Below are 115343 nucleotides of genomic sequence, written 5' to 3'. Positions count from 1 at the left end.
TCCCTGATAGGCGATTGTCTCGCCGTCGCTAAGGAAATAAGGTCGGCCGACGATTTCGTCTGCTTCGCTTTTTGCCCGGACTGGACTGATCTTGCCGCTTCGTCGATCCATACTCCAGATAGAGGGATCTCCCAGCTCCCGGCTGTCTTCCTGATAGAAAGTCAGCAGCCAGGGATGAATCGGAGAAGCCTGCACATGGGTAATCATCCTCTGACCTTCGTGGACAATCTCTGACTGTCTGGTGTGAAGATGAACAGCAATGATCTGGCTGAATGACGAAGAGGATTCCGGTATCCGCTGATCTGCTGCTTGCTGATCTATAGCTGCATCTTCGTTATCTGTTACTTCATGAAATGTATCGTGATCATTCCGTTTTCGGGTAGTTTCTGGATCGTGCTCTGCATCATTTTTGGCAAATGGCTGCTGCCGGATGCAGGTTAGTACCGACTCCCCATCCGCAGTACAACTAATATTGCCCATCCGAAAGCCTTCGGGGCAGTGGTATTTGACCCGCTCGCGAAAAGAAGTTAGGTCCAGCAGCGAGATGGTATCTTCTTTTTGCAGCAGTGCCTGCTGACCATCCGGGGTCAGGCATACCTGCAGATCATCATTATTTGTGTAGGTAGTGAGCTGTGTCATCTCCCCGGTCTCCAGGTGGATCGAGAATAGATTGGCGCTGTTATCCCTGTCGGATACGAATAACAGACGTCTGCCTTCGTCATATAATCCATTCTCGGTAAAGTACAGCTGGCGGCTGTGTCCCCGGTAATCGGTCAGCTGATGTACTTCGATACCTGTCAGCCGATCCTGGTACTTTTTCCACTCCGGAGCCCATATCGTTCCTTTTACCATGGCTATTGTTCTAGACATCCTGATTCTCCTCCATCCTGCTGCAAAACAACCGTAGAGGCTGTTCTGCTCTCTCTTCTCTAACGAGTACCCGGCTCCGAGAATAGCTAATCAGTTACATCTTCTCCATATTACTGCTTCCGGTATATCAAAAATCCCTGCCGAGTGTATCCGGCAGGGATTCATCCTATTTGTATGGGTCTATCTCATTTATTTCTCTTTGAAATACTGCTGCAAAATCTTCAGGAATAGATTGGGAAAAGCGTACTTTTCCATGTCTTCCTGGCTGATCCAGCGATAATCGTAAGCAAAAGCTTCACCGAGCAGCGTACTCGGTACAGCAGCATACACTTCCTGCTGTTCAGCGACCTGGCTGATCGGATCCACAATATCCGTTGCAGCACTTGCAGCCAGCTGCTGACGAATATGCTCCAGACTCTCGGCTGTAGCTCCGGACAGCTTGATATCGAGCGTCGCCTGCTCCGGTTCCTGTACCTTGTTCAGCGGTGGCTGGCGATCAGAAATATCCGTCTTCGCATCATTATGCAATGCGGATGCAGATTCTGCTTTTTCATCAGATAGTCTGGTCAGCTCATCAACAGAACGAGAAACGGATGCGTCCTGCTCGATCTGATTGTCTACTGCATTGGCTTCGGTACAGAGGAATACCCTCATATACCACTGAATATGGCTAAATGTGTGCTCGGCTGTCATCCATGCTTCTCCGGGACGTACCTCTACACCTTCATTGTGCAGCGCCATACTCAGCCGCTGCATAGCAGCTTCTTCGGACAGATTCGCTCCGGCGCCGGCTTTTTTGGATTCTTCTGCAATCACATGCGGCAGCTCCCACATCCGAGCCAGCAGTCCTGTCGCTGGCCGCTGACGGATCAGTACTTTGCCGGCATGCTCTCCTTGGCCTTCAATAACAGCCAGCAGACGATGCTCTGGACGCGGCGGCTTGGCTTTGGTCTTCACGGGCAGCTGCTCTTCCATGCCATTGATCCGTCCCTTGCAATGCTTCATCACCGGACAGGTCAGACAGTGCGGAGACTTGGGTGTACAGATCAATGCCCCCAGCTCCATCAGAGCCTGGTTAAAGTCGGAAGCTCTGCCTGCAGGAATTAACTCCCCGGCCAGCTTTTCCATCTTGATACGGGTTGGATTTTTGGCGATATCATCTTCCAGACAGAAGTAACGTGACAGTACACGCATCACATTGCCATCAACAGCAGGTACCGGTACATTGTAGGCAATACTGAGTACGGCACCTGCCGTATAGGGACCAATGCCCTTGAGAGCAGATATTTCTTCCGGTGTATCCGGTACAATTCCGCCGTGACGCTCCACTACCTGCTTGGCAGCAGACTGAATATTGCGGGCGCGTGAGTAGTAACCCAGCCCCTCCCAGCATTTCAGCACTTCTTCTTCCGGGGCATTGGCCAGAATCTCGACGGTCGGGAACTTCTCTACAAAGCGTAAAAAATAAGGAATGACTGTATCTACGCGGGTCTGCTGGAGCATAATCTCCGAGATCCAGATATGGTACGGATTCCGGCTGCGCCGCCAGGGCAGATCCCGTTTGTGTTCGTCATACCACGCCAGCAGTTCGCGGCTGAAGTAACGTTTTGCTTCCTGTTCTGCTGTTATATTGGACATTCTGATTCTCCCTTGTTAAGCCTGTATTCTCTCTACGACAGCGAATGCCGAAGCAATCTCTGTCTGATGCGAAATGCTCAAATGTACATGATAGGCTGCCGCTCCACCTTCCAGATCAAGCCTGTCCCAGGCGGCCTGAGACAGCTGGACGACCGGTTTGCCAAGGGCATCCGGCAGTATTTCCATATCGGTAAAATTAATCGTTCGACCAATTCCGCAGCCAAAAGCTTTGGTGATCGCTTCCTTCGCAGCGAAGCGACCGGCGACGAATTCATTTAACTTGGCGCCTTTGGTTCTGGAGATGGCGAGTTCCTGCTCTGTCAGCACACGGTTCATGAATTTCTCTCCCTGTGGACCGCTGATCAGAATGGACAGCCGTTTGATCTCAAGTACATCATGCCCGACTCCATAGATCAAGGTTGCTCTACCTCCTGCATGATTGGATTTCTTTATTGTAACAGAGGTTACGGGATAAATCTCCAGTACCGGATGTATTCATCCAAGTCTTCTTTTCCTCATCAAAAAGGACAGCCCTCCCACGATGGATAAGGCTGTCCCCTTTGGATCTTGTAATTCTTTTATTTCATTTCACAACACCATAGGCTGCCTGATCTTCAGATAACTCCCTGCCTTACAGCAGCTTATAGCAGTCTATTGGATAAAGATATTAAATACCCGGAATCGGATCGCGTTTGTGTGCTGTACGCTTGTAATACGACTCCAATTTTTCCGCTACTGCCGGAGCAATGGTTTTGCCTTCCAGATAGTCACTGTTGTCGGCATAGCTGATACCAAGTTCAGTCTCATCCGTCTGATTTTCCCACAGACCTGCTGTAGGAGCTTTGTCCAGAATAGACTGAGGAACGCCCAGATGAGATGCCAGCTGACGTACCTGACGTTTGTTCAGGCTGCTCAGTGGTGTAATGTCGACTGCTCCATCACCGTATTTGGTAAAGAAGCCCGTGATCGCTTCGGAGGCATGATCCGTACCAACGACCAGCAGATTCAGTGCATTGGCGATACCGTATTGAACTACCATACGTGTTCTGGCTTTGATATTTCCTTTGGCCTGTGGAGTGATTTCTTCCTGCTCCAGCTGCGGCATCACACTGTTCACGATTTCTTCGATCGCATCTACGCCTTTTTGTACATTGGTCTCGACTTTGTACTTCATGTCAAAAGCTTCAGCAGTTGCATAGCTGTCATGAATATCGACCTGGGAACCATATGGCTGGAACACACCAACCGTTTTGTATTCCTTGCCAGTCGATTCACTGAGCTCGTCTGTTGCGCGCTTGCACAGTCCGGCAGCGACTGCGCTGTCGATTCCGCCGCTGATCGCAATCAGAAGTCCGTTGGAACCGGATTTCTCAATGTAGGACTTGAGGAAATCCACACGTTTGCGAATCTCCGCGTCCGGTTCGATTGTAGGTTGTACTTTCAGGTCATCAATAATTTGCTGCTGCATACTCATATTCGTCATCCACTCCTTCGACTATTCTGATCTGTCCTGCGGCTGTACTGATCCTGTCTGCACTAAAATGACAATCTGCAGCAGGATATCACCTGGTGATATCACCAGCACAGCATTCATTCTATTTATATATACCCAAAACACAAACATCCTGCAACCATCACATAAGGTGACAGGTGCAGGATGTTCATTACAAAAAACGGATGATTACTGGCAGTACTTCTCGAAAGCATCGTTCAGTGCTGCTGCAATATCTTCAGCCGAATGATTCTCGATCTGATGACGCTCGATAAAATGAACCAGTTCGCCGTCTTTGAGCAGTGCAATCGACGGGGAAGATGGTGGGAATGGAGCAAAGTACTCACGCGCTTTGGCAGTGGCTTCTTTGTCCTGACCAGCGAATACTGTATACAGATGATCCGGCTTCACGCTACCCTGCAGGGCATGGGCAACACCCGGACGACATTGTCCAGCTGCGCATCCGCAGACGGAGTTGATAACAACCAGTGATGTACCGGAAGCATTATCCAGGCTCGCTTCTACCTCTTCAGGTGTGCGCAGCTCGGTAATTCCGATGCTGGTCAGCTCGTCACGCATCGGCTGAACCATATCTCTCATATATTGATCAAATGACATGGACATCTTATTCACTCCTTACTTTTAATAAGCATTAACTTATATTATACACAGGTTGCCCGATAATACCAATGAACAGAACGGGATTCCTGCGAAATTTTCTGAAATATACATTCAAATTCATGTACTACGAACCTTGCTATTCTCTTTATCAGAGAACAGTCGTAATTGTCAGCTTGGCTCTTCCGGCTCCGTTTCCTTTGATCCAAAAGCATGAGAGAAAATAACAGAAAAAGTCGTTCCTTCCCCCTCTACCGAATCGACTACGATACGCCCTTGGTGACGCTCCACAATGCTGAGGCACAGGGATAATCCCAGTCCCGTTCCTTTGGACTTGGTTGTATAAAAAGGCTCGAACAACTTGTCCAGCTTCTCCTGCGGGATGCCCGGTCCGGTATCACGGATACGCATAATGACCTCGCTGGCTGTGGCTTCTGTCTCGATAACCAATTCGCCCTTATCCTCCATTGCTTCCATGCCATTGCGTGCCAGGTTGAGAATCAGCTGTTTGATCTCTTTGGAGTTCAGATCCAGCCGTGGCACATTTTGACCGGGGATAAAGGTAATTGACTGTCCACGCAGGTTAGCATCGGCCCATAACAAGGGCAGCAGTTCCTCGATAATGGCATGCAGACTGTAGAGCTGCTTTTCCACGATTCGATTCTGCGCCAGGGACAGAAAGTCATTGATAATACTGTTCGCACGATCCAGTTCATCCATCACAATCAGATAATAATGATCAAGAGACGATGGACTTTTCTCACGCATTAATTGGAGAAAACCGCGAACGACAGCCATCGGATTGCGGATCTCATGTGTAATGCTCGCAGCCATCTTGCCAACCAGGCTAAGCTGTTCGACATGACTCAGTTCATTGCGCAATCGTTCTACCTCCGTGATATCCTGAGCGATAATGACTGCACCAGTCAGATTATGATCCGGTAACTGGTGAATTGGCGCGACACTAATATAGAAAGTTCCGTATTCCAGACGCATCAGTTCATTATGAACATGCTGTTCCTCCGACATGCGGCGAATAATACTTATCGTCTGCTGCAATCCAGGAGTAATCGTCTTGTCATCCAGATGCAACAGGTTAATACCAAGCGCTGTCTCGCGTGTAATATCGGGCACCGATCGCCGGAGAATCTTCAGAGCATTCTCGTTAATCGCCGTAATCTGTCCGTCTGCATCAATAGATGTAATCATCATAGGTGCAACATTCATAATCTGACGCAGCTTCTCTGCTTCCGTAATGACACGGTTGGACAGATTCAGCATTTGCTGGTTCAGTTGCTTGCGTTCCATGATGCGTTCTATCGTCTGGATTGAATAACTGCCTGCAACAATCGCCGCTCCGACAATAAACAATATTACCCACCAGGTGGCCGTATCCAGATTGTGCAGCCGCATACGAAGAGCTGCAGCCAGCATTGTCAGCATGGCACTTAACAAAATAAGCAGCGCTGTAATGAGTCGTTTTTTGCGAAGTGAAGATTGAAGGAATAGAGGCGAGCATAGTGCAGCAGCAGGGTATAATAACACACCACTATGGACGAGAAAGTCAATGGCTCCGCTACCCGAACCAAATACAAGATACATAAGCGTCTCCAGAATGAGCAGCAGAACTCCGCGTGCAGCCCCTATGTAGAGCACTCCAATTACCAGAGCTACAAGGCTCATCTGAATCTCGAGTGTAATTGCACTATAAATGGAGAGTATCCAGCAGACCACAATGCTAAACGCAGACGAGAGCACAAGAATCGGGGAATATCCCCGCCAGGTCAATCGTACACTGTGCAGGGAGTCATCGCCGCTGCGTTCCACGATGTTCGAGAACAAAAACACGGCAGATCCTACAGCCAGCATTTGCAGCAGGATTTCCTTCACTGCAATAATAATGATGTGCCCCTCCCTCTCTCTCTGTCGTAATTCGATTAAAGCATAGCAAGCCAAACATTACAATATATAGTATGTTGACCCAGCATTTTCAAACCACTTATACAATACCCCTAATAATACCAATTATAAACAGAATCGTTGCGCTCCGGCCTTTTCCTTTGCAACGAGATGCCGAAACTGCCGAAAACCTTGAAGATTAGCCGTTTTTCATCCTGTATTAATGGTATATTAAAATAGTAAGTTATGACATCAGATAAAAAGGAAAGATACCATTTGAAATACGATATTATTGTAATAGGCGGCGGCTCTGCAGGTCTTATGGCCAGTGTAGCTGCCAGCGAAGACGGTGCCAGCGTACTGCTGGTGGATAAAGGCAACAAATTGGGACGCAAGCTGGGGATTTCCGGCGGCGGTCGCTGCAATGTAACCAATGCCAAAGAAATTGACGAGCTGATCAAATACATTCCCGGTAATGGACGATTTCTGCACAGTGCTCTCGCTAAATTCAGCAATACGGATATTATGCGTTTCTTTGAAGATATGGGTATTGCCCTCAAGGAAGAAGATAATGGGCGTATGTTCCCGGTTACGGACAAAGCCAAAACGGTTGTGGATGCACTGGTAAATCGGGTGCGCGCCCAGGGCGTGGATATCCGGGTGAACAGTCCGGTAGCAGAAGTATTATACGAAGATGGACAGGTATACGGTATACGCCTGCGCTCCGGCGAAGTCATCCGCAGCCGTGCAGTGATTATTGCCGTAGGCGGCAAATCTGTTCCCCAGACCGGCTCCGAAGGAGACGGCTATCCATGGGCGGAACAGGCGGGTCATACTATTACCGAGCTGTATCCGACCGAGGTGCCAATCACCTCGCCGGAATCTTTTATCCAGAGCAAAGAGCTGCAGGGATTGTCCCTGCGTGATATCAGCCTGACGGTATGGAATCCCAAAGGTAAAAAGCTGGTCACCCATGATGGCGACATGCTGTTTACCCACTTTGGTATTTCCGGTCCGGCGGCTCTACGATGCAGCCAGTATGTCGTCAAAGCACTCAAAAAGTTCCCGGTCACTTCGGTACAGATTACTCTGGATATTTTCCCGGACAAGACAGCCGATGACATCTACCGGGAGACCCTGCAGATCGCTGAACAGGAATCCAAAAAAGCCATCAAAAATGTGCTCAAAGGTTATATTCCCGAGCGGCTGATCCCGCTTATTCTGCAGCGCGTGGGTCTGCCCGAAGATCTGACCTACCATAACATTCCAAGACAACAGTGGATGGATATGGCCCGCCTGATCAAGCAGTTCCCGATTGCAGCCAATGGTACACTGTCACTCAAGGAAGCCTTTGTAACCGGCGGCGGTGTGAATCTCAAGGAGATCAATCCACAGACGATGGAATCCAAATTGACGCAAGGACTGTATTTCTGCGGGGAAGTGCTGGATATTCACGGTTATACAGGCGGCTACAATATTACAGCGGCTTTCACTACCGGTCATACTGCCGGCAAAAGTGCTGCGGAAGCTATACACGAGTACAGCAAGTAATATCGGATGAATAGCCATATAGTAATGAAATAAACGATCTTTCTTCTATAAATAGAAGAATGTCGTAACTGTTCAAGGCAATCACGTGGTCACTTCTGATCGATTAATCATCAAAAGTTATGATGCTGAACAGAATACAGGTTCCGTTCTTGTACAAGAAAGAATAATAGATTAATCAAAAAACCCTTTGCACTTGCAGAGGGTTTTTCTTGTCAGGACTATATTCAATACCGGTCACAGTAAGCATCTGACTAATTCTTTATGAGTAACCTTTTGTTACTCTACTGTTCAGAGCTTCATTTAAAATCAAGTTTATCCAGCCAGCAGGTTATCCTTGCCATCCATAAGTACCCTGCTGCTCATTGAGGTAGCGAATCAATGCTTCCGTGTAATCTGTTTGGATCATATTGAAGCCCCGCTCCCGATGCCACTGCCAGCCCTGTTCGGGATCAATCAGCGATGCTCCATCCGTATGTCCGCCGCAGAGTGAATCCCACATCGTATTCACCCACAATCGGCAATTCCGCTCTCTGATCTCCTGCAGGACAGAAGGTTGAATCAGTACACTATCTTCCTGTTCAAAGCAGATCTCCACCGCCTGCGGACGTATCCGGTCAAACAGAAGCTCCAGATTGTGTACCAACGGCTCATTGGTGGAGTCCAGAATATGCATGTACAGCGGAGGTTTTATTTTATCTCGCAGAAAATACTGCACCTCTTCCGGAGAATCATTGCTTTTGAACAGAACATGATCTACCGTATCGGTACGCAGCAGTGCAGCATATACTTCTTCGCGGATATCCCAGCATTTATCAAGGTTTAGCATCGCTTTGCCACGAATCAGGATCAGTGCTTCTTCCAGGGTAGGAATTGTATAATTGGTCAGCGGCTGGCAAGGGCCGCCCTGATACTGACGCAAACGAAGACTTCGCAGCTCGGCAATCGTCATATCGGCTATCCGGCCTGTACCATCTGTCATCCGGTCTACAGTCTCATCGTGCATCAGCACCAGAGCACCATCGGATGTACGATGTACATCAATCTCGATCATATCTGCCCCGGCTACAATTGAATACTGAATCGCTGCCAGCGAATTTTCGGGTGCCTGCTTCCAGTTACCACGGTGTGCAGCGACCATCATCCGTCCACGGCTGTCGAGAAAACTGGCCATAATCTCTTCAATTACAGGTCTATACTCTTCACGCCAGATCGTCACGGAATCATCTCTCATCGCATTTAGTCTCCGATTCATATATTCACTCATATCCTTAAAGGTAATTGTTGGCAAATGACTTTCTATTACTCTACCGCTCCAGCGTTAACGGGAATGGATATTTGTGCAATCTCTATGTAAAAGCTTCAAAACAGTTACCAACAGTCTATGCACAAATTAGGACTAGATATCAACTGCTCACCCCCAAGTTATCAACATGTTATACACAGCCTGAGGATAGATTTCAGTAAATTCCTGCCATTCTATACACAGGCAAATATAATTATGCAGATCGTTAAAAGAGTAAATACTTGATTTTCGCCGTTTTTTATAAATACTTTGTATATTTCGAGCAAAATATTCATAAAAAACACCCCTTCATTAAAAGTGTTTATTTATACACAACGTTATCCACAAATTATATCCACTTATCCACAAAAAATACACAGATTGGAATCCAGCTATTTCCAGTTATTTTTATCTTATAATTGTAAAAAAATAGTTATCCACACCCTCTACTTACGCTTTTACGTTCTCTCAGTCTCTCTACATAAATGCAATTTAAGATTTAAATTTAATATTTAAAATGCCCGGCATTGTGACAAATCACATATTCTTCTAATTTAAATGGATATAAGATAAAACTAGATTAACGTTCCGCTTTTATCACTTTAACCAATAGATTCTATAGAACTCATCATCAGAAAGGGTGACTGTATTATGATTAATATGTCTCTGAACAATACCGAACAATCCATGCATCTATACCGTGTTTTCGCCAAGGCCTTCAAAAGTTTAAGTGAACATGCTGTCGCCGGAAGCAAAATCGAAGGCTTCAACTCTACTGCCTTTTCTGTCATGGAAGTATTATATTTCAAAGGTGCACAGCCTATTCAGCAAATCGGAGCCAAACTACTGCTGCAGAGCGGCAATGTAACCTATGTTATCGACAAATTAGAGCATGGCGGACTTCTGCGCCGGCATCCATGCCCTACCGATCGCCGTGTAATCTATGCCGAACTGACCGATCGCGGACGCAATATGATGGATGAAATCTATCCCAAATATGAAGAACGCCTCAGCTATGCGCTGGGTGGTTTGAATATGCAAGAAAAGGAACAGCTGATCTATTTGCTCAAAAAACTAGGTATGGAAGCTGAGCGTCTGTCCCCTGCTGCGCGTAAGTAAGCATTTACGCAACACTTCAGGATATCCAAAAAAGCCATTTCTGTTTCACTAGCCGTCATACAGGCCGGGAAACGGAAATGGCTTTTTATATTAGCGAGATGACGAATAGGTATCTTCAATCAATCGTCCCTGTTCCAGCGTAAGCTTGCGAACTTCAGGCGCTGCGAACAACTCCGGCTCATGAGTCACAATCAGCAGAGCAGCTCCCTGACTCACCGCTCTGCGGCATAAATAGAGCAGACGGTCTATGGTAAAGTAATCAGCTGCCGAACCCGGTTCGTCAAGGATGTACAGCGGACGTGGCAGTAAGAACTGGCTTACTGCTGCCAGCAGACGCTTCTGTCCTCCAGCGAGGCTGTATGGCGAATCGTCACGCCGCTCCAGCAATCCTGCAAATCTCAGCATGTCTTCCGCTTCCTTCTCGTATGAATCGGGCAACCTATCGCGTGGACGCAGATTCAGATGTGCGCGGATCCCATAGACACACTCCTCCCAGACGGTTGCAGCTACCCATTGATGATCCGGATGCTGGAATACATAACCGGTATCTGCAGCTCGGTCGTAGATGGACTGGCGGGCTGTATCCTTACCCTTACGATAAATACTTTGTACCGGCGGCTGCAATAGACCTGACAGCAGACGAGTTAATGTAGTTTTGCCAGAGCCGTTGACACCGCAGAGCATTACCATTTCTCCCGGATACAGAGCAAATTGTACATTGGCCAATGCCGGACGAAGAGCGCTAGAATAGCTGTACGTCAGATCGCGAACCTCTACGACAGGCTGTCCAGATACAGAAGGTACAGCCGCATTCCCCTCCGAACGGCGTAATTCACTCTTATCTTCCTGCATTCCGGCAGAAGCAATAGAAGCAGATAGATCGGTTGCCTCATGTACATAAGTATCCGCATACGTGTCTGTATTGGCGTGTTCACCAGCTGGTTGTATAGCAGCCTTTTGGTCAGCAGCCTGGTTAATATCGGGCGGTAAAATATACAGCTGCTCCAATCGTTCACGATGATGCAGCAGCAGTTCAGCAGGTGTTCCTTCCAGAACGATACGTCCTTTGGCTAAAATGACGACCCGACTGCACTTCATCACCGTCTCATCCCAGCGGGCAGATGCAGTGATTAGCGTCCCTCCGGCCCTATGCCAGTGTTCAATAATATGCAGCAGATCCTGTTTGCCCGCCGGATCGAGACTCGCGGCAGGCTCGTCCAGAATAAGCAGTTGCGGCTGCAGTGACATGACGGATGCCAGTGCGGTACGCTGACGCTGTCCACCCGACAGCTGGTGTATATATTCATGACGAATCGGTTGCAGATTCAGTGCTTCTGTCCATTGATCGATGCGGCGGCCGATTTCCTCTGCCGGAATACGCAGATTCTCCGGTCCAAATGCAATCTCGTCTTCTACCGTACCTACTACCAGCTCGGCATCCGGGTCCTGTCCCAGCGAACCCATATGGCTCGCCAGCAGACCCGGCTCTGCCGAACCCGGGTCCATATCATCAATACGTACATTACCTTTACGCTGTCCACCAGCAATCCTGGGCAGCTGGCCGTTCATTATCCGGCAAAGTGTCGATTTGCCACTGCCGCTAGCGCCGATAATCGTCAGCCATTCTCCTGCCTGAACATCCAGTGAAATCTGTTCCAGCGTAGGAGAATCACTATCTTCATAAGTATAGGATACTCCGCTCAGCTGCACGAACGGAATAGGTTTTGTAGGCATTTTAGCGTTCTCTCGAGAAGGCTGCAAATCGGCGCAGCAGCCCTGTTTTGCCAATCGCTTTGCCAAAAATAACCGTCAGCATTCCGCACAGAATTACGCCACTGGCGATACGTGCGATCATGGCGATGCCCAGTACAGTCATCCCCCATTTGGAATAACCAAACATCTGGATTGCCACCAGGAACCAGATCGGTACCATTGCTCCACCGACGAGCATCATTACACCCATCGACCAGCGGCGATAGCGCAGCAGTCCGAAGATCAATTCCGCAACCACCATATAACAGAACGCCGCCGCCAAAGCCGAAGCAATTCCGTAGGATGTACCAACAAAGCATTGCACCAGTGCACCCAGTGCATAGGTAATTACAGCTGTACCCGGCTTGCGGATAATATAGTAGGCCAGCAGTCCGTAGATCATATACAGACCGGTAATACTGGACGTCATAATCGGACCACCGATACTGCTAAGCAGTTGATTCACCCCGGACAGGTACATGGTCATCACCGCATTGGCAGTAGCCAACAGCGCCATAAGCACAATCTCCATGGTGGTAAACGACTGCAGCGTCTTATTTACACTGCGATTCATTACATTACTCATATCTAGACTTCGCTCCTCAAATCGACATTGTTAACTACAATTAATAATTTAGGTTAACAATAACAATAAGTCAAATTTTTATTTGTTCTTTTGATCACATGAATTCTCCTCGTCACTATAATCAGCAACCTTTATCCCTATTTTACAAGATGATATACAGCATTATCGTGATCGCTATGCTACCGCTCATCCAATATAGCGCCGATGATGGCAGAACAAAAGAATGATAAAAGGTACGGTCCGGGTAGGCTCCGAATCCTTTGGCTTCCATAGCACCTGCAATATGCTGAATACGGCGAATCGAACCAGTAAACACTGCTCCCATATAGTCTTTGGTTTGCAGCAGTGCAGCCCATCCACGGGCTTTGCGCTGACCACGCAAACGACGAGCCGCCAGTGCCAGCCGGGCTTCCTCGCGCAGCAGGGGCAAAAAGGTCAATGCAAGTGCCAGTCCATACGCAAACCGATAAGGAACTTTTAATTTCAGCACCAACGCGCCTACCAGTTCACGGTAATCGGTCGTTACAGATAGCGCTATCGAAGTCAGACACAGAATAAAAATACGCAGCGTCATCACCGCGCCATATTCCAGTCCTCCGGAAGTCAGCTGCAATGCGCCCCATTGCCACCAGATATCCCCTTCTCTGACCGACAGCATGGACAATCCAAAGTACGGAATACCTATCGCAGCCAGCAGCCTGATCAGTGGTCCACTCACCAGCTGACCGGAACCTATAGCTATGGCAATCCACACTACTGCGAATAACAGCAGCTGCGGCAGTGCATGTTCAATATGGACAGCCAGCACCGAGATGCACAGCAGCATAACCAACTTGGTCAATGGATCGATCCTGTAGAGAAATCCACGGGACTCCGGTTTGTTTTTCGTTACAGTCATGTATTTCTATCCATCCTTTCTCTCCACACCACATCCGCCACTTTATCCAGCAAGCGGAACATTCATATATTGACGAAAAACATCTGCCACGTCAATCCCCTGCATACACTCCTGGTACTGCCGATGTCCATTCATCAAAAAGAGCGTACCCCATAATGCATTACGGGATACGCTCTTTTTGCGAAAGGAGATGGCTAACCTATAGGTAGCCAGCAATCAGACGACGACAGACGATTTCTGTTCCGAGCGAGTACGTTCAGGGAGGTTGCCGCTCTGATGAGAGACCACTTCACTGCACAGCATCGAAAGCCGTTTGCGAATTTCCTTGAGTTCTCCGATACCTGTACCGGTGATCATGTATTCCTCACCGTTGGCAGTCAGCATATTCTCGGTAGTGAGATGTTCCAGTTCCTGCTTCACTTCGCGATCCCCTACACGATAGCCATGACTCTCCAGAATCGGCTGCATATCGTTGATCGTCAGTTTATGCTGAGTAGCCTGGTGCAGCATATGAATTCGAATAAAAAGATTTTGTACCTCCGCGTGCATATACTCTTCTCTCCTTCCAGTGATGTGTTAAGTATGAAGGCCGTGTATCCATTCCTGGCTAAGAGTTCGTTCAAACAGGGATATAGCCGCGGCAGATCGAGCCTTTTCTGTCCTTAAGGTATTCATGCTGTACTTACCCCTGCCGCCCGTCCGGTAAACATATTCAGCAACCTTTATTCCAAATTTTACCTTACAAGCTTAAACGACCATTTTGCGATAGACTACACCGTATCTTCATTTGCAAAAAGACCTGTGAGCTGTATACTATCCCTATGCGCTGTTCTGCGATCATTTCTACAGATGCAGCCATCATGTATACAGTCTGTCGGGCTGTAAATTTCATATCGAAAAGGTGAATCCCATGTTTGAAAATATAGCGTATTCCGGTTCTCGTGAAGAACAGTACAGTATGGCACTCAGCCAGCTCAAAGGCCTTATTCACGACGAACCCAATCGTATTGCCAATCTGTCCAATGCTTCTGCACTGCTGAAGCAGTTCCTGACCGATACTAACTGGGCAGGCTTTTATCTGTATGACGGTAAAGAACTGGTACTTGGTCCCTTCCAGGGTCTGCCGGCTTGTATTCGTATTCCGCTGGGCAAAGGGGTATGCGGGACATCCGCAGCCGAGCGCCGTACCATGCTTGTTGCAGACGTACATGAATTCCCGGGACATATCGCCTGTGATGCCGCATCCAACAGCGAGATTGTAGTTCCACTGGTCAAAGACGGCGAGCTGATTGGCGTGATCGATATCGACAGCCCGCTCAAATCCCGTTTTGACGAACAAGATCAAAAGTTCCTGGAAGAGTTTGCTGAGATCCTCGTTCAGTCCTTCTGATTAAATATTGTGCAGATAACAGACAGTCCGGTTCATATTTCGATGAATCGGGCTGTTTTTATATCCAGTTTCTCGCTTTCGCTTCCATTTTTCCCAGTCCGTTGTCAGCTGATGCCATACTTGCGCAAATTTTATTTTGTATTTTTATCATCTATAATGAAGATATGGCATTTTATTTTACATAATATCAGGAGGGAATAAACCGTATGTCAAAAATAATGACCCGTTCCGAAGTCCCTGTCTCCTCAACCTGGAATATAAGTGATCTCTATGCAACAGAATCTGACTGGGAAAAAGATCTGCGTGCTCTGCAGCAGCTTGCCGAAGATATTCAATCTTACAAAGGGCGCCTTGGTGAATCAGCGCGGACGTTATACGAATGTCTGGAACAAGAAGAATCCCTGATGCAAAAAGCGATGAAAACTGCCAATTACGCAGGTCTTCAGCAATCCGAGGACGGAACCAATCCTGCCAATATTGCCCGTGCTGCCCGTTCCGGCGATGTACTATCCGCTGTCTATGCCCGTCTGACCTGGATTAATTCCGAAATCCTTGATCTGTCCGAAGGCATTATTAATCAATATGTCGCTGAATACCCGGCACTCGGCGTATATGAACGCAGCCTGAATCTGCTGCTGGACACGCGTCCGCACCGTCTGTCACCCGATGTAGAAGCAACACTGGCGTCGCTGGGCGAAGTGACCGGTGCGCCTTACCGGATCTATCTGCGCAGCAAGCTTGCAGATATGACATTTGACGATGCTGCCGATCAGCAGGGACAGGTGCAGCCCGTTTCTTTCCGGCTGTATGAGAATGCTTATGAAGTATCGCCGGATACAGAACTGCGGCGTAGTTCTTTTGCTTCCTTTACCAAGACCTTGCGTCAGTATCGCAATACGATCGCCGAGACCTATGCCACCGAAGTCAAAAAGCAGATCGTAATGTCCCGTCTGCGCGGCTATGAATCAGTCACCGATATGCTGCTCCAGCCCCAGCAGGTCACACGCGATATGTACAATAATATCCATAATGTGCTGCTCCAGGAGTTGGCACCGCATATGCAGCGGCTTGCCCGACTCAAACAGCGCGTGCTGGGACTGGATCGTATGACATTTTGTGATCTCAAAGCGCCGCTGGACCCGGACTATAATCCATCTGTATCTTTTGCAGAGGCAGCAGATACGGTCAAGGAAGCCCTTCAGATCATGGGACCGGAATACATGGATATTATGGAAGAAGCATTCTCTTCCCGCTGGATCGACTATGCAGATAATGCCGGTAAATCAACCGGTGCCTTCTGCGCCTCCATCTATGGGGAGCACTCCTATATTCTGATGGCATGGGCAGACAATATGCGCAATGCATTTACGCTGGCACATGAACTGGGACATGCCGGACACCTGACTCTGGCTGCACGCAATCAGCGCCTGTCCAACTATCGTCCATCACTCTATTGTATCGAAGCTCCATCTACCATGAATGAACTGCTGCTGGCAGATCACCTTATGAAGAGTTCACAGGACAAGCAATTGCGCCGCTGGGTTATTTTGCAGCTGCTGAGCACGTATTACCATAACTTTGTCACCCATCTGCTGGAAGCCGAGCTTCAGCGCCGGGTATACGATGCCGCTATGCATGGACAGGCAATTACGGCAGATTGGCTGTCTGCTACCAAAGGCGAAGTACTGTCCGGCTTCTGGGGAGACACTGTCGAGATTGATGAAGGTGCCCGCCTGACCTGGATGCGTCAGCCTCATTATTACATGGGACTCTATCCATATACGTATGCTGCCGGATTGACTGCTTCGACAGCAGCCATGCAGCGTATTCGTGAAGAAGGACAACCCGCTGTAGATCGCTGGCTCACTGCACTCAAAGCAGGCGGATCACTGCCTCCACTGGAACTGATGCAGTTGGCTGGTGTAGATATGTCCGGTCCCGAGCCTATTTCCACCGCTGCTGATTATGTGGGTTCCCTGATCAGTGAACTGGAATCACTGTACGAGTAATTCGCACGATTCATAAGTAGTTACATCATTCTGTCGATTGCCGCACTACACACAGACGTGTTGCTTTAATAACTATCCTAAAAACTGACGATTTGATTACCTCTATAGCTGCATTATGATCAATTCGGCTATCGAGGTGTCAGTCATCAGTTTTTTGTTATACTCTCCTATTTTTTTGTTCTTTTATCCATTGCTTATTTTTACTTTTTGTCTCTAAATAAAGATTTTTTTCGAAAAAGGGGTTGATTTATGAAAAATGTGTAGTATCATTAAAAAAGTAAGTAACAAACATTTACATATAATCGAGGAGGATTAATCAATATGTCTACTGAATTTATGAAAGCTCTTGAGAACCGCCGCTCTATCTATGTGATCAGCAAAGAATCCACTATCGAAGACAGCAAAATCCAACAAATCGTTGAAGAAGCTGTTAAATATACACCATCTTCCTTCAACTCCCAAAGCGCACGTGTTGTTGTACTGCTGGGCGAACAGCATGATCGTCTGTGGGATATTACGACCGAGACACTGCGCGGTATCGTGAACAACGAAGAAGTATTCCAATCCACTGCCGACAAAATGAATATGTTCAAAAACGGTTACGGAACTGTACTGTTCTTCGAAGATACCGACATCATCGCTAACCTGCAAAACCAATTCGAAGCTTATCGTGATAACTTCCCGCTGTGGGGACAACAAGCTAACGGCATGCTCCAACTGGTGATCTGGACAGCTCTGGAAGCAGAGGGTCTGGGTGCTACATTGCAGCATTACAACCCAATTATTGATGAAGAAGTAAAATCCACGTGGAACATCCCTGCTCAATGGCAAATGGTTGCACAAATGCCTTTCGGTAAACCAGCTGCTCCTGCTGGCGAGAAAACCTACCAGCCTGTTGAAGAACGCGTAAAATTCTTCAAATAAGATAAAGTTAAATCAATCTTTCAATATTAGCTTCCTATAAATAAGCATACAAAAGCACCTGCTCTCTTCTGAAGGCAGGTGCTTTTGTATGCTTTTCTTCTATATTATCAAGTATCCGGTAGGGCCATTTCGTTTCTATTAAATAGATCCTTATCTGTCCGCTTGCCCGGTTCACTGTCTAGATTGCATAGATATCGAACCTGTAGCACTCTATATTTTAGTGAATACTCAATCTCCTACTGTACTGCCATCCTGATACTGGGTACGAATACGCAGTACATTGCCGTCTTTGTCCAGATCCAGACGTACGGTTGTACCTTCCAGCTTTTCATTATCCGGATCTTTTTGTGCTTCATATTGAGCGGATTTGGTATAAGTCATCTCTTTTTCACCCTGCTTGATAACTACCTGTGTATCGGTCTGGGATACATACATACCGACGATATCCTGTTGAGAGTTATCCGCATCGTCTGCTTTGTCAGCAGGCTGGGCAACAGTGATGCTACCATCTTGCGCACTCAGGGTTACACTAATCTGCTGACCCGGAAGGTCTGTAGATGGCGGCAAAGCAGATGCTGGCTCGTACGAGTTACTTTTCGGAATGATCAGCTGTTTGCCGTTCACATCCAGCGTCATGGTATCTTCATTCTCCGCTACATACTTACCAACTACATTATAGTCTGAGTCGGGATTGCTTTTGTTGGGATCGGAAGAATACTGACGATAATCGGTTTCCGTAGTCTGCGGATTCGAGTTATCCTGTCCGGTATCATCCGGTTTGGACTCCGAGGCACTCTGTGCGGCAGAAGTCGGATCATTACTTTTACTTCCCTGTGTATCGCTGCAGCCTGCTAGTACGCCGGATAGCAGCAGCCCAGCAGCTGCGCTCATTGTTAAAGACTTCATCATCTTGGCAAGCCCCTCTCTGTAATCTCCGTTACGGGATCAATTTACACACTCACATGTTCCTTTACCCCAAATCCGGGTAGTTCCAAACCTTAATTACAAGGGCTGCATCGTCTGAGACAGTCCAAAAGCTGCGGCCAACTGTTCAATAGCGCGCATCCGGTTATGAAATCCGTACATAAGCGGCAGCAGCAATACTTCTTGCACTGCATAATCTGCTGCCAACTCTTCGATGCCTTCTCGTACGCTATCTGCTGTACCTACAATCATCCGGCGGCGATTACGGGCAATAACTTCCAGATCCTTGGTCGAGTAATCATGCGACTCAATAGTTGCCGGAGACGGAAAAAAGGGTAGGCGCTGTCCTTTATTCTCCGACATCAGCAACCAGTAATCCCAGCTGCGTGCCAGCTGCTCAGCCTCCTCCTCTGTATCCGCAACCGTAACGAAAATACCCACCATCCCTCGGGGCGCCGACAAAGCAGTAGAAGAACGAAAATTAGCCTGGTACTGCTGCATTGCAGCACGTCCAACAGATGATGCATTTATAAAATGGGCAAAAGCCAATCCGGTTCCATGATCTGCCGCCAGTTCAGCTCCTCCGCGGCCGGTCCCCAGCATCCACAGCTCGGGCTGCGTATCAATCACCGGCGTTGCTTTGAGACCTGGAAAGCGATGATCTGCAGGTTCCTCGTCATTCAGATAGCGAATCAGATCGATTAGCTGCTGTTCATAAGGAACCGTTTCGGTACGACCTTCATTCAGAGCCTTTTTGCCGATCCGTCCCGCACCGGCTGCTCTGCCGGCTCCGAGATCAATTCGTCCCGGATGTAGTGCCTCCAGCATACGGAAATTCTCTGCAATTTTGTAGGCACTATAATTGGGCAGCATTACTCCGCCCGAGCCAATACGAATATGTTCTGTCTGATTCGCCAGATGCATCATCAACAACTCCGGATTACTGCCAGCAAGCGGCGGCAGATAATGATGTTCCGACACCCAGAAACGGTGATAGCCCAGCCGATCTGCAGCACGTGCCAACTCAGCCGTTTGCTGCAGTGCCATCCGGTCATTGCTTCCTTCATCTACAGGAGAGTAGTCCAATATTGATAGTGAAATCATACATGATTCCTCCTTTTCCAACAGCAATGTCCATTATTTTCCATGTTTCGCAATATCGAATATGTGTTACATTCCCATAGGCGTATAGATTCCTAAATACAGTTATTATTTTTTACGATTCCTAAAATATTATCAGCAACTAATTCTATATAATCGTGTATAATGAATCAAATGCGTTTTACATAAAAAACCAGCAGAGAAATATTCAACCTTTCCATGCTGCAGGGGGGCTTTTTTCACCGTCATCTATTGCTAAATTCATATAAAAAAGGAGCTACTCATGAATATATTTAAGAAAGTAAGTATGTTATTTCTTACTTTAACCATTTTGCTGCCCGGTTTGTTTGGATTTCACTCTGCCTATGCTGCGGATGCAGGTACTACTTCAGATTCGGCAGTAACTGCTGCACCATCAGATACAGGAACAACTGTACAGTCTGACACGTATGGTCAACCAGGCGGAGGCACTGATAATCCCCCTGGCACATCTACGCCACCTACTGGAGATACGGGTACCCAACCTCCGGTTACTCCCGAGGTCCCTGCAGCTGATACATATCAGAACATTATTACCCGGATATTTCTGACCGATGCCAATATGACTGAAATTGATGGTCAGGTCAATCCCGATACGCAGATCGATCCGGATGCACCGGTCTATCTGAATTATGAGTGGGCATTGCCGGATAATGGCTCTTTCCACAGCGGATCTACTTTTGAATTCGATCTGCCAGCCGCTTTTCAATTATACAATGATATCAATAATGTCCCTCTGCAGTTCGAAGACGGAACAGTAGGCAGCTTCAGCGCTACACGCAGTGGGCATGTCACTATGACATTTAATGATACGATTGAACAATACTCGAATATTCACGGAACGATGCAGTTCCGCACTGCATTCAGCCAGGAGATAACCCATGGCAGCACCGAGGTACAGATCCCGGTACCGCTTAACGGGGATTCCAATTTTATTCTGGTCTATTTCAAACCTGACAAAGGCACATCGATCAGCAAACGTGGACAGGCACTGGATCAGGATCATATTCAGTGGACGATCGATGTGAATACGACCAAGGAAAAAGTCGAAAATGCTGTAATCACCGATCCTATTGCTGCAGGCATGTCTCTGGATACAAGTTCGGTTCAGGTACACGAACTGAATGTCAATGTCGATGGAACAACGACCCGTGGACAACAGCTGACTTCCGGTTACCAGTTGGAAGCAGATAGCAGCAGCTTCAAGCTTACCTTTGACCCGGTAATCCGTTCTGCCTATCGTATTACTTATGTGACCGATCTTACGACAGACACACAGAGCAAGTTCACTAATACGGCATCTTTTGCCAGCAACAAAGGTACACTGACTGCCAAAGCAGAAGTTTCTGTAGAACAGAAGTTTCTGACCAAAAAAGTAGAAAACTATGACGAGCAGACCGGTATTATCTCATGGTCGATCGGCTATAATCTGAACAGCCGCTCTATTCCGCAGGACCAAGCCGTACTACAGGATCGTTTTAATGCCAGCCAGAAGCTGGTCGCTGATTCGATCAGAGTCTACAATGCCAACACGAATAGTCTTCTGACAGAAGGTCAGGATTATACGATTACACCGTTTGCCATCAAGAGCGGTCGTACCGGATTCGATCTAAAGTTCCAATATGCTATCGATTCTCCCTACACGATCAAGTACCAGACCCAACCTGTTAATCGTGTAGACAATGATGAGAAAGTAACCAATACTGTCACTTCGGGTGGAGCAAGCGGAAGTGCCTCCCAGGTGATCAAAAATGTTGTCTTTACCAAAAAGTTGGTGGATGCCAACTATATTCGCAAAGAAGCAACATGGATGCTGAGCCTTAATCGTGATGGCTATCCAATGTCCAATGTAATCATCAATGATACTTTCCCGAATGGCGGACTGGAATTCCAGCCGGATTCTCTGCAGATTCTAAATTCGGACGGTAGCGAATATCCTGCCTCCGACTATAAAGTGAGCAGCGAGAATGGACGATCCGGTTTCAAAATTACGTTTAATGAAGATATTACCGCTCCATTGACGATCACTTATCGTACTCTGTTCGATGTCGAATGGAAAACAAACAAGACTGACACTTCCTTTTTGAACCGGGCGCAGCTGTCCTGGATCGAAAATGGAAAAACACGGACAGATGATGCAGAAGCACGCTTCTGGCCGGATAGCATGACTCTCAACAACGGTTCCAAAGATGGTTCGTACAATGCGACCACCAAGCAAATCACTTGGAACATCAAAGCCAATTACAGCAGCCGTCAGCTGACCAATGCTTATATTGAAGATATGCTGGAGCCGGGTCAAACCTATGTGCCAGGTTCACTGCAGGTGAATCATATGAACCTGCTTGGTGTCTGGAACAGTGTAACCCGCGGCAAAACAGTCGCTCCATCTGAATACAAGACCATACTCCCTGCTGCAGGTGAAGATGGCGGCAAGCTGCAGGTACAATTCAATCAGCCGATCAATTCGCCGTATTGGATTACTTTTAAGACAACAGTAGAGAATCATATAGTGAAGCCAACGATTCGCAACAATGCGGTGCTGCACAGTGATCAGGCTGTCTATCCATGGGCTGCAGCGGTTAGTATTCCCAAAGGTGGAGAATATGTATCCAAGACCGGTACACAGGATGGCGACAAAATCTACTGGACTGTCTATATCAACCGTGGACAATCCTATGTAGAAAATGCACGCATTATCGATCAACCGACGCCTAACCAGATTTTGCTGACCGACTCCTTTAATCTGTACTCGGCTAGTGTCGCGAGTAACGGTGGGTTAGCCAAAGGACCCAAACTGGTACGTGGTACCGATTATAAATTAGCTATTACTTCAGGCAGTCCGGAGAAGTTCGAATTGTCCTTCCTGAAGCCGATCCGATCCGCCATGATTCTGGAATACTCTTCCATGATCACAGCAGAAGACAGAGAACAGATTGGTAATACCGTACAATTTGCCGGAGATGGAATTACATCCGGCACGATAGATACAACCAAAGAAATTACGGTACGTACTTCTTCGGCTTCCGGCACGGGAACAGGCGTAGTCGGCAACCTTATCGTAAGCAAGGTTGATAAAGACGATCCTACATTACCGCTGGAAGGCGCAACTTTTGTATTACAGGATGCTGCCAAAGCCAGACCTGCTATCAAGTTGACGACTGACCCGCAGGGACGTGCTCTGTTTACCCGATTGCTATACGGCAAGTATACGCTTCAGGAGACAAGTGCTCCTGCCGGTTATACACTGGATTCCACTGTACACACAGTGACGATTAATTCCAGTATCAAGCAGTCCAATAATGCGGTATTCCTGACATTAACGAATACCAAGCAGCCGACAGTACCTCCGGGTACACCTGATAATCCAGGTACACCGGGCAATCCAGGGACTCCTGATAATCCGGGAACCCCAGGTACACCAGACAATCCTGGTAATCCAGGGACACCGACAGATAATAAGCCGGATAAAGACAAACCAGGAACACCGTCCAATCCGCCAGGAGGTACAACTCCACCAGGTGGTACGACACCATCAGGCGGTTCACCGGTAACAGAACCGACGATTCCGGTTGCAGATGATCCAACACCATCCGGTACGGTTGATCCAACACCTTCTAATCCGTCTGTTCTGCCGGAGACATCACCTCCGGTACCAGGTAACCCTGCTGAACCGGATATGCCAATTCCGGATGAACCTGTACCAAGTGGTACCGTTCCACCAGCACCTGCCCAACAACCGGATATCCCGGTCAATGATGAGCCGGTACCAAAAGGAACAACGCCACCTGTACGTACTCCATCCCAGCAGCAGCCAATGCTGCCGCAAACAGGAGAATCGAGCCGTATGCCATTCTGGCTGACCGGTGCAGCCCTCCTTGTAATGGGTGTTGTACTCCACCAGGTACAGTCTGCACGCAGACGTTCTGAAGGACGCGGCGGTTCAGGAAAATAAACAAATAGTATTTTAAATAAAAGCACCTGTTGGTTGTTCGATGAATGGATATCATCGCATACAGACAACAGGTGCTTTTTATTGTGTATTTGTATCGGAAGCAGATGAGGAGCTTGTGCATTCCGCCCATTCATTGCTTAATGGCAAACTACACTACGATACAAGGCTAGATTTTCAGCATGTAACTGAGATCGGAAGCCGGAGTCGGATACGCATACAGTACTTCCCGCATCTGATCGATCGTCAGGTTGAGCCGGATCGCTATGGCAAAGTAATTAAGCATCTCATCCGCTTCACCACTTAATATATGTGCTCCAAGAATCTTTCGTGTAGACGTATCAATAATAATTTTGGCCATGGCTGTTGGTTCATTGGTCCGCTTGTACGTATACCAGGTAGACGTATCAAATGTATTGACTGTGACATGATCACCCAGCTTGCGGGCTTCCTCCTCACTTATGCCGATCGCACCCAATTTGGGAATAGTAAAAGCGATGCTCGGCATTTCCCGATAATCCGGTTTGCGTGTATTGCCGTTAAGCAGATTATGGGTAGCCACCTGCGATTCCAGACTGGCAAGCGGTGTAAGCGGCAGTCCGGGAGAGTCCGTACAGTCTCCTGCAGCATACACGATAGGATTGCTGACACTCTGCATGTAGTCATTGACACGAACGCCTTTTTTACTGAATTCCACCTTACCTTGTTCCAGCTGAATATCCATAATATTCGGCATTCTTCCAGCACCGTGGACGACCAGTCCGCATTCCAGACGCATTTCCTGATCTTGCTGGCTGGCCTGTATGAGATAGCGTGTCTGATGGTTCGCTCTATCAGCTGTCCGGGACTCTGCATTAGCTGGTGATGAATCGGATTCTGTTCCCTCTTCCAACTGTTCAATAGACTGCAGCGATGTGTTCAGATGGATATGAATACCAATATCACGGCTTCGCTGCATCAGTTCCTTCACCAGCTCCGGATCGAATCCCTTGAGCGGCTGCTCATCCTTATGCAGAATATGTACTTCTGCACCTGCACGGGCAGCAATATGGGCAAATTCAAAGGAAATATATCCGCCACCTACGAATACAAGTGGAGAGGGCAGCTGCTCCAGATTCAGAAAGTCATCACTGTTCGCCAGATACTGCTCTCCTGTGACTGACAGAGGGGCTGGCTTGGCACCGGTAGCGATCATAATATGTCTGCCAGTCAGACGATGACCATCTACTTCTATGGTGTCTTCACTGACGAACCGGGCATGACCATGAAAAGTATGAATACCTGCATCCTTCAATTTCTTTTCGTGGGCACCCGGGATATAGTCCGTAAATGTATGCTTGAAAGCCATAAGATCCGGCCAGTTGATCCGGACACTATCTTCTAGCCCTTTACCGACCATCCGCTCGGTATGATCAACGAGCTCGGCAGCTCCAACCAGTACCTTTTTGGGATCGCATCCGCGCAGGGCACAGGTACCTCCGTACTCCCTTGAATCTATAATCGCAACTTCCCAGTTTTGTTCACGACATGCCTGAGCGGTAGCTGCGCCTGCACTGCCGGTACCGATTACAACAAGATCAAAAGTCTGTTCCATGGATTATCGCCTCATTTATATGAATTCAAGTCACTGGTTAAAGTCACTCTCCTATTCTTTTAAACTTCAAATGACAGCCGCAATCGGCTGCACCTACTTTGCAGGGTCACGCAACAACTGATTCGGCAGTCATATGAATCGGTTACGCCTGTTCGAACAACATATGCGACTATTCAACCAATTTTGCGAATATCCGATCTATTCTGTCATAATATTGAATTTCTTACCTTTTCAGTCTTTCTTTTTATTGACGTACCGTGTTAAATTGTAAAAATAATCTAATAAATACATAATAGAGGGGTTACTCACATGAAGAACAAATTACTACTGACTCTGATGCTCGCAGCATTGGTCACCGCTTCCTCCGCACTGCCTGCCAGCATGACATATGCTGCTACAGACGATGCACCTGACGGCAGCTATACAATGGATCTTACTACCGATGCCGATGCAGCGGATAATACAGCAACCGCTGAAGAGAGCGCAGATACCGACACCTATGGAGATGAAGACACCTGGGCTAATGCTGATCCTGTATTGGTGGAAGAAGCATCATCCTTCCTGGATTATTCCGATCAAATGGAGCCTCTCTTCTCCTATGAGACCAAAGCATGGGATGCCTATAATATTAATGAATATGTGAAAAGCTCCAACCGCAAACAGGAATACAAACTGATGACCTACACAGTCGTACCCAACTACACCAAATTCGTATCCGGCATCAAACTGATCAAACCCAAAAATAGCGAACTGGCCAAAATTCATGCCAAATATGTAAAAGGTGCCTATCTGGAACTCGAAGGATTCGTACTGTACAAAAAATATGTATCCAGTGCCAGACTCGATGATGTCATCCTCAACAAGTCCAAAGCCAAACTGAAAGCCGGCGGCAAACTGATCGATCAGTTCAATAAAGAGATCGACAAATACATTACCAAATTCGACGCGCTGCAATAATTCTCTGTATTTTATAATATCCTACTCATATACCAAGGAGCGAATAGAATGTTCACCAAAAAAATGTTATTTGTGCTGGCTTTTTCCTTATTGCTGACCAGTACCAGCCTGTTCTCTACCGGCGCTGTCTATGCTGCAGACGACTCGGCTTCCAACAGTTCCGTTTCTACGGAAGATACTACCAGTGAGGATCTCAGCGATGATCTGGCCGAAGATTATGCCGATCTCGACCCGGCACTCGCAGCAGAAGCTACCCAGCTGCTGGACTATCTGGATCAGCTCAAAACGATTGCTTCCTATGAAGACAAAGCGGTAGATACCTATAACTCTTTCCGTTATGTTACATCGTCGAATCGTAAAAAAGCTTATGCAGCCATGAACAATACTGTAGTTCCTAATTACACCAAATTTGTTGTCGGTCTCAAGCAGATCAAACCCGAGACACCTGAACTTGCCAAAATTCATAATCAGTATGTCAAAGCCGCTTCCCTGCAGCTGCAGGCGCTAACTTTGTTCAAGAAATATGTATCCACTCCCCAGCTCAAAACAGCTACTCTCAAACAGGCTAACCTGAAGGTCGATGCAGGTATCAAAATGTTGAAAGTATACCGGGATAACATGGATGATTATTTGGAGAAATTTGAATAATAGGCTATCATGATGAACATCTAACAGCATAATATGTTGCCCAATAAAAAGCCCGGATCATGCTCCTCCTGTAAAGGAACAGCTGATCCGAGCTTTTTGCTTTGCAATATTGGAGATTGGTTAGGATGAAGACCGTACAGTATTAATACCTTGTCTTACTACATTTCCATCTGTGACAGAATCATAACAGCGGCACCTACAGATACAGCATTTTCCTGTAGAATCCCTCTGGAAAAGACCGGTTGCAGGCGTTCTTCTCCATAGATCTGTTTTTTCGCAACAGCGATAGCCGTATCATAGTAACCCGGGTCCGCATTGATCAGCGCACCGCCCAGAATAACCTTTTCCGGCTGCAGGGTATTGATCAGATTGGCGAGTCCGATACCCATATAACCGGCGGATTGATTAAACAACTCCCTCAGAACGGTATTGCCGCTTCGCAGTGCATCGACCAGCGTATCAAAATGGATCTGTTCCGGCAGTAGAGGCTGTCCATCTTTGCTAAATTCCAGTCCTATCCGGCTCCGCTGACGTACCTGCTGCTCCAATGCCTGAATAGATACATAAGCTTCCAGTGCACCGTAATTGCCCTGCTCCTGCAGCCGCGCACCACCAGCCTGTACAACCATCTGTCCGACAGCACCCTCTTTGTCCATCGCTCCGCGTACCAGCTGGCCGGAGGACAGAATTGCCGAGCGAATTCCTGCTCCGGCATTAACGTACAGCATATGCTGTATATTGCTCTCGCGCATTGCCCAGTGTTCCCCGATCAATGCTGTGTTCGCTCCATTATCCAGCGTAGCCGCAAGACCAGTACGTTCAGTCAGCATCTTGCAGATACTTACATTCTGCCAGCCTGCAGCCGGAAAATAGGCTGGATTCAGGATCGTTCCCTGCTCATGATCCAGCGGACCGACGGCTCCAATGCCGATTCCCATAATGCGCTGACGGCTTAGATGCCGCTCCGCCAGTGCTTCCTGAATACGAGCTGCTACATAATCGGCCAGCACTGCCGGTTCCATCTGTTCATCCATCTGCCAGCGATGGGTATATAATGCGTTCATCCGCAGATCATATAATCCGAGCACCGAATAAATACGTGAAATATCCAATCCGAAAATATACCGATGACCGGTGTTCATCCGGTATAATGTCGGTCTTCGGCCGCCTGTAGACGGACCAAGGCCGGATTCCACAATCCATCCTTCATGCAGAAGTTCATCGAGCGTCCTATTCAGACTGCTGCTCGTAATATCGATATCTTTCATCAATTCAAGCTTGTAAACATCATCCTGAACGGCTATCCGGTCATACACCTGCCGTTTTAACGTTCGGGTTGTAGTCTGATACACAATCATTCATTCTCCCGTCCATGGTAACATTGGCTGCACGCAGCACCTAATTCTATTGTATCGTCCGAACTGACGAATAACCACCCGTATCCTGTAAAGACGGATTAGCGAATCATTATAGATACTGCATTTCGTTCTAAATAGATGGCAGATCTTCCATTTTCTTTCCAATCTGCCGATAAGAATATAGAACACAACTATACATAGTTTCAAAGGAGATAAAAATGAAAAAATATCGTCTACTTGCAGGAATACTCAGTACTGTACTGCTATTCTCTGCCATATTTACCTTACCATCCCTGGCTGGAGCAGAATCCGAAGCAGATTCTTCATCAGTCCCGGCTATTACGTACGAAGACATCCTAAATCATCCTGAGCTGCAGACAGAGTTAAAACAGTATCTGAGCGATTATCGTGAACTGGTAGAACCGGATATGCTGGATGCTTATGATGATTACGTATACTATCTGATCACCAGTATAAAACATCGGAAGTATGAGGCTTTGGCTGTTAAAGCTTACGAAAAATGCCGGGTGGACTCGGTAAAGACACGTGTGCAATCCTACAACGGTATGACCCGGACTGTTATCCCCAATTATCAGAAATTTATTGATTTGATGAAAACAATAAAGCCTGCTGAACCTCAAATCAGTAAACTTCATCAACAGTTTATCAAGGGTGCGACTCTACAGCTGGAAGGCTTTAAGTTACTGCAAAAATACTTCAGTCAGGCGAAACGTAATGACTCTCTTTTTTATAAAGCTAACGATAAGATTCGTTCAGGCAAGAATATACTTGATAAATACAACGTAGCAATGCTAAATTATGTAGCCCAGTTCTAAGCTTCGTTCTTCTCTTTACAATAACGATAGTTTCGTTCAGGCTTTTGCAGCAATTTGATGCTGCAAAAGCCTTTTTGTATATGGGCCAAATTTGCTCCTTCTCCCGTTTAATGGTAAAGTCTACCTAAACATCTATGTATTATGCAAAAGGAGGAAGATTACATATGAAGAAATATACGCTACTACTATTAACACTGGTCATGAGTACATCCCTGCTTGGATGCACCGAGCAAAGCAGTAAACCAGCAAGTAACAACGAATCAGCAGGCACAAGTGGTACAGAAGCTGCTGCACCGGCAACGACCACAACCGCACCGACAGAGACGACAAGTGAACCTGCTGTTGCCGGCAAACAAGGAGACACTGTAAACGAAGAACAACTTAAAGCAGCGATCGAAGTAGCCAAAAAATACAAAGAAACAGAATACACCATACCTGATTACAAAAATCTGGATCTGGAGTTCAAAACTCCAAAGAAAACAACAGATCCGGTCGAGCTCCCGCCTTCCATGCAGCAGCATTATGACAATCTGCTTCCATATGCTACCCAAAAAGCCATGGATAACAGTTTGCGCAATCGTCTTATTGAACTGCCGCTGCGACTGGCTGTAACGGAAAAGTCTTCTATCAGTCCACAGAATCTTGAATTGCATGCCGATCCGGTGCTCAAGGTAAAAGGTATCCTGGAGATCGATTATACAATGAAAGTACAGCTGGATCGAACCAAGGAACAGCTTCCTCTGCAAGGTACCCTACAGCTGCAGCAGATCGACGGAACATGGAAAGTTATTAATGATGCGTATGACTCTGATGATCTTAATAAATTGCTCACTCGCATGATACCGATCAGCAAACCCCAATAAGTATATATACAAATACACCCGGGAGAGCATAAGACTCTTCCGGGTGTATTTATGTTTGTATCTGAACCTTTATAATATCGGAAAATTTTTGACAGCGTCCTGCTTTGCCTCTAACATGGTGCAGAATTCTCTTGAAAAATCAGTCTGTGATTATTTGCGTGTAACGGTATATCCTTTGTTTTCGAGCAGTTTGATAATACCGTCATTGCCCAGATAATGGGCGGCTCCGACTACAACAAAGTACTGCTGATTGTTGCCATTTTTCAGATAAGCGTCGATCTTGTTTGCCATATTGATATTACGATCAACGAGGATAGCTTTGTGGTATTCCGGCTCGACCAGCGAACTGTTGGTCACTTCCATCAGCGCTTTTTCATCGCCGGTTTTCCACATCTCACCCAGCTCTTTCTCATGATTATCGGCTGGCTGTTTCTGCTTGTCATCAAAGGAAGCCAGTGTGGAGTAGAGCAATTTTTCCTGCAATTCATCGGAGAAATTATTCAGCATCCGAAGCTGCGATTCTTCGGTCTCCAGTCCGATCACCGGAATATCGCGTTCTGCTGCTTTTTTGATAAAATGCAGATCAATACCCAGATCGGCATCATATCCGGAATCATCGGTAGCAAAGGAAGAAACGATCATCTCGGCGACCCATGGTTTGAAGCGGTCCAGTGCACCGGACTTCCAGTCGTTCTCCTCCAGAACCCGGCCAAGCTTCTCGTATGTATAGGAGGAGATGTGATTGCGCAGCGTACTTCCATCATGATACATACCTGTATCCAGTACACGCTTTTGGAAGTCTTCCGAAGAATCTCTGGTAATATCGACTTCTACACTCAGTGAATCGGCTTCGGCAAATGCCTGCTCATATTCCTGACGCAGTGGGTAGAAGCTGTCATCCGCTACATGCATGGAGCCTACCAGATAGACGGTATTGCCATTGCTTTGGACTTCCCACATAAATCCGCGTGCGCCGGTCTGAACAGGTGCTGGCGCAGTTGTAGTATTATTGACTGCTGGAGTATTCGTTGGTGCTGGTGGTGTAATTGTTGTAGGTTCTGTGCTTGTTGTACTGCTGTCTGTAGGGGATGTAGTTGGTGCTGGTGTCATTTCTGCCGGACTGCTAACCGGTTCCTGTACTGCCGTTGCCGGAGCGGATACCAGCTGGATGGTACGGGATTTTGCATTCCAGCTTACCGTGTAACCTGGCAGTTCGCTAAATGTACGAATCGGTACGTAGGTAACACCTTTGATCTGGGTTAACTTGCTTTTGATGGTAAGACTTTTGCCATCGACAACGACCTTAATACTGTCTTTGGTAACCGAGGACAGTTGGATGCCCATGGCTTTGAGGGTAGAGCGGAGTGGTACCAGTGTGACTTGCTTCTGTACAGTCGGTGCGCCGCCGGAGCGATACTCGACCTTATGGTCATTAACTTTGACCACAAGCGGCTGTGCTGCGCCAGCCATCGTTGGTGCTGTAGTGGTCAGCAGACCTGCTGCCAGTACCAGGGTCATTATTTTCTTATGCCAGGATTTCATCGCAAAACTCCTTTTGAATGTTTTTTTCTGAGTGTAAAAAAGCGATTACAAGCTTGTGAATTCCGGCATAGAGGCAAAGCTTGACGTGTCTCTCTAACTATTGCATATCCGCCTGGTAATCACAATATATTCTTGCAGAATAAGAAGATATTGTGATTTGTACCAGGGAATACAGATTCACGTGATAATATCTTATTTACTCTCCTTTATCACTTTGCTGCTCGAAGCATCTACGATTTGGCCTTTAACAGGTTGCATATCATTGGACCAATGAATACGAAGCGATTTCCACGTCATCAGATCCGGTCCATCCGATACCTGGAAATGCATATGTGCTTCGCTGGAATTACCGGAATTGCCCACTTTGCCAATCGGGTCGCCTGCCTGAACCGTATCACCTGGCTTAACGGTAACGGAGCCTTTTTGCAGATGTCCCAGCATACTGTATTCGCCGCCATGATCAATAACGACCATATTGCCGCCAGGCTGCTTGGGATTCATGACACCTACCGGTTCGTTATCTGCAATCGTATTAACTACCGATACCACTTTACCGGCTGCCGGAGCGATTACTGGCTGACCAAAAGCATAATAGCTCTCGTTCTTCTTGGGATCGCCGCTGTAGGACATCCCATCCTTAACCTGTACCAAATCATAGGCGTAGCGCTGGGACTCTACAGCATAGTGATAATTTTGCAGGACGTTGGTGCCACCCCAGAATACATACCATTCTCCGTCCAGTGGCATTCGATACGTATTCTTGCTCAGCGCTTTGTCTGTCGCCGGAAAGCTCTCTAGCGGCTGCAGCTGCAGACCGGCGATTCGGCCTTGTTCATCGATAGTGCCTGTCAGGCCTAGTTTCCCGTTATCGCTGATCCAATTGTACTGCTCATATCCATTCATCTTTGAGATGCCCAGTGAACGGAAAGACTGAATTCCCTGCAGCATGGACTTGGAGGTGGCTTCCAGATCCTTTGCGGATACAAGCTTCTGGAATTCATCGGTCATACGGGCATGAACCTGATCAGTTCGTCCATCCAGCAGCGCCGTGGGAATATCTTCGGCCTGCAGCTTGCCTGCTGCCGTCTCCTGATCCTTATGATTATTATCTGTCATATTCGTTGTGCCTCCATTCTGTTGTGATGTAGTAGAGCCTACTTCTGTACCTGGAGCAGGCTTTGCAGGGTTGGTACTTTCTTGCCCACAGCCAGCAAGCAGTACTGCTGCCAATATACCTGAAGACAGTAAATAATTCGCTCTTGATGTATATACGTTGTTTGTTGATTTCCTGTTCCTAATTTTCATATATGTCCCTCCCAAATTATGCATATACAATGTAATGGATAAAAAGAAAGAGCTGTCTGATATCAAACAGCTCTTTTACAGATGTTGATCCCTATTGGAGCATTTCATATCTGCCTTTTCTATGTGCCAGCATTCCGGATAATGTCTCCTGCCGGAAGCCCTTTATTTCCGTACGACTTTGTAGCCTTTATTCTCCAGCAGTTGAATAATCCCCTGCTCTCCCAGATAGTGACCTGCGCCAACCACGATGAAGTATTCTTCCTTTTTACCGTTTTTGAGATATCCGTCAATTTTATTCACCATTCCGATATTGCGGTCAGTCAGCATAGCCTTGTTGTACTCCGCATTATCGGACATACTGTTGGTGAACTCCAGGAGTGCCTGATCATTGCCGGTTTTCCACATGTCTGCCATTTGATCCATGGCTGTATCCATTTGATCGTAGCTGTCCAGCGCAGTATTGAGATTTTTCTCTTGTAGTTCTTTGGAGAAGTTATTGAACATGCTCAGCTGGGACTCATAGCTTTCCAGCTCAACAACTGGAATCTTGCGTTCTACGGCTTTCTGGATAAAATACAGATCAATACCGGCAGAGGCTTCATAACCAGCTTCCATCGGTTTGAGGGTACCGATCATTACTTCAGCGACCCATGGTTTGAAAGGATCCAGTGCATCCCGTTTCATTTTGTTTTTCTCCAGCACATCACCGAGCTTGGTGTACGTCTCGCTGGAAATATGATCTTTGAGCGTGCTGCCATCCTGGTACATCCCCAGCTGCATAATCAGCTTCTGCTGCTCTTCGCCAGCCGCTTTGCTGATATCTACTTCTACCCCCAGATGATCCGCTTTGGCAAAGGCTTCTTCATATTCTTCACGCAGTGGATAAAAGCTTTTATCCGCCAGATGCATAGAACCGACCAGGTAGACCGTATTGCCGTTACTTTGTACTTCCCACATAAACCCGCGGCCTGCTTGTGAAACTTCAGCTGCCGGAGCGGTCGTCGTACCTGCATCGGTACTCGCAGATACCAGCTGTACCGTACGAGTCCGGGCATCCCAGTGAACACTATAACCTGCCGCATCACCGATAATCCGAACAGGCACATAGGTAACACCATTGATCTCGGTTAGTTTGCTCTGCAGGGTAATACTCTTGCCATTCACCACTACAGTAATACTGTCTGCTGTCGTTCCCTTCAGCTCTGCATCCATTGCCTTCAGTGTAGAGCGAAGTGGTACCAGGGTAGTCTTGTCACTGATTACCGGTGCGCCTGTACCATAATCTACTTTTTGCTCGTCTACTTTGACACTAGCCGGCTGCGGCGCAGCCATAGCGGGTGCAGAAGCAGCGGTCAGCAGACTGGCGGATACGGTCAGGGACAAAAGCATTTTTCTCCAGAGTTTCATTTGCATGGGTGATTTCTCCTTTGAGAGTGGGATGACAGGATGAATGGCTGAAGCTTATCGTGGAGTCTGGTTAGATAAAACGGCCTGTTCACCTGCGGAATAGTACGGCGTGACAACAAGATGAAATATAGATACCTAGTGGCTGGTCATACGATGATTGCTTCTATTTATATCTTGTAGGCTTTCATCGCTTTGCGGATTTCTTTCCAGCTTGGACGCTTGCCATACATCAATACACCGGTACGATAAATCTTGGCGGACAACCATCCAAATATGAAGATGGCAATCACCAGAATAATGAGCGAAATGGTTAGCTCCCACCATGGCATATTGCCAAGCCCGATCCGCACAATCGCTGTTGTTGGCGAGAAGAACGGGATATAGGAGGAAATCTTCATCAGCAGCGAATCCGGATTGGTCATACTGAAGATGCCGATATAAAAAGCTGCCAGCGTCAATACGGTCAAAAGAGAAACCGCCTGTCCCAGATCTTCTGTACGGCTGACAATCGATCCCACAGCCGCATACAGTGTAGAGTACAGGAAATAGCCCAATACATAATAGACAAGACCTAGTACAGCTACTTCCCATGACAGATTGCTGATGTGAATATCAAATTGCGCCAGCACCTGCTGATAGTAAGGCAGCATAAGATGGACGATAAAGACAATGGCATACAGTCCCATCTGTGTCAGTCCTACCAGGAAAATGCCGATGATCTTGCCGAACATCTGTGTTAGCGGCGACACACTGGTAATCAGAATCTCCATCACTCTTGAACTTTTCTCCGCTGTAATCTCCGACGCGATCATATTCCCGGTCATCGTCAGGGAAATAAAGAACAGAATCAGCAGCAGATAGACCAGTATATAATTTTCCATGGTCAGCGCGCCCGACTTGCTATCTGTGCCTTTCATATCATCCAGCGCAACACGTGTCAGACTGACCGGCGTGCCGATTTCATTCAGCTGGGCTTCTGTCAATTGTCCGCTGGTGACCGAACGAACCTTGGCTGTCTGCGCTGCGGCCTGCAGCATAGCCTGAACACCCGCGCTATTTTTCTCGCTGACATAGGTGATAGAAGGGAATGTCTCTCCAGCCGCCGGCTTTTGCAGCTGCAGATACCCATCCAGCTTGCCGGCTTCGATCTGCTGGCGCAGCTTCGCGGCATCTGTCGGTTCCGCCTGCCATTCGATCCGGGTTACCCCTGTTCCTCTGAGCGCGTTCACTTCTGCAGCCCCTGCATTACCGGTATTGTTGGCAGCTGCCGGTTTCGTTGCAGCTGTTTTGTCCGCGGCTTCCTTGATCTGCTCGGCAATCTGCTGATACGAGCCGCTTGCGATACCAATACGAACCAGATCTTTGTCCGACTGTCCGGAGAATAACTGGATAAAATAAGGAATATTCAGGCCTACGACCAACAGCAGCAGCAGCACAAGCGTCGTCCAGCGAAAAGACTTGGTCTTGGTTTTGTTCCGATAGGTAAATCCGATAACTGCACCTAATTTATTCATGAGAGGATCCCACCACCTTAATGAAGATTTCATTCAGCGTCGGTTCTTTAACCTCAAATTGGTCGACAGCTCCTTGCGACATGGCCAGCTGCAGAATCTGCTGGGCTGCCTGCTCCTGTTCGATCCGGATCATGTAACGTCCATTTTCCTGACGTACCACTTCGGTGACTCCTTCGATCGTGTCCAGACCCTGAATTTCGCTGGCAGTCCGTAGCACAACCTTTTCCCGGGGATAGCTGTTCTTGATCTCATTCAGATCTCCCTGCAGCACCGGCTTGGAGCGGCGCAGGACAGTAATATGACGGCACAACTCCTCGACATGCTCCATCCGGTGGGTGGAGAACAAGATCGCCGTCCCTTCCTTGCGCAGCTCCAGCACGACCTGTTTGAGCATCTCTACATTGACCGGGTCCAGCCCGCTGAATGCCTCATCCAGAATCAGAATCTTCGGCCGGTGAATAACAGCAGCGACAAAGCCCATTTTTTGCTGATTGCCCTTGGATAGTTCTTCGATCCGCTTCTCCCGGTATTCCATCGCATCAAAGCGTTGCAGCCAGTAATCCAGACTCTGGCGCGCATCGGTAGCTTTCATACCGCGTAGCTGAGCCAGATACAGCATCTGATCACTTATTTTGACCTTCGGATACAGTCCCCGTTCTTCGGGCAAATATCCCATCATCGCCTGCAGCTCGGTCCGGTAGGGCTGTCCGTGATAGCGAATACTGCCTTCATCCGGATGAATCAGTCCCAGCACCATGCGCATCGTTGTTGTTTTGCCTGCCCCATTGGCTCCCAATAGTCCGTAGATCTCGCCTTCTTCCACTTGCAGTGACAAATGGTCTACAGCGGTATGACCGGCATATTGTTTGACAATTTGGTCCAGCATTAACGGATTCATAAACGTGCCTCCCTGTCTGTTTTCAGATGATGATCCTTAACCCAGCAGGACAGAAGTTCTTCCCATTCCAGTCCGTGTACCTGGGTGGTAATGCCGCTCTTCTCCGCAGTCTGCTGGAGAATCTGCGCATCTGCTGTCAGGATGCGAACCGAACCATCCGGCTTATCATCCCATTCGATAATACCTGGGCACTCCCTCAGCCAGTTCAGCGTCTGTATATCCTGTACAGGATTGATCCATACTTCCTTCCACTGCTGGTACAATTCATCTTTTTCCTGCATACCGCAGATCTGTCCCTGATGCATCAGCACGACATAGTCGGCCAGCCGCTTAACTTCTTCCATTCGATGCGTCGTAATTAGAATCGTCAGATCTCTCTGTTCCATGGCCTGGTTCAGCATAATAATCATGTCTTTCCAGGCAAAAGGGTCCAGTCCGGAAGACGGCTCATCCAGCAGCAGCAATCTCGGCTTGGCTGCAATCGCTGCTGCCAGTTCGAACTTCTGCCGCTGCCCTTTGGAGATTTTGGATAGCTGCACATCGGCCGGTACGTCAAATGCCTGCAGCAGCTGATCAAATTGCTGCTCATCCCAATCAGGATACCAGTAAGCACGAAATCCACCTGCTGTGCGGGCAGTCATACGGTCTTCTTCGCGGGAAGGTTTTTCCGAGACATAGGCTATTTGCTGTCTCAGCTCCAGTGGCATCTCTCCCTGAACGCTCTGTCCAAACCAGCTAATCTCTCCGCTATCTGGATACAGAGTGCGAAGCAGCATATGCAGTAGCGTGCTTTTACCTGTTCCATTCTCGCCGACAAGTGCGGTAATGCAGCCGTGTGGCAGAGACCAGTTCAGCGGTCCCACCTTATGCTGTCGGCGCTGCTTGCATACATCTTTCAATACGATGACCGAATCCGTATCTTCCATATAATAGTTGTCCGATATATGATGAGCTGTCGTCTTGTTCATTATTCATCATCTCCTGTCTACGAATCTGATTCCCTGGTATCCAGTATCTCCTGAAAAAGCTGTTCCAGCTGCTGACGATTCCAGCCCATATTGTAGCTGCGACTGATCATCTCATTCATGAGCTGCCTCACATTCTCTTCGCCCATTCGCGTTCGCACTTCCTGTTCCACACCAGTGACAAAGGTTCCGGTTCCCTGCCTTGTACGCAGCAGTCCTTCGTTCTCCAGATCCTGATAGACCCTTCGTACGGTAATGACACTGCATCTAAGATCAGAGGCAAACTCCCGAATCGAGGGAAGCAGGGTGCCTTCTTCCAACTGGCCGCTGATAATCAGTGCACGCAGCTGATTCTCCACCTGTCGATACAGCGGCTCTGCGCTGTTCTCATTAATTTGTACCGGTATTCTCATGGTTGTTTCCTCCGTATCGTATACTTCTCGACCTCCCTGTGCTGTATTCACATCAGATCACGCTTTTTGGCCTTCCGATCTGTCCACCAGAATGCAATAAACATGGCTGCAATTCCCGCTGCCAGCAGAATCCAGACTATCGGCGAACCCAGTCTGTCCTCAACGGAGATTCGCAGCAGCTGACCCGATATGTTGTTGTGGGTGAATGTTCCTACAGCGCCAACAATAATTAGCACGACCAGCACAATCAGGTTATAGGTACGATATTGCTTGTAATTCGTAGTAAATTCCCAATAAATATAGACGCTCAGCAGCAACAGTCCGATTCCTCCCCAGGAGAGGGCAAAAGCAAAATAACCACTCAGTGTCATATTCGGGATATGCCGTGCTCCAAACCCATATACAATAGTGAAAAAGATAACCCAGTTATAGATAAACATAATGATCATCTGCTGCAGCCTGCTGCCCAGAACTGTAGCAAACGGAATAGGAAGAGTGCGATAGTATGCAAGCAGCTCGGTGTACATATCCTCACGCATCATACGGAAAGCCCTGCGGGAATAATCGGTGCCCAGCATCAGTGCCGAGATCAGCATAATAAAGTCGATCATTCCGGAATCCAGCACTTCGCCAATACTTATAAAATACAGACCTCCTACAAGCAGGCTCATATATAGCATGAATGCAGCAGCCCATACAAACATAATCCGGTTCTGTGAAATTTCCTTGCGGGTTAGCACCCAGCCATTTTTGAAATCAAACATGATTACACCCTCTCTGTGATCATTGTGTATAGTGTGTATATCCTTAAGCACAGTATATACACACTATACACAGTACACAACCCCTTTTTGGAAAATAAATAAAAAAAGTCCCCTGGCAGGAGCTGCCAGAGGACATGTATTTTACAATTTCAGTATGGTTACAATCAATTTCAGGTGGTGCGTGTAATATGAGCGGTAGCCGCTCCTTTCAATGTGCTGATACACGGGTTCATTAAGAGACGGATGAATTCAGTCGAATCAGTTCATCCTCAACAAGAAGCGTGAGTTCTTCTTCGTATCCTCCAGTTATGTGGTATTTTCGCACATATTCCTTCACGAATTTCTTTGGATCCTTAGGCCGGAAAATTCTTGTCATCTCCCGTAGACTTTCCTTGACTTCGTTATGACCTTTAGTTGCCATGGAATTCCCTCCCCAAAACGTGCCTTGTTTTTGAGAACGCCGAAAAGATCCGTGATGTGTAGTGTGATATGAAGTTGTGTCTCGTCTGTGATCTTTTAGCACTTTCGGTAGGCATTTATCCTTAACAATACCCCTGCAAAGTCGTGCTGAATCATTCCGGCTGCCCGCTCCTATCTTGCTTAACAAGGCCGATCTTGCCTGCATAATTCTGGAATCTCTGTAATGACTGTGCCTCTCTGGCGCACTGACTGTTCAGGCATGGCTGTCTACAATCAGTACTTATCTAAGCACCATCTAGCTTTATCATACCACATATTGTGGCGGCATATCATCTTTCTGGCATAAGTTATTTAGCGAAATTGGTTTTAATTTTAGGTAGGACTGCCTCAAAAAGCAGAGATTTGGCAGTAATCATGACATTCTATGCAAATTCGGGTAAAAGACAGTAACCTATCTGAAGGAGAATCCCGATGAACGAGAAAATACCCATTCTAATCTCATCCAATCTGCTTCGTCCTGCTCTGCCTGCCGCCATGGCTGTGAATCCTAAGATTGATGAACAACAGCTTCGCAAAACGGATCAGCGGCTGGAGCAGGAATATCCACGTATCAACAGCTTCCTCGTCGCCCAAAGTGGACAACTGGTATACGAGAGCTATTATAATGGCAATACAGCCAGTAATCTGGCGGATCTGCGCTCAGCGACCAAGAGCTTCACCTCGGTGCTGGTCGGTATTGCCAAACAACAAGGGCTGTTCCAGGATATTGATGAGAAGATCGAGCGTTATCTGGCCGATCAGTTTCCGGCACATCCGTCTGCCGAACTGCGCTCTACGACCATTCGGCATCTGCTTACCATGACAGCAGGATTTGACTGGCAAACCGGCAAAAAGCTGGGTGAGCCGGATATTCACCAATTTCACCGTACACGTCACTGGGCACGTGCTGCGCTGAAGCGCCCGATTATGCCGGAGACAAGGGATCATTTCCAGTATCGCAGTATTGACTCCCATCTGCTCTCGGTACTTATCAGCCGCTGGACCGGACAGGATGCTTTTACGTATGCGAGAGAGCATTTATTCGGACCACTGGGTATTGAGCAGGCTGCATGGTCACCCTCTCCGGAGGGAGATTCGATGGGTCATGTGGGTCTCTGCCTGACACCACGGGATATGCTGCGCTTTGGTATCAGCTGTCTGCAGCAGGGGAAATGGCAGGAGCAGCAGGTCATTCCTGCCGATTGGCTGGAAGAGTCCTTTACTCCCCAGTCTGAAGGTTATGCCGGTTATGGTTATTATGGATACGGTTGGTGGACAGGCAAGCAGGACGGGCTGGACTATGCCTGCGCTCATGGTCATGGCGGGCAAGAGATTATTATTTTGCCGCAGCTGGATACGGTAGTCGTATTTACATCGGACAGCAAAGTCCGCAAGTACAAAAATCCCCGGCATCTGCTGCCGGAGATGCTGTTCCCTGCACTTCAGGAGGCACAGCAAGCTGATAGTACATGAATCCGAGCCGGAAAGGACTATCCCTATGCAGCATGATTTACCCTGTGTTCTGATTGTATATGCGAGTTATGGTGATGGACATCTGCAGGCTGCCCGCTCTCTTCAGAGCAGTCTGTACGAGCAGGGCATCCAGCGGGTCGTTCTGCTGGATCTGATGGCAGAGTCCCACCCCTGGATCAATGAGATGACCCGATGGATCTATATGCAGAGCTTCAAGACTATTCCCCGTCTATATGGCTGGGTCTACTACAAAACGCGGGAAATGAAAACAGGGACTGTGCTTTCCAACTGGCTGCATTCATTTGGTACACGGCGCATGCGTGAAGTAATGGAGTACGAACAACCGCATCTGGTTATACATACCTTTCCACAGCTGGCACTCCCTCATCTAAAAGCCCGCCGGGAACTAACGACGCCACTGGTGACCATACTGACCGATTATGATCTGCACGGACGCTGGCTGCATCCCCATATCGATCATTATTATGTCCCTTCCGGAGAAATGAAAATAGAAGCTGTACGCCGAGGGATTGCAGCAGAGCGAATCAGTGTGACGGGGATTCCGCTTCATCACAGCTTTGAACAGCAGAAGCCAGCTCCAGTCTATCGAAGCCAGCTCCTGCTGCAGGCTGGACTTGATCCGGAGCGCAAAACGGTTCTGCTGCTGGCAGGTGCCTATGGGGTACTGCAACATGTACAGGAAATATGTGAAATGATTCAGCAGCGTGATGATACACAGCTGATCGTTATTTGCGGCAAAAACAAAACGCTATGCGAGGAATTGGGCCAACGTTATCAGCACCATGCCCATATACGAATCGAAGGATTTACCGACAGGATGAAGGAATGGATGACGATGAGTGATTGTGTTATCACCAAGCCCGGCGGCCTGACGATGGCAGAATGCATTAGCTGCCGACTGCCGGCATTGCTGCTTCATCCCGTTCCCGGACAGGAACTGGAAAATGCACGATATCTGGAAGCCAAGCAGGCTGCACGAATATGCTATTCTCCGCAGGAGCTGCACGGGGTACTCCATAGCGTGCTGGATCAGCCAGAGCTTCTGGAACAGATGCAGCAGCATATAGACGCGCTGCGTACGCCTCCTGCCTCGTTACAGATCGCCGAAGATCTGGTGAGCCGCTATCTTACCCACCTTAATGATGAAACAGCTGCTATACGGCCCAGATTGGCTTTTCGGAACAGCCGTTATGTCTGATCCTGCAGGCAGCAGCTGTAGATTCAGTCGGCAAACTGTACCTGTCCATCTGCAAGACCGGCAATACGAACCAAAGATTCGAGTCGATAACCTTCATCCGTCAGCAGCTTGGCTCCAGGTTGGAAGGACTTTTCGATGACGATACCAATGCCGGCCACCTGGGCACCGGCCTGCTGTACAATCCGTGCCAGTGCAAAAGCTGCCTCTCCATTGGCCAGAAAATCATCGATAATCAGTACCCGGTCTCCGGGATGCATAAACTTTTTGGAGACCGTAATATCATTGCTCTGCTGCTTGGTATAAGAGTAGGCCGTTTCTACATAGATATCTTCGGTCAATGTCAGCGACTTTTGTTTGCGTGCAAAAATCAGCGGCACATTCAGTTCCAGCGCGGTCATAATGCCCGGTGCTATGCCCGATGATTCAATTGTAAGTACACGTGTAATTTGTTCATCGGAAAAACGGTTGGTAAATTCTCTGCCAATCTCTTTCATCAGTACAGGGTCCATCTGGTGATTCAGAAAGGAATCGACTTTGAGTACATTGCCTTCGAGCACAATTCCTTCATTAATTACCTTATTGCGTAACAATTCCATAGGACTCATCTCCATCTCTTTTTAATTACATTGTATATACCACATTCATAGTCCAACATCTACAGCGAACTGCAGGAGCTGCGTATCTCTGTCTACTCTTCTGCCATCTCTCTTCAGCATTTCTTTCCTACTTTAACAATTGAATAGATTGGTACCCTATGGCACAAATCGTTAATACTATCGAGTTTTGATGCATTTAGTCGTATTTGCAAGAATTATAATTAATCCGGATTCATTCATCTAACAATGACAAAACGCATCAAATTACCTGTTCGCTGTCAAAACGTATAGGCGTGAATACTAGTGAACGCTCCTCTGTTTGGTAGATTCTTTGGGAGTGTGCCGATAAATCACGTGAAAACTTATAAATTTAGAATCAAATCCGATATATAATAAGGACTGCATTCATCTGGATGTTCTATTATTCCAGTATCTTGTTATAGATTGTTCGCAAATTGAATAATAGTTAGCAAAAGTATTACATACTGTAGACTTCTCCGTTTTCCTTGCCAGCGTATTATAATACTTTTAAATCTATTATTTATATTTTTTGTAAAAATTGCCTATATAGTAGTGAATAGGCGTATACTATTGAAAATGGAAGTATATTGGTTGTGCAGCACTGTTACGGAAGTTATCCAAAGTAGGCAATCATATCACACCGTGCTATACTTTATGTATTGTCTGCGGCTTTTCTCCTACTTCTGTTATTATTCAGGTCGCATACATCATAGCTTCACTAGGAGGTCTTTGTATTGTTCGCCCAACGCCTCAAACAACTTCGCAAACGACGAAATATGTCGATGAAAGAAGTCGCAGATTATATTGGAGTAGCCAAAAGTACTTACGCAGGCTACGAGTCCGGCTATCGTCAACCCACACTCGAAACGATTCAGGCTATTGCCCGTAAGCTGAATACAACTTCCGATTATCTGCTTGGCTTGACAGAGCAGTATGATCCCATTTCCTCAAATACGAACGCTCGTGAATTTCTCAACCATGCCCATTTGCACTGGGATGGCGTTCCCCTCGAGGCTGATGATCTTCAGTTGATCCGTCAGCTGCTGGAGCGTGTCGTACGGGATCGTGCGCACTCTGAAGAAGAACATCATTAATATTTCACTTCATTCCTGCCCAACATCATGATTAGAATATAGATTCCTACCTACCTGTTTCTTTATACTATATGCAGCAATATAAGCCGGTCTGATCGGTCATAAGCAGGCCGGCTTATTCGTGTCTTCTTATATAGCTTTTGTCGAATACCAATGAAATCCAAAAAACCACCGGATCGCAATAATAGCGACCCGGTGGTTTTTTGACAAAAATTGGTTCAAATTTAGGTTAATTGGCTACTATAAAACTATCACGCAAGAGTGCTGGACGACCCATGGAATGGTAATCCAGGCCAGTTGCTTTGATCCGTTCGGCACTGTATACATTGCGTCCGTCGATCAGTACAGGATTGTTCATAACCGCCTGAACTTCTACCAGATCGACATTTACAAACTCGCCCCATTCGGTAAGCAGGCAGATTGCATCGCAGCCGCGCGCAGCTTCGATGGCATTTTCTGCATAAGTCACGGATGGGTGATCGTACTCACGACGGAAGTTATCTGCTGCTACTGGATCGAATACCTGTGGCAACGCACCGAATTCAACCAGTTTTGGCACGATCTCCAGGGATGGTGCATCACGAACATCATCGGTATCCGGTTTGAATGCCAGACCCCATACTGCAATCTTCTTGCCACTGAGGGTACCGAGTGAATCCAGCAGCTTGTCGATAACGGCCCAGCGCTGGGACTGGTTCACTTCAACTACAGATTTGAGCAGTTTGAAATCATATTCCACGTTACCGGCAATCTGGATCAGTGCATGTGTATCTTTCGGGAAGCAAGAACCGCCATAACCGATACCTGCATTCAGGAAGGAAGCGCCGATACGACGGTCCATACCCATACCTTTGGCTACCTGATCCACATCAGCGCCTACTTTGTCGCAGATATTGGCAATCTCATTGATAAAGGAGATTTTGGTAGCAAGGAACGCGTTGGAAGCGTATTTGATCATCTCGGCACTACGGATATCCGTAATAACCAGGTTTTCGGTCAGTGGTCTGTGCAGAGCAATCAGCATATCGGCTGCTTGTTGTGTCTCTACACCGATAACGAGACGATCCGGGTTGAATGCATCTTTGACAGCAGATCCTTCACGCAGGAATTCCGGCATGGAAGCTGTTGCAAATGGTTGATCTGTCAGGCTGGCAATGATGCTGTTAACACGTTCGTTCGTGCCGACAGGTACGGTACTTTTCACAGCTACTACGGTGTAACCGTTAATTGAAAGCGCAATCTCGCGTGCAGCGGCCTCGATATATTCAAGATTCGCTTCACCGGATGGCAGTGGTGGTGTACCTACAGCAATGATAACCAGATCAGATTCCGGTACAGAAGCACTCAGATCTGTTGTGAAAGAAAGACGACCTTCCTCTACATTACGCAGCATAATTTCCTGAAGGCCTGGCTCATAGATTGGAACGCCGCCATTTTTCAATGTTTCGATTTTAGCCGGGATTTTATCTACACATGTTACGGTATTTCCGACTTCTGCAAAGCATACACCAGACACTAGACCAACATAACCTGTACCAATAACTGTAATTTTCATTATTCACACTCCCATTTCTGTTTGTAGTTGAGTACTGAAATCCATGCTATTTTCACCAAGCGATTGGGCAACCTCTATTCACGTATAATGTTAATCAACCGATATAGTCTGTATAAGAATTGGTGTATCCAATCTCATATCTATATTTGGAGGCTGATCATTATGAGAAATCAGGGAAATCCGACATTTGCCAAAGGTTGTCTGTGGGGCACTGCCCTGTCTCTGCTGCTGTGGGCCGCTATCCTCTGGATGGTCATGCACTGACCCATCAGCAATACGTCTGATCCACTATACTTTTACATGCTGTAAAAGATTATGAATATAATCCGTAATATCAGTCAGTGACGCACCGGAAGTTTTATCTTCCCTGGTGTATGGAAAAGCATCAGACGGTTCATCGTTCCATACTTCCAGGCCCTGTTCCGACATCAGATCGAGCTGCTGTATTTCTTCCCAAGACATTAACGTTACCGGATGTTCCAGCGGAATAGCCGCAATCGTATGACGGTCTTCATAGAAACTGCTTCGGTTCAGCAGAACCAGCGGCTTGTTCAGCTCTACCGCTTCACATATCGTGCCCCAGCCTGGCTTGGTAATCACGAGGTCGGCAGCAGCCACATAATTCTGTGACTCGCTATAGTCGGCAGGAATATGTGAAATATTCGGTCGCTCGATATCCATATTTGCCGATACGATAAACCGGCAGTTCTCACTGTCCCATAGCTTCAGCGCAGACAATTCGTCTACCTGAATACTCATGCCCAGTGCGAAAAAGATCAATTTGCTTTGTCCATCCGGATTCAGTTCCTCACGGATACGCTGGACTTCGAGCTGATCAGGACGCCGGCAGAAAAATCCGGTATTAATCCTGCCTTTACAGCCCCACGCCGGTTCGGCGCAGCCTGCGAGGCCAATAAAATGATCCATCCGTGCATAAGCTTCACGTAGTCCGTTCAGTTCATGCAGCTCCAGCATATCGCGGTAGGCCGTATACCAGGTGAAGTTGGAAATGCCAAGCGATTCTACGCCTACTCTCCATGCAGCAGCAATTGGAATCGGCGAAATGTCACTGATTACCAGCTGTGCACCGCTTTCCTGCAAAAATCGTACTTCCATAACTACTTTTTCTTCAAACAACGACATGTCGCTATTATATTGTTCGCGTAGACGAGGAATATCAGCTGCAATCGAATCCGTCTGCAGTACATATCCTGTATCCGAGAATGTACGCCGGAACTCCAGCTCATGCGGTCCGCTAGTCTGCAGGGATTCCTGCAGAAAAGACAGTGCCCGGCCTGAGTTGATAATCAGTCGCATCGGCGTCCCAGTACAGCTTTCCAGCATTTGCCGAATGACGGCAATACTGCGCGTTGCATGTCCATATCCATAATCAGAGACGTAGTAACAGATAGTCGTCAGATCTTCAGGCAGTTTTGAGCGATATCTTCCCATGAATGGAACAGCTCCACCAGTTGATTGTTGCGTTCATACATTCCTGTCTGAACGACGATAAATTCCATTGCGCTTGAAGCGCGCATACTGTGCATGGCTTTGACTGGAATATGCAGTACATTACCTGCACTTACCTGCATCACATTGCCGTTAAGAACAAATTCGCCCTCACCTTTGACGATCGTCCATACTTCTTCGCGTTCGGTATGGCTGCGATAGCTGAGGTTATGGGCTTCTTTGAGTCCAATACGCTTGGTCGATACGCAGCGTCCATCTTCATACTGCTGATCGTCCAGCACATGAACCCATCCCCATTGGCGTTCTTCGAACATTGGGCCCTGATCAAAATTAACCAGTTCTTTCAGCTTGGGGCTGCTGGCTTTATCAGAGACGAGGATACCATCCGGGCTAACTGCTACTACGACATCTTTCATGCCGAGTACAGTAACCGGAATATTCGTCTCATTGACCAGATGCGTATTTTCACAGTCAACGCTGATAATCCCGCGTCCGATCTGTACGCTGCTCATTTCCTCGGTCAATGTGTTCCATGTACCAAGATCTTTCCAGTAGCCGGTATAAGGAACCGCTACGATATTTTCTGCTTTTTCCACGACTTCATAGTCAAAGCTGATCTTCGGCAGAGCTTCATAGCTGCGCAGGAATTGCTCATATTGGATCGGCATGCCTTTTTGCTCCAGCAGGTTAATAATGTACCCGAGCTTGAAGGCGAATACGCCGCAGTTCCAAAGAGCTTTCTCGGCAATCAGCTGTTCTGCATATTCTTCCGTCGGCTTTTCCTGAAAGCGGCTGACCGAACGAAGGCCGGTCACGCTTGTTTCGCCGGACGGGATGATATATCCATATTTGGAAGACGGATACGTTGGCTCTACGCCAATCAGCGCCAGATCCGCATTGGACTCTTCAATCGCGTCTTCAAGGCTGCGTACCGTTTCAAAGAAATGATTATCGACATAAGGATCGACCGGGAGAATCGTAACGACTTCATCCAGGCTTACACCCTGAATGGAATACAGATAGGTTGCTGCCAGTGCAATGGCAGGAAACGTATCCCTTCTTTCCGGTTCAATGATCAGTGGTACATCGGCTCCGACTTGACTGCGCATAATCTCCACCTGAGACTTGCCGGTGGCAATATAGCTGGAATCGCTCAGTCCGCTGATGTCCAGCTGATTCCATACACGCTGAACCATCGATACCAGCTCACCCTGCTCATTTTCCAGCACTCTCAAAAACTGTTTGGATCTCGCATCATTGGATAGAGGCCACAGACGCTTTCCTGAACCTCCGGATAAAAGGATAAGTTTCACTCCGATCCCTCCTATGTTTTCTGTGTATTTGTTGTCTTACTGGCGAATCATCGGTGATACGGCTTACCTGGATTCAGGCAGCATGCTTGGTGACGAGGATGGAGCAACCATGGACAGCAGCAGCTGGCGGTATTTCTCCAGCGATACATCACGGCGGAGATGTTTCTCCAGATAGTCTCTTCCGTTTTGACCGACTGTTTGCAGTTCCAGACGATCCATTGCATACAATGTCCGGAGTTTTACAGCGACATCATCATAATTTTGAGGCTCTGCCACCAGACCACAGTAGCTTTCCACAATCAGGCGATGCGCTTCACTTCCTTCCTCGAGTACACCGAGTACCGCTTTACCGGCAGCCATGACTCCGTAGATTTTGCTGGGAACCGATACACCCTTGATTCCCTTCTGATTGACAACCAGGTGAACGTCAGCGGCATTGAGTGAATATTTCAAATCCTCTTTCGGTTGAAAGGGGAGAAAACACACCTGACCGGATTGAATCAATCCGTGTTGTTCAGCATAATCCATCATTTTCTTCTTCATGGCCCCTTCGCCGATGAAGGCGAATACCATGTCTTTGCATTCTTTCAGTTTCGGTACGACGCTGATCAGGTTTTCGAGGTCATAGTACAATCCCAGATTACCGGAGTACATAACGACGAATTTGCCTTCCCAGCCGTTCTCACGAATAAACTGGGCGACACGCGGATGGTCTTTGCCAACCGGCACAATCTCCTGCTCATTGGTCCAGTTGTTAATCACTGTATTGGCAATCTGTTTGCGACCGCCGAACCGCTTGTCCAGTGTCTCCTGCATATCCTTGCCGACCGTAATCACATGATCGGACATGGAGCAGTTGATATTATCAATCGCCCGGGCGATATTGAAAATCCATTTACGATCCGTATAACCGACCGCTTCGGCCTGCTCGGGATTGAAATCCTGAATGTTGTAAATATGCTTGGAACGTTTGAATAGTTTACCGATTGTACCGATCAGTCCACCCAGTACCGGCGGTGTCGAGATCGTGTAGATAAAGTCGGTGTTTTTCTCTTTGAGCAGCTGATACGTTGCGAACCAGAAGTACGTCGAGATGTACTTGATCCGGCTCAGCTTGTTCTGCTTGTCTACCTCTGGCAGACGAATACGGACAACCTCTATATTCTCCAGACGGTCACGAAGTACCCGGCCTTTGGCACCGGAAGGACTTACATAACCCGGAGGACATTCGGCAATGACTGTGATATCAAAGTCATGCTGCAGATACAGACACAACTCGGTCAACAATTGTCCCGTTGAAGCATAATCGGGATAAAAGTAGTTAATGACAAATACGATTTTCGGTTTATCCTTCACATTTATCCCTCTCTAGCGTTTGGATTTTAAAACGCGATGTTCCATAGTGCTTGGTGCGTATGCACGTTACTACTTTACGATGTGTACAGCAGGAGTCTGTTGTTCTTCCGGGAACCGGTGCTTATGAAAAGCAGCGGGGAAGCCGATGTGGACTTCGTTTCTCGGAATGTCTTTGACTACTGTACTGCGTGCTCCGGCGACTCCCAGTTCATGGATAGTGATGCCTGGATAGACAAATACGTCGCTTGCCACCCATGCGCCATCCTTGATGATGATCGGCTTGGTAATCAGGCCGAACGTAGGGTCGCTGAGCTTGTGGCTGCCGGTGCACAGATAGGAATTCTGTGAGATGACACACTGGCTACCGATTACGATCTCATCCAGACTGTAGAATTCAACGTTGTCTCCAATCCAGGAGTGTTCACCGATCGTGACTTTCCATGGATAGGTGAATTTGGCGGTTGGACGAACTCTTACGCCCGGTGCCAACCTGGCACCAAAAGCATTAAGCAGGAATCGTCTCCAGCCGTACATATTATGCAGCGAGAAACGGAACAGCGTCCCTTGAATGAACCACCAGATCAGGCAGTACCAGCCGGGTTTGCCACGCGAGTATTCTGCCTGTGTGTATTGATCCAGTCTGATTTGCGTCATTTCCGTCTCCTCCCTTCCGGCGGCAGGGCTGCTGCCGCTCTACTCTGCCGGTGCGGACTCGGAATATACCGATGCTTCCGGCTTGCCGCTGATAGCGCGGCGCAGTACTTTGTCGAGCTTACCGGCTACCACTTCGTGGGCACAGTCGCTGACCAGCCATTCCATGGCTCTGACAGGATACAGGCTGTACTGCTGTGGATGAGCAAGAATCTCGTTCAATCCGGCAGCCAGCTCTTTGGGATCATCATTATCATAAGTAACAAACATATTCTGGTTAATCACATTGATATCAGACACGCCGGAGGTGAGAACCAGCTTGCCGTATTTGATGTATTCCACGACTTTGGACGGGAACGAACATTCACTGAAGCTGATTTTCTCGCGCTGCGTGTTAACGAACAGGTCAGCGGTCTCCATCAGCTGTGCATAATCGTGATCATCCAGGAATCCATGGAAGGTAATCTTAATTTGTGGATTCTGATGGCTCTGGATAAACTGCTTGAGCTTGTCTTCCAACGGACCGTAGCCGGTAATATCCAGCTCCAGCTTGCGGCCGGTGTTCACATAAGGAAGGGCATCCAGCAGAATCTCAATACCGCGATCATAATCCAGTCGTCCGGAGTAGACCATCCGGAACGGGCGCTCGTCCGTTCCCAGATCGACTTCGCGGACCGGTTTCAGTCTGGACGGATGAACCGTACCGCCGCGTACGACGGTGTAGTTGTCCGTGCTGACTCTTTTCTTCAGTACCGATGTAACGAGTACGGCACCATCCAGCAGCTTGTTCGCAAATTTCTCAACTGCCACGGACAATTTTTTGTAGTGTTTGTTAGTCTCGGTAACAGCGTAGATACCATCTTCGTATTCCACGATCAGTGGTACACGATACAGCAGTTTGAACAGGATCGCCGGCAGCGCCGTCTCCAGACGGTAGTTGTAAAAGACAACCGCTCTTGGTTCCTTTTTGTGTTCCCGGTTCCAGCGTACGAGCTGGAAAAAGGTAGTGAACAACGTCATCAGCAGGCTCACGCCTTTGAGATCCACTGTTCCGGGATAAACTACTTCACTGTTGTTACCGATTGGATAAGCATCCCTGCTAAACCATTTCATCGTGTTTTGCTTGAGCAGCAGCGGAGAGATCACGGTAATATCATTGCCGCTCTCTTCCATGGCCAGCAAAATGCAATCGATTTTCTTGTTACCCGCCGTATGCTTGGCGCTATATCCCCTCTTTTGCTGTAACTGGGTGTTGACGTAAGGGGCGACGTATGCGACTGACTTCGTTTCCACGGATTTCACCACTCTCTATCTTTTCGTTTAGTCTCATTCTGCTGGTATCCAGGAACATCAGTACGATGAACACGGGCTGGAACAGCATATTCTCCGTTGAGAAGACAATCACCAGACCGATAAAGATGAGCAGTGTCTGAAACACGCCGCCAATCGGCCTCAGCAGTTGAAAGAAATAATAAATCATCAGAATCAGCAGCAATGGCAGTCCGAACTGGTATCCAAAAGTCAGCAGCGAGTTGGAAGAATCGGGTATACCGTATCGTTCCATCAGCACTTCATTATTCTGGAATCCCCAGCCAACAAGCGGCTTCTCCACCAGCAGCTGCAGATTGGATGTGGTATCCAGTGAACGCCGGTTAAAGGAAGCATTATCATCCTGGAACTTGTCGGTAATAACGCCGCTCTGGACAATGAACAGTGCGAGCGGGATAAATACAATCAGTGACATGACCATTCGTGCCATCTGCTCGCGCTTGCCATTGCGAATCACATAAGCCAGGTAAATCAGTGCGCAGATCATATACCCCGAGGTAGACATGGTCGTCAGCAGGGTAGCCGTCAGGATAAGCAGTTTCCATTTCGGCACTTTCCGGTTGGTGAACAGCATCAGGAAAATGCCCAAATTCAGAAATACCTGATAAGCGCCCGGCTCCCAGAAGATTCCCTGGTTACGTGTCATGTTCCACAATCCGTATACATGAAAAGGCGTAATCCGATAAGCGCCTCCCCATACCGGAGTCGGTGGAACGAGCTGGCGCACCAGCGCCGCATCCAGCACACCTGCCAGATAAAACGGCATGCCCAGCAGGGCAAGCGCCACGATCAGCCATTGATAACTTTTGGCTGCCTGGCGGAGATCGATCCGGTTCAGAACCATGAATACCGCCGCCATCTTGAGAATCAACCCGATATAGCCATTCAGATTATTCTGATACATCAGCATATTAAACAGGAGAAAGATAACGATTAGCAGCAGAATCAGGAACTGTTTGGGTTCAATCCGTTTCGGAAAATAGAACACCAGCGCAATCGCGAATAAAATCATGATGAATTCGGAGTACATCAGTTTACCGAATAATACAGAGCCCGATGTAATCACAATGAGCATGACGGTCAAAAACGTCAGGAACTTGCTTTTGACCGTGATGTCATTAGGATTGGACAGCGTATATGGATTTAACGTCATTATCATTCACTTCCAAACGTTTGATCACTTTGGCAGGCACTCCGGCTGCAATACAGTTCGGAGGGATCGAGCTTGAGACGATACTGCCTGCGCCGATGATGCTGTTTTTGCCAATCGTCACACCTTTTAACACAATCGAGTTGGCGCCGACCCATACATTGTCTTCGATGGTCGTTGCCGCTGTGCCGATATCGTCAGGCTGCTTGTTGAAGCGCCGTCCTTCCGGCTTGATCGGATGAAAATCCGTATCGCTAATCTGCACGTTCACACCCAGCATGACTTCGTTGCCGATATGAACACTCGACATGGCGCAGATACTTGCTCCGCTAATTCCCACATCGTTGCCGATCGTAATACGGGCGCCGCTGCGCAGTGTACGAATCACAGTCCGGTGATTCAGTCCGATCGGATTACTGTAATCCGATGAACACAGAATCGCATTGCTGCCAATCGTAATCTGGCTGCCCGGCTCCTGATCCACAATCGGCATACCGACTGCGATCAGATTGGGACCAAAGGAAATCCGCTGTTCCTTGAATATCCGGCGAGTCATCCAGGTCGAACATTTCTTGGCTACTTTGCGTTTTACTTTGATAAAAGAATTAATCATACTGGCTCCCTAACAAAGAAACGGTTGTAGAAGTCAAAGGTGCGCTTGGCATTTTTACGTGCATCAAAGTTCTCTTCGGCAAAGGACAATGCATTCTGTCCCAGCTTCTCGTACAAGGCAGGATCTGTACCGATCTTGATCATGTACTGTGCCATTGCACTGTAATCACCGGTTTCAAACAGATAACCGGTCTTGCCTTGCAGAATCAGTTCATTCGGTCCGCCGATGTTGGTGCCGATCGCCGGTTTCTTCATCGCAGCCGCTTCGATAATGCTGCGCGAGAAATGCGGTTCTACGAACGGGCACATCATGACGTTGCTGGCAGCGATCATCTGTGGTACATCATCACGGAAGGCCAGCGGATAGATCTGGTCATTGCCTTTGCAGGCTTCCATTACTTTGTCTTCATATGCATTGTTCTTGTTAAAGTAAAATCCGCCAACGATCAATTTGAACTTCGGATGATCCTTGCTGATTTTGTTGAATGCTTTGACCATATCCAGTACGCCATTACCGCTAACGATCCGGCCGATATACAGGAACACGATATCGTCATCGGCAAGTCCCAGCTCTCTGCGTACGCCGGCACCACTCACATCCGGGTTATAGGATTTGAAATCCACAAAGTTATATACGACTTCCAGCTCACGGCCTGCACTATCTACCGTCTCGGAATCAAACTGATCGATGGAGATGTAACCATCCACGTATTTATGATTCATACGCTTCAGAATATTACCGGCGAATGAATTCAACAGCGGCTCACGCACATGGCAGACCACTTTGGTATCCGGAGATACTTTTTTGGCTGCACGCGCTACCTGGAACAGACAGGTGCTATTCAGATGAATGATGTCCGGCTGATATTTGCGAATGTATTTTTTAGCCTGAAAATAAGTAGGCAGTGCGCCGATCAGGTTACGGACAAACAGCTTCGGCGTCATGCCGGATACCGTCGATCCGTGGAAAGGAAACATGCCTTTCGCCACTTCTACCGGCAGTCCGCCGGATTCCAGCAGCTTCACCGCAGGACCATTTCGAATCGTGAGCACATTTCCCTGGAACTTTTGCTTGTCCAGATGGCTGATCAGGTAGGTCAAACTTCTCGGTGCTCCACCCATGTACCCCGAATGATGGACATACAGTACTTTTTTCAATGCCTACGCCTCCTTGTTTCTTTGCTTGAATTTCTTTGCTTAAATTCACTTGAATATGAAGCAGTGTGGTATGAGACACCGCTTCGGCATGAGATCATTCCTTCAGGCGCTGTTAAAAATGAATATCCTGAACTACTGCTTTCAGCAGGGGATATTTATTTTTAAAGGCTTCTTCCGGAACGATTCTCTTGCCTCCGCTCCGGTGCTCTACCCACCCTCTGCATCACATTCAAAAATATTTAAGAGAAGATATTGCGTCGGCTTACCTCTGGGGTAACCGATCGTTGGTTGATGTGTATGTTCGTTGTGTTATGTCATTTGTTGCTATGTCAGTTGTGCGTTATTTCATATTGATTTCAAGCATTTTCAATGACTGGCGTTAAGAATGGAAGGTTCCCCGGTGAAGGGGAACCGCCGCTTCTTTATTCCTGGTTGGCAGGCAGCTTGGCCTTGCCGGGTTTGAGTTTGGCGATGATCGCCGTAACCGGGGAGATCAGTGTCTTGGACATCATCACGCCGGATACGCGTGTTTCCTTGAACAGGAAAGTAAATGCGTAGCTGGAGACGATGAAAGCCAGTACAGTACCAATCGCTGCTCCGACACCGCCAAACAGCGGAATCAGAATCAGGTTGACGACGATCTTGGTTACTGCGCCCATTACCTGGCTGATCAGTTCGAACCGGTACATGCCTTCGCTGATAATCCATTTGTTCAGCGCTGCTCTCATAAAGATGAACAGGCAGGCCCAGACGTGAATGACCAGGATACCAATAGACTCGATATATTCCTGACCGTACAGAATGGAGATGACCGGCTTGGCCATCAGGGTTACCGCGATACAGATACACAGTGCGAACCAGAACAGCAGATTGTACAGCTTTTGCAGCTCCGTCTTGTAGACTTCCGGACCGAGCTGCTTGTTTTTGATCATACTTGGAAAATAGGATGCGGCGACGACGGTCGGAATCACGTACCAGACTTCCGACAATCGTGCAGCCACCGCGTAGATCCCTACAGCCGTATCGTTGATCATATAGCTGAGCATGACTTGGTCAATTTTCAGATAAATGATTGTTGAGATACCCGCTACAATCAGCGGCCACGAGCTATTTGTTAATCTTTTACCTAATTTCCAATTAAATGTCCATTTTGTTAGTGAAATCTTCTTTCTCTGGGTAAATAACAAGAAGAGGTACCCGAGAATCAATTCCAGTGCATAGGATGCGGCGAACCAGATCAGAGATGAATGGAACACAATCAGCAGAACCTTCATCACGGAAGTCATCGCAAAAGCGATGCCTTTGGCATAGACCGCATACTTGGCTTCGACCGTAGAGTCAAACCACTGGGAAATGACGTCCAATGGCTGGAACAGCATATTCGCTGCGATGATAACGATACTCCAGCGAACCATTGGATCCTGACCGGGAATCATGAAAGCCAGCACAATCGTAATGGCAAAGGCAATCAATCCGCTGCACAGACGCAGCGTAGATACGGTTCCCAATATCTCATTCTTGTTACCGGGATCCTGTACCAGCTCTTTGACGATAATGTTGGCCAGACCCAGCGGAACGACGGCAGCAATAATCGTTACAAAAGATATCGCAAAATTATACTGTCCAAACTGTTCCGGACCCAGATAGCGCGCAATCCAGATACTGACGATCAGGTTAATCCCCAGTCGCAGGAATTTGTCCATCAACTGCCAGTTACTGTTAAAGAAGATTTTGCGTTTCTCCGGTGTCATGGAGAATTTATTCTTTATCTTGGCAATTGCATTAGCCATTCATAATCATCTCACTTAGTAGACAGGTACAGCGGACGGCTTCAGAGAATGTCTCTTCAGGTCAGCGTCAACCATATTTTTTACCAGCTGATCAAATCCAACTTCCAGCTCCCAGCCCAGTTGTTCTTTGGCTTTGGTGCAGTCGCCGAGCAGCAGATCTACTTCAGCCGGACGTACGAATTTCTCATCGATTACAACATAGTCTCTCCAGTTCAGACCTACATGGTCGAACGCAATTTGTACCAGTTCTTCAACGGTGTGCATCTCACCAGTGGAGATTACATAATCATCCGGAGTATCCTGTTGCAGCATCAGCCACATCGCTTTTACGTAGTCACCAGCAAAGCCCCAGTCACGTTGTGCATCCAGGTTACCCAGACGCAGCTCTTTGGACAGACCCAGTTTGATCTGAGCAACACCGTCGGTTACTTTACGTGTTACGAATTCCAGACCACGACGTGGTGACTCATGGTTGAACAGGATACCGGAGCAAGCGAACATATCGAAGCTTTCACGATAGTTAACTGTGATCCAGTGACCGTACAGTTTCGCTACGCCATAAGGGCTGCGTGGATAGAAAGGCGTTGTTTCCACTTGCGGAATCGCTTGTACTTTACCGAACATCTCACTGCTCGATGCTTGATAGAAGCGAGCTTCCGGTTTTACCAGACGTACTGCTTCCAGCATGTTGGTTACGCCCATAGCTGTCATTTGGCCAGTAGCAATTGGTTGTGGCCAAGAAGCCGCTACGAAAGATTGTGCTGCCAGGTTGTATACTTCATCCGGATCGGAGACACGAACGGCTTCGATCAGGGAAGCCAGATCGCCCAGATCAGCAGAGATCCATTCGATTTGATCTTTGATATGCTCTACGTTTTCGTAGTTTGGTGTACTTGTTCTGCGGCGTACGCCGTATACTTTGTAGCCTTTTTCCAGCAGAAGCTCTGCCAGGTAAGATCCGTCTTGCCCTGTAACACCAGTGATTAATGCGCTTTTCATAAATTAATTCCCTCCACAGTATGTTTTTTATAGTTTGTTTTGGATTACATATGATGTTGATTTCGAATCAGCTCAAAGCTTACTGCTGTACAGCCAGGCTGCTGCGGTAGTCTTCGTATACTGCGCGAATTCCTTCTTCCAGTGGAATGCTCGCTTTCCAGCCAAGACCATTGATCTTCGTCGTATCCACCAGCTTGCGTGGTGTACCATCCGGTACGGAAGAATTGAACACCAGTTCACCCTCGTAACCTACGATATCCTTGATCAGCATTGCCAGATCCTTGATAGCGATATCCTCGCCCACACCCACGTTTACAATTTCATTGCCTTCGTAGTTGTTCATCAGGAAGATACAAGCGTCTGCCAGATCGTCGGAATGCAGGAATTCACGCTTCGGTGTACCTGTACCCCAGATTTCAACCGTTGGGGAGCTCTGCTCTTTGGCTTCGTGAATTTTACGAACCAGTGCAGGCAGTACATGGGATGTTTTCAGGTCAAAGTTATCGTTCGGGCCATACATGTTTGTTGGCATCGCCGAGATAAATTTGGAACCGTACTGACGGTTGTAAGACTCGCACATTTTGATACCGGCAATCTTGGCGATTGCATACGGCTCATTGGTTGGCTCCAACTCGCCGGTCAGCAGATATTCTTCTTTGAGCGGCTGTGGAGCGAATTTTGGATAGATACAGGTAGAGCCCAGGAACAGCAATTTCTGTACGCCGTTAAAGTGCGCTGCATCGATGACATTGGTTTGAATCAGCAGATTGTCACGAATAAAGTCTGCAGGGAAATCGTTGTTAGCCGCAATTCCGCCAACTTTTGCCGCGGCCAGGAAGACATAATCAATCTTTTCCTGTTCGAAAAACGCGTATACCTCGGGCAGCTTGCGCAGATCGAGTTCGGAACTTGTCCGGGTTACCAGATTGGTATAACCCTGATTTTCCAGTGCTCTCAGGATCGCTGATCCTACCAGACCACGATGTCCTGCTACGTAAATTTTGGAATCTTTATTCATTAATGGTCACCTCATCATCGTCGGTATGATTATTTTGTTAAAACGCGTCCTTGGCACCAAACAGTACCTTCACGGTTTTCAGGAGAATAAACAGATCGAACAAAATTCCCCGTTTCTTGATATAGTGCAGATCGAGATCTACCATTTCTTCAAAGCTAAGCTCGTTGCGGCCACTGACCTGCCATAATCCGGTACATCCCGGTGTTACGCTCAGGCGCAGTTTGTCGCGCTGGCTGTATTCTTCCACTTCTCTTGGCAGCGGCGGTCTTGGTCCAACCAGACTCATATCTCCGCGCAGCACATTCCAGAGCTGAGGAAGCTCATCAATACTCGTTTTGCGAATGAAGCGTCCGATCCGGGTAATACGCGGATCATTCTTCATTTTGAACATGGCACCCTGAATTTCATTCTGGGCCAGCAGCTCTTTGAGCCGTTCTTCCGCGTCTGACACCATGGACCTGAATTTGTACATCCGGAAAGTCTGTTCATCTTTACCGACGCGGGTCTGGTAAAAGAACACCTTTCCTTTCGGGTCTTCCAGCTTGATCAAAATGCCAAGTACAATAAAGAGTGGTGATAGCACGATCAAGCCCAGCAAAGAGCAAATGATATCGAGTGTGCGTTTGACCATCATGTAGAACCGGAGCTTGGCCGACATACTACCGACATGTGTCGCATAAAACTCGCTATAGCTCGCTAAAGCTTCCGCTTCACTCCCTTGTCTTGGAGTCATTAGCTCTCACCTCTTGCTATGAGCGCTTCCTCCTGCATCTCCCGCTCGATTACAGCTTTGAGAGAAGACAGAAGAGGCGCCTTAAGATCATCATTCTTCAAAGCGAATTCAATAGTAGTTTGAATAAAGCCCAGTTTCTCACCCACATCAAAGCGGGTTCCCTGGAAGTCATAAGCAAATACTTCCTGCAATTCATTCAGACGCTGAATAGCATCTGTGAGCTGAATTTCACCACCGGCTCCCACTTCCTGTGCACCGAGGAATTCGAAAATTTCCGGTGTCAGTACATAGCGGCCCATGATCGCCAGATTGGATGGTGCTGTACCAACGGCAGGTTTCTCCACGAATTGGCGCACCTGATGCAGACGGCCAAATTGTTCAATCGGATCAATAATGCCATAACGATGTGTCTGATCCTGAGGTACAGTCTGTACGCCGATCACAGATTTTTCAGTCATTTCATACTGCTCGATCAGCTGACGTGTGCAAGGTGTGTCGGATTCGACGATATCATCGCCCAGCAGAACCGCAAACGGCTCATCTCCGATAAAGTTGCGTGCACACCATACGGCATGACCCAGACCTTTTGGTTCTTTTTGGCGGATATAGTGAATATCCACTTTGGAAGACTTCTGTACTTCATCCAGCAGATCCAGCTTGCCTTTTTCCAGCAGTGACGCTTCCAGTTCAAACGCGTTGTCAAAATGATCTTCAATTGCGCGTTTTCCTTTACCGGTTACGATAATGATGTCTTCAATACCGGAAGCAATCGCTTCTTCTACAATGTACTGAATCGTTGGCTTGTCCACGATGGGAAGCATTTCTTTGGGCATAGCCTTTGTTGCAGGTAAAAAGCGAGTTCCAAGTCCTGCAGCCGGAATGATTGCTTTACGAACCTTCTTCATAAGATCACACCCTATCCTTTTTTTGTTGTTTCTGTCATGCTGACCAAGTTGCACTTATGTAGGAACTGTAATCCCAGAACCCCTTGTTCTGGCAATCACAGCGCCTGCCGGTCCATTAAAGCGCAGAAGATCTAAAAATACGCGTTATAGCCTCTCCATGTATGTTTACCTATAACGCGTGTTTTCAGCGTCATTCATCGGGCCGGCTTCAAATAGACGCCGGGCATTCAACCCGTCCTCATCATCATACCTTTGACGATAAACGTCTAAGGCTGCATGGCAGCCCACAGCATGACCGAGTGCCTCCGGTGATATGGGTGCAGGAGACATTACCCCAAGCTTGGCCTGTACAGATGAGAAGCAAAATACATGGAGATGGAATTGCCTTATTTATTGTTCGTGGTACGCGCTCGCCAGTGTCTTGCGGCTTGCCTGATTCAGTACGGCTCCCAACAGCTGGGCGCCTACAAATTCCAGGCTGGACATCGCTTTGGCAATATCCTTGCGGCTTTCGCCTCCTGCTTTGATAACCAGTACCACACCATCACACAGCGGTGTGGCTACCTGGGCATCCGTAAATGGCAGAATCGGCGGCGTATCCAGAATAACCAGATCGTATTGCGACTTCACTTCATCCATCAGGGATTCCATTTGACGCGACCCCAGAATCTCGGATGGGTTTGGCGGGACAGGACCCGATGTCAGTACACTCAGGTTCATCGTCCGGCTCTGCTGGATATTTTTCTCCAGCTCGGCGGTATTGAACAATACATTGGATAATCCTTTTTCATTAGAGACATTAAAAATTTTGTGCATTGCCGGATTACGCAGATCGCCATCAACGATCAGTACGCTGCGTCCAGTCTCCGCATAAGCGATCGCCAGATTGGCGACGGTCGTACTCTTGCCTTCACCGAGTGCTGCCGAGGTGACCATAATGCTCTTCACTCTGGAATCCAGCCGGGAAAAATCTATATTGGTACGCAGTCCTTTATAGGATTCTGCGATCAACGACTTGGGATTCTGTTTTGTAATCAGCGGCCATTTAAGTGTGGTTGGCACGTTCTCCACCTCCTACAAGAGGTTTGGCAGGCATGGTGTTCTTGGCTTCCATGTCTTCCTCTTTCATTTTGGCGATAACGCCCAGTACTGGCAGCCCCAGTACATCACGGATATCTTCCTCGCTTTTGATCGAATCATCCATGTACTCCAGCAGGAAGGCAACTGCAATGCCAATTACTACAGATAGTACAAGAGCAATCAGTACGAACAACAGCGGGCTCTTCGTAATTGGTGGTGCGGATGATGACGGATCTGCCTGATCCAGCACCGTAATATTATCAAGTTTCATGATCTGCGGAATCTCGCGCTTGAATACAGTAGCTACAGCATTTACTGTTTCTGCAGCACGCTGGTAAGAAGTATCCGTTACCGTCAACGACATAACCTGTGTCTCATCCACTGAATTTACATTAATGCTGTTAATCAGCTGATTAGCCGTTAATCCGAGTTCCGGATTCTCTTTCGCTACTTTATTCATGATGGCAGGTGTTTTGATAATCTGCTCATACGTCTTGATCAGTTGAATATTGGAATTGATCGTTCCCAGATCCAGCTGATTGGCCGGTTCACCTTTCGTATTGCTCGGTGTGCTGTTCACCACCAGCTTGGCTGTGGCGGTGTACATCGGCGTGTTCGTCATGAAACCGTAGATTCCGGTTCCTGCCGTAATCACCACGACAATGAGAAGCACCAGCCAGAGACGCTTCTTGATGATATTAAAATACTGTTTAATCTCCACTATAGTTCCTCCAATTACTTTTAAATTAAGCAGTGCATTAGGCTGGTTTGAACCATGTCTGCCTGATGAGTAAAAGTTCCTGCATTCCCCTTTCGCCTAACCAATTTGTAAGGAAACAGTCGCTTCTTCCATACCCCTTGAAGAACGTGTATCCCTCTTAGTTACATTTTGTCACTTCCAAATTACAAATTTGTAACATATTCAAAATAGAAAATAACGGCGATCACTTCATTGCTGAATAAGAGAGAATGCCGTCCTGTATAGTATGACTGTCGTAAAGCTGAAAAAGTTGCTTTTTACATCCATGTTTATTTTTAATTTTATAACAGATTGGTTACAACGGAATCAAGTTTCACTCCGCGCCTGTTCATCTGTTAGTGATTTCCGCAACCGATATGGCAGCCTCTCCAGCGTAAAAATCTGCGAGCTGGCAGCACTGCCTTACTGGTTTCGATTTAAATCCAAATGTTATTCATTTTGAATAACTTATGCGCTCATTATAATCCTTCATGAAAACTTTGTAAACCACCTCTACTTGCGCAAATGATTACATTTCTCGTTTTCAGATAGATTGATTCCCTTGTGTTGTAATGAATTCTTCCAGTGTACCACCACTATTTATATGTTCCATCAGATCGCCGACGCTGCATTTCATACCCATGTTCTGGAAGATCATGTCGAGCAGCAGTGCTACGTTGATGCTTTGTTTGCCATTGTCTGGTAATGGACGATATGTTTTATCCTCGTAAATCCCGTGGTAGTAGGTAATTTCATGGTTTGAAGGATACTGGGCCAGAGACAACAACTCTGTTAGCGGTTCGATCGTGTTCGATGTCTGCGTAGGCTGGAGCGTAGGGTCTGCCGCAAGTTTGTGAAAAAATGTTTTGACCTCATGCTTCTTTTCAATCCAGTTCTTATTAAGGACGTGCTGATTTCTCACCATCAATTCCCTCCTATAAATCCGCGTATCTTTTTATTCGTTTTGAATAATTATAAAATAGGTTATCTAAAAATCATGTCGAACGCTAGGATAAAAATAAAACTTTATTTATTTAATTTTCGACTTTCTATATCTTTAGTAGTGAGCACTAAGAAACAGAAAATGTCGTATTTATCACCTATAGTCTTGGTTTTAATTGGTTACAAAAAGTTTACAGGCCTTTTTGTCTAGTCCTTTATCAAAAAAGGCTTATTTGGTAATTTAAACAGTTTTTTAATTCTGAAGCAGGTAATATTTGTTAATTCATTCGCTTAGCTATATTTGTGTTACTCATGTATCCGTTTTCATTTCTTGCTGTATATAGCATTGTTATGAAAATGATTGGAAGCAGATGATTTTTTTATAATCTGTGCTAAAATTGAATTTATTCAAAAGGAGAGCCGAAATCCTCCATATTCGTAGAAACGACAACATTTTCTATTATTTCGGAGAGATTGGCCGGTTTTCCGATAAAAAGGAGCTAAGAACTATGGGTTTAATCAAGGAATTCAAGGAATTTGCAGTTCGAGGCAATGTAATTGACCTTGCAGTAGGTGTAATCATCGGTGCAGCCTTCGGTAAAATTGTAACATCCCTGGTAAATGATATTATTATGCCTCCTGTCGGCAAGCTGCTTGGGGGTGTAAACTTTGCCGATCTATTCTGGGATCTGGATAGAATAACGGGCACCAGTACCAAGGAATATGCTTCACTGGCGGAAGCACAGCAGGCTGGAGCCGCTGTTATTGCGTATGGACAGTTTATTAATACGGTAATCGACTTCTTGATCGTAGCTATGTGTGTATTTTTCCTCGTCAAAGGTGTTAATATGCTCAAACGCAAAGAGCATGCCAAACCGGAACCGGAGAAAACGACCAAAGAATGTCCATACTGCCTCAACGAGATTGCTCTCAAAGCAACACGCTGCTCGCATTGTACCTCCGAAGTGTAAAAAACCACCTTCTATTCATACTGGTTTTTGTGAAGTCATTGCACAAATTCCCCCTTATTGCACAAACACGCAAAAAAAGCGCCCTTTTCCGCTAAAGGAAACAGAGGGCGCTTTGTTTTGGACTTGATACACATCTACCAGCTTATTTTTCTGATCCTGCAGGATCAGTACTTTTTTAGATGGGACGATTCTGGTTAGGCAGAAGATTGGATAACAGGTTCTTAAGGTCCCGGTCCTCGGTATACTTCTGTTCCCCCGTATCCAGCTCTCGAATACGAATATATTCAAAGTGGGACTGTCCGCCAGCAGGCAAAAATCGCATAGGATCTGCCGGATCGGCAGCTACCTGATAGCTCATATCCTTGAACATTCCGATTAATTGTTCGGTTCCCGGCATTGTATCCCGGTCTACAAAAACCAGTCCTCGCAGAGATTTGGTCTCCTCGGTATAGACAACGTCAAACTTTACTATGCATTCCATAATGATTATCATCCTTTCATTCGTGGTGTGTTACGGAATTGTAAATATTCCGTCCTCTCCGCTACGTATGATCCGGAGATAATAGCAGAAGATTACTTCTCCTTTACAATGAACAGCCACATGTTGATCGGCTCCCTATTATAATAGAAGAAACTCGTTTAAAAGAATATGAATTATTTAACTTTTAAGCAACCGGAAAGGATAAAAAGGAGTATTTTTTTGCCTCTTTAAGATGCCTGTTCAGTATTGATTTACTCCTCCAGCGGTAGCAGACCTGGCAGATAACGCTCCAGAATACGACCATAGCCTTTTCCATAACGCCGGATCAATTCTTCGCCCAGATCATTCTCCATCTCATACAGGATCACTTCCTGGGAAAAATGCTGAAGCAGCAGCTCAGCCATCAATGGATGCTCGGTGACCAATGCCTGAGCAGGCATACTATCTCCTCTCATACCTACAATACACCAGCGACGGTCGATCACCAGCCAGAACTTGCGGCCACTGGTTCCTTCACGCAGCAGCCGGATACCAGGATGAGCTTCATCATCCACATCTTCAAAAGACCAGAGTACCCGTACACCGCGCTTCTCCGCCTGTTCCAGCTGCGGCCGGAACCAAGCAGCTTCCTGCTGCCAGATCGCAGCGATAATCTCATCCTCTGCCCGGTCCAGCTCCCTGCTCATAATCTCCATAATCCGGCGTTCCCCCTCCACACTGTAAAAAGCAGGCGGTTCCTCCATACGAGTGGGCATCGCCTGTTCCAGATAAGAGAGCGACTCACCGATCTGACCGGCAATCATGCGGGTGAGTTCCTTGACGGGAAGTACACTGTAACGCGCTGGTTCACCCGGTGTCAGCTGTACTACACCTCTTGTCGACAGACGCTGCAAAGTAGCATATACATTGGAACGGGACACGCCGATTCGCTTGGCAACCTCATATCCCGACTGGGTTCCCTGCTGTGCCAGTGCTATAATCACTTTGGCTTCTAGCTCGGTAAATCCCAGATTACGCAAATGATTGAGTAATTGTTCCATCAGGCATTCCATCCTCTCCGGTTGGCTTGCAGTCTGATCCAAGTGATGTGTATGTATGGGACAACAGGCTGATCACCTTGCTTTGATCAGCCTGCCTGTTGCCTTATATCTGCTCTGTTCCACAATGCGGGCACCATTTGGAGCCCTTTTGCAGCACTTGTCCACATGTCTGGCAGCTGAATGTATCCGCATCGATATCGTCATCGACTTCCATTTCCAGCGGCTCGGTAACGGTAACTACCTTTTGGATAGGTTCCTGGCGCACCGTCTGCGGTTCGCTCTGCAGCGGATTCTGCTGCTTTGGAGCAGCTGTTGCAGCGACAGCAGGCACTTCTTCTTCCGGTTCTTCATCATGTTCAATTCCAAGATCCTGCTTCCAAGAGCGAACGAGGCGATCCAGTTCTTCCTGACGCTCGTGTTCTTCGCGCAGACGGGCTGCCCGGCGGCGTTCCGCTTCGTCTGCCGTCAATTCCTCCTGCTCGTATTCCTCTTCTTCCTGTTCGCGTGCCGACGAATCGGTCGGGAACACTACAGGCTCGTCGCGTATAATATCCCGTTCGCGCTGGAATTCTGCCCGATCTTCACTCGGAATCGCCAGTTTTTCCATTTTGCGTCCGCAATTCGGGCAGAAATTCGCATCCAGCGCCACGACCGCTCCGCATTCGCATACGCGCTCATTTCTAAGTATCGCTATCCGTGTACGGATTTCTTCAATTTCTTCATTAAGAAGATCACATGCCTTGCACAGTTCAGTCATCTCTTCTTCGGCAATAGACATATCGCCAGCGCGGTATCCTTCGTAAAAAACTTCACCCATGCGTAGATAATGAACCCCGATCTCCCGCTCAATATCCACAATATGGCCGTTCATGCGGTTCACTTCCACTGCATTTTGCGCCCGTTCGGTTGCTTTCCCGGCACCGCTTTTCAGCCGTTGTAACAAATTCATGACTGTTCTCCTCCTCTAATTCCACCATCTCACTGTACACCTATAGTGAACGGTTGTACCTGTTTACATTACATTTTTTGATGAAGTTCCATATTGGGGATTACTCATCGGTTATACATCCATTATAATAGAAGGATATGCATAACAGTACCCGTATATAGGTTGATACAACCCTATCATACCAAATTTCTGCCTCACTTGAAAAAAGCGACGCCGGAAAGGAAGATTACCTGTTGAAAGACACGATGACCAAACAAGCTCTCCGACCTCAAGGTATCCCTGTTCATACCCCGCTGCCGGCCGCCAAACCGGCTCCTGCCGATACAAGCATTACCCTTGTTCCCGATGATGCGGAAGACGCAGCCTTTTTCCGTGCATTGGAACAGCAGGGCATTCTGCTGAATGCGCCGCAGATTGAAGCGGTTCGTCATGGCGAAGGACCTCTGCTTACACTGGCTGGTGCAGGGTGCGGCAAAACAACCGTACTTACGGCACGCGCCGGTTACCTGTTATCCGTACGCAAGGTCGATCCCCAGCATATTCTGCTGGTTACTTTTACCACCAAGGCTGCTGCCGAAATGAAATCACGTATCGCCGCCTTGCCGGGTGTCAGCGTAAGAACGGCACGTGCTATCGAAGCACGGACTTTTCATGCTTTTGGTCTGCTACTGCTGCGCCGTTACGGTAATCTCAAGGAAGATATTTTTGGTGATGCCCGTGCCCAGCATGCTGTACTTCAGCGGTTGCGCCGTGAAATTGGTTCCACCAGTATTACACCGCCCGAGACACTGCTCGCTACCTTGTCCGCGATCAAGCTGGAAGGTGGATCGGCCGATGATCTGCCCAAGGATACGCCGGAAGAACGTGATCGCTGTGCTCTGTTGTGCCGCTACGAAGAATGGAAACAAGAGCATCGCAAAATTGATTTTGATGATATTCTGCTGCGCACCGAGCAGCTGCTCAAAGACCCGGATCTACTGGCGATGCTGCAGGAACGTTTTCGCTATATTATGGTCGATGAATTCCAGGATACGAACCGGCTTCAATATGAGATGGTTCGCCGACTGGCAGCGAATCACCGTAATCTGATGGTGGTGGGTGATGATGACCAGACGATTTATTCCTTTAATGGAGCGAGACAGGAATATATTCTCGATTTCCCCAAAGAATATCCCGGTACACGCATTATCGCGCTGGATATTAATTATCGCAGTCATCCACAGATTCTGGGACTCGGCGTCAAGCTGATTGCCCGTAACGAAGCCCGGCATGACAAAACGCTGCAAGCTGGGGCATCTGCAGGCCAGAGTCCACTGTATATACGGCCCGCCCATGCCGATGAAGAAGCCGACGAGATCGTGAAAAGGCTCAAAATCCAGCAGACCGAAGGTCGCTCACTGGGCGATGTCGCTATTTTGCACCGGACCGTCAGCGGTACACGAGCAATTGCCGAGCGGCTGCTGATGGAAGATATTCCTTTTATCCAGTACGGAGAAGCGCCAGTATTCTACGATCATGCACTAATCCGGCCGGTTATGGATCATCTGCGGCTATCTGTCAATTCACGGCGCATGGATGCACTGCCGGGCGTGATCGGGCCGCTCTATATCTCACGCGATGCCGGTATAGAGCATATTATGAGCCAGGAACAGAAGCAGGCCAAAAAATATCCGCTGATCCACCTGTTTCACTGGGAGCGGCTCCAATCATTCCAGCGGCAGCAGGTCAAGGACCGGATCGTATTCCTGAAGAAAATCAAGGAAATGAAGCCACTGTACGCGATTCGCGAGATTCGCCGCGTCTTTTATGACAAATTCGCCAGTGCAGACTTTAGCGGACCGGCTACACGTCATAAAGATAATATCCGCGAGACACTCGATGAGCTGGAAAGTGCAGCCGGCAAATTTGGCACGGTGGAAGAAATGGTCAAATTTGCTGATGAACTGTCTGCCAAGCGAGAGCAAATGCTGGAGCTGATGAAGCAGGAAGCCCCGGAAGGCGTGCATCTGATGACGGTTCACCGGGCCAAAGGACTGGAATTCCCGTGTGTCTATCTGCTTGGCGCTTCGGAAGGCATCCTACCTCACAAAGCTGCCCTGCAGGAAGAAGCTCCCGAAGATGTCAAAGCCGGACAGGGTGTTACCGGACCCGATCCCGAGGGCAAGCTGATGCAGGCAGCGCTCGAGGAAGAACGCCGAATCGCCTACGTTGCTGTCACCCGTGCCAAGCATGAGCTGTATATTTCGTCACCTGTCATGCATCATGGCAAAACCGTACCGCCTTCACGCTTTTTGCTGGAAGCATTTCAATAATATCGACAAATCCAGTAAGAATAATCCCATAGAATAATGCTCGATAAAACACAAAAAAACTGCCGCTGATCTTATTCAGCAGGCAGTTTTTTGTGTTTCCATTATCGGCTTCAATCAGGAAGCTACCGCTTCCAGCTTAATATCTTCGACTCGCAGAGCACCTGTCTGCCAGCCGTACTGCAGGATGACGGTACCGACCGCTACACCATCGGACATCTGGGCCGCGACTTCGGCATTCAGCTTGTTATGATCATCCACATAATAGCGGATCACCGAACCGAACTGCGGCAGTTCTGCCGAATGGGACGTATTGACGGGCAGCGCTACAGCTGGCTGTCCGGGAACACGTGCTTGCACAATCTGTTTGCCTTCTTGATGCAAGATGGAAAAGGATACCTGATCACGTGTATAGTCCAGCGGGTCTTGCACGTCCAGCTCACGGGTACTGTTCCAGTCTACAATATGCGGTTCGGTAATATACGTCCCTGTTCCGTATCCCCGGGTCGTTATTACCACCGCTTCTGCTTCACCATCTTCATTAAGATCGGTCTGATAGACCAGCGGTTCATAACCGGGACTGCTGACAGTCTGCCAATCATAGCCCCGGCTTCTGCCGGTTTTTTCATCTTCAACGGTTATGTGATGATAGACCCCATCGCTGTTCTGACTCGCATACAGACGAATAGGCCCTTCCTGAACCAGTGGCGCAGCTGACGAATGGGCTGGTGAAGACGAATCATCCGGAGATGGAGCCGGACTGAATGTGCATCCTGTCGTTTCCAGCAGCACGAAAGCGGCAAGTATCGTCAAAAACCGCCGATGGTTCATGAATGTTCCCCCTTTGCTCTGAAGATAAATGCAGATCACCATACCAGCCTCAGAATAAAGTAGGATTACTATCGCTTATTTCATGAAAAGCTGAATTCATTTATGGAGTAAATCTGAGTGTGCCAGATAGGCTTGCGTCGTTTTAGTTTACTGCTTGATCTTGTCCTGGTCAAAATATTCTTCCAGCGTCAGATCCTTGGCGGCCACGTCTTGTGCCAGCTCTTTGCCGATATAGCGGATATGCCACGGCTCCCATGTGTATCCAGTGATGGCATCGGCGCCTTTTTTGTAACGAATCACGAATCCGTATTCTGCGGCATGCTGCTTCAACCATTTACCTTCGGCGGTTTTGCCAAAGCTCTGTTCCAGTCCGTATCCGATACCAGGGCCGGATACATCAATAGCCAGACCGGTCTGATGCTCACTGGTACCGGGGCTTGCGCTGACACGGTCGGTATACGCTTTGCCTTTGGTAGCTACATTGTTATTGTAGATGGTGACCTGACGTTTGTAGGAACGATAGCCGGATACGGCGCGCAGATCCAGTCCATCAGACTTGGAAGCTTTGAAGAGCTCTTCCAGTGCTTCAGCAGCTTCCTTACGCATATGGCTCTTCTCCAGTACACCATCATAGGAAAAAGCAACATCGGGAACGACCAGATCCGGCGGCTCGTAACCTTCCGGCAGATAGCGATCCTTGTTCACGATCACGGTCATGGATTCCGGATTAGTTACTACATCCTTGCCATCTACCTTTTTAATCGTGGATTGCAGGGAACTCTCTTCACGCTGCGCGGCCAGATCGGTACTACTGTCCGTAGAAGCGCCTGTCTGCTCACTGCTGGTTGCCGACGGTTGAGCTGCCGTGTTGTCGCCTGGAGCAGCAGTATTACCACCTGTACTCCCGTTGGTCTCGCCAGTTGTGGTTCCTTGAGCTGCTGGTTTCGATGCGTCTGTCTGGGGAGCAGCAGCTGAATCGTTACCACTATCTGCTGCTCCGCAGCCTGCCAACAGCAGACCGGACACCAGTACACCTGCCGGAATCATTACTTTCCATCCTGTTCGTTTTTGCTTATCCATCATGATAAATCTCCTTTGCTCACTGCCTCCATCGGGAAGAAAACAGAGCCGGTTCTACCTACCGGCTCCATACGGTGATCCTTATTTTTTGCTCTGCCGGGATACATGACGCTGTCTGATACGGTCAGCTACTTTACGGCGTACTTCCTCATATCCATCCATGGCGCCTTTAACTTCAGGCAGCAATGTCTGCAGATCCGGCATCGTCTCCTCATCGGGAGATGGCGTATATACAACCAGTGTAGCGTTTTTCTTTAATTGTTGCTGCCAGCTTTTATTGGCATTTTGTAAATATTCTTCAACTTCGGTCAAACCTTCACCCAGCTGATGCAGTGTACCTGCTGCCGCAGATTCGGCCAGCAGACTGCCCAGGCTTGGTTCATCGGATAATGTAGCTGCAGCCTCATCTTCCTGCTCGGAGATATTCCATTCGGCAGGTGCAGGCAGTTGTTGTCCCCACTGCTGCCAAATTTCACGCAGCAGCTTCTCCGTACTCCAGCCAGACAAATGCCAGGCGAGCAGCGGTTGATGATGCAGCTGCTCCCAAGCGTGAGCAAGCAGTGTCTGTATCTGTTGTTCCTCGATCTGCACATCAGCTCCGGTTGCGTAGTAAGCAGACAAACCCTCGCTTGTATGCAGATAAGGTGTGCAGGCAGACAGCACTTCGGCTACCGTCGCATCTGCCGGCAGTTCATGTACATATTCCAGTCCAATCGCGGACAGAAGCGAAGAACTGACCGATGATGATCCGTTCTCGTTCTCGCCAGCTTCTTCACGCAATACATCCCGTAGCAATAAATATACCTTTTGTGCCGAAGCACTAAGGCTGTTCAGCAGATGACGTTGTTCCTGCGCAGAAGGCGGCTGAATCGGAATCTCTACCGGTTCGGCAGACTCTTTTGCATCACCGGAACGCTGGATGGTTCCATGAATCATGCCCTCTGCAATGCGGCAGTCCTGGACAATCCATTCCTGTGTACTCATTCGTCAGCCCCCCATTCTGCCGATTGCAGGGAGACCAGCTGCTTCAGTTCTTCATCCGACATCTCGGTCAGCCACTGTTCACCTGCACCCACGACCTGCTCGGCCAGTGATTTCTTGCTTTCGATCAATTCATCGATCCGCTCTTCCAGAGTTCCCTGACAGATTAGCTTGTGTACTTGTACATTGCGCTGCTGTCCGATTCGGAAGACCCGGTCAGTCGCCTGGTTCTCAACCGCCGGATTCCACCAGCGGTCATAGTGAATAACATGGTTGGCACGGGTCAGATTCAGTCCGACACCGCCAGCTTTGAGCGACAGCACGAACAGCGGAGGACCTTCGCCCTGTTGGAATAGACTAATCATATCGTCACGGTTCGATTTACTGACGCCGCCATGCAGGAAGAATGGCTCCTGGCCATAATGCTTGCTCAGACGCGCTGTCAGCAGCTCACCCATTTCGACATATTGGGTAAATACAAGCGCTGCTTCTCCGCTGTCACGAATCATATCGAGCAGTTCGATCAGACGCGCCATTTTGCCGGAGCGTTCCTGCTTGCCTGTGTCTCCTTTGCCCGTATTATGCAGCAAATATGGATGATCACAGATTTGCTTGAGCTTGGTCAGTGAAGACAGCACAATCCCTTTGCGGGTAATACCTTCGGTATTGCTCATGCGTCCCAGCATGTCGGAGACGACGCTCTGATACATGCCTGCCTGCTCCACGGTCATGTAGCAGTACGACTTCAGCTCGATCTTGTCCGGCAGATCGCGCCGGATATCCGGATCGCTTTTAAGACGGCGCAGCATGAATGGAGATACGAGCTTGCGAAGTGTAGTCAGCTTGTTCTCCATTTCAGGACCTGCGCCTGTATTGTAGTTATGCCGGAACGAAGATGCCGTTCCCAGATAACCTGGATTAAGAAATTGGAAAATAGACCATAGTTCACTCAGACGGTTCTCTACCGGGGTACCCGTCATGGCAATCCGGTGCGGCGCATTCAGCTTCATAACGCTCTGCGCCTGCTTGGTCCGGTAGTTTTTGATATACTGCGCTTCATCGAGTATGATCGATGACCATTCAATCTGGCGCAGATCTTCTCCATCCCGTCCAGCCAGGTGATACGTGGTCAACACGATATCATGCGATCGGGCTTCTGCGGCAAATTCCTCGCCGCGTGGACGACGACTACCATGGTGAATGTACAACTGCATCTCCGGTGCGAAGCGTTCCAACTCACGCTGCCAGTTGCCGAGCAGTGAGGTCGGGCAGACAATCAGTCTTGGCGCTGTCACCGGCTGATCCAGCATACAGGTAATGACCTGGACGGTTTTACCCAGACCCATATCATCCGCCAGACACGCACCAAATCCCAGATCCCGCATTGTGGCCAGCCACTGGAATCCCCGCTCCTGATAAGGACGCAGTGTACCATGCAGTCCCTCGGGTACCGTTCGTTTCTCTACATCCCGCCATCCGCTGCCTTCCATCAGGTTCGTTAGCATCGGATTGGTCTCGATTTCGAAAATATGCAGCCCGTTCCAGAGTGCATCCTCTTCTTCGGCATAGATATGCATCAGTTCATTAAAGGAAATCTCGCCTTCTTCATGACGGCGGATAAAACGCAGCACCTGTTTGATCTCATTCAGATCCACTTCGATCCAGCCGCCATCAAGCGGAATAATCGGCACTCCATTTTTGACAATCTCGGCCATTTCCGCAGCAGTCAACGTTCTCCCATCCAGCACAGCCTGTGGTTCAAAGGATACCATCTGCTCCATGCCCAGGCGGGTATTTTCACTGGAACTGCGGTTTTCCTGCGGCTGGGGTGATTTCACCTTCAGCTTCAGTCCTGCGCGCTTTTTGCCTTCGCGTGTCCAGCGGGACGGTATCTGTACCGTAATGCCGGCTTTGCGCAGACGAGGAATATCTTCCTTGAGGAAAGCATACACATCGCCTGCTTCCATCATCCCGCCTACCGGACTTGCGGTGCGAATAAACAACGATACAATGGATGAACACTCCGCAGCGCGCCCAAGCTGCATCAATAGGCGCTGTTGCACATGCTCATACGTCCGGCCGCGCACAACCATACGGGTCTCCGGCTGCTTCCATAGCATCGCCGCTGGCAGCAGCACTGCAGGATCGGACTCATCGGTCGCCCAGAAAGACATCCGCCACTGCGGCAGCATATCCGATGGCATCTCTACAGCTTTGGATTCCCGGTTCTCCAGCGGAGGTTCCAGACGAACGACGAGTCCCAGCTCGCCAATACGCTCTTCCAGAACACCTGCCTCGGGGAGAGGAACTTCTGCACCATTATGATCACGAATCTCTTCTTCCAGCTCTGCCATGTCTTCTGCCGTTCCCTGAACAGCCAGTTCTGCCGTAGCATCGAACATGCTGTTCCACCAGAGATGTGCATGCGGGGAAGAACCCCGGCGGTAATTCGCCTGATACGCACGGAACTTGCCATAGCCGGCATCACGGAACATCCGGCGGACTTCCGCATCCATCATTGCTACCAGGAACGAATACAGCACCTCTGCTTTTGCCTGGGAAATGCCGGCAGGTTCTCCGGCTGCAAACAGTGACAGGGCAGACAATCCGATCATCGGAATCGACTCCGCCAGACGTGCGAACATCTCACGGTCTTCGCCTGTCAGCAGCGGCTTCCATACACCGCGCAGTGACGCTTGTGAACTGCGTCTGCCGGTACCGGCAATGACGCGGCTATCCGGCAGAATCTTGCCTTCACGCAGCAGCTTTTCGGCGAATTTCGCAGCAATATGCCAGTACCGCATCTCTGCACCAGCCTGAATTCCCTGACGGGCTACCAGCTTCTCATCCCATTCGAGCAGCAGATCGTACGCCTGCTCGGCGGAGAGTGCCAGTCCTTCTACCATACGTCCCGGCAGCCTTTTGTTGCGGCCTGCCCGGCGTGAAAATGTCTCTTTGGAAGCGGCACTGACCGGACCCGACTTCAGTTCGGCCAGACGAAGTCCCGATTGGGCAAACGGACGCCGCCCTGCAGGCAGTTCCATTCTGCGCATTACTTTCATCCATGCATCCACTTTGGGTTCCGACATTTCACCGGAAAAACAAAAAAATACGTCTCCAATCCATATTCCATATAACGGTTGATCCATCATTGTCTCCCGTCCATCTCGGTCAAATCTTTACGATTGTAATAGTTAGTGTGTATTCTCATAACAGGATATTCCTCTCCTTACGGTAAGCAAGCTTTCAGGCCATCCTGTGCATGGCATCTGCTTTCTGGATAAATGCAAATAAAGCAGGTATCTTATCTATTATAAGGTTGGATGTTCGAAAATTCCATATACACTGTCAAAAATACAATAAATATCAGGAGGAATATGATCATGAGTCCTACCATTTTGCTTGAAGTGATTGCGACGACTCTGGAAGATGCGCGAATTGCAGCCGCAGCAGGGGCCGATCGAATTGAATTGATCGCCTCCCAAGAGGAAGGCGGATTGACTCCTTCTCTGGATTTGATACAACAGATTACGGCAGAGAGCCCCATACCGGTCAATGTTATGATTCGTCCACATAGCCGAAGCTTTCATTATAACTCTGCCGAGCTGGAGCAGATGGTACATGATATCCGGCAAATCACAGCCCATACCAGTGCATCAGCTCTCGTACTGGGTATACTGAATGCTTCCGGGCATATTGACGAAACAGCACTACAGCAGCTGCTTGCAGCAGCAGGAGAATTGCCGGTTACCTTTCACAGGGCGTTTGATGAAATCAGTGATCAGGAAAAGGCGCTATATACCTTATCCCGCTATCCGGCGATCACACGTATTCTGACCTCGGGCGGCCATGATACCGTACTGGATGCACGGGATACTATTACCCGGTTAAACCGAATTGCCCGTCAGCACCAGATCAGTCTGATTGCCGGTGCAGGACTTACCCTGGAGACACTTGGTGAATTCGTCCGTGATACCGGCGTACAAGAGGTTCATCTGGGCAGTGCAGTCCGTCAGGAAAGTAATATTCATCTGCCTCTGGATGCAGCCCGTATCCGTCAGGCCAAAGCAGCAATCATGACACTCTAACTACCTAATTGACCCATGTACACAGCAAAAAGACCCGATCCGCAAAGTAGTGCTGCGAACCGGGTCTTTTTGATAAATCAGGATTGATGCCGCAGTCGATGGTTTTGCATCGCAATCCGTGCTGCTCCGACCATGCCTGCCTGATTACCGAGCAGTGCAGGTTCCAGCAGCACTGGTCGTCCGCCCAGTTCATCGATACGCTGTACCAGCTGCGGCCACCATGTTTCACGTGTAACAATAACTCCGCCACCAATAATGATAGCCTGCGGATCGAAAATCTGATCCATATTGATAATCGTACTCGCAAAATCGTTGATCCAGTTATCCAGCAAATAACGGGCTTCGGCATCGCCTGCCCGCGCAGCATCCATCAGATCGGACAATCCCCAGCCTGTATGATAATTCGCTGCAATCTGGTTCAGTGCCTTGCCGGAAATATACTGCTCTACACAGCCTTTTTTGCCGCAGTTGCACGGACGACCGCCGGGATGAAGAATCATATGACCCAGCTCGCCGGCTCCGCCATACTGTCCCGAGATAATCTCACCGTAATGTACCAGTGCTCCACCCACACCGGTTCCGATCGTCAGCATGATCCAGGAACGGATCACTGCCGCTGCACCAATCCAGTCTTCTCCTGCAGCAGCAGCATGGGCATCATTGACCGTGTAGACCGGCAATCCCGTTGCTTCCATGACACGCTGTGCCAGATGCAGTCCTTTCCATCCGGGTAGATTGTCGGTCGCATCAATAACAATTCCTTTTTCCCGATCAATCCGTCCAGCTGATCCAATACCGATACCATGTATGGTAATAAACTGCTTTTTGATACTGTCGTAGACAATACTTTTTAGTTCATTCGCAATATAGAGAACACGGCTCAGGATAAATTCCGCACCCTGTTCCGCCTGTGTAGGCAGTTCCATTCGCTCAATCATCTGACCCTGTTCGTTCACCAGCGCACCCTTGATTCCAGTGCCACCGATATCTATACCAATCCAGCAAGATTCCATATTGATCATCTCCATGAGCTTAAATGTGTTATGTACTAACAGGGATCTATATCATGTTATCGTGTATTTTTAGCAAAAAAGTTAGCTTTTCCGTGAACTACTGACCCTATCCATTATACGCTATTCGCGTACTTTTATAACAATTACCATTATTTACTTATAAAGGAATATAAAACAGGTGTAATATATTTATTGCCCGCTTCTGAAACCCAAAAAGAGCGTACCACCTTTTTTTCGGCAATACGCTCTTTTTGGGTATTAGTACTTTATAGTACGGGTGTAACTCCAGCGGAGCTGATCATTATCTTGTTCAGACCCGCAGTGTCAATTCATCCAGCTGACGATCCTGAATACGGATCAGTATATCTCCACTATGTTTATCTATACTCCAGCCTGTCTGCCCGGCAGCTAGCTCATCTGCTGTAAGTTGCTGCAGCTGATCAATAGCGGCAGGCGTGAAACCCGGCTGCCGGAGCGTAAACCGAAGATGCTGACGCTGCGGCTGATAACTATCTTCCAGGTAACGGATCGATAGGGTCAGCACTCCCTCCGCACCATTTGCCTGCACATGCAATCTGGAGTATTCCCCCTTCTCATGGGCAAATGTCTCTCCATCATCTTCATACAGCGTATATTCCGCCTGGAATGTATCGGTTGCTTCCGCTCCATAAATATGGAAGTTGACCAGATCATCCACATGATGGTCTGCAGCATGCTGACGCAGTTCGCCTTCGGCTACGATCGCTCCGCCACGAATATATATCGGCATAATATCCAGCGGAGCATGAGCCAGAACCGGCCGTCCACCTTCCTGTTTTTCACCGGTCCAGTAATCGTACCAGATGCCTTCCGGCAGATAGACAGTGCGATAATCGGTATCCGGACGATAGACCGGAGCAACCATTACATCCGGACCAACCAGGAATTGATCACATAGATTGGTCACTTTGGGATCTCTCGGGTACTCCAGCAGTACCGGACGCAGGATCGGCATCCCTGTCTGGGACGATTCGTAAAACAGATTATACAGATGCGGCATCCAGCGGTAGCGTAGACTGATGTACTCCCGGATAATATCTTCCATCTGTTCGCCAAACGACCATGGCTCCTGTCTTACTGTTCCAATCGAAGAATGATTGCGACAATATGGAAAAAAAGCACCCATCTGTGTCCAGCGTACCAGCAGCTGACCCGAAGTATCATGCGCAAATCCGCCAATATCCGGTCCGGCAAATGGCAGTCCGGACAGTCCCATATTCAGAATCATTGGCATTGCCATGGCCATATGCTCCCAGAAACTGCGATTATCACCTGTCCATATTGCAGCATAGCGCTGAATACCGGAATATCCTGCCCGTGTCAGTACAAAAGGACGTCTGCCATCCATATGCTGCTTCATGCCTTCATAGGTAGCTTTGGACATCAGCATACCGTACAGATTATGAATCTCCTCATGGGTGACCGGATTACCGTCATTGTGGTGCATAACATCCGGGTCCATCGTTTTCAGCTCATTAAATACAGCCGGCTCGTTCATATCATTCCAGATCCCATCAATGCCAAGCCTTGTATAAAAGGCATGATGATCACCCCACCACAGGGCCGTCTTGGTGTCTGTAAAATCAGGAAAGGCACTGATCCCCGGCCATACTTTACCCAGATAAATATCTCCTTCCAGTCGGCGGCAGAAATGTTCTTCTTCCACACCTTCCCGGTAGATCGGATATTTGGGATCTTTTTTCACGCCAGGATCGACGATCGGTATGATACGGATGCCCATCTTCTTGAGCTCTTCAATCATGCCCTGCGGATCGGGGAAACGAGTCTTGTCAAAGGTAAACACACGATATTCATCCATATAATGAATATCCAGATAGATTACATCGCACGGAATATTTTTGTCGCGGAAGCTGTGCGCCAGATCCATGACTTCCTTTTGATCCATATAGCTGTACCGGGACTGATGATAGCCGAGTGCCCATTTCGGAGGCAGCGCAATACGGCCGGTCAGCGCTGTATAACGTCGCACGACATCTTTGATCTCAGGGCCATGAATAAAGTAAATATCGTACGCACCAGTCGTACATCCTATCATGTAAGCGACTCCATGAGAGCGCATATCAAAATCCGAACGGCCCGGATTATCCAAGAATATTCCATAGGTCGAGTGATTATGCATATGGATCAGCAGCGGAATAGATTCATACAATGCTTCGATCTCCGGCATATGGGGAGCATAAACATCCGTATTCCACATGGTATAGCGCTCGCCGCGCTTATCCAGAAAGCTGGACTTCTCTCCCAGCCCGTAGAAATGCGAATCGTCCTGCATATTGAACAGTGCATTAATAGCGCCGCGCGGTGTCCAGCTTACGCTTTCCTGATGGGCAATCTCATGACCTTCATGATCCGCCACCGTTAATGCAAACGTTTGCTTATTTAGGGTGACAATAAGCATTCCCGTACGAAAAACCAGCTCCTGTTCATTCTCTTTGACCTCGGGACGCACTTTTTGCTGCTGTGGCAGAACAGCAATCGTCGTGGACAAATCAAGGCTCTGATTATCAAACACTTTGAAACGAAACTCCGCATCCGACAAAAAAACCAGTGCAGCACTTGCCATCTGGCCATGACACAGATAAGTACCTTCGTGTTCTTCCCATTCTTTTAGCTGGCCAAATGAACTCCATACTTGCTGGATAATTCGGCCTTCTACATGATCAGGATGTATAGCTTCGCTTGTATCTTGCATCATTGTGTATTCCCTCCGTCTGTGGTGGTGTGTGTATAAATTACGGAATGACTGAACCTGTTGAATATAGGGGCTGCTGGCTTCACTAATTCAATAAGAGTACAATGCATGCTCATTCCAAAAGTATATTAAGCTATGTAACTCTCATTAATCGACTATGTAGAAATCCATGATATTTTGCATCATATCATCTGTGGTAACGTTTGCACAATAGCTAATATGCACCTCTTTCAGCTTATAAAATAATGTATTTCTACGATATAAGCTCCTATACGTGCTTATGCGTTGATTTACGAATAAAGCTATTTTTGTACAGCTAGCGTTACAAATATCATTTTATATCCAAAAAAAGCAGCCAGCAGAGAAATCCACCGGCTGCTTTTTTGATTTGTAAGCCACTTCACCTGTCTATCTACTAACGCAGCTGCAGATTCACCCACTGCTCCTGCATCTGCTGCAGCATACTCTGACGGTTCAACTCGCCAGCCAGATAAGCCTGCATCGTGCTGGCATAGTCTTTGCTTAATCCCATCGGGAATTTCGGGAAAATCCATGGCAGAATCTTGCCTGCATTGTTGTATTTCACAATATCCGCTCCGATTGGTCCCAGCTGCTTGTCGGAGGTCTGGATATTTTTAAAGGCCGGAATAAATTTAAATTCGTCGGTAATGTAATGTTTACCTGTGTCCGAGCTGACCAGCCAGTTCAGGAACTCTTTGGCTTCTGCTTTGACAGGAGAGTTTTTGTTAACGACCCAGTTGTTCGGTACACGTACAAAGACGCGGTCATTCTCTTCCTTGTTGTTATTAATTGGCATAGGCATCAGACCAATATTCATATCCGGTTTGATTCCGTCAATCTGTACCTGCGTCCAGTTGCCCTGCTGCATCATGGCAGCTTTGCCGTTCGCGAACAGTGTCACCTGGGTATTATAATCGGTTGTGAGCGGATTCGGGTTACCATATTTGACCATCAAATCAAGCAGATTGAGCCACTCATCGAACTTCTCGTTACCCGGAATCTGTGCTGTACCGTTATCCAGCTGCTTCAGGAAGGCAGTAGGATCATCTTGATGGGCAAATGGAATGGTTACGTTATGATTGCCGAGCACCCACCATTCCTGGAATCCATTTGAAAATGGGGTATAGCCTGCTGCCTTGAGCTTCTCGCAAGCGGCACGCAGTTCATCAATCGTGGTAGGCAATTCGGTAATGCCTACTTTTTTGAAAATATCCTTGTTGTAAATAAATCCGTAGCCTTCCAGACCATTCGGCTGACCATAAATATGGCCATCCTTGCTGATCTGCTCTGCGGCACCATCTACGATATTTTTGACCCATGGCTGGTCGGACATATCTTCGAGATATTCGAGCCACAGATTCATCTCTTCATCTCCACCGTTGGTGAAAATATCCGGTTCGTCACCGGCAGCGAATTTGGCTTTGAGAGAAGCCGCATAATCGGCTCCACCGCCGACCGATTGAATCTCCAGCTCCACATCAGGATGCTGTTTCTCATATTCCGCTTTGAGCTTGTTCAGAGCGTCCGCAATCTCGACTTTTCCCTGATAGATGTGGATTACCTTTTTGCCATCGGCGGTTACATTCCCGCCCTGCTGGTTCCCGCATCCGGCGATCAGCACAGACAGGCTGAGCAGCAAGGTGAGCGGGATAAGCCATAACTTTTTCATTGAGGGTCCTCCTGTCTTTCTGGGCTTGGCTGGCACTATACAGGATATCTTGGCTGGCATAGTTAATGCATACCGGCTAGTTCAGGATATCCTGCTTATTGGTTTTGGTATGGAATGAGCAGAGAATTGATAGCTGTCGCATGAACTGTGCAATATTTGCAGATCTTATCCTTTTACCGAACCGGCGGTGATTCCCTGGATAATATAACGCTGCAGGAAAAGGAAGAAGATAATAATCGGCGTGATACCCAGCACCAGTGCCGGCAGCGCCATATCCCACTGCTTGGTGTATTGGCCAAAGAAGCTGTACGTCGCAAGCGGAATCGTACGCATCTCCGGACTCGACAGCATCAGGGATGGCAGCAGATAATCGTTCCAGATCCACAGTGTATTCAGAATAATGACTGTTACGAACATCGGCATCATCAGCGGACACACGATACGGAAAAATACACCATAACGGTTGGAGCCATCGACCCGTGCCGCCTGCTCAATCTCCAGCGGTACATTTTTGACGAATCCATGGAACAGGAAGATCGACAGCGGAGCACCAAATCCCAGATAGCTGACGATCAGACCAAGCATGCTGTTACTCAGACGATATGCACTGGCCATCTCCATCAGCGGCAGCATGATCGATTGAAAAGGAATAACCATTGCAGCGACGAGTACAAAATACAGAATCCGGTTGAACCGGCTCGGATGACGCACCATCTGGTAGGCTGCCATGGCGCTGATCAGCACCAGCAGCAGATTGCTCGCGATAGTAACGATCAGCGAATTTTTGAGCGCAGACGGGAAATCGATTGCTTTCCATGCATCTACATAGTTGCTCCACACGAACTGTTGCGGCCAGGACGCCGAATTGGACAAGATATCACCAAACGATTTGACCGAGTTAATAATCAGAAAATAAAACGGAATCAGGAACACCAGTCCCAGTAAAATAACGATAATTTCCAGAATCAATGTACGGGCGCTGTATTTGCTTTGTACGTCCATTACATCTCAACCTCCCTGCTCTTGGTAGCACGTACCTGAATACTTGTAATGATGGCAACAATTACGAAGAAGATAACCGCTTTGGCGGTACCCAATCCGAGACGGTTATTGGTAAAGGCTTCGTTGTAAATATCCAGTGCGACCGATTCGGTAGCCTTGAACGGTCCACCGCCAGTCAGTGCGAGGTTCAGATCGAACATTTTGAATGCCCAGGAAATTGCCAGGAACAGACAGATCGTTACCGCAGGCATGATCAGCGGCAGTATAATATTGCGAATCACCTGCCAGCGGCTGGCTCCATCAATCTCAGCCGATTCCAGTACATCCTTGGGAATATTGTTCAGCGCGGAGATGTAGATAACCATCAGATAACCGGCTGTCTGCCAGACAAATACAATAACAATGCCCCAGAAGGAAGTTGCCCGGTCACCAAGCCATGGCAGATTGAACAAGCTCCAGCCTGTCGCTTCCCCCACAGCAGCAAAACCACGGATAAAGATAAACTGCCAGATAAAACCGAGCAGCAGACCACCAATCATATTCGGCATAAAGAAGACCGTTCTAAGTATGTTTCTCGTGCGGAGCGGTTTGGTCAGTAAGTACGCGAGGATAAATCCAAGCAAATTGGTCACAATAATGCCGACGACGGTGAATCTGACGGTAAACCAGAACGCATTACGGAAATCGGGATCTTTGGTCAGGATGTGGGTATAGTTCTCAATTCCGATCCAGTTGATCTGGCGGGAGATGCCGTTCCAGTCTGTGAAGGAGTAGTAGACGCCCAGGAAGAAAGGAATAATAACAATCAGAATAAAAAAGAATGTAGCCGGTCCTACAAATACAAGCTGCTGAATCCACTGCGACAACTTGCGCTGCCCCGATGTTCGGGTAACATGGCGTGTTGCCTGAGCCGCTCTGGTATCGTTCATATTTCCAACCCCTTTTGATAATCGACTTTTTCCATATTCTTATTCGCAATATATTGTTATATACCCAAAGTTTGATAGAATGATGTCACTTGATCATCTTTTTTTGTAAACGCCATCATTTTGGACAGTACGGGGATATCCGAATCGAAATAAGTGTCTTATCACAGTAACGTTCACAAAATAATCTGCTATCAGCCTTTACAATAAGCCAAACTGCGGGTATATAAAGAGAGTACTGTTTTTTTCAAACTACATATCCCACCAAAGGAGGCAATACTCTTGGCAAAACTGAATATTTACCGCTGGCTCAACGTGCTGGGAATTGTAGGCGTACTGATTGTCAATTACATGGCAAGCGCGCTTACCCTGTTCGGAAGAGACACAGGCGATATCTCGGATCAGTATGAACTGTACATCACTCCGGCAGGCTATGCCTTTTCGATCTGGTCGCTGATCTATGTGCTGCTGATCGGATTCATTATCTATCAGTTCCGCAATACGGATGAGAGTCGCGAATCGGTCAGCGCTGTTGGTCCGTGGCTATTCCTGAATTCCCTCTGTAATATGGGCTGGCTGATGCTCTGGCATTCGCTTGAACTGGAATGGGGCGTACTCGTTATTGCTCTGATGCTCATCACTCTGATCATTCCTTATCTGCGCATCCGCAAAATCGTTCAGCCAACAATGGCACAGATTCTGCTTGTGAAGCTGCCGTATAGCATTTATATGGGCTGGGTATCTGTCGCTACGATTCTGAATACAGGGATCGCACTGAACAAAAATGGATGGGACGGCTTTGGATTATCACCGACTGTCTGGTCAGTCATTGCACTGGTAGGCGGTGCGCTGCTAGCTATTATTATCAGCTACCGGTACCGGGACAGCATCTATCCGCTCGTATTCGTCTGGGCGTATATCGCGATTGCTGTGAAGCACCCGGATCTTCAGGTCACTCACTGGACAGCACTGATCGCTGCGATTCTGCTGTTTGTATATTCGATCTGGATCTTCTTTGTACGTAACAAATCACGGGATTGATCCTGATTACGATCCAAAAAGGCTGTTCTCCATTTGAGGAGAGCAGCCTTTTATGTATAATGCAGTGTAGTTAGCGGTACAGGGATAACAATATGGTTCTCATGATCAACCATGCGTAGTTTAGACCAGATGGCAGGCGACCCAGTGATCATTGCCGGCATCGCGAAATACAGGTATCTCTTCTCGACAGCGCTTCTCTGCAAAAGGACAACGGGTATGGAATTTACAACCGGATGGTGGATTCGCGGGACTCGGGATATCGCCCTTAAGTACAATCCGTTCACGCTTCAGCTTTGGAATAGGTACAGGTACAGCAGACAGCAGGGCTTTTGTATAGGGATGCAGCGGATGAAGGAATAATTCGTCCCGGGAAGCTTTCTCTACCATCGAGCCGAGATACATTACCCCTATAGTGGAGCAGAGATGTTCCACCACGCTAAGATCATGGGAGATAAACAAATAGGTAATCCCCCGTGTCTCCTGCAGATGACTGAACAGGTTAATAATCTGCGCCTGAATCGACACATCCAGTGCCGATACCGGTTCATCCGCAATAATGAGATCCGGATTCAGAATCAACGCGCGGGCAATCCCAATACGCTGCCGCTGTCCACCGGAGAACTCATGTGGAAACCGATCCATGTGATACGAAGACAATCCGCAGGATGCCAGTACATCCTGTACCTGCTCCCGTACTTCAGCCGGAGAAGCCAGTTCATGATCCAGCAGTGCCTCTCCAATCGCATCTCCGATCCGCACACGCGGATTCAGTGAGCTGTACGGGTCCTGGAAAATAAGCTGCATACGTGGACGCAGTCGGCGCAGCTTTTGCTCGGATAGCTGGTACAGATCAATCCCCTGGAAATGAACATCCCCAGCTGTCTTGTCCATCAGCCGGATCGCTGTTCGTCCGACAGTAGACTTGCCGCTGCCTGACTCACCGACCAGACCAAATGTTTCTCCCGGACGAATGGCAAAGCTGATATCGTCGACCGCTTTCACATGACCGACGGTACGGCTGAACAATCCGGATTTGACCGGGAAATATTTCTTGAGATGACGAATGTCCAGCAGTGCCTCAGACATGAACAGCGGCCCCCTTTTCATACAGCCAACAGGCTGTCTTTTGCCCATTGTCCAGTTCTCGCAGCGGCGGCTGTCGCTCCCGGCAAATATCCATGCAGTGCTCGCACCGATCATGAAAATAGCAGGAGGTTTTCAGTTCCAAGGGATTGGGCACATAGCCGGGGATGGAATAAAGCGCTTTTTGCCGCTGATTCATAACCGGCTTGGAGCGCAGCAGCCCCTGGGTATAAGGATGACGAGGATGCTCAAATAGTTCTACGACTCCGCCTTCTTCCACCACTTTGCCGGAATACATAACGATCACATAATCCGCCATCTCGGCGACAACACCCAGATCATGAGTGATTAGTAGAATCGACATTCCCCGGTCTTCCCGGAAGCTGCGCAGCATATCGAGAATTTGCGCCTGAATCGTAACATCCAGCGCTGTCGTCGGCTCGTCTGCGATCAGCAGCTTGGGTTCGCAAGAAATAGCGATAGCAATCATGATCCGTTGCAGCATACCACCGCTCAGTTCATGCGGATAGGCACGGATAATCTGCTCGGGACGGGAAATCCCCACCTCTGTAATCAGTTCCAGTGCCCGCTGCTGAGCGGCTTTACGGCCGAGTTTGCGGTGAATCATCAGCGGCTCGGCCAGCTGTTCACCAATAGTTAATACCGGATTAAGCGACGACATCGGTTCCTGAAAAATCATCGAAATCTCATTACCACGGATCGCACGCAGATGATTACGGCTCAGTTCCAGCAGGTTCTCGTCTTCAAATTCGATAGCTCCTCCAGCAATTTGTCCGGCCGGCTCTTCAATCAGTCCCATCACAGATAGTGCCGTGATACTCTTGCCACAGCCGGATTCCCCAACGATACAGACGATCTCGCCCGGTCTGACCCGAATACTGACATCGTCTACAGCGTGGACAACTCCTTCATCCGTCTGAAACTGCGTCCGCAGGTTACGGATATGCAGCAGATTATTTGTCATGATGTCACCTACTTTCTCTGCTTCGGATCGAGTACGTCCCGCAGTCCATCGCCGAAGATATTAATCGCAATCACTGTAATAAATATGGAAAAGCCCGGCGGGACCCACAGCCAAGGCCGTTCCTGAAAATCAATCATATTATTAGCCGTATCAATCATATTGCCCCATGTTGGTGTAGGCGGCATTACACCCAGCCCGAAAAAGCTCAGTACCGACTCGCTCAGAATCGCTCCCCCAATATTCAGAGTCGCAATCACAATCAGCAGCGGTACCAGATTCGGCAGCAGATGATTCACCAGCTTACGACGGTCTCGAAGACCCAGTACCACGGTGGCCTGCATAAATTCTCGTTCCCGCAAAGACAACAGTTGACCGCGAATCATTCGCGCCAGGGATGGCCAGCCAACAAAGCTCAGAATCAGCATCACGATATACATCCGGTAATCGGAAGGCACTTTCCATTCCGATAACAATGCCCCGAAAATAAATAGTAGTGGCAGACTCGGAATCGTCAGCAGCAGATCAGCGATGCGCATAATGATCTGGTCTACGATTCCCCGATAGTACCCGGCAATCGCGCCCAGCAGAGTACCGATAAATACCGATAGAAACATGGAGGCAATACCAACAGTCAGAGAAATCCGTCCCGCCTGCATAACGCGTGTCAGTACATCCCTGCCAAGCTTGTCCGTTCCCAGCCAGTGGTGAATATTAGGCGGTCGGTTCATCATGCTCATATTAACCTTACTGTCTGTATAGGGAGAAAATAAGGGCCCGATAAAACAGATCAAAAACATACTAATCACGACCACCAGTCCGGCGATCGCCAGCTTGTTACGTATCAGCTTGCGCATGGATTGACGCCAGAGTGACGATCTGACAGCGCGCTGTTTTGCCGCATGCACTCCTGTGAGTTCAGCTTGTATTGAAGGCATACACCTCTCCTTTCCCATTCTGCCTGCAGGTCTATCCGCTCCTGTTCATCAGAAAACAGGCGGCAGTACAGCAGAATGCATGGTACGAGAACTTTTTTATTTTGAACGTTCCGGTTTGATTCGGAAACTCATTTGGCTAGACGCTGGATGGCTTGTACGTTCTCCTCCACTATTTAAAGCTTCACACGCGGATCGGCTGCATGATACAAGATATCCGAGAGCAGTGTACCAATCACTGTCAGTACAGCAATAAACATCGTAAATCCCATTAAAAGCGGATAATCCCGCACAGTAAAAGACTGCATATACAGCTGCCCGATTCCCGGCCAGTTGAAGATTCGTTCAATAATGAGCGAGCCTCCAAACAGCGCTGGCAGTTCAAATCCCACCAGTGTAATCGCAGGCAGCAGGGCATTACGGAGTGCATGAGTAAAAAGCACCCTGCGTTCGCTCAATCCTTTGGCACGGGCAGTACGAATATAATCCTGTTTAATCACATCAATCATATTGCTGCGGAAATAGCGTGTTAGTGAACCGATACCGAGCAGCGTCATTACAATTACTGGCAGCGTCATATGCTGCACGACTTCCCGGATATAAGCGATTCCGGTTGCATTACTGCCTGTAGTCAGCATCCCGCCCGGTGGCAGCCATTTCCAATCCACAGCCAGAATCTTAATCAGGAACAGGCCGATAAAAAAGGATGGGATAGACATCGCTGCAAAGATAAAGATCATTACTAGCGTATCGAACCAGGAGTACTGCCGATAGGCTGCAATCACACCGATAATCACCGCTATGACCCATGTCAGAAAAGTCGATACAATCGCCAGCAAAAAGGAATTCCAGATATACTGGTTGAACAGTGTCAGCACAGGCTGCTGCTTGTCCAGCGAATAACCGAAATTACCGTGAAAAGCCTGATTCATCCAGGTTAGATAACGTTCCAGCAGTGGCTTGTTTAATCCGTACAGCTCGCGCAGCTCCGCTTTGCGTTCCGGACTCAATTTGATATTGCCGGTAATAAAATCTCCGGGTGTCATCGCATAGAGAGAAAAGATTAGCAATGATGCTGCCAGCAGAATCAGGATCGTATAAGTCAGACGGCGAGTCAGATACGCACCCATAAGCTACCCTCCTCTCTGTATTCGAACGTAAGAATCTGTCTGCAGATTATTTCAATGCCCACTGTGGCACACTCGAAGCAATACCATTGAACGGACTTACGGTCAGATCATTAATCCGTCCGTTATAGGCATAGACAATTTTTTTGTAATTGGTAAAAATCACTGGCAGATCATCGTTCAACAGTTTGAACAATTCGGCATAGATTTGTTTGCGTTTATCCAGATCATTGGTAGCCAGTGCTTCATTGTACAGCTTCACAAATTGCGGATTGTTATATCCTTTGATCTCTCCATCCAGAAACTGGACCAATCCGTCCGATGGGTCGGTCAGCATCGGTGTGGAGAAAGAAGCCAGGTCATAGTCTCCACCCTCTACTTTGGATGCCAACGAGTTGTAATCTGCGAATACTTCCGGCTGGAAATCCACTCCGATCGCTTTGAAATTTTCCTCTGCTACCGCAATAAACACATCAGTTTGTGCACTTTTGGAGCCCAGGTAATGCAGCGTCAGCTTTTGCCCATTTTTCTCGCGGATGCCATCGGCACCAGGTATCCAGCCTGCTTCATCCAGCAGCTGACCGGCTTTTTCGGGATCATAAGCATAGGGGTTAATCCCTTCTTCCGTATATGCCCATGAGATAGGCGGTGCCGGAATATTGGCGATTTGTCCTGCCCCCTGGTTAGCATCCACATAAATACTTTGACGATCCAGTCCATAGGCGATGGCCTGACGAACTTTTTTGTCCTGCAGTGCCTGATGTTCCAGATTCACCTGCAGAAAGCTGTACGTACTTGGGGTGTAAGGCAGGATATTAACAAAGCCCAGACTTTTGAGCTTGTCGATATTTTCCTGGGTAGCACTGAATGAGGCGAAATCAATCTCACCGGTCTCCACATACTGCCAGGTATCACCTTCGGAGGTTTTGTAGATGAAGTTTTTGGTTTTGGGTTCTCCTTTGAAATAATAAGGGTTGGCAGTGAAACGTACTTCCTGGCCAGGGATAAACTTCTCCAGTACATAAGGACCGTTGCCTACAGGCTTCAGATGAAGATCCTTGATATAATCCAGATGACCGAATCGGTAGTCTTTACCGTAATAAGCTTTGGATAATACGTCGCTCCCCAGTGTCAATAATGCAGTTGCATTGGGCTTGGCAATAGTTACCGATATGGTCTGCGGATCGGTAATTTTGATTCCGGAGATATGATCTGCTTGGCCTTCATGATATGCCTTGCCACCTTCGATCCCGAGCGTCGGAATCAGTGAATCGCCATCATAGGCTTTGTCATGCAGAATCGTCCAGGTAAAGGCTACATCATCAGCCGTTAATGGCGATCCATCACTGAATTTGAGATCTTTTTGCAAATGAAACGTGTATGTACGCTGATCTTTGGATAATTCCCAATGGTCTGCCAGACTCGGCGCCGGAAGCCCTTTGTCATCTGTAGTGACCAGAGGAGCAAACATCAATGAAGAGACATTGCCATCATAACCACTCTGGTGAAAATAAGGGGTAAATGCTCCACTCGGATCGGTCAGTGCCATAATAATTGTATTGGTACGCTGCTGGGCTGTCGCCGGAAGCTTGGACAGATCCGGTGCTTTGAACAGACTCGTCAATGCAGCAGGCCGCTGGGCAGAACCCGTTCCGGCTGCCGATGTGCTCTCTTGCGCTGCCTCATTGGAGCATGCTGTAAACAATAACGAGGTTAATAACACCCCGGATAGTAAAGCTGCACTTTTTCTCATTCTCCTGCTCCTAAAGTATATTATTCCGACCCATTAACTAGGTAAAGTCGGTAAGCCCTATTATAGAAATCACATCCATTAATGTAAATAGATAGAACACTTAAAGTCATTTATGGAAAAAGTGGCATGCTAGCTACCTCAATTCTGTCTTTCTTCCTTACAAAATCGGTTCTACGATTCTCACCCGCTATGTAATGCAGAACGACCCAAAAGGCTCGACGGCCAGGCTACCACCGATGATTCTGCCTGCAGGATATAATCTGCTGTACACAAAAAGACACTGCCCTATTAGGTGGCAGTGTCTGTCTTGATTCCATTTTGCTATTAACTTTAGGCTGCTGGTTAGCAGAACCTTTTTATTTCTTCAGTGCGATAACTTCAATCTCTACCAGTGCATCCTTAGGCAAACGGGCTACCTGTACCGCGCTGCGTGCTGGATAAGGCTCCTGGAAAAATTGACCGTAGATCTCGTTCATCGCTGCAAAATCATTCATATCCTGCAGGAATACGGTAGTCTTTACGACCTGATCCAGGCTGCTGCCCGCTGCTTCCAGCACAGCTGTTACGTTTTGCAGAGCGACACGTGCCTGTTCCTGTACGCCTTCTGCCATGTCTCCACTAACTGGGTCCAGACCAAGCTGGCCGGATGCAAAAATAAACATGCCTGTATCAATTGCCTGTGAATACGGACCCAGCGCTCCCGGTGCGCGGTCGGTTGCTATCGGTTGTTTGCTCATAAGAATATGCCCTCTTTTCCTGAATTGGAGTCTGTTGTTGTACTGCCATCTGACTCCCCTTATTCTAAAGGGCGGTCCGCAGCTTGGCAACAGCGTCACTTTGTCCGAATAGAGTAGGAAGTGCTATTATATCTGTCCTTTTCCCACCTGTTAGGCTTCCATCTCCCGGTATTGTTGAATCGGGACAGCTGCCGGTGCTTTGAGTACCTGACGTCCGGCGGTAACCGCCAGCAGGATCAGCAGTACACCGACCAGCATCTGGAATCCATATGCCTGCACCCAGAACGGCATCGGCTTCATCCATTCGAAGATCCGCCCGCCGACCAGCGGCCCGATAAAGGAAGCCAGTCCCGTAATCCCGGAATAGACCGCGATGAACATGGGACGTGCATTTTTGGGGGTATCTCCAATAATAAAGTTAAAGGACAGCTGGTTGAATCCACCAATTCCGATACCCAGCAGCATATGAATAATCAGCAACCCTACAACGACCGGTACAAAAGCAAGCAGTCCCCATGCCATACAGGCCACAGCGATAAACGGAAGCGTCCAGTACAGCAGTGTCTTGTTACTAAACCGCGCATTCAGGTTGCCCCAGAAATAAAATCCAAGCATCATGAACATCGTCTGTACTACTGTCATAAGTGTAGTTACCGAGTAACTTACTTTGAGTACTTCCAGCATGACATATGAGTAGAGAGGCACGACCAGTGTCTGCATCAGCAGCCAGACCGCGAGAAACAGCGATGCTTTGATAAAAGGTCCATCATACAACGGCTGACGCAGCATCGGTACAAACTTGGTCTCTGTGGAGCGTTCAAACGGTGCATCCGGATAAAACAGAATGACACCAATATTGATAACCGCACAGGTCCAGACGATAATGTACAGCAACAGGAATCCCTGTCCACCCGGCACTGCATCCAGCAGCATCCCGCCGACAAACAGCGTCAGACTACCCAGCGCATTCAGAATTGTATTGCGGATACCAAAGTATCGTCCTCTCAGTCGTCCCGGTACAATATCGCCGATTAGTGACGCCCAGACGACTCCGATCACCGCATTACATAGGAACGCGGCTATATATAGGATAATGAACCAGTTTACCCATATTGATCGGTCGAATAGAAAGGGTACAAGTCCTGTCGCTCCCCACAGCACCCGCTGCAAAATCGTGAACAAGACAAGCACCCATTTGCGCGTATTCAGACGCTGCAGCAAAAAGGCAATAATCACCTGAGCCACATTGACCAGAGTTGTCAGCGCGATCACGAATCCGATCTGGCTGGAAGTCGCGCCCAGATACAGCAAAAAACCTGTCAGGAAGGGCCCCCCGAGCAGGGTAGAAAATATCGTTGAGGGTACCCCTTCTATCGTCGCGATACGCAGATGCTTGCGGTACATCGAATAACGACGCTTTTGCATATTCAATCGGTTCAGCCCCAGAGCATGTCTTCGTTTAATAACGATTCCTCCTTTGACGGCATGAAACTTTTGATATTATGCCTGTTTTGATATTGTGATGGTTTGGAATACCGTAATCATCAATTGTTCATTGAAATCTGTATAAATTCTTGAACGCTGAATGTTTTCTTTTTACCCTTTTCATCAAATATTAAACGGAATTTCACATATCTTAATTTATAGTAAACGTTTACATTCCCATAATTGTTAAGTGATTTAGTTTTTTTATTTATTGTTATTATTTATATTCTACATTTCATAAAACCATAAGTTTCCACTAGTTCCTAACTTTGTAACTATAATTATTTATGAAATTATAATTTGAATAATACATATTCATAATTAGATATTTACATTTAAAAGGGGCTTATTTTTCATTTATTGTCATAAAATGATATAAATAGAATTTATGAAGGGAGGGAAAACATGATAAAGCCTACTCTTTAATTTATGTTATTAGTATTTTTAGTTTTATTAGTTGTTAGCAAAACCATAAAATAAGCTTTAGGAGGAAAACCATGAAAAAAGAATACTATACTTCACTTTGTTTTTAGCTTTAATTTGTAGCGTTACTTATAATTCAGTTATTTATGCTAATCCTACTAATCAAAATGTAACCTCAGATGTTTATAACGCTACTAAAGTACTTAACCAAGAAGAAGTAAATCAAAAATTAAATGAAATCAATAGTAAATACAATGTAGGTGAACGTTTTTCAGATGAAGATGCTCAATTTATAAAACAATATGCTTTGCCAGTAGAAAATAATGCAGTATCAGAGAATACTAATGGACTCACAACTCAAAATCTACGGACTACTACTTGGGATATTAATGGTTCTAATAGTAGTTTAGGATATCAAACTATTGGTACGGTGACATTTAATGAAGGAGTCATAAATCATACTGTTAGTGTTAATATGACTACAAAAGATGTAAATAAAAAATATCATAGCGAGATTGGTAATCAATTAATCGGAACGGCTTATGGCGTAGTTGGTAGTGACGGAGTCGGCATTATCGCTAATATTAGCTTAAGCGATAAAGGTGATAACATCTCTTATCACAAATTAGTAGATTATCGTAGTTTTTCAGGAGTAGTTGCTTATATGTCGTTTCAAGCAAATGGATGGATAAAAAGTAATAATGGTAAGATCACTATTACACCGACTCTCACTAGAAGATAATTAAAGTTAAAAGTTTAGTACGAAGATTGAGGCCTTTGGCCTCACTTCTTCATACTTCATTGTTCTAAATGTACATGCAAGGAGGGTAATAATGCTAGTAAATACAATGATGAAATTATTAGGTTTTTTAGGTTTGTTGCTTTACTTTTTCTGCGGATTGGTATTACTAAATACTATCCAAATTCCCTATTCACCTAACGCTCTTGCTCACTTTTGGAGAATGATCATAGTTTGCTTAGGAGACATAATAATCCTGTATTTATTCTATCAACATATTATAGCCAGATATATGTTTAAAGCAGCACCAACTTTTCAGCTCAATTCGAAGATTTCTATTATGACTTTCATATTGGCATTGCTGTTAATTATCATATTTAAATGATTATAAAAAGATTAGCAAAAAAAAAACCCTTTTTAATAGATACATCAGCAAAATTATTGATTAAGGTGATTCTGCTGACGTTCTATAAATAAAGGGGGTTTTTAATACATATTACTTCACAAAAAATTTGGACGCAGGATCTAAAATTGTTTTTATCCTCATGCTTGAAGTCCGACTAGCTCGTCGGCAAATACAGCGAGAATACGCTGCCTTCGCCTTCCTTGCTCTGGAGTCGCAAATGACCACCGAGCAGATTGGCCAGATTGCGGCTGATCGAGAGACCCAGACCGGTACCGCCATATCGACGGGCGATCGAGCCATCTGCTTGCTGGAAGGCTTCGAAAATCTGCTCATGCTGTGCCTGCGCGATGCCAATACCGGTATCCGTAACGTCAAATACCAGCCAGCCCAGCTGTTCTTCGCCTTCTACTACCCGGTGAATGTGCAGGGTGACGCTGCCCTGCTGGGTGAACTTGAACGCGTTGGCAAGCAGATTACGCAGAATCTGCTGAATACGCTGGGAATCCGAAATAATCGTATCCGGCACGTCTTCTTCCCGAATGACTCTGAACTCCATGCCTTTGCGGATCGCTATCATCTCAAAGTGCATCTGCAGCAGCTCAGGGATCTCCTGTACACTCACTTCCTCATAGGTAATCTCCAGCTTGCCTGCTTCTACTTTGGACAGATCCAGCACATCATTGACAAGTCCCAGCAGATCGAGTCCGGAGCGGTAGATCATCTCGCTGTATACCCGGGTCTCGCCGGGTGTACGCTCTTCCTCCTGTTCATACAGGAGCTGCGCCAGATTGATAATACTGTTCAGTGGCGTTCGAAGTTCATGCGACATATTTGCCAGAAATTCCGACTTGTACTGGGAAGCCAGCATGAGCTGCTTGGCACGTTCTTCCAGCACATGATGAGTCTGCTGCAGCTCTCTCGTCTGCTCGGACAGCAGCTGATTAGCGTGCTCCAACTGCATCATCCGCTGCTGTTCCAGATGGAATTCACGCAACAGCAGCATCAGTACTGCACTTAGTACAGTCGATACCGGCAGCATGATAGGCATAATTTCGGTCAGATATGTACGGGTGGGCAGCACCCCAAATGTTGCAATATTCACCGTGTTCACCAGATTAATCGCCAGCACAGTAACTGTTCCTTTGACCAACAACTTGGCAGCACTGCTGCGCATCCATACATTCAGCACCGCACCGACAGCACCCAGTATCGTCAGATTAAGCAGCCCGACAAAGGCTGCTTCGCTCAATCCAAACGTTAACCGGGTCAATCCGATCCCGAATCCGATCAGCAGAATTACCCATGCACGGGAATAGACGGCTGCAGCCACAATCACTGGCATAAACCGAAGATCGAAGATCAGATTACCCGGCAGGCGGAATCCAAAAAAGGAGCTCATCCAACCGGCAAAAATCAGCAGCAGGATCGAGCTGGCATATTTGGCTCTGCCGGACATCCGTGACAGTCCATATTTATACAGCAGATTGGCTATGTATGCGATCGTGACCATCATGCCTGCATTCATAAGGAAGTTTTTCACAAATTCCATATGCTCACTCCTGATTGAGATCAGATAGATATACTGTTCATTTCGTTTTGTATTATGTTCCGATTATTTTCTTCTAATTGAAAATAATTGGTAAAAGTTATTCTTATCATATCATAAAAATGAAGCATTTCCTCCACTTTGTCCTGCAGGGCCTTTCTGGTATGATATCAATAGTATTTCGATATGAATATATCCAATAGTCTAACATTATATCATTCACAGGAGGTCTTGCCTTTATTATGAAATTTCGCGTATCTGCGGTGCAATATCACCTTCACACCATATCTTCTTTTGAACAATTTGCCGATCAGGTAACCCATTATGTGCGGACAGCCCAGGAATTCGATGTCGATTTTATTCTGTTCCCCGAATTCTTCACAACCCAGCTGCTGTCGATTGGAGATGAATCCGGTGCGGCACTTGGTATCGAGCGTCTGCCCGAGTTCACGGAGGCTTATCTGGAGCTGTTCCAGGGACTGGCGCGGGAGACAGGCATCCATATTATCGGCGGTACCCATGTCACGGAAAAAGAAGGCAAGCTGTACAACACTGCTCATCTATTCTATCCGGACGGACGTGTCGCCACCCAGCCCAAAATCCATATCACTCCTACCGAAGTGACAGAATGGAATATGTCAGCCGGTGACGGACTAACTGTATTTGAGACAGACAAAGGGACGATTGCCCTGCTCACCTGCTACGATATTGAATTCCCCGAAATCGTACGTATGGCCAAAGCGCGCGGTGCCGATGTTATTTTCTGCCCATCCTGTACAGATGACCGGCACGGCTTCCACCGGGTACGCTATACAAGCCATGCCCGTGCGGTCGAGAATCAGATATACGTGGTGACGACCGGTACGATCGGCTCCCTGCCAACCGTAGACTTTATGCGCGGCAATTTTGGTCAGGCAGCTGTGATTACGCCGAATGATGTACCTTTCCCGCCGCGTGGTATTCTCGCCGAGGGTGAAATTAATGACGATATGATTATTACAGCCGACCTGGATCTGGAGCTGCTGTACAAAGTACGGGAGAAAGGCTCTGTTACTACCTGGCGTGACCGCCGTACCGATCTCTATACCGACTGGAGCTGAGGAACATGAACGTACGGTCCGATCGAGCAGGACAATATCATAAGTCCTGTTATGTATTCCATGAACAGCGTCCGTATCCTGCTGTTGTTCGCTCTTATATGGAAAAGGATTTCGCACGATTGATCGATATTCAGGCAGCTGCTTTCCCGCCGCCTTATCCGTCCGAACTGTGGTGGAACCGGGAGCAACTTCAGGAACATATCAGCCGTTTCCCGCAAGGGGCACTATGTGTAGAAATAGATGGAGTGATTGCCGGTTCGATGACCAGCCTGCTTGTTCATTTTGATGAAGGTCATCCCGAGCATACCTGGGAAGAGATCACCGATCATGGCTATATCCGCAATCATCAGCCCGATGGAGAGACACTGTATGTCGCCGATCTATGTGTCCATCCGGATTACCGCCAGTGGGGACTCGGTAAGCTGCTCATGCAGTCGATGTATGAAGTGACTGCTGCACTTGGACTGAAGCGTCTGCTCGGTGCAGGACGAATGCCGGGCTATCACCGGGTTGCAGATACCTGTACACCCCAGCAATACGTGGAGCGCATTACCAGCGGAGAGCTATATGATCCAGTCATCTCTTTTCTAATGAGATGCGGACGCACACCGCTGACGGTGATTCCCGATTATCTGGAAGACGAAGAATCGCTTCACTACGCTGTATTAATGGAATGGAAAAATCCGCTGCCACCGGCAGCCACTCAGGGAGGAAATTAAACAGATGGATTATGTACGCATTACTCATATCGATGATCCCCTATTCGCAGATATGCATGCATTGATGGGACGTATTTTCCCGGCAGAAGAAGTACTGGAGTATGAATTATGGCGCGAACCGCTAGAAGATCCCGGTATCCGTGTATTCGTAGCTGTACACGAAGGCCGTGTAGTTGGTGCTACCGAATATCGCTACTACGAAGACGATAATGTTGCCATGACCGACTTTACGATTATTGGGGAGCCTGGACTTGGTATTGGGCCTTTCCTCGCACAGCATCGTCAGACCGATCTGCGGGAGGTGGCTGCATCTTCCGGCAACCAATTATTCGGCATGTTCGCGGAGATCTATGATCCGTATCGCGCCGAGCGTCATGAATTTGGCGGTGTGAAGCCGATGGACCCGTTCGTACGCCGCGAAGTGTTGGCACATTTGGGTTACCGTCGTCTGGACTTTACGTATGTACATCCATCCTGGAACAATGACGGTGAGGCTGTATCCGAGCTGGATCTGTGTTTCCTCGCTTATGACCCTTCTACACAATCCCTGCCGGGCGCACTGATCGAGAAGTTTCTGCGCCGTTATTATGCCGTACTGGCCCAGAAGCCTGCTGCGTGGGAGCAGATGGTAGATGAAGTGGGACAGCACGATCAGGTTGCTTTGCTGCCACTCTAATCTTCTCTTTATCCGAACAGGTTGCATGTGTATATCCACACCGATGAAGTGGGCAGTATCGAAATATACAGATAGAATGTATAGACATTTGTTATATTATCATTCCGACCTGCACAGCAAACCGCGTCAGCAGATTTTCCTGCTGGCGCGGTTTTTTAATTATTTTATATATTATGAAGTACAAATAAAAATAGACGGCTGTAGTCTCCTGAACCAGGATTCTACAGCCGTCCTTTATATTATGTGCCATCTATGTCGTAGTTACATGCAAAGTAATCTTAACGTACTTTTGGCATTCTGGCAAGGGTTTTTGATAATTAATTGCCATTTGGTAAATATTACATATTTAAAAAAGGCAGTTTCTGTCGAATATAAAGCTGTATTTGTAGTATGATTAATGATTGATACTAACGTTTGAAAAGGAGCTTACTTATGCAATCTGTTTTTTATCGCAACCTCATCATATTACTGCTCTGTCTGGTGTCGGGTATTGTCGATGTTATCGGCTACCTGCAGCTGGGGCACGTATTTACAGCCAATATGACGGGCAATATCATTATTATGGGCATGGCTCTGGGGCATCTGCATACCGTCTCTCTGGTGCGTTCGGGTGCTGCTTTTATCGGCTTTATTATCGGTAATGCCGCTGCTGCCCTTTTTCTGGGACGGTCGCATCCGGGATCGGTCTGGTCGCCCCGGCTGACCGCTATTATTTCGATACAGCTGGTATTTTTCCTGGTATTTGCCTGGTTGTCTTCCACTCCGCTGGTGCCTGCGATGGAGTATGTATTGATCATCCTGCTCAGCTTTACAATGGGCATGCAGACGACGATGGCCCGCAAGCTGGCTGTAGCCGGAATCTCAACTACGGTGCTCACCAACAATCTGGCCAGTGTAATTGAAGACTTGGTAGCCCATGTGCGCCAGTGGTTTGGCCAATCGGCAGAGCGCCCACGCTGGCTAAAGGCAGATACGCTGCTGCGTCTTGCTGCTGTTATCATTTATGGATCGGGCGCAGTTATTGCGACACTCATGGAGCAGTCCCATACGCTGCTCGGCATCTGGATTCCAATCATCATTATGATCATCATTCTGGTCATTGCCGTTACCCGTTTTCGAGTATCTGCGGCCAAACTCTAACTCGTGCATTGAATCGGTAAAAGCTCAATATATGGATAAAGATAGATTTTCCCGGTCAATCATGAGATGATTCGTGCAGTTCGCTTACTTCTAGGGTAATAAGACATGCTGCAGATTTGAATATTAAATACCGGGTGGTAAAATCATGTTATGAAAAAGATATGGGAAATCTACAAAACTGATTGGAAAAATCTATTCAGCGTCTCTACGGGTATTCTGCTCGTAATCGCCATTATGCTGCTGCCTTCTGTCTATGCCTGGTTCAATATCAAAGCGATGTGGGACCCGTATAGCAATACTTCGGGCATCGTTATTGCCGTAACCAATGAAGACAAAGGTACGACCATTCAGGACAAAAAAGTAAATGTTGGCGATCAGGTGATCGATAACCTCAAAAAGAATCATACACTGGGATGGACATTCGTGGATCGTACCCAGGCGCAAAAAGGATTGGATAATGGGGATTATTATGCCACCCTGCTCATTCCGTCCGACTTTTCCAAAAAAATCGGCAGCATTCTGACCGATGATCCGGTCAAGCCGCAAATTCTGTATACCGTAAACGAGAAGATCAGTGCGATTGCACCCAAGATTACGGATAAAGGCGCTACTACACTCACCCAGCAAATCAGCGAGGAGTTTGTCAGTACAGCCAGTGAAGCCGTGCTGACCAAAATGCAGGACGCCGGGATCAAGCTGGAGGAGGAACTGCCAACGATCCGCAATATCGAGAACAAGATCCTGACGCTCGAATCCAGACTGCCGGAGATTGATCAATTTGCTGACCAGGCGCTGGAGCTCGAGAAAAAGCTGCCGCAAATCAATGCGCAGGCCCAGAAAATTGTTGAACTCCAAAAGCGTATTCCCGATATCAAGAAAGCGGGCGATATGATCCTCAAAGTCGAGGATAATCTGCCCAAAATTCGTGAAGCCGGCGACCAGATTCTGCTGCTGCAAAAGCGGCTGCCGGAAATTCAGAAAGCTGCGGACAAAGTCAACGAACTGGACCAGAATTTCTACAAAGTCGAGGATGCGCTGAATCAGGCCATTGAAGATGCCGACAAACTTGCGAATATTATCAGTACTGCCCAGCAGGCACTGCCCAAAGTCAAAGAAATTACAGATATCGGCACCGGATTTGCCGATCGGGTGAATACATTTCTCGATGAAAATGATGGCGCCTTTGATTCGATCGCGCCGATTATCCGCCAGAATCTGGTACTGCTTCAGCAGACCGCCGACGCGACGACACAGTTGGTCGATGCTGTACAGAATGCGGATATTGATCCACAGACAGCCATTGATACACTGTCATTTCTCGATCAGCGTCTGTCCCGCGGTGCAGCTATTCTGGAGCGCACAACCGATTTGCTAAACCGAATCAACAATGTGCTGCCCAATCATCCGCTTGATCGTGTAATCAGTCGTCTCGACAATGTGCACAGTCTGATGGAGCGCCAGATTACACTGGTGCGCAGTATCAGTCAGGCGATACAAAATGGACAGCAGCCAGCGCGCGAGATTCTGGAAAATCTGCGTCAGCTGTCTACTGAAGCCAGCGATACGCTGGGCGATATCATCTCCCTGTATGATGAACAGATTGTACCGGATATCAACCGTGGACTGGATAATCTCAAGACCGCTGCCCGTGACGCCGCAGATGTTCTTCATACGGCGCAGAGTACACTACCCGATGTAGAAGCCGTACTGAACGATGCCCAGAACGGTGTACAATTCGGCCAGGAAGAGCTGGGTCTGCTCAAACAGGACCTGCCGAAGATCCGTCAGAAGCTGCATGACGCCAATGAGCTGATCCAGAGCCGGATGGCCCAGTTTACCCAGGTAGTCGACAAAGCGGCAAACTTTGTGCGAACCGATCTGCCTGGAATAGAAGACAAAGTCCATCAGGCAGCTGATTTTGTCCGTAACGATCTGCCTCGTGCCGAGAAGGAATTGAACAAAATTACCGATCTGATCCAGAACAAGCTGCCTGAAGCGGAAAAAGCCGTGCACAAAGTCGGTGAATTTGTCCGCAATGATCTTCCGGGTCTGGAGAAATCGGTGCATAATGCCGCCGATAAAGTACGCCTGCTCAAAAACAGCGATAGCGAGCTATCCCAGATTATCAAATGGCTCAAAGGCGATATCCAGCAGGAGAGCGACTTCCTTGCCAATCCTGTTGATCTGAAGCAGGTTCGTACCTATCCGATACCAAACTACGGTTCGTCGATGTCGCCATTTTATACAACGCTCTCGATCTGGGTGGGCGGCATGCTGCTGATCTCCATGTTCAAGGCAGAAGTCGATAATCCGGAACGCCGCTTCCGTCCGTACCAGGTGTATTTTGGTCGCCTGTTCACGTTTATGACGATCGGCCTGGTACAGGCTTTTGTTATCTCGATGGGTGATCTGTTTATTCTCAAAGCCTACGTCGCCGATCCGATCTGGTTTGTAACGATGAGCATGCTGATCAGTATGGTATTTGTGACTATGGTATATACGCTGGTATCCGTATTTGGCAATATTGGTAAAGGACTGGCCATCATCCTGCTGGTGCTTCAATTCTCCAGCTCGGGCGGTACTTTCCCGGTGAGCATGACAGGTACATTTTTCCAGGCGCTTCATCCATGGTTCCCGTTCACCTATGCGGTCGAACTGCTGCGCGAGACGGTGGGCGGCATGCTGATGACGACGGTGTACAAGGATATCACGTATCTGATTATCTTTATGCTGCTGTTTATCCTGTTCGCCCTGCTATTCAAAAAACCGCTCGGTCCGTTAACAGAGAAAATGGCCGAAAAAGCCAAAAAGACCAAAATGATTCCATAAAAAAAGCCTGCAGCTGTTCTTCTGCAGACCGGGACCTGATCAGGAGATCAGGTCTTTTTCTTTGCGTGGATACTTTGCGATATCCGGTTCCTTTGTATTGGGGATAAGGGGCGGCCCTTCCACAGTAGTGTAATAATACTCAATAAACAGCGTCGCCAGCTGCGGGTCCCACTGGGTGCCCCGTCCTTCTTCCAGAATCGAAATCGCTTTGGCTTTGGGCATTCCTTTTCGATAAGGACGATCCGATGTCATCGCGTCAAACGCATCCGCTACCGCGATAATACGGCCGAATAGCGGAATATGGTACCCTGCCAATCCATCCGGATAACCGCGCCCATCAAAACGTTCATGATGGGAACGCACACCCGGTAAATAAGGACGCATCGCATCGGCAGGCTCGACCTGTCGCAGAATACTTTCACCCATTTCTGGATGCTTTTTGATCTGGTCAAACTCTTCATCTGTCAGCTTGCCATCCTTGAGCAGCACCGAGTCCTGTACACCAATTTTGCCAATATCATGGAGCAGGGCCGTTTTGCGCAGCTGATCCAGATCATAGGAGCACAATCCGGCACGTTTACCGATAGCCAGCGCATATTCGGCGACACGCAGCGAATGACCCGCTGTATACGGATCACGTGCATCCAGTGCTGCTGCCAGCGTAGCAAAGTAGCTGTCCAACAGTAGCTGATTGCGCTCATCGCGCATTTTGAGTCCCTGCACCATGTGATTGAATCCTGAGATCAGCAGGGAGAAATCGTCCGAGTAATAATCCAGCGCATCGGCACTGAAGTCCCCATCCTTGATCCGGGACATGGCATTGTACAGATTATTGATGGGATGCTCCACATCACGCGCCAGCAGCTGTGCACCAATAATACTAAAAACAATACTGACGACAATGACCATTCCTGCCCAGCTCCAGTACTCCAAAGCCTCCATGCCGGTGATCTCCTGCAGCCGGATTTGCGCAGCCAGACTGAACAGCATAATCGGAAATACACCGATCAGAAAAATGCTCAGCTGAAACTTCCGGCGGACAGTGAGGTGAATTTTGCCGAGCAGCAGTGTTTCTTTACCATAGAGCGTTTTGAGACGTTCCTTGACCGCAATCAGCATGGGCCGAATTGCCGAAGAGGTCAGGAAAAATTCAATAAATGCATGCATACTGGCAACCATCAGTGCGCCAGCAATACCAATCCACAGATAATATCCCGGAATAATGATCCATCCGCTGTTCATGGCAAATACAAACAGAATCATCGATGGAACCGTCAGACCCAAAAAATGCGGCAGCATGATCCGGTACATCGATAATTTTGGGAAACGGTGCAGCTGATTGTAGGCATGCTCCAGCTGTTCCTGTGTAGGCTTCTCTTCACACATGGCATCACGAATCGGTTGGATATGCTTGCGAAATACCAATCCTTCCACGATCAGCATAACTACAAACGAAATCAGCATAATACCGATCATCCGTGTGCTCTGAAGCACTGAAGTATCCATCGTATTCCATACAAGCAGTCCACCGACGACCATGACGGCGATTAATGATCCCAGAATATAGTTAAATAACACCTGACGGAGAAATTTTTGATATTCATTCACGGAGCTCTCCTCATTTCTAAAGCTTTTGCCTGCCGTTCGCATACATATGTTACGTTTCATTTACGATCCATTTGGATTACATAGTCTAAGGAAAGTATTCTGTTTTGTCGCCGTTTCACTCGATTTCTGTTTATCCTAACCTACTTCTTTATTTCGGAATTCAACATACAAAAGTTGATGCCAAATCCATTATTTGTTTGTGCACAATTTATTATGGGAATATTTTTAAAAATTTATATTTCACAGGAGGGGGCTATTCATGCAAGCTATTGAACTTACCAGTAATCTTATTCTGCTGCTTGGCACGCTGCTGCTGCTTGGCGTCCTCTCGACCAAATTTTCCTCGCGGTTTGGCATGCCGGCGCTCGTCTTCTTTATCGTAGCCGGTATGATCCTCGGTCGTTTCATTTATTATGATAATGCCTTTATCACCCAGTGGTTTGGCGTGCTCGCGCTGGTCATTATCCTGTTTGAAGGCGGGATGCAGACCGACATGAAGCTGATCAAACCGATCATCCGGCCGGCATTGTCACTTGCGACCATCGGTGTACTGCTGACCGCCTTTGTGATCGGATATTTTGCCCATCTGATCCTAGGTGTCAGTCTTTTGGAAGGAATGCTGTTCGGCTCGATTGTCGGCTCTACCGATGCGGCGGCCGTTTTCTCTGTACTTGGTAACAAGAATGTACGCAAACGTCTCACTTCTACGCTGGAAGCCGAATCTGGCAGCAACGATCCAATGGCGGTCTTCCTGACGCTGATGTTTATCGAACTGCTGAACAACCCCGAGACCAGTATATGGGGAGAGATTCTGTCCTTTTTCTGGGAAATGGGATTCGGGCTCGTACTGGGGATTGTCTGTGGCAAGCTGGCGGTCTTTCTCATTAACAAAATCGATTTTGAGACCTCCAGCCTCTATCCGGTGCTCGCTGTATCCAGCGCGCTGTTCACGTATGGCGTGAGTTCCCTGACGCATGCCAGCGGATTCCTCGGAGTCTATGTAATGGCACTGGTCATGGGGAATTCTGATCTGACCTACCGGCGGACGATTCTGCAGTTCAATCAGGGCTTTGGCTGGATTATGCAGATTCTGATGTTTGTACTTCTCGGTCTGCTCGTATTTACCGATCAATTAATCTCTGTGATCTGGCAAGGTCTTGCTCTGTCGCTGCTGCTGATTATTGTGGCTCGTCCGATCGGCGTACTGCTGTCACTGTTGTTCAGCCAGTTTTCGTTTCGGGAAAAGACGCTGCTATCCTGGTCGGGTCTGCGTGGAGCCGTACCGATTGTATTGGCGACCTATCCGCTGCTGGCTGGGATAGAGCACGGACAGCTATTTTTCAACGTGGTCTTCTTTATCGTGCTGACTTCTACCCTGATTCAGGGGACGACCATTGCACCGCTCGCCGAGAAGCTCGGGCTTACCGAGAAAGTACTGGATCAGCAGCCATCGATTCTGGAGCTGGTTGCGACTGGCCGAACCACTTCCGAAATTACCCATATGACGCTGACCAGCCGCAGTCGCATGATCCATCGTGAGCTGCAGGAGATTGATCTGCCGCCCAGTGTACTGATTACGGCTGTACTACGTAATGAAGAGATTGTAACGCCTCGCGGCGATACGGTTCTGCTTCCCGGGGACAAAGTGTATCTGCTCGGTCCCAAGGCCAAACGTGAAGATATCCGCCGCCTATTCACCGGTGAGCCTCCTGCCGATGCTCCTAGCACGTCCTGAACGTAAACAGAATACAGCTATTTATTGGGCTGGACATAAATAAAAGCAGCGTACCTTTGAATAAGGTGCGCTGCTTTTTTTATCATGGACCTGCTGATCAGCAGGTGATTCAATCAACCCTGACCCTGAATGCTTGCTGCGAGAATAACCGGCCCGCGAGGCTGACTGCCTTTCTCATCCGGTTCCAGCGTAATGGCTACTGTATCATATCCCTCCGGTTTAAAGGTATAGTACATCGCGCCCTTCCCATCACTTGCCCAGAAAGTACCGGCGCTCTGTTTCACATCGCCCTTAATGAGCCAGACCTGAAACGCCTCCTTGCCCTGGAGTTTTGGCAAATTATCCGCCTGTACCAGCAGATGTGTGCCTTTGTCATCGATAACAATCGTCGCCAATCCCTGCGCCACAATATCCTTGGCTGCCGGACTCAGCTGTACCGCTTCATCGACCCGCGCTCCCTGCGTGGGCATAGAGACTGTCGCCAGCTGTCCCTGCAGGCTGTTCTTCTGGCTGTTCGCGATCGCTAGCTGCTGCTGCAAATCACGAATCTGCCCTTCCATATTAGCAGCATACACACTTATAATACTGGCTGCTACTACTATGGCTGCTACCCGCCAGAATATCCCTTTTCTGCGTCTCGTATTAGAGCTTGCAGAAGAATTATATTTCTCTGCAGAACCGACTTCTGCCGACTGTGCCGCTTGCTGCACGGCTGCCGGTGAAGTAGATACCGTACCGGGTTCGGCATTGCGCGGTGCCAACGGTACAACTTTATCTACTGTACTGCCTGTCTCACTACTGCTGAATACATGTTCCAGAACACGGTTTCTCATGCCCTGCGGCGGCTCCACAACCTCGGAAGTCAGCGGAAGGAAACCAATAATATCCTGAAACTCTTCGACTGCTGTACGGCAATCTTCATCCTGTCTCATATATGCTTCAAACTGCTCCTGTTCTTCACGATCCAGACCGCCGAGCACATACATTTCGACCATATCCATCATATCGCTTTTTTTGTAATCATTACTCATATGCGTTTCCCCCCTTTACCGCTTCAGCAAGCTTGTTATGAAGCTGCCGTATGGCAAGGCGTACCCTGCTCTTGACGGTTCCAAGCGGAATGCTGAACTTTTCAGATACTTCATGCTGGGTGAGTCCCTGGAAATAGATAGACTCAATCACCTGCTGTTGCTCCTCCCGGAGTTCCATCATGGCTTCACGTATACGCTGCCGCTCCCAGTTCAGCGATACCTGCTCCTGTACATCCGTTTTGGTATCCGGTAATACCTGAAGTGCTTCATCACCCGCCGGATCTACTGTAGCGCGCGATGCTTTGCGCCGCAGCATGTCTACTGCTATATTACGCGTAATCGTGAACATCCATGTCGAGAGCTTCCCCTGGCTCCGGTCATAACGTTCCGCGTTATTCCATACTCTGAGAAATAATTCCTGAACAACTTCTTCCGCCGCCATCGTGTCATGTACAATACGGTAGGCAAATGCGTATACAGCCCGTTCATAACGGTCGTACACATGCTCTAATGCGTCGGTGTCTTTTTCGGCAATCCGCCGCATGAGCTCTCTATCATCAGTTATGTCATTCATCCAAGGGCTCCTTTCCCATTCCCTTATATTATAGCGTTCGCAGAAAATTTTGCGATGGATGACTTTTTGCAATATTTATTTTTTGGCAAAGATCAAGCAGCAGCTCTTTTTTATTATCCTTATTTTTGGGTAAACGTTATCATTTTCCGAGCAATTTTGTACGTTGGCTGGGTTGCCATCCTTTTCTGTTACAGCATTCACACTCTATGGAGCAGAACAATAACTGAGATCACAGCTGTATTCAGCAAGTAATTTAGTTCCTTAATTTTATATGTTTTGGCTGCTTGTTTTTGAGACGCTGCGTGTAATAGAAAGGGTAGTCACACTTCGCGTCATGATTCTACATACATGGTGACTGATTAGCTTCATCAAACAATAGGTTCACGCTTACCCTTTTCTTGCATCAGGGTGTTTCGCATGAACAGGTTATTCGCTTTATTCGTTATACCGGGCAGGCTGGCAATTCACTGTATACCGGTCTGTTCATTAATCCTGAAGGAGTGTGAAGTAATGTCCAAATCTTTTCTGTCCAGAATCGGTATTCTGCTGATGGCTGTAATACTGATCCTGCCGGCTACCGCCGGCGCTGCAGCAACCACCAAAGGCGCAGGTGCCGATCTTCGATCCGCACTGGGTCAAGTTCTCGGTGAGCATGCGCTGCTCGCCGTAATCGCCATGCAAAAAGGAATCGACGGCGCTGCCGATTTTGATCAGGTTGCTGCTTCTCTGAATGCCAATACCGATGATTTGTCTGCTGCAGTCGCTTCCGTATACGGCAATGAAGCCGGCGCTGCATTCAAAACGATCTGGGCTTCCCATATCGGCTACTTTGTCGATTATGTCAAAGCCACAGCTGCCAAAGACACCGCAGGTCAGCAAAAAGCCAAAGATGAACTGGCCAAGTATAAAGTTGAGCAGGCCAAATTCTTCGCTGATGCCAACCCTAATCTGCCACAGGCTGCCCTGGAGCAAGGTCTGGAAGAGCATATCAATATGCTGCTTACCGCCTTTGATGATTATGTAGCCAAAGATTACAACGGCGCTTATCAAATGGCCGACAAAGCCTACAAGCATATGTTCATGTTTGGCGATATTCTGAGTGCTGCGATTGTAAAGCAGTTCCCGGACAAATTCACCGGTGACATGTCCAGCATGCCTGCTTCCGATCTGCGTTCTGCTCTGGGCAACGTACTGGGCGAACACGCAACTCTGGCTGTCTGGGCGATGCAAAAAGGGATTGACGGCGCTCCTGATTTTGAACAAGCAGCCGGACTACTGAATCAAAATACCAATGAACTGAGCGCAGCTGTTGCTTCCGTATATGGCGACAAAGCCGGCGAAGCCTTCAAAACCATCTGGGCTTCCCATATCGGCTACTTTGTCGATTATGTCAAAGCTACAGCAGCCAAAGATACAACTGGACAGCAAAAAGCCAAAGATGAGCTGAAAGAATACAAAGTTGAGCAGGCCAAGTTCTTTGCTGATGCTAATCCAAATCTGCCACAGGCTGCTCTGGAGCAAGGTTTGGAAGAGCATATCAATATGCTGCTCAAAGCTTTTGATGATTATGTTGGCAAAAACTATACTTCCGCTTATGCACAGGAGCGCATGGCTTATGCCCATATGTTCATGTTCGGTAACACACTAAGCGAAGCAATCGTGATGCAGTTCCCTGATAAATTTGGTGGAAGTGCTCCGGCAGCTCCAGCTCCGGCTCCAACTCCAGCACAACCGGATCACAGCAATATGCCGGGTATGACTCCAACCCCACCATCGCAACCTGCTACGGGTGGCGGTGAAGCAGGAACATCCGCTGACTATAACCCAGAGCTGAAAATGCGTATGATCCAGTTTACACTGGGTAGCAAGACGTATATGGTCAATGGCAAGTCCATGAGCATGGGTATTATGCCTGTTGAGTACATGGGTACAACGTATGTACCGCTGCGTTACCTGGCTAACAATGCCAATATGAAAGTATCCTATGACAAAGCCACTTCCACAACATGGCTGGATACAGGTATTCAGCGTTATGAATTCTGGGTGAATTCTAAAGTCTACAAAGTCGACAACATGCGCAAAGGCATGAACGATATGGTAATCTCCCGAAACGGACACGTACTCGTACCGGTTCGCTGGTTCGCAGACAACTTTGAATGGAACCTGGCATACGATAACGGTATGATTACATTGACCAAAACGTATTAATCCGTATTTGCTGGTTTTCACGGATGAGTCAGAGATATCCTTATTCAACATTCATTATCAGACAGCAGGGTGATTCTACCCATGTCTATCCCGGACTGTGCAGCTGCTATGCAGTTGTACAGTCTTTTTACTGTAATCCATTTCCAGAGACATGGGTCTTCTATAGCAGGAAACGCTTGAATTCACCTTTTTTGGTACTATCTGATTAACTACTCTCTAATAGGTTTATACAATACATAGACAGCAAGGTAATTCATTGATCTCCGGGCTCTCCGCCCTGGCTCCTATATGCAGTCCAGTACGGCTGGCAAAGACCGAAAGATCCACTACATTGACCTCAATCAATGATAGCGCTTTAATTAAAATCCACTCATCTAGGTACAGACATAAAAATATAATACACAAAGGAGCAATACACGATGAAAATGAGAAAATTGATCGCACCCGTTCTTGGACTTTCCCTGTTACTGCCAGCTGCTGGCGCATTCGCTGCAGAAGGTACAACTGCTGATTACAATCCGGAACTGAAAACAAGAGCTATCCAATTCAATATGGGCAGCAAACTGTACATGGTTAATGGCAAGTCCATGAGCATGAGCATCATGCCTGTTGAATACATGGGTACTACATATGTGCCGCTTCGTTACCTGGCTAACAACGCCAACATGAAAGTGTCTTATGACAAAGCGACTTCCACAACATGGCTGGACACAGGTATTCAGCGTTATGAATTCTGGGTCAATTCCAAAGTATACAAAGTCGACAACATGCGTAAAGGCATGAACGATATGGTGATCTCCCGCAACGGACACGTACTCGTACCGGTTCGCTGGTTCGCAGACAACTTCGAATGGGATCTGATGTATGACAAAGGTATGATCACTCTTACCAAAACATACTAAGCCGCTTGATTTTTATACTATAATACAGGCGCTGCAGATAGATTGAATGATCTTCCCAGCCCTCTCGCCCTGACTGCTTCATAGCGGTCAGGGCTTTTAATTTCTGACCAGAATCCGGAGTTGGAGACCAAAGTTATCCAATTTACCATTGGCAGTGATCGATATATGGTCAATGGATTATCCGAAGCAGTAGATACCGAAGCGACCGTGTACAACAATGTCGCTTATATCCTCTGCGCGATCTGGCTGACAGTATGGAGGTTTTGTCATTCTGTACAGATACAGTATTTGAGGAAAATATCATAAATTTTATTCCGATATATCGATTGAACAGGTACTTTCCTGTAGAGAAGTACCTGTTTTTTTATACGCAAAGTAGATTATTTATTTAATAATACAGGTTATACTGTAATAATTTGACTTTATATTTGGTCTATGGTACGATAGAAGAGTTGTTTTTAACCCTCGGTTTTATCCTTCGCAAATTTTTCCGGGTGCTGCCGGAATCATCCCAAATTTCTTTTTATTCCAAACTCATTTGAAATTTGACGATCTGATTCACACTGGCGCGGTCATCGGAGCCGCAAGGACAGAAGAGAGGTAGGGCTTTTGTTGTTTTGGATTCAACGTTTTCAGACATAGACTATTCCATGTATGTCCCGTCTGTATACACCAAGCAAGCGAACCAAAACCGTCCCCGTCTACACATTTCACATTCACCGCACACGGGGTTACGGGTTAATAATAGCTGCAGTTAAGCAGCCATATGGATACCGGAGAGCAGGATTACGCAGCCTGACTCTGTAACTAAAGCAGTACATTTTGCACCCCACGGCATACCAATATGCCATTTTGCAAAATCCGGAAACATCAATTACACACATTGTTGAGCATGAAGCAATTCACATATGGCTCGTAGGCTGTATCACGGCTTATGGCATTTCAAGTAAATCAAACATAAGACGCAACACCACAGATCTCCGGCAGGACGACCCAACAGGTTGTCTTCCGGAGATCGTCCAATTTATAGGGGTATTTTTCCTCTACCATCTCCTCCTATCCCCTCCCTTCTCCTATTTTCCACATTGTATCCGCTCTACACTATCTGTTACATTCAAATAGATTATGTTATAGACCATTAGATACAGAGGTGAACTGCATCATGAAGCGAATTACGATCCTGATTGCGGATGATGAAGCAGAGATCGCCGATCTGGTTGCTCTGCATTTGCAAAAAGAAGGGTACCACACGGTCAAAGTATTGGACGGTCAATCGGCACTGCATGCGGTTCAGACGCAGCCCATTGATTTGGCGGTACTGGATATTATGATGCCAGGTATGGACGGCTACGAAGTGACCCGCAAAATACGGGAACAGCATCATATGCCGATTATTTTCCTTAGTGCCAAAACGTCCGATATGGACAAGATCACCGGGCTTATTACCGGAGCCGACGATTATATGACCAAACCATTCAATCCCATGGAGCTGGTCGCGCGCGTGAATTCCCAATTGCGGCGCTCTCTACAGTTCAACCAGTCTGCTCCCGCGCAGCGTGCCATCCTGGAAAAAGGCGGATTGGTGATTATGCCGGATCAGCACAGCGTAACGCTCTATGGCAAATCACTGGAGCTTACGCCCAAGGAATTCGATATTCTGTATCTGCTCGCCAGTCACAGCAAGCAGGTATTCAGTGCAGAAAGTATTTTTGAGCAGGTCTGGGGAGAAGCTTATTACGAGGGCGGCAATACCGTCATGGTCCATATACGTACTCTGCGCAAAAAACTCGGGGAAGATCTGGATAAGAACAAATTTATCAAAACGATCTGGGGTGTGGGGTATACGTTCAATGACTAAACGAAGAAGCTTCCGTACAACCATGATTCTGCTGCTTGGTCTGAGTATGCTCGCTTCCGGCGCCATTACATATGGTGTATACAAACTGATGCAGGCCTATTATTCGGGCGTACGAGCGGAAGATCCTCTTGCCCAATACCGCCATTTCATGCGCAATATCGGAGATATTTATTTTTTTCTGTTGCTGTTTATACCGCTCGCTATTTTGTTTTTCTTCTGGTTTACCAAGCCGTATGCAGCGTATTTCCGCGATATTTCTGCAGGGATCAGCCATTTGGCGAATGGAGATTTTCAGCATCGGGTGCAGATTTCATCCAGGGATGAGCTGGGGATGATCGCCGAGGATGTAAATTTGGCAAGTGAGAAGCTGCAGCAAGCGATCGAACGTGGCGATTTTGCCGAGAGCAGCAAGGATCAGCTGGTTGTGAATCTGGCGCATGATCTGCGAACACCGTTAACCTCGGTACTCGGTTATCTCGATTTGCTGATGAAGGATGATCAGCTGACTGATGAGCAGGTACGGCATTTCACTTCGATCGCTTTTACCAAATCCCGGCGGCTTGAGAAGCTAATTGACAATTTGTTTGAAATGACGCGTATGAATTATGGGATGCTGCCTCTTCAAAAATCCCGGCTGAATCTGAGTGAACTGCTGAAGCAGATGAATGAAGAACTGTATCCTGTATTCGAGAAAAACCACCTCGTTACCCGGCTTACACTGGATAATGAGCTGGTTGTCTCCGGTGATGGTGAACTGCTGGCACGTGTATTTGAGAATTTGCTGATGAACGCTTCACGTCATGGCAAAGACGGGGTATACGTTGATATTCATGGCTTCCGTGAAGCCGGTCAGGTCGTTATTCGTGTGATTAATTATGGTGGCTATATTCATCCCGAGGATCTGCCATATATCTTTGATATGTATTATACGGCAGATCGGGCACGTACTCCGCAAGAAGGCGGAACAGGTCTGGGGCTGTTTATCGCCCGGAATATTGTAGAACAGCATGACGGCACCATCTCGGTCCAAAGCGATATTGTACAAACCATGTTTGAAGTGCGCCTGCCTCTGCTGGTGTGAATAAACGACCAAATTTAAGAAAAACTTTAGAAATGCCCCACTTTTTCTTTAATCCGTTTCCGTTATCCTTGATTCTATACAGGATAAGGAGGATCACGGATGAAGAAAAAGTGGGGTATTTGGATTGTTGCCATACTGCTGGGCTGCGCGATACTGGAAGCGGCAATATGGTTCAAATATAAAGATAGATTGTTGATTGATCTGGAGTCTACCCGAAAAAACGATTGGGACTACAGTATACCGTTGACTACAAATCTGCAGAACTGGGTACATAAAGGCGACTTGGTACTCGTCAATACATCATATGCAATCCGTCCGGAAGGTGTGAAAAAAGATATTATCACCCTTGCAGACGAAGATGAACTGAACTCCGGCTTTGTGCTGCTGGATCGGAATATGATGCTGTCCCGTCACGTTGCCGAGCAATTTCAGAAAATGACTACAGCAGCTGCCGAGGAAGGGGTTCATTCCTTTTTGATGAGCAGTGGATATCGTGATCTAGACAAACAGGAGGAGCTATATCAGGAAAAGGGAGCCGAGTATGCACTGCCTGCGGGGTATAGTGAACATAATTCGGGCCTGTCGCTTGATATTGGATCTTCCCTCACCACGATGGATGAAGCTCCCGAAGGAGAATGGCTGGAGAAAAACGCATGGAAATACGGCTTCATTCTGCGCTATCCCAAGGATAAAGTCGAGATTACAGGCATTCAGTATGAGCCGTGGCATTTTCGTTATGTAGGACTGCCACACAGCGCTATTATGTACAAAAAGCAGCTGGTACTCGAACAGTATCTGCAATTGCTCAGGGAAAAGAAAGAAATCTCGTGCACACTCGACGATCATAATTATAATATCCGCTATTATCCTCTCGACTCCGAAACGACCATTTATGTTCCTCGAAAGGACTCGTACGAAATATCCGGAGATAATATGGAAGGTATCATTGTAACCGCCAGTGATTAATGGTCATGTACCGGAAAGGAACCTAGCATGAAGCATACCTCAGCACCGACTGGCCGCCACAACAAAAACGGCTTTCGGATCATTCCGTTTATCCTGCTCGTCACCTATCTGTATTTGCTTACCCAGATGATTCTATTCAAAGGAGGTCCTATCGACCCTGGGCTAATCAAGGAACGACTGCTCGAATGGCTGCAGCAGCCCGATCTAATCTATACACGTACTATTAATCTAACACCGTTTCAGGAAATTTCCAGAGACTGGAGCAGACTGTCCCTTCATCCGACCGGTACATCGATTCAGCTTATCGGCAATGTGCTGGCGTTTGTACCGCTTGGGATGTTTATTCCTTTGCTGATGCGCCATCCGGTATGGTCAGGCATTCTGGTACTACCCATTTCGCTTCTGCTCAGTCTGATTTACGAAGGTACACAGCTGCTGACCGGTATGGGCATATTTGATGTAGATGATCTGATGCTCAATACAGCAGGCGGTATAATCGGTTATGTCTTATTTGCAACAGCAGTATGGCTTGGCAAATGGTTGATCGGTTCCAAATCATCCTCTTCATCTACAATTCAGTCTGCGGAAAACGGAATTTCATAAAAGAACAAAAAAAGGGACTCCATCATTCGCAGCTGATGGAGTCCAGATATAGTAATTCAAAAGGGGTTATTACAGACATTGTAGCTTGCTCATCTTAAAATAACCTGAGAGAAACCTGAAAGAAACATTAATTTTCGATTTTTAGGTATCTTCTTTTATAATATTATGCCAAAAAAAGTGAACGCCACGGTCGCAGTCCATGGCGTTCAATTCGTTTATATATTCAAAAGGGGTATGCATTTACTATAACCGGGTTATCTTAAAGGTTCATGAATGGTACCTAAAAATCGCATTAATTTTGTCGAAAGCTATTGGCAAAGGCAATATTCTGCCCGGAATCCCTTTAGGAATCCGCCAATTTTTGCCGAACCGACTCGATTTTATATTGGGCAGATGTAGGGTGATCACGTCGATCATCAATTTTGACAGAAGTCGATACCCGGCCTGCTCCCTCATCAAATGGACATTCATGCAGCGCCAGAATAGCCTGCATCACATCCTTGATATCTCCCTCAATAATCGTACTCATTGGTGTCAGCTGAAATGTGATTCCCTGCTGGCTATTCAGTACTCGCTGCATCTGCGCGACATAAGCACTCAGACTCGTACTGCCTGTACCGATCGGGATAACAGTTACTTCTGCAATTGCCATACGATCTCCTCCTTGGTCAAATCAAAATAGGTCTATTCTTATATTAAACCTGTTGAGTCCCCTTTCCAACTATGCGCTGTAGGAAAGGAACCGCACAACATCTTCTGAGACAGTCTATTCGATCAGAAGCAGCCTGTCTTTCCATGATTTTCAGCCGGACAGCGTGCTTTGTTTGTTCGCTATTTTTCCAACCTGTTCTTTGCTTATCTGCCTATGCTTCTTTCGTTCATTTTGTCAATATATTGGGTCATATCATCGCATGCACATCTATATATAGAATAAGATGAGATTTTGTTGTCTAATGACGGAACTGCTCGATCCTATACTATATCGGAAAAGGATGATGACCCATGACTATACTGCGACCTTCTTCCACTTACCCTTCCGCCTCACCGGCGGCTACTTCGGATTCCTATGCCCATCTGCTGCCTCTGGCCGAGCTGGGAGATCATATTATTCACGGTGAACACGAGTCTGCCCGAGAGAACGCCAACCTGAATGGTGACAGCTTTTCCGGTAAAATG

Annotated in this window: 96 protein-coding genes and 1 pseudogene (2 of these 97 cut by a window edge); 31 read left to right on the top strand and 66 right to left on the bottom strand. The window is 47.7% G+C overall.

From position 1 onward, the window contains the following. From H065_RS0108590 to H065_RS0108560, 6 genes and pseudogenes are all read right to left on the bottom strand, one after another. Positions 1-870, bottom strand: partial view of a TolB family protein gene (locus H065_RS0108590; protein ID WP_238557921.1) — the 5' portion only. Its footprint begins 387 nt before the window's first position; only the first 870 of its 1257 coding nucleotides appear in the window; it begins with the start codon at positions 868-870; the stop codon falls past the left edge of the window. Positions 871-1512: 642 nt separating this feature from the next. Then, positions 1513-2508 (bottom strand): annotated as a pseudogene (mutY, locus tag H065_RS0108585) (A/G-specific adenine glycosylase); the annotation flags it as partial. A gap of 15 nt (positions 2509-2523) precedes the next feature. After that, entirely contained in the window at positions 2524-2925 is a 402-nt protein-coding gene (acpS, locus tag H065_RS0108580; RefSeq protein WP_017812632.1) for a holo-ACP synthase, read from the bottom strand. A gap of 250 nt (positions 2926-3175) precedes the next feature. After that, a complete protein-coding gene (gene nadE, locus H065_RS0108575; protein WP_017812631.1) occupies positions 3176-3982 on the bottom strand; it encodes an NAD(+) synthase in 807 nt (268 codons plus the stop codon). A 207-nt stretch (positions 3983-4189) separates the two neighbouring features. Then, positions 4190-4624 (bottom strand): BrxA/BrxB family bacilliredoxin, encoded by a 435-nt coding sequence (locus H065_RS0108565; protein WP_017812629.1) that lies wholly within the window; start codon positions 4622-4624, stop codon positions 4190-4192. A 165-nt stretch (positions 4625-4789) separates the two neighbouring features. Continuing rightward, complete coding sequence (locus tag H065_RS0108560; RefSeq protein ID WP_017812628.1) at positions 4790-6508, bottom strand: ATP-binding protein; 1719 nt, start codon at positions 6506-6508, stop codon at positions 4790-4792. Between the two features lie 285 nt (positions 6509-6793). Between H065_RS0108560 and H065_RS0108555 the strand changes: the two genes are divergently transcribed. Continuing rightward, a complete protein-coding gene (locus tag H065_RS0108555) occupies positions 6794-8068 on the top strand; it encodes a BaiN/RdsA family NAD(P)/FAD-dependent oxidoreductase (RefSeq protein ID WP_017812627.1) in 1275 nt (424 codons plus the stop codon). 328 nt (positions 8069-8396) lie between these two features. Here the strand turns inward: H065_RS0108555 and H065_RS25585 are convergent, their stop codons facing one another. Further along, positions 8397-9299 carry a glycerophosphodiester phosphodiesterase family protein gene (locus tag H065_RS25585; protein ID WP_017812626.1) on the bottom strand — a complete coding sequence of 301 codons (903 nt, stop codon included), beginning with the start codon at positions 9297-9299 and terminating at the stop codon, positions 8397-8399. Between the two features lie 702 nt (positions 9300-10001). Between H065_RS25585 and H065_RS0108545 the strand changes: the two genes are divergently transcribed. Further along, positions 10002-10469 (top strand): MarR family winged helix-turn-helix transcriptional regulator, encoded by a 468-nt coding sequence (locus H065_RS0108545; RefSeq protein ID WP_017812625.1) that lies wholly within the window; start codon positions 10002-10004, stop codon positions 10467-10469. Positions 10470-10559: 90 nt separating this feature from the next. Here the strand turns inward: H065_RS0108545 and H065_RS0108540 are convergent, their stop codons facing one another. The 4 genes from H065_RS0108540 to H065_RS0108525 form a co-directional block, all read right to left on the bottom strand. Next, a complete protein-coding gene (locus H065_RS0108540; protein WP_017812624.1) occupies positions 10560-12203 on the bottom strand; it encodes an ABC transporter ATP-binding protein in 1644 nt (547 codons plus the stop codon). A 1-nt stretch (position 12204) separates the two neighbouring features. Then, the gene (locus tag H065_RS0108535; protein WP_017812623.1) at positions 12205-12807 is read right to left on the bottom strand and encodes an ECF transporter S component; all 603 of its coding nucleotides are present in this window, start codon (positions 12805-12807) and stop codon (positions 12205-12207) included. A gap of 142 nt (positions 12808-12949) precedes the next feature. Next, positions 12950-13705 (bottom strand): energy-coupling factor transporter transmembrane component T family protein, encoded by a 756-nt coding sequence (locus tag H065_RS25580; protein ID WP_017812622.1) that lies wholly within the window; start codon positions 13703-13705, stop codon positions 12950-12952. Positions 13706-13921: 216 nt separating this feature from the next. Then, the gene (locus tag H065_RS0108525) at positions 13922-14254 is read right to left on the bottom strand and encodes a hypothetical protein (RefSeq protein WP_017812621.1); all 333 of its coding nucleotides are present in this window, start codon (positions 14252-14254) and stop codon (positions 13922-13924) included. A 361-nt stretch (positions 14255-14615) separates the two neighbouring features. On the opposite strand from H065_RS0108525, the gene msrC reads away from it, so the two are divergent. The 3 genes from msrC (at position 14616) to H065_RS0108510 (ending at position 18028) form a co-directional block, all read left to right on the top strand. Further along, the gene (msrC, locus tag H065_RS0108520; protein ID WP_017812620.1) at positions 14616-15095 is read left to right on the top strand and encodes a free L-methionine (R)-S-oxide reductase MsrC; all 480 of its coding nucleotides are present in this window, start codon (positions 14616-14618) and stop codon (positions 15093-15095) included. 206 nt (positions 15096-15301) lie between these two features. Further along, on the top strand, positions 15302-17104 hold the full coding sequence (gene pepF, locus H065_RS0108515; protein ID WP_017812619.1) for an oligoendopeptidase F: 1803 nt from the start codon (positions 15302-15304) through the stop codon (positions 17102-17104). A 321-nt stretch (positions 17105-17425) separates the two neighbouring features. Continuing rightward, positions 17426-18028 carry a nitroreductase family protein gene (locus H065_RS0108510; RefSeq protein WP_017812618.1) on the top strand — a complete coding sequence of 201 codons (603 nt, stop codon included), beginning with the start codon at positions 17426-17428 and terminating at the stop codon, positions 18026-18028. Positions 18029-18256: 228 nt separating this feature from the next. On the opposite strand, the gene H065_RS0108505 is transcribed toward H065_RS0108510, so the two are convergent. Continuing rightward, on the bottom strand, positions 18257-18937 hold the full coding sequence (locus tag H065_RS0108505) for a hypothetical protein (protein WP_017812617.1): 681 nt from the start codon (positions 18935-18937) through the stop codon (positions 18257-18259). Positions 18938-19030: 93 nt separating this feature from the next. Next, the gene (locus tag H065_RS0108500; RefSeq protein WP_017812616.1) at positions 19031-20056 is read right to left on the bottom strand and encodes an LLM class flavin-dependent oxidoreductase; all 1026 of its coding nucleotides are present in this window, start codon (positions 20054-20056) and stop codon (positions 19031-19033) included. Between the two features lie 304 nt (positions 20057-20360). On the opposite strand from H065_RS0108500, the gene H065_RS25575 reads away from it, so the two are divergent. Then, positions 20361-24044 (top strand): collagen binding domain-containing protein, encoded by a 3684-nt coding sequence (locus H065_RS25575; RefSeq protein WP_238557920.1) that lies wholly within the window; start codon positions 20361-20363, stop codon positions 24042-24044. Positions 24045-24210: 166 nt separating this feature from the next. Here the strand turns inward: H065_RS25575 and H065_RS0108490 are convergent, their stop codons facing one another. Continuing rightward, entirely contained in the window at positions 24211-25635 is a 1425-nt protein-coding gene (locus H065_RS0108490; protein WP_017812614.1) for a dihydrolipoyl dehydrogenase family protein, read from the bottom strand. Positions 25636-25944: 309 nt separating this feature from the next. Here H065_RS0108490 and H065_RS0108485 point away from each other — a divergent pair, with 309 nt between their 5' ends. Further along, entirely contained in the window at positions 25945-26592 is a 648-nt protein-coding gene (locus H065_RS0108485; protein WP_017812613.1) for a hypothetical protein, read from the top strand. Positions 26593-26640: 48 nt separating this feature from the next. Further along, positions 26641-27240, top strand: a complete 600-nt coding sequence (locus H065_RS26915) for a hypothetical protein (protein WP_017812612.1) — start codon at positions 26641-26643, stop codon at positions 27238-27240. 158 nt (positions 27241-27398) lie between these two features. On the opposite strand, the gene H065_RS0108475 is transcribed toward H065_RS26915, so the two are convergent. Continuing rightward, complete coding sequence (locus H065_RS0108475) at positions 27399-28598, bottom strand: ROK family protein (RefSeq protein WP_017812611.1); 1200 nt, start codon at positions 28596-28598, stop codon at positions 27399-27401. A 218-nt stretch (positions 28599-28816) separates the two neighbouring features. Here H065_RS0108475 and H065_RS0108470 point away from each other — a divergent pair, with 218 nt between their 5' ends. Both H065_RS0108470 and H065_RS0108465 read left to right on the top strand, forming a co-directional pair. Further along, entirely contained in the window at positions 28817-29434 is a 618-nt protein-coding gene (locus H065_RS0108470; protein ID WP_017812610.1) for a hypothetical protein, read from the top strand. A gap of 164 nt (positions 29435-29598) precedes the next feature. Then, entirely contained in the window at positions 29599-30297 is a 699-nt protein-coding gene (locus H065_RS0108465) for a hypothetical protein (protein ID WP_017812609.1), read from the top strand. Positions 30298-30447: 150 nt separating this feature from the next. On the opposite strand, the gene H065_RS0108460 is transcribed toward H065_RS0108465, so the two are convergent. From H065_RS0108460 to H065_RS0108420, 9 genes are all read right to left on the bottom strand, one after another. Next, the gene (locus H065_RS0108460) at positions 30448-31839 is read right to left on the bottom strand and encodes a TraB/GumN family protein (protein WP_017812608.1); all 1392 of its coding nucleotides are present in this window, start codon (positions 31837-31839) and stop codon (positions 30448-30450) included. A gap of 192 nt (positions 31840-32031) precedes the next feature. Beyond that, positions 32032-33144, bottom strand: a complete 1113-nt coding sequence (locus H065_RS0108455; protein ID WP_152425840.1) for a peptidoglycan DD-metalloendopeptidase family protein — start codon at positions 33142-33144, stop codon at positions 32032-32034. Between the two features lie 162 nt (positions 33145-33306). Next, entirely contained in the window at positions 33307-34551 is a 1245-nt protein-coding gene (locus tag H065_RS0108450; protein WP_026136107.1) for a TraB/GumN family protein, read from the bottom strand. A gap of 167 nt (positions 34552-34718) precedes the next feature. Further along, positions 34719-36065, bottom strand: coding sequence for an ABC transporter permease (locus tag H065_RS0108445; RefSeq protein ID WP_017812605.1), 1347 nt, complete (start codon positions 36063-36065; stop codon positions 34719-34721). After that, complete coding sequence (locus H065_RS0108440; protein ID WP_017812604.1) at positions 36058-36963, bottom strand: ABC transporter ATP-binding protein; 906 nt, start codon at positions 36961-36963, stop codon at positions 36058-36060. The genes H065_RS0108445 and H065_RS0108440 overlap by 8 nt, the downstream gene beginning before the upstream one ends. Further along, positions 36960-37931, bottom strand: a complete 972-nt coding sequence (locus H065_RS0108435; protein WP_017812603.1) for an ABC transporter ATP-binding protein — start codon at positions 37929-37931, stop codon at positions 36960-36962. The genes H065_RS0108440 and H065_RS0108435 overlap by 4 nt, the downstream gene beginning before the upstream one ends. Before the next feature lie 17 nt (positions 37932-37948). Next, on the bottom strand, positions 37949-38341 hold the full coding sequence (locus tag H065_RS0108430; protein WP_017812602.1) for a GntR family transcriptional regulator: 393 nt from the start codon (positions 38339-38341) through the stop codon (positions 37949-37951). Between the two features lie 47 nt (positions 38342-38388). After that, positions 38389-39105, bottom strand: a complete 717-nt coding sequence (locus tag H065_RS0108425) for an ABC-2 transporter permease (RefSeq protein ID WP_017812601.1) — start codon at positions 39103-39105, stop codon at positions 38389-38391. A gap of 232 nt (positions 39106-39337) precedes the next feature. Then, complete coding sequence (locus H065_RS0108420; RefSeq protein WP_017812600.1) at positions 39338-39526, bottom strand: hypothetical protein; 189 nt, start codon at positions 39524-39526, stop codon at positions 39338-39340. 470 nt (positions 39527-39996) lie between these two features. On the opposite strand from H065_RS0108420, the gene H065_RS0108415 reads away from it, so the two are divergent. Together H065_RS0108415 and H065_RS25565 are read left to right on the top strand one after the other, a co-directional pair. After that, complete coding sequence (locus H065_RS0108415; protein ID WP_017812599.1) at positions 39997-41037, top strand: serine hydrolase domain-containing protein; 1041 nt, start codon at positions 39997-39999, stop codon at positions 41035-41037. 25 nt (positions 41038-41062) lie between these two features. Next, a complete protein-coding gene (locus H065_RS25565; protein ID WP_017812598.1) occupies positions 41063-42256 on the top strand; it encodes an MGDG synthase family glycosyltransferase in 1194 nt (397 codons plus the stop codon). A 23-nt stretch (positions 42257-42279) separates the two neighbouring features. Here the strand turns inward: H065_RS25565 and H065_RS0108405 are convergent, their stop codons facing one another. Next, positions 42280-42852 (bottom strand): xanthine phosphoribosyltransferase, encoded by a 573-nt coding sequence (locus H065_RS0108405; protein ID WP_017812597.1) that lies wholly within the window; start codon positions 42850-42852, stop codon positions 42280-42282. A gap of 755 nt (positions 42853-43607) precedes the next feature. On the opposite strand from H065_RS0108405, the gene H065_RS0108400 reads away from it, so the two are divergent. After that, positions 43608-43967: a helix-turn-helix domain-containing protein gene (locus H065_RS0108400; RefSeq protein ID WP_017812596.1), complete on the top strand. Its 360-nt coding sequence runs from the start codon at positions 43608-43610 to the stop codon at positions 43965-43967. Between the two features lie 229 nt (positions 43968-44196). Here the strand turns inward: H065_RS0108400 and H065_RS0108395 are convergent, their stop codons facing one another. The 17 genes from H065_RS0108395 to H065_RS0108310 form a co-directional block, all read right to left on the bottom strand. After that, the gene (locus H065_RS0108395; RefSeq protein ID WP_017812595.1) at positions 44197-45522 is read right to left on the bottom strand and encodes a UDP-glucose dehydrogenase family protein; all 1326 of its coding nucleotides are present in this window, start codon (positions 45520-45522) and stop codon (positions 44197-44199) included. Between the two features lie 288 nt (positions 45523-45810). Further along, complete coding sequence (locus H065_RS25560; RefSeq protein ID WP_081604093.1) at positions 45811-46974, bottom strand: glycosyltransferase; 1164 nt, start codon at positions 46972-46974, stop codon at positions 45811-45813. Beyond that, positions 46938-48305 carry a sugar phosphate nucleotidyltransferase gene (locus H065_RS0108380; RefSeq protein ID WP_017812592.1) on the bottom strand — a complete coding sequence of 456 codons (1368 nt, stop codon included), beginning with the start codon at positions 48303-48305 and terminating at the stop codon, positions 46938-46940. The genes H065_RS25560 and H065_RS0108380 overlap by 37 nt, the downstream gene beginning before the upstream one ends. Before the next feature lie 63 nt (positions 48306-48368). After that, positions 48369-49661: a glycosyltransferase family 4 protein gene (locus H065_RS25555; RefSeq protein WP_017812591.1), complete on the bottom strand. Its 1293-nt coding sequence runs from the start codon at positions 49659-49661 to the stop codon at positions 48369-48371. Between the two features lie 69 nt (positions 49662-49730). Continuing rightward, a complete protein-coding gene (locus H065_RS25550; RefSeq protein ID WP_017812590.1) occupies positions 49731-50315 on the bottom strand; it encodes a WcaF family extracellular polysaccharide biosynthesis acetyltransferase in 585 nt (194 codons plus the stop codon). 39 nt (positions 50316-50354) lie between these two features. Continuing rightward, positions 50355-51605: a glycosyltransferase family 4 protein gene (locus H065_RS0108365; protein WP_152425839.1), complete on the bottom strand. Its 1251-nt coding sequence runs from the start codon at positions 51603-51605 to the stop codon at positions 50355-50357. After that, entirely contained in the window at positions 51535-52794 is a 1260-nt protein-coding gene (locus H065_RS0108360; RefSeq protein WP_017812588.1) for an O-antigen ligase family protein, read from the bottom strand. The genes H065_RS0108365 and H065_RS0108360 overlap by 71 nt, the downstream gene beginning before the upstream one ends. After that, entirely contained in the window at positions 52760-53404 is a 645-nt protein-coding gene (locus H065_RS25545; RefSeq protein ID WP_017812587.1) for a DapH/DapD/GlmU-related protein, read from the bottom strand. The genes H065_RS0108360 and H065_RS25545 overlap by 35 nt, the downstream gene beginning before the upstream one ends. Continuing rightward, on the bottom strand, positions 53401-54561 hold the full coding sequence (locus tag H065_RS0108350; RefSeq protein WP_017812586.1) for a glycosyltransferase family 4 protein: 1161 nt from the start codon (positions 54559-54561) through the stop codon (positions 53401-53403). The genes H065_RS25545 and H065_RS0108350 overlap by 4 nt, the downstream gene beginning before the upstream one ends. 422 nt (positions 54562-54983) lie before the next feature. After that, the gene (locus H065_RS25540) at positions 54984-56351 is read right to left on the bottom strand and encodes a flippase (RefSeq protein WP_017812585.1); all 1368 of its coding nucleotides are present in this window, start codon (positions 56349-56351) and stop codon (positions 54984-54986) included. 15 nt (positions 56352-56366) lie between these two features. Next, positions 56367-57350 carry a GDP-mannose 4,6-dehydratase gene (gene gmd, locus H065_RS0108340; protein ID WP_017812584.1) on the bottom strand — a complete coding sequence of 328 codons (984 nt, stop codon included), beginning with the start codon at positions 57348-57350 and terminating at the stop codon, positions 56367-56369. A gap of 79 nt (positions 57351-57429) precedes the next feature. Continuing rightward, a complete protein-coding gene (locus tag H065_RS0108335; RefSeq protein WP_017812583.1) occupies positions 57430-58368 on the bottom strand; it encodes a GDP-L-fucose synthase family protein in 939 nt (312 codons plus the stop codon). Positions 58369-58405: 37 nt separating this feature from the next. After that, complete coding sequence (locus H065_RS0108330) at positions 58406-59101, bottom strand: sugar transferase (RefSeq protein WP_017812582.1); 696 nt, start codon at positions 59099-59101, stop codon at positions 58406-58408. Further along, complete coding sequence (galU, locus tag H065_RS0108325) at positions 59101-60006, bottom strand: UTP--glucose-1-phosphate uridylyltransferase GalU (RefSeq protein WP_017812581.1); 906 nt, start codon at positions 60004-60006, stop codon at positions 59101-59103. Before galU ends, H065_RS0108330 begins: the two co-directional genes overlap by 1 nt. Positions 60007-60396: 390 nt before the next feature. Then, complete coding sequence (locus tag H065_RS0108320) at positions 60397-61068, bottom strand: CpsD/CapB family tyrosine-protein kinase (RefSeq protein WP_017812580.1); 672 nt, start codon at positions 61066-61068, stop codon at positions 60397-60399. After that, complete coding sequence (locus tag H065_RS25535; protein WP_017812579.1) at positions 61052-61807, bottom strand: YveK family protein; 756 nt, start codon at positions 61805-61807, stop codon at positions 61052-61054. The genes H065_RS0108320 and H065_RS25535 overlap by 17 nt, the downstream gene beginning before the upstream one ends. Positions 61808-62369: 562 nt before the next feature. Continuing rightward, entirely contained in the window at positions 62370-62750 is a 381-nt protein-coding gene (locus H065_RS0108310) for a hypothetical protein (RefSeq protein WP_017812578.1), read from the bottom strand. Positions 62751-63276: 526 nt separating this feature from the next. Between H065_RS0108310 and mscL the strand changes: the two genes are divergently transcribed. Next, entirely contained in the window at positions 63277-63738 is a 462-nt protein-coding gene (gene mscL, locus H065_RS0108305) for a large conductance mechanosensitive channel protein MscL (protein ID WP_017812577.1), read from the top strand. Between the two features lie 175 nt (positions 63739-63913). On the opposite strand, the gene H065_RS0108300 is transcribed toward mscL, so the two are convergent. From H065_RS0108300 to H065_RS0108290, 3 genes are all read right to left on the bottom strand, one after another. Next, positions 63914-64219 carry a hypothetical protein gene (locus H065_RS0108300; protein ID WP_017812576.1) on the bottom strand — a complete coding sequence of 102 codons (306 nt, stop codon included), beginning with the start codon at positions 64217-64219 and terminating at the stop codon, positions 63914-63916. A 251-nt stretch (positions 64220-64470) separates the two neighbouring features. Then, on the bottom strand, positions 64471-65259 hold the full coding sequence (locus H065_RS0108295) for a TrmB family transcriptional regulator (protein WP_017812575.1): 789 nt from the start codon (positions 65257-65259) through the stop codon (positions 64471-64473). 103 nt (positions 65260-65362) lie between these two features. Continuing rightward, a complete protein-coding gene (locus H065_RS0108290; RefSeq protein ID WP_017812574.1) occupies positions 65363-66208 on the bottom strand; it encodes a zinc ribbon domain-containing protein in 846 nt (281 codons plus the stop codon). A gap of 245 nt (positions 66209-66453) precedes the next feature. Here H065_RS0108290 and H065_RS0108285 point away from each other — a divergent pair, with 245 nt between their 5' ends. Further along, positions 66454-68520: an ATP-dependent helicase gene (locus tag H065_RS0108285; RefSeq protein ID WP_036629632.1), complete on the top strand. Its 2067-nt coding sequence runs from the start codon at positions 66454-66456 to the stop codon at positions 68518-68520. A gap of 114 nt (positions 68521-68634) precedes the next feature. On the opposite strand, the gene H065_RS0108280 is transcribed toward H065_RS0108285, so the two are convergent. The 4 genes from H065_RS0108280 to H065_RS0108265 form a co-directional block, all read right to left on the bottom strand. After that, positions 68635-69348, bottom strand: a complete 714-nt coding sequence (locus H065_RS0108280) for a hypothetical protein (RefSeq protein WP_017812572.1) — start codon at positions 69346-69348, stop codon at positions 68635-68637. A 147-nt stretch (positions 69349-69495) separates the two neighbouring features. Next, positions 69496-70431, bottom strand: a complete 936-nt coding sequence (locus H065_RS0108275; protein WP_017812571.1) for a M15 family metallopeptidase — start codon at positions 70429-70431, stop codon at positions 69496-69498. A gap of 78 nt (positions 70432-70509) precedes the next feature. Continuing rightward, entirely contained in the window at positions 70510-71412 is a 903-nt protein-coding gene (locus H065_RS0108270) for a hypothetical protein (RefSeq protein WP_017812570.1), read from the bottom strand. Beyond that, complete coding sequence (locus tag H065_RS0108265; RefSeq protein ID WP_017812569.1) at positions 71409-74558, bottom strand: DEAD/DEAH box helicase; 3150 nt, start codon at positions 74556-74558, stop codon at positions 71409-71411. The genes H065_RS0108270 and H065_RS0108265 overlap by 4 nt, the downstream gene beginning before the upstream one ends. Positions 74559-74792: 234 nt before the next feature. On the opposite strand from H065_RS0108265, the gene H065_RS0108260 reads away from it, so the two are divergent. Continuing rightward, entirely contained in the window at positions 74793-75497 is a 705-nt protein-coding gene (locus H065_RS0108260) for a copper homeostasis protein CutC (protein WP_017812568.1), read from the top strand. 77 nt (positions 75498-75574) lie between these two features. Here H065_RS0108260 and H065_RS0108255 read toward each other — a convergent pair whose 3' ends face one another. From H065_RS0108255 to H065_RS0108235, 5 genes are all read right to left on the bottom strand, one after another. Beyond that, a complete protein-coding gene (locus H065_RS0108255) occupies positions 75575-76510 on the bottom strand; it encodes an ROK family protein (protein WP_017812567.1) in 936 nt (311 codons plus the stop codon). Between the two features lie 310 nt (positions 76511-76820). Then, positions 76821-79265 carry a glycoside hydrolase family 31 protein gene (locus H065_RS0108250; protein WP_017812566.1) on the bottom strand — a complete coding sequence of 815 codons (2445 nt, stop codon included), beginning with the start codon at positions 79263-79265 and terminating at the stop codon, positions 76821-76823. A gap of 412 nt (positions 79266-79677) precedes the next feature. Further along, on the bottom strand, positions 79678-80952 hold the full coding sequence (locus H065_RS0108245; RefSeq protein WP_017812565.1) for an ABC transporter substrate-binding protein: 1275 nt from the start codon (positions 80950-80952) through the stop codon (positions 79678-79680). Between the two features lie 165 nt (positions 80953-81117). Next, positions 81118-81954, bottom strand: a complete 837-nt coding sequence (locus H065_RS0108240) for a carbohydrate ABC transporter permease (RefSeq protein ID WP_017812564.1) — start codon at positions 81952-81954, stop codon at positions 81118-81120. Then, the gene (locus H065_RS0108235; RefSeq protein WP_017812563.1) at positions 81954-82883 is read right to left on the bottom strand and encodes a carbohydrate ABC transporter permease; all 930 of its coding nucleotides are present in this window, start codon (positions 82881-82883) and stop codon (positions 81954-81956) included. The genes H065_RS0108240 and H065_RS0108235 overlap by 1 nt, the downstream gene beginning before the upstream one ends. A gap of 279 nt (positions 82884-83162) precedes the next feature. Here H065_RS0108235 and H065_RS0108230 point away from each other — a divergent pair, with 279 nt between their 5' ends. Beyond that, positions 83163-83921, top strand: coding sequence for a TspO-related membrane protein (locus H065_RS0108230; RefSeq protein ID WP_017812562.1), 759 nt, complete (start codon positions 83163-83165; stop codon positions 83919-83921). A 120-nt stretch (positions 83922-84041) separates the two neighbouring features. Here the strand turns inward: H065_RS0108230 and H065_RS0108225 are convergent, their stop codons facing one another. The 7 genes from H065_RS0108225 to H065_RS25530 all read right to left on the bottom strand — a co-directional run bounded on the left by H065_RS0108225 (position 84042) and on the right by H065_RS25530 (position 91963). Beyond that, a complete protein-coding gene (locus tag H065_RS0108225) occupies positions 84042-85007 on the bottom strand; it encodes an ABC transporter ATP-binding protein (RefSeq protein WP_017812561.1) in 966 nt (321 codons plus the stop codon). Continuing rightward, positions 85000-85989 (bottom strand): ABC transporter ATP-binding protein, encoded by a 990-nt coding sequence (locus H065_RS0108220; RefSeq protein WP_017812560.1) that lies wholly within the window; start codon positions 85987-85989, stop codon positions 85000-85002. Before H065_RS0108220 ends, H065_RS0108225 begins: the two co-directional genes overlap by 8 nt. Positions 85990-85997: 8 nt before the next feature. Continuing rightward, positions 85998-86924, bottom strand: coding sequence for an oligopeptide ABC transporter permease (gene opp4C, locus H065_RS0108215; protein WP_017812559.1), 927 nt, complete (start codon positions 86922-86924; stop codon positions 85998-86000). A gap of 173 nt (positions 86925-87097) precedes the next feature. Beyond that, entirely contained in the window at positions 87098-88051 is a 954-nt protein-coding gene (locus tag H065_RS0108210) for an ABC transporter permease (protein ID WP_017812558.1), read from the bottom strand. A gap of 46 nt (positions 88052-88097) precedes the next feature. After that, entirely contained in the window at positions 88098-89801 is a 1704-nt protein-coding gene (locus H065_RS0108205; RefSeq protein ID WP_017812557.1) for an ABC transporter substrate-binding protein, read from the bottom strand. Between the two features lie 356 nt (positions 89802-90157). Beyond that, positions 90158-90538 carry a RidA family protein gene (locus tag H065_RS0108200; RefSeq protein ID WP_017812556.1) on the bottom strand — a complete coding sequence of 127 codons (381 nt, stop codon included), beginning with the start codon at positions 90536-90538 and terminating at the stop codon, positions 90158-90160. Between the two features lie 150 nt (positions 90539-90688). After that, positions 90689-91963, bottom strand: coding sequence for an MFS transporter (locus tag H065_RS25530; protein ID WP_051058706.1), 1275 nt, complete (start codon positions 91961-91963; stop codon positions 90689-90691). A 583-nt stretch (positions 91964-92546) separates the two neighbouring features. On the opposite strand from H065_RS25530, the gene H065_RS0108190 reads away from it, so the two are divergent. Beyond that, positions 92547-93188, top strand: a complete 642-nt coding sequence (locus tag H065_RS0108190; RefSeq protein ID WP_017812554.1) for a hypothetical protein — start codon at positions 92547-92549, stop codon at positions 93186-93188. 557 nt (positions 93189-93745) lie between these two features. On the opposite strand, the gene H065_RS25525 is transcribed toward H065_RS0108190, so the two are convergent. Beyond that, positions 93746-95140, bottom strand: coding sequence for a sensor histidine kinase (locus tag H065_RS25525; RefSeq protein WP_017812552.1), 1395 nt, complete (start codon positions 95138-95140; stop codon positions 93746-93748). Positions 95141-95379: 239 nt separating this feature from the next. Here H065_RS25525 and H065_RS0108175 point away from each other — a divergent pair, with 239 nt between their 5' ends. The 5 genes from H065_RS0108175 (at position 95380) to H065_RS0108155 (ending at position 101601) form a co-directional block, all read left to right on the top strand. Beyond that, entirely contained in the window at positions 95380-96237 is an 858-nt protein-coding gene (locus H065_RS0108175; protein WP_017812551.1) for a carbon-nitrogen hydrolase family protein, read from the top strand. 5 nt (positions 96238-96242) lie between these two features. After that, positions 96243-96956, top strand: coding sequence for a GNAT family N-acetyltransferase (locus H065_RS0108170; RefSeq protein ID WP_017812550.1), 714 nt, complete (start codon positions 96243-96245; stop codon positions 96954-96956). 4 nt (positions 96957-96960) lie between these two features. Further along, complete coding sequence (locus H065_RS0108165; RefSeq protein ID WP_017812549.1) at positions 96961-97632, top strand: hypothetical protein; 672 nt, start codon at positions 96961-96963, stop codon at positions 97630-97632. 432 nt (positions 97633-98064) lie between these two features. After that, a complete protein-coding gene (locus H065_RS0108160; protein ID WP_017812548.1) occupies positions 98065-98772 on the top strand; it encodes a YoaK family protein in 708 nt (235 codons plus the stop codon). A gap of 150 nt (positions 98773-98922) precedes the next feature. Next, complete coding sequence (locus tag H065_RS0108155) at positions 98923-101601, top strand: YhgE/Pip domain-containing protein (RefSeq protein ID WP_017812547.1); 2679 nt, start codon at positions 98923-98925, stop codon at positions 101599-101601. A 39-nt stretch (positions 101602-101640) separates the two neighbouring features. On the opposite strand, the gene H065_RS25520 is transcribed toward H065_RS0108155, so the two are convergent. After that, positions 101641-103209 carry an HD-GYP domain-containing protein gene (locus H065_RS25520; protein ID WP_017812546.1) on the bottom strand — a complete coding sequence of 523 codons (1569 nt, stop codon included), beginning with the start codon at positions 103207-103209 and terminating at the stop codon, positions 101641-101643. Positions 103210-103468: 259 nt separating this feature from the next. Here H065_RS25520 and H065_RS0108145 point away from each other — a divergent pair, with 259 nt between their 5' ends. Then, positions 103469-104944: a potassium/proton antiporter gene (locus H065_RS0108145; RefSeq protein ID WP_017812545.1), complete on the top strand. Its 1476-nt coding sequence runs from the start codon at positions 103469-103471 to the stop codon at positions 104942-104944. A 113-nt stretch (positions 104945-105057) separates the two neighbouring features. On the opposite strand, the gene H065_RS0108140 is transcribed toward H065_RS0108145, so the two are convergent. Both H065_RS0108140 and H065_RS0108135 read right to left on the bottom strand, forming a co-directional pair. Next, positions 105058-105975, bottom strand: a complete 918-nt coding sequence (locus tag H065_RS0108140; protein ID WP_017812544.1) for an anti-sigma factor — start codon at positions 105973-105975, stop codon at positions 105058-105060. Next, complete coding sequence (locus tag H065_RS0108135; RefSeq protein ID WP_017812543.1) at positions 105968-106549, bottom strand: RNA polymerase sigma factor; 582 nt, start codon at positions 106547-106549, stop codon at positions 105968-105970. The genes H065_RS0108140 and H065_RS0108135 overlap by 8 nt, the downstream gene beginning before the upstream one ends. Before the next feature lie 510 nt (positions 106550-107059). Between H065_RS0108135 and H065_RS25515 the strand changes: the two genes are divergently transcribed. From H065_RS25515 to H065_RS0108105, 6 genes are all read left to right on the top strand, one after another. Beyond that, a complete protein-coding gene (locus H065_RS25515) occupies positions 107060-108757 on the top strand; it encodes a copper amine oxidase N-terminal domain-containing protein (protein WP_017812542.1) in 1698 nt (565 codons plus the stop codon). Positions 108758-109176: 419 nt separating this feature from the next. After that, on the top strand, positions 109177-109659 hold the full coding sequence (locus H065_RS0108125; protein WP_017812541.1) for a copper amine oxidase N-terminal domain-containing protein: 483 nt from the start codon (positions 109177-109179) through the stop codon (positions 109657-109659). A 1162-nt stretch (positions 109660-110821) separates the two neighbouring features. Continuing rightward, positions 110822-111517: a response regulator transcription factor gene (locus H065_RS0108120; RefSeq protein WP_017812540.1), complete on the top strand. Its 696-nt coding sequence runs from the start codon at positions 110822-110824 to the stop codon at positions 111515-111517. Continuing rightward, positions 111510-112598, top strand: a complete 1089-nt coding sequence (locus H065_RS0108115; protein WP_017812539.1) for a HAMP domain-containing sensor histidine kinase — start codon at positions 111510-111512, stop codon at positions 112596-112598. The genes H065_RS0108120 and H065_RS0108115 overlap by 8 nt, the downstream gene beginning before the upstream one ends. A gap of 99 nt (positions 112599-112697) precedes the next feature. Next, entirely contained in the window at positions 112698-113564 is an 867-nt protein-coding gene (locus H065_RS0108110) for a D-Ala-D-Ala carboxypeptidase VanY (protein WP_017812538.1), read from the top strand. Between the two features lie 27 nt (positions 113565-113591). Next, entirely contained in the window at positions 113592-114167 is a 576-nt protein-coding gene (locus tag H065_RS0108105; RefSeq protein WP_017812537.1) for a VanZ family protein, read from the top strand. A 343-nt stretch (positions 114168-114510) separates the two neighbouring features. Here the strand turns inward: H065_RS0108105 and H065_RS0108100 are convergent, their stop codons facing one another. Continuing rightward, entirely contained in the window at positions 114511-114819 is a 309-nt protein-coding gene (locus tag H065_RS0108100) for an MTH1187 family thiamine-binding protein (RefSeq protein WP_017812536.1), read from the bottom strand. 350 nt (positions 114820-115169) lie between these two features. Here H065_RS0108100 and H065_RS0108095 point away from each other — a divergent pair, with 350 nt between their 5' ends. Beyond that, a protein-coding gene (locus tag H065_RS0108095; RefSeq protein ID WP_017812535.1) for an anaerobic ribonucleoside triphosphate reductase crosses the window boundary here: on the top strand, positions 115170-115343 show its start. Its footprint extends 2082 nt past the window's final position; only the first 174 of its 2256 coding nucleotides appear in the window; its start codon is at positions 115170-115172; its stop codon lies off the right edge, out of view.

The sequence above is a fragment of the Paenibacillus shenyangensis genome, assembly GCF_000346635.1.
Lineage (GTDB): Bacteria > Bacillota > Bacilli > Paenibacillales > Paenibacillaceae > Saccharibacillus > Saccharibacillus dauci.
Note: the sequence above shows the minus strand (reverse complement) of the source record. Positions and strands in the feature narration are given on the sequence as shown.

Bases quoted from the DNA above. Each gene is read 5' to 3' on its own strand.
- nadE (WP_017812631.1), bottom strand. From the start codon at position 3,982: ATGAGTATGCAGCAGCAAATTATTGATGACCTGAAAGTACAACCTACA.
- H065_RS0108565 (WP_017812629.1), bottom strand. From the start codon at position 4,624: ATGTCCATGTCATTTGATCAATATATGAGAGATATGGTTCAGCCGATG.
- H065_RS25585 (WP_017812626.1), bottom strand. From the start codon at position 9,299: ATGAGAGATGATTCCGTGACGATCTGGCGTGAAGAGTATAGACCTGTA.
- H065_RS0108545 (WP_017812625.1), top strand. From the start codon at position 10,002: ATGATTAATATGTCTCTGAACAATACCGAACAATCCATGCATCTATAC.
- H065_RS0108540 (WP_017812624.1), bottom strand. From the start codon at position 12,203: ATGCCTACAAAACCTATTCCGTTCGTGCAGCTGAGCGGAGTATCCTAT.
- H065_RS0108535 (WP_017812623.1), bottom strand. From the start codon at position 12,807: ATGAGTAATGTAATGAATCGCAGTGTAAATAAGACGCTGCAGTCGTTT.
- H065_RS25580 (WP_017812622.1), bottom strand. From the start codon at position 13,705: ATGACTGTAACGAAAAACAAACCGGAGTCCCGTGGATTTCTCTACAGG.
- H065_RS0108525 (WP_017812621.1), bottom strand. From the start codon at position 14,254: ATGCACGCGGAGGTACAAAATCTTTTTATTCGAATTCATATGCTGCAC.
- msrC (WP_017812620.1), top strand. From the start codon at position 14,616: ATGTTTGAAAATATAGCGTATTCCGGTTCTCGTGAAGAACAGTACAGT.
- pepF (WP_017812619.1), top strand. From the start codon at position 15,302: ATGTCAAAAATAATGACCCGTTCCGAAGTCCCTGTCTCCTCAACCTGG.
- H065_RS0108510 (WP_017812618.1), top strand. From the start codon at position 17,426: ATGTCTACTGAATTTATGAAAGCTCTTGAGAACCGCCGCTCTATCTAT.
- H065_RS0108505 (WP_017812617.1), bottom strand. From the start codon at position 18,937: ATGATGAAGTCTTTAACAATGAGCGCAGCTGCTGGGCTGCTGCTATCC.
- H065_RS0108500 (WP_017812616.1), bottom strand. From the start codon at position 20,056: ATGATTTCACTATCAATATTGGACTACTCTCCTGTAGATGAAGGAAGC.
- H065_RS25575 (WP_238557920.1), top strand. From the start codon at position 20,361: ATGTTATTTCTTACTTTAACCATTTTGCTGCCCGGTTTGTTTGGATTT.
- H065_RS0108490 (WP_017812614.1), bottom strand. From the start codon at position 25,635: ATGGAACAGACTTTTGATCTTGTTGTAATCGGTACCGGCAGTGCAGGC.
- H065_RS0108485 (WP_017812613.1), top strand. From the start codon at position 25,945: ATGAAGAACAAATTACTACTGACTCTGATGCTCGCAGCATTGGTCACC.
- H065_RS26915 (WP_017812612.1), top strand. From the start codon at position 26,641: ATGTTCACCAAAAAAATGTTATTTGTGCTGGCTTTTTCCTTATTGCTG.
- H065_RS0108475 (WP_017812611.1), bottom strand. From the start codon at position 28,598: ATGATTGTGTATCAGACTACAACCCGAACGTTAAAACGGCAGGTGTAT.
- H065_RS0108470 (WP_017812610.1), top strand. From the start codon at position 28,817: ATGAAAAAATATCGTCTACTTGCAGGAATACTCAGTACTGTACTGCTA.
- H065_RS0108465 (WP_017812609.1), top strand. From the start codon at position 29,599: ATGAAGAAATATACGCTACTACTATTAACACTGGTCATGAGTACATCC.
- H065_RS0108460 (WP_017812608.1), bottom strand. From the start codon at position 31,839: ATGAAATCCTGGCATAAGAAAATAATGACCCTGGTACTGGCAGCAGGT.
- H065_RS0108455 (WP_152425840.1), bottom strand. From the start codon at position 33,144: ATGAAAATTAGGAACAGGAAATCAACAAACAACGTATATACATCAAGA.
- H065_RS0108450 (WP_026136107.1), bottom strand. From the start codon at position 34,551: ATGAAACTCTGGAGAAAAATGCTTTTGTCCCTGACCGTATCCGCCAGT.
- H065_RS0108445 (WP_017812605.1), bottom strand. From the start codon at position 36,065: ATGAATAAATTAGGTGCAGTTATCGGATTTACCTATCGGAACAAAACC.
- H065_RS0108440 (WP_017812604.1), bottom strand. From the start codon at position 36,963: ATGAATCCGTTAATGCTGGACCAAATTGTCAAACAATATGCCGGTCAT.
- H065_RS0108435 (WP_017812603.1), bottom strand. From the start codon at position 37,931: ATGAACAAGACGACAGCTCATCATATATCGGACAACTATTATATGGAA.
- H065_RS0108430 (WP_017812602.1), bottom strand. From the start codon at position 38,341: ATGAGAATACCGGTACAAATTAATGAGAACAGCGCAGAGCCGCTGTAT.
- H065_RS0108425 (WP_017812601.1), bottom strand. From the start codon at position 39,105: ATGTTTGATTTCAAAAATGGCTGGGTGCTAACCCGCAAGGAAATTTCA.
- H065_RS0108420 (WP_017812600.1), bottom strand. From the start codon at position 39,526: ATGGCAACTAAAGGTCATAACGAAGTCAAGGAAAGTCTACGGGAGATG.
- H065_RS0108415 (WP_017812599.1), top strand. From the start codon at position 39,997: ATGAACGAGAAAATACCCATTCTAATCTCATCCAATCTGCTTCGTCCT.
- H065_RS25565 (WP_017812598.1), top strand. From the start codon at position 41,063: ATGCAGCATGATTTACCCTGTGTTCTGATTGTATATGCGAGTTATGGT.
- H065_RS0108405 (WP_017812597.1), bottom strand. From the start codon at position 42,852: ATGGAATTGTTACGCAATAAGGTAATTAATGAAGGAATTGTGCTCGAA.
- H065_RS0108395 (WP_017812595.1), bottom strand. From the start codon at position 45,522: ATGAAAATTACAGTTATTGGTACAGGTTATGTTGGTCTAGTGTCTGGT.
- H065_RS25560 (WP_081604093.1), bottom strand. From the start codon at position 46,974: ATGGGAAGATATCGCTCAAAACTGCCTGAAGATCTGACGACTATCTGT.
- H065_RS25550 (WP_017812590.1), bottom strand. From the start codon at position 50,315: ATGACGCAAATCAGACTGGATCAATACACACAGGCAGAATACTCGCGT.
- H065_RS0108360 (WP_017812588.1), bottom strand. From the start codon at position 52,794: ATGACGTTAAATCCATATACGCTGTCCAATCCTAATGACATCACGGTC.
- H065_RS25545 (WP_017812587.1), bottom strand. From the start codon at position 53,404: ATGATTAATTCTTTTATCAAAGTAAAACGCAAAGTAGCCAAGAAATGT.
- H065_RS25540 (WP_017812585.1), bottom strand. From the start codon at position 56,351: ATGGCTAATGCAATTGCCAAGATAAAGAATAAATTCTCCATGACACCG.
- gmd (WP_017812584.1), bottom strand. From the start codon at position 57,350: ATGAAAAGCGCATTAATCACTGGTGTTACAGGGCAAGACGGATCTTAC.
- H065_RS0108335 (WP_017812583.1), bottom strand. From the start codon at position 58,368: ATGAATAAAGATTCCAAAATTTACGTAGCAGGACATCGTGGTCTGGTA.
- H065_RS0108330 (WP_017812582.1), bottom strand. From the start codon at position 59,101: ATGACTCCAAGACAAGGGAGTGAAGCGGAAGCTTTAGCGAGCTATAGC.
- galU (WP_017812581.1), bottom strand. From the start codon at position 60,006: ATGAAGAAGGTTCGTAAAGCAATCATTCCGGCTGCAGGACTTGGAACT.
- H065_RS0108310 (WP_017812578.1), bottom strand. From the start codon at position 62,750: ATGGTGAGAAATCAGCACGTCCTTAATAAGAACTGGATTGAAAAGAAG.
- mscL (WP_017812577.1), top strand. From the start codon at position 63,277: ATGGGTTTAATCAAGGAATTCAAGGAATTTGCAGTTCGAGGCAATGTA.
- H065_RS0108300 (WP_017812576.1), bottom strand. From the start codon at position 64,219: ATGGAATGCATAGTAAAGTTTGACGTTGTCTATACCGAGGAGACCAAA.
- H065_RS0108295 (WP_017812575.1), bottom strand. From the start codon at position 65,259: ATGGAACAATTACTCAATCATTTGCGTAATCTGGGATTTACCGAGCTA.
- H065_RS0108290 (WP_017812574.1), bottom strand. From the start codon at position 66,208: ATGAATTTGTTACAACGGCTGAAAAGCGGTGCCGGGAAAGCAACCGAA.
- H065_RS0108285 (WP_036629632.1), top strand. From the start codon at position 66,454: ATGACCAAACAAGCTCTCCGACCTCAAGGTATCCCTGTTCATACCCCG.
- H065_RS0108280 (WP_017812572.1), bottom strand. From the start codon at position 69,348: ATGAACCATCGGCGGTTTTTGACGATACTTGCCGCTTTCGTGCTGCTG.
- H065_RS0108275 (WP_017812571.1), bottom strand. From the start codon at position 70,431: ATGATGGATAAGCAAAAACGAACAGGATGGAAAGTAATGATTCCGGCA.
- H065_RS0108270 (WP_017812570.1), bottom strand. From the start codon at position 71,412: ATGAGTACACAGGAATGGATTGTCCAGGACTGCCGCATTGCAGAGGGC.
- H065_RS0108265 (WP_017812569.1), bottom strand. From the start codon at position 74,558: ATGGATCAACCGTTATATGGAATATGGATTGGAGACGTATTTTTTTGT.
- H065_RS0108260 (WP_017812568.1), top strand. From the start codon at position 74,793: ATGAGTCCTACCATTTTGCTTGAAGTGATTGCGACGACTCTGGAAGAT.
- H065_RS0108255 (WP_017812567.1), bottom strand. From the start codon at position 76,510: ATGGAATCTTGCTGGATTGGTATAGATATCGGTGGCACTGGAATCAAG.
- H065_RS0108250 (WP_017812566.1), bottom strand. From the start codon at position 79,265: ATGATGCAAGATACAAGCGAAGCTATACATCCTGATCATGTAGAAGGC.
- H065_RS0108245 (WP_017812565.1), bottom strand. From the start codon at position 80,952: ATGAAAAAGTTATGGCTTATCCCGCTCACCTTGCTGCTCAGCCTGTCT.
- H065_RS0108240 (WP_017812564.1), bottom strand. From the start codon at position 81,954: ATGGACGTACAAAGCAAATACAGCGCCCGTACATTGATTCTGGAAATT.
- H065_RS0108235 (WP_017812563.1), bottom strand. From the start codon at position 82,883: ATGAACGATACCAGAGCGGCTCAGGCAACACGCCATGTTACCCGAACA.
- H065_RS0108225 (WP_017812561.1), bottom strand. From the start codon at position 85,007: ATGTCTGAGGCACTGCTGGACATTCGTCATCTCAAGAAATATTTCCCG.
- H065_RS0108220 (WP_017812560.1), bottom strand. From the start codon at position 85,989: ATGACAAATAATCTGCTGCATATCCGTAACCTGCGGACGCAGTTTCAG.
- opp4C (WP_017812559.1), bottom strand. From the start codon at position 86,924: ATGCCTTCAATACAAGCTGAACTCACAGGAGTGCATGCGGCAAAACAG.
- H065_RS0108210 (WP_017812558.1), bottom strand. From the start codon at position 88,051: ATGGGTGCGTATCTGACTCGCCGTCTGACTTATACGATCCTGATTCTG.
- H065_RS0108205 (WP_017812557.1), bottom strand. From the start codon at position 89,801: ATGAGAAAAAGTGCAGCTTTACTATCCGGGGTGTTATTAACCTCGTTA.
- H065_RS0108200 (WP_017812556.1), bottom strand. From the start codon at position 90,538: ATGAGCAAACAACCGATAGCAACCGACCGCGCACCGGGAGCGCTGGGT.
- H065_RS25530 (WP_051058706.1), bottom strand. From the start codon at position 91,963: ATGCAAAAGCGTCGTTATTCGATGTACCGCAAGCATCTGCGTATCGCG.
- H065_RS25525 (WP_017812552.1), bottom strand. From the start codon at position 95,140: ATGGAATTTGTGAAAAACTTCCTTATGAATGCAGGCATGATGGTCACG.
- H065_RS0108175 (WP_017812551.1), top strand. From the start codon at position 95,380: ATGAAATTTCGCGTATCTGCGGTGCAATATCACCTTCACACCATATCT.
- H065_RS0108170 (WP_017812550.1), top strand. From the start codon at position 96,243: ATGAACGTACGGTCCGATCGAGCAGGACAATATCATAAGTCCTGTTAT.
- H065_RS0108165 (WP_017812549.1), top strand. From the start codon at position 96,961: ATGGATTATGTACGCATTACTCATATCGATGATCCCCTATTCGCAGAT.
- H065_RS0108160 (WP_017812548.1), top strand. From the start codon at position 98,065: ATGCAATCTGTTTTTTATCGCAACCTCATCATATTACTGCTCTGTCTG.
- H065_RS0108155 (WP_017812547.1), top strand. From the start codon at position 98,923: ATGAAAAAGATATGGGAAATCTACAAAACTGATTGGAAAAATCTATTC.
- H065_RS0108145 (WP_017812545.1), top strand. From the start codon at position 103,469: ATGCAAGCTATTGAACTTACCAGTAATCTTATTCTGCTGCTTGGCACG.
- H065_RS0108140 (WP_017812544.1), bottom strand. From the start codon at position 105,975: ATGAGTAATGATTACAAAAAAAGCGATATGATGGATATGGTCGAAATG.
- H065_RS0108135 (WP_017812543.1), bottom strand. From the start codon at position 106,549: ATGAATGACATAACTGATGATAGAGAGCTCATGCGGCGGATTGCCGAA.
- H065_RS25515 (WP_017812542.1), top strand. From the start codon at position 107,060: ATGTCCAAATCTTTTCTGTCCAGAATCGGTATTCTGCTGATGGCTGTA.
- H065_RS0108125 (WP_017812541.1), top strand. From the start codon at position 109,177: ATGAAAATGAGAAAATTGATCGCACCCGTTCTTGGACTTTCCCTGTTA.
- H065_RS0108120 (WP_017812540.1), top strand. From the start codon at position 110,822: ATGAAGCGAATTACGATCCTGATTGCGGATGATGAAGCAGAGATCGCC.
- H065_RS0108115 (WP_017812539.1), top strand. From the start codon at position 111,510: ATGACTAAACGAAGAAGCTTCCGTACAACCATGATTCTGCTGCTTGGT.
- H065_RS0108110 (WP_017812538.1), top strand. From the start codon at position 112,698: ATGAAGAAAAAGTGGGGTATTTGGATTGTTGCCATACTGCTGGGCTGC.
- H065_RS0108105 (WP_017812537.1), top strand. From the start codon at position 113,592: ATGAAGCATACCTCAGCACCGACTGGCCGCCACAACAAAAACGGCTTT.
- H065_RS0108100 (WP_017812536.1), bottom strand. From the start codon at position 114,819: ATGGCAATTGCAGAAGTAACTGTTATCCCGATCGGTACAGGCAGTACG.